This is a genomic window from Bacteroides sp. OM05-12 (genome assembly GCF_003438995.1).
Lineage (GTDB): Bacteria > Bacteroidota > Bacteroidia > Bacteroidales > Bacteroidaceae > Bacteroides.
On record NZ_QSUN01000007.1, the window covers coordinates 76609 to 178294 of the forward strand.

General features: G+C 38.5%; 79 protein-coding genes and 1 pseudogene. 33 read left to right on the forward strand and 47 right to left on the reverse strand.

Annotated elements, in window-relative coordinates; all coding sequences use genetic code 11:
• Positions 1-513: 513 nt before the first annotated feature.
• The 7 genes and pseudogenes from bioD to DXB63_RS08255 form a co-directional block, all read right to left on the reverse strand.
• Positions 514-1158 carry a dethiobiotin synthase gene (gene bioD, locus DXB63_RS08215; protein WP_122125928.1) on the reverse strand — a complete coding sequence of 215 codons (645 nt, stop codon included), beginning with the start codon at positions 1156-1158 and terminating at the stop codon, positions 514-516.
• A gap of 1 nt (position 1159) precedes the next feature.
• A complete protein-coding gene (bioC, locus tag DXB63_RS08220) occupies positions 1160-1912 on the reverse strand; it encodes a malonyl-ACP O-methyltransferase BioC (protein ID WP_122126005.1) in 753 nt (250 codons plus the stop codon).
• A gap of 1033 nt (positions 1913-2945) precedes the next feature.
• The gene (locus tag DXB63_RS08230) at positions 2946-3593 is read right to left on the reverse strand and encodes a DUF452 family protein (RefSeq protein WP_122125930.1); all 648 of its coding nucleotides are present in this window, start codon (positions 3591-3593) and stop codon (positions 2946-2948) included.
• Between the two features lie 2 nt (positions 3594-3595).
• A complete protein-coding gene (locus DXB63_RS08235; protein WP_122125931.1) occupies positions 3596-4753 on the reverse strand; it encodes an 8-amino-7-oxononanoate synthase in 1158 nt (385 codons plus the stop codon).
• Between the two features lie 11 nt (positions 4754-4764).
• A pseudogene (bioA, locus tag DXB63_RS18220) lies at positions 4765-6988 on the reverse strand (adenosylmethionine--8-amino-7-oxononanoate transaminase).
• Between the two features lie 43 nt (positions 6989-7031).
• Positions 7032-7382 carry a hypothetical protein gene (locus tag DXB63_RS08250; RefSeq protein WP_122125933.1) on the reverse strand — a complete coding sequence of 117 codons (351 nt, stop codon included), beginning with the start codon at positions 7380-7382 and terminating at the stop codon, positions 7032-7034.
• A gap of 207 nt (positions 7383-7589) precedes the next feature.
• Positions 7590-8762, reverse strand: coding sequence for a helix-turn-helix domain-containing protein (locus tag DXB63_RS08255; protein WP_122125934.1), 1173 nt, complete (start codon positions 8760-8762; stop codon positions 7590-7592).
• A gap of 256 nt (positions 8763-9018) precedes the next feature.
• Between DXB63_RS08255 and DXB63_RS08260 the strand changes: the two genes are divergently transcribed.
• From DXB63_RS08260 to DXB63_RS08275, 4 genes are read left to right on the forward strand one after another with little or no spacing between them, the layout of a single operon-like run.
• Positions 9019-9774 (forward strand): anti-sigma factor antagonist, encoded by a 756-nt coding sequence (locus tag DXB63_RS08260; RefSeq protein ID WP_233522827.1) that lies wholly within the window; start codon positions 9019-9021, stop codon positions 9772-9774.
• Positions 9775-9787: 13 nt separating this feature from the next.
• Entirely contained in the window at positions 9788-10741 is a 954-nt protein-coding gene (locus DXB63_RS08265; protein ID WP_122125935.1) for an ABC transporter substrate-binding protein, read from the forward strand.
• A 12-nt stretch (positions 10742-10753) separates the two neighbouring features.
• Positions 10754-12694 carry a SpoIIE family protein phosphatase gene (locus DXB63_RS08270; protein WP_122125936.1) on the forward strand — a complete coding sequence of 647 codons (1941 nt, stop codon included), beginning with the start codon at positions 10754-10756 and terminating at the stop codon, positions 12692-12694.
• Between the two features lie 7 nt (positions 12695-12701).
• Positions 12702-13118 carry an ATP-binding protein gene (locus DXB63_RS08275; RefSeq protein ID WP_122125937.1) on the forward strand — a complete coding sequence of 139 codons (417 nt, stop codon included), beginning with the start codon at positions 12702-12704 and terminating at the stop codon, positions 13116-13118.
• Between the two features lie 518 nt (positions 13119-13636).
• On the opposite strand, the gene DXB63_RS08280 is transcribed toward DXB63_RS08275, so the two are convergent.
• The 7 genes from DXB63_RS08280 to DXB63_RS08310 form a co-directional block, all read right to left on the reverse strand.
• Positions 13637-14149 carry a hypothetical protein gene (locus tag DXB63_RS08280; RefSeq protein WP_122125938.1) on the reverse strand — a complete coding sequence of 171 codons (513 nt, stop codon included), beginning with the start codon at positions 14147-14149 and terminating at the stop codon, positions 13637-13639.
• A gap of 219 nt (positions 14150-14368) precedes the next feature.
• On the reverse strand, positions 14369-15031 hold the full coding sequence (locus DXB63_RS08285; RefSeq protein WP_178301200.1) for a B3/4 domain-containing protein: 663 nt from the start codon (positions 15029-15031) through the stop codon (positions 14369-14371).
• A 10-nt stretch (positions 15032-15041) separates the two neighbouring features.
• Positions 15042-15860: a peptidoglycan editing factor PgeF gene (gene pgeF / locus DXB63_RS08290; protein ID WP_122125939.1), complete on the reverse strand. Its 819-nt coding sequence runs from the start codon at positions 15858-15860 to the stop codon at positions 15042-15044.
• Entirely contained in the window at positions 15857-17041 is a 1185-nt protein-coding gene (obgE, locus tag DXB63_RS08295) for a GTPase ObgE (protein WP_122125940.1), read from the reverse strand. Before obgE ends, pgeF begins: the two co-directional genes overlap by 4 nt.
• Before the next feature lie 12 nt (positions 17042-17053).
• On the reverse strand, positions 17054-17623 hold the full coding sequence (locus DXB63_RS08300; RefSeq protein ID WP_122125941.1) for an adenylate kinase: 570 nt from the start codon (positions 17621-17623) through the stop codon (positions 17054-17056).
• A 27-nt stretch (positions 17624-17650) separates the two neighbouring features.
• Positions 17651-18187, reverse strand: a complete 537-nt coding sequence (gene hpt / locus DXB63_RS08305; protein WP_122125942.1) for a hypoxanthine phosphoribosyltransferase — start codon at positions 18185-18187, stop codon at positions 17651-17653.
• Positions 18188-18246: 59 nt separating this feature from the next.
• Positions 18247-19092, reverse strand: coding sequence for a YitT family protein (locus DXB63_RS08310; protein WP_122126009.1), 846 nt, complete (start codon positions 19090-19092; stop codon positions 18247-18249).
• Positions 19093-19565: 473 nt separating this feature from the next.
• On the opposite strand from DXB63_RS08310, the gene DXB63_RS08315 reads away from it, so the two are divergent.
• The gene (locus tag DXB63_RS08315) at positions 19566-21074 is read left to right on the forward strand and encodes an NAD(P)H-hydrate dehydratase (RefSeq protein ID WP_122125943.1); all 1509 of its coding nucleotides are present in this window, start codon (positions 19566-19568) and stop codon (positions 21072-21074) included.
• Positions 21075-21146: 72 nt separating this feature from the next.
• On the forward strand, positions 21147-22211 hold the full coding sequence (locus DXB63_RS08320) for a DUF4831 family protein (RefSeq protein ID WP_122125944.1): 1065 nt from the start codon (positions 21147-21149) through the stop codon (positions 22209-22211).
• A 66-nt stretch (positions 22212-22277) separates the two neighbouring features.
• Here the strand turns inward: DXB63_RS08320 and DXB63_RS08325 are convergent, their stop codons facing one another.
• On the reverse strand, positions 22278-22628 hold the full coding sequence (locus tag DXB63_RS08325) for a PqqD family protein (RefSeq protein WP_122125945.1): 351 nt from the start codon (positions 22626-22628) through the stop codon (positions 22278-22280).
• A 3-nt stretch (positions 22629-22631) separates the two neighbouring features.
• Entirely contained in the window at positions 22632-24017 is a 1386-nt protein-coding gene (locus DXB63_RS08330; RefSeq protein ID WP_122125946.1) for an MFS transporter, read from the reverse strand.
• A 305-nt stretch (positions 24018-24322) separates the two neighbouring features.
• Here DXB63_RS08330 and DXB63_RS08335 point away from each other — a divergent pair, with 305 nt between their 5' ends.
• Positions 24323-24892: an NfeD family protein gene (locus tag DXB63_RS08335; protein WP_122125947.1), complete on the forward strand. Its 570-nt coding sequence runs from the start codon at positions 24323-24325 to the stop codon at positions 24890-24892.
• 29 nt (positions 24893-24921) lie between these two features.
• Entirely contained in the window at positions 24922-26376 is a 1455-nt protein-coding gene (locus DXB63_RS08340; RefSeq protein WP_122125948.1) for a flotillin family protein, read from the forward strand.
• 537 nt (positions 26377-26913) lie between these two features.
• On the opposite strand, the gene DXB63_RS08345 is transcribed toward DXB63_RS08340, so the two are convergent.
• On the reverse strand, positions 26914-27918 hold the full coding sequence (locus DXB63_RS08345) for a class II fructose-bisphosphate aldolase (protein WP_122125949.1): 1005 nt from the start codon (positions 27916-27918) through the stop codon (positions 26914-26916).
• A 378-nt stretch (positions 27919-28296) separates the two neighbouring features.
• Here DXB63_RS08345 and DXB63_RS08355 point away from each other — a divergent pair, with 378 nt between their 5' ends.
• Positions 28297-28551, forward strand: coding sequence for a type B 50S ribosomal protein L31 (locus tag DXB63_RS08355; protein WP_122125951.1), 255 nt, complete (start codon positions 28297-28299; stop codon positions 28549-28551).
• A 57-nt stretch (positions 28552-28608) separates the two neighbouring features.
• Here the strand turns inward: DXB63_RS08355 and DXB63_RS08360 are convergent, their stop codons facing one another.
• The 5 genes from DXB63_RS08360 to DXB63_RS08380 form a co-directional block, all read right to left on the reverse strand.
• Positions 28609-29316 carry a hypothetical protein gene (locus DXB63_RS08360; protein WP_122125952.1) on the reverse strand — a complete coding sequence of 236 codons (708 nt, stop codon included), beginning with the start codon at positions 29314-29316 and terminating at the stop codon, positions 28609-28611.
• 12 nt (positions 29317-29328) lie between these two features.
• Entirely contained in the window at positions 29329-30699 is a 1371-nt protein-coding gene (locus tag DXB63_RS08365; protein ID WP_122125953.1) for an endonuclease I family protein, read from the reverse strand.
• An 86-nt stretch (positions 30700-30785) separates the two neighbouring features.
• Entirely contained in the window at positions 30786-32024 is a 1239-nt protein-coding gene (locus tag DXB63_RS08370) for a DUF5689 domain-containing protein (RefSeq protein WP_147332273.1), read from the reverse strand.
• A 22-nt stretch (positions 32025-32046) separates the two neighbouring features.
• Positions 32047-33198 (reverse strand): DUF5689 domain-containing protein, encoded by a 1152-nt coding sequence (locus DXB63_RS08375; protein ID WP_122125955.1) that lies wholly within the window; start codon positions 33196-33198, stop codon positions 32047-32049.
• Between the two features lie 14 nt (positions 33199-33212).
• On the reverse strand, positions 33213-36137 hold the full coding sequence (locus DXB63_RS08380) for a carboxypeptidase regulatory-like domain-containing protein (protein ID WP_122125956.1): 2925 nt from the start codon (positions 36135-36137) through the stop codon (positions 33213-33215).
• 279 nt (positions 36138-36416) lie between these two features.
• Between DXB63_RS08380 and DXB63_RS08385 the strand changes: the two genes are divergently transcribed.
• Positions 36417-37457, forward strand: a complete 1041-nt coding sequence (locus tag DXB63_RS08385) for an endonuclease/exonuclease/phosphatase family protein (protein WP_122125957.1) — start codon at positions 36417-36419, stop codon at positions 37455-37457.
• A gap of 623 nt (positions 37458-38080) precedes the next feature.
• Here DXB63_RS08385 and DXB63_RS08390 read toward each other — a convergent pair.
• The 6 genes from DXB63_RS08390 to DXB63_RS08415 form a co-directional block, all read right to left on the reverse strand.
• Positions 38081-40483 carry an endonuclease gene (locus DXB63_RS08390; protein ID WP_122125958.1) on the reverse strand — a complete coding sequence of 801 codons (2403 nt, stop codon included), beginning with the start codon at positions 40481-40483 and terminating at the stop codon, positions 38081-38083.
• A 161-nt stretch (positions 40484-40644) separates the two neighbouring features.
• A complete protein-coding gene (locus tag DXB63_RS08395; protein ID WP_122125959.1) occupies positions 40645-41664 on the reverse strand; it encodes an endonuclease in 1020 nt (339 codons plus the stop codon).
• A 6-nt stretch (positions 41665-41670) separates the two neighbouring features.
• Positions 41671-42306, reverse strand: coding sequence for a DUF3256 family protein (locus DXB63_RS08400; protein WP_122125960.1), 636 nt, complete (start codon positions 42304-42306; stop codon positions 41671-41673).
• Between the two features lie 12 nt (positions 42307-42318).
• The gene (locus tag DXB63_RS08405) at positions 42319-43218 is read right to left on the reverse strand and encodes a DMT family transporter (RefSeq protein WP_122125961.1); all 900 of its coding nucleotides are present in this window, start codon (positions 43216-43218) and stop codon (positions 42319-42321) included.
• 11 nt (positions 43219-43229) lie between these two features.
• Positions 43230-43979 carry a tRNA pseudouridine(38-40) synthase TruA gene (gene truA / locus DXB63_RS08410; protein WP_122125962.1) on the reverse strand — a complete coding sequence of 250 codons (750 nt, stop codon included), beginning with the start codon at positions 43977-43979 and terminating at the stop codon, positions 43230-43232.
• Positions 43980-43985: 6 nt separating this feature from the next.
• On the reverse strand, positions 43986-44648 hold the full coding sequence (locus tag DXB63_RS08415; RefSeq protein WP_122126010.1) for a DUF5715 family protein: 663 nt from the start codon (positions 44646-44648) through the stop codon (positions 43986-43988).
• A 173-nt stretch (positions 44649-44821) separates the two neighbouring features.
• Between DXB63_RS08415 and DXB63_RS08420 the strand changes: the two genes are divergently transcribed.
• From DXB63_RS08420 to DXB63_RS08440, 5 genes are all read left to right on the forward strand, one after another.
• Entirely contained in the window at positions 44822-45808 is a 987-nt protein-coding gene (locus DXB63_RS08420) for a PhoH family protein (RefSeq protein WP_122125963.1), read from the forward strand.
• A 14-nt stretch (positions 45809-45822) separates the two neighbouring features.
• Positions 45823-46770: a phosphoribosylaminoimidazolesuccinocarboxamide synthase gene (locus tag DXB63_RS08425; protein WP_122125964.1), complete on the forward strand. Its 948-nt coding sequence runs from the start codon at positions 45823-45825 to the stop codon at positions 46768-46770.
• Positions 46771-46831: 61 nt separating this feature from the next.
• Positions 46832-47569, forward strand: a complete 738-nt coding sequence (gene ubiE, locus DXB63_RS08430; RefSeq protein ID WP_122125965.1) for a bifunctional demethylmenaquinone methyltransferase/2-methoxy-6-polyprenyl-1,4-benzoquinol methylase UbiE — start codon at positions 46832-46834, stop codon at positions 47567-47569.
• Positions 47570-47593: 24 nt separating this feature from the next.
• The gene (locus tag DXB63_RS08435) at positions 47594-48334 is read left to right on the forward strand and encodes a shikimate dehydrogenase (RefSeq protein ID WP_122125966.1); all 741 of its coding nucleotides are present in this window, start codon (positions 47594-47596) and stop codon (positions 48332-48334) included.
• Positions 48331-49281 carry an alpha/beta hydrolase gene (locus tag DXB63_RS08440; protein WP_122126011.1) on the forward strand — a complete coding sequence of 317 codons (951 nt, stop codon included), beginning with the start codon at positions 48331-48333 and terminating at the stop codon, positions 49279-49281. The genes DXB63_RS08435 and DXB63_RS08440 overlap by 4 nt, the downstream gene beginning before the upstream one ends.
• Positions 49282-49451: 170 nt before the next feature.
• Here DXB63_RS08440 and DXB63_RS08445 read toward each other — a convergent pair whose 3' ends face one another.
• From DXB63_RS08445 to DXB63_RS08500, 12 genes are all read right to left on the reverse strand, one after another.
• Complete coding sequence (locus DXB63_RS08445; RefSeq protein ID WP_122125967.1) at positions 49452-50378, reverse strand: hypothetical protein; 927 nt, start codon at positions 50376-50378, stop codon at positions 49452-49454.
• A gap of 20 nt (positions 50379-50398) precedes the next feature.
• Entirely contained in the window at positions 50399-51205 is an 807-nt protein-coding gene (locus DXB63_RS08450; protein ID WP_122348146.1) for a hypothetical protein, read from the reverse strand.
• Positions 51206-51730: 525 nt separating this feature from the next.
• Positions 51731-52306 (reverse strand): hypothetical protein, encoded by a 576-nt coding sequence (locus tag DXB63_RS08455; RefSeq protein ID WP_147332274.1) that lies wholly within the window; start codon positions 52304-52306, stop codon positions 51731-51733.
• A 581-nt stretch (positions 52307-52887) separates the two neighbouring features.
• Entirely contained in the window at positions 52888-53670 is a 783-nt protein-coding gene (locus DXB63_RS08460; RefSeq protein ID WP_122125970.1) for a hypothetical protein, read from the reverse strand.
• A 28-nt stretch (positions 53671-53698) separates the two neighbouring features.
• Positions 53699-54565, reverse strand: a complete 867-nt coding sequence (locus DXB63_RS08465) for a hypothetical protein (RefSeq protein WP_147332275.1) — start codon at positions 54563-54565, stop codon at positions 53699-53701.
• Positions 54566-54782: 217 nt separating this feature from the next.
• Complete coding sequence (locus DXB63_RS08470) at positions 54783-55439, reverse strand: hypothetical protein (protein WP_122125972.1); 657 nt, start codon at positions 55437-55439, stop codon at positions 54783-54785.
• 405 nt (positions 55440-55844) lie between these two features.
• Positions 55845-56372 (reverse strand): hypothetical protein, encoded by a 528-nt coding sequence (locus tag DXB63_RS08475; RefSeq protein WP_147332276.1) that lies wholly within the window; start codon positions 56370-56372, stop codon positions 55845-55847.
• Between the two features lie 642 nt (positions 56373-57014).
• Positions 57015-57182 carry a hypothetical protein gene (locus tag DXB63_RS17925; RefSeq protein ID WP_158563658.1) on the reverse strand — a complete coding sequence of 56 codons (168 nt, stop codon included), beginning with the start codon at positions 57180-57182 and terminating at the stop codon, positions 57015-57017.
• A gap of 330 nt (positions 57183-57512) precedes the next feature.
• Complete coding sequence (locus tag DXB63_RS08485) at positions 57513-58301, reverse strand: hypothetical protein (protein WP_122125975.1); 789 nt, start codon at positions 58299-58301, stop codon at positions 57513-57515.
• A 1-nt stretch (position 58302) separates the two neighbouring features.
• Entirely contained in the window at positions 58303-62271 is a 3969-nt protein-coding gene (locus DXB63_RS08490) for an RHS repeat domain-containing protein (RefSeq protein ID WP_122125976.1), read from the reverse strand.
• Positions 62252-65272: a hypothetical protein gene (locus DXB63_RS08495; RefSeq protein ID WP_122348141.1), complete on the reverse strand. Its 3021-nt coding sequence runs from the start codon at positions 65270-65272 to the stop codon at positions 62252-62254. The genes DXB63_RS08490 and DXB63_RS08495 overlap by 20 nt, the downstream gene beginning before the upstream one ends.
• A 5-nt stretch (positions 65273-65277) precedes the next feature.
• Positions 65278-66432 carry a T9SS type A sorting domain-containing protein gene (locus DXB63_RS08500; protein ID WP_147332277.1) on the reverse strand — a complete coding sequence of 385 codons (1155 nt, stop codon included), beginning with the start codon at positions 66430-66432 and terminating at the stop codon, positions 65278-65280.
• Between the two features lie 355 nt (positions 66433-66787).
• Between DXB63_RS08500 and DXB63_RS08505 the strand changes: the two genes are divergently transcribed.
• From DXB63_RS08505 to DXB63_RS08530, 6 genes are all read left to right on the forward strand, one after another.
• Entirely contained in the window at positions 66788-67237 is a 450-nt protein-coding gene (locus tag DXB63_RS08505) for an HU family DNA-binding protein (protein WP_122125979.1), read from the forward strand.
• A 4-nt stretch (positions 67238-67241) separates the two neighbouring features.
• Positions 67242-69035, forward strand: coding sequence for a hypothetical protein (locus tag DXB63_RS08510; RefSeq protein ID WP_122125980.1), 1794 nt, complete (start codon positions 67242-67244; stop codon positions 69033-69035).
• Positions 69036-69318: 283 nt separating this feature from the next.
• A complete protein-coding gene (locus DXB63_RS08515; RefSeq protein ID WP_122125981.1) occupies positions 69319-69762 on the forward strand; it encodes a MarR family winged helix-turn-helix transcriptional regulator in 444 nt (147 codons plus the stop codon).
• A complete protein-coding gene (locus tag DXB63_RS08520) occupies positions 69743-71059 on the forward strand; it encodes a TolC family protein (RefSeq protein WP_122125982.1) in 1317 nt (438 codons plus the stop codon). The genes DXB63_RS08515 and DXB63_RS08520 overlap by 20 nt, the downstream gene beginning before the upstream one ends.
• 16 nt (positions 71060-71075) lie before the next feature.
• Positions 71076-72143: an HlyD family secretion protein gene (locus DXB63_RS08525; RefSeq protein WP_122125983.1), complete on the forward strand. Its 1068-nt coding sequence runs from the start codon at positions 71076-71078 to the stop codon at positions 72141-72143.
• Positions 72140-73744 (forward strand): MFS transporter, encoded by a 1605-nt coding sequence (locus DXB63_RS08530; protein WP_199604178.1) that lies wholly within the window; start codon positions 72140-72142, stop codon positions 73742-73744. The genes DXB63_RS08525 and DXB63_RS08530 overlap by 4 nt, the downstream gene beginning before the upstream one ends.
• Before the next feature lie 62 nt (positions 73745-73806).
• Here DXB63_RS08530 and scpA read toward each other — a convergent pair whose 3' ends face one another.
• Both scpA and mutA read right to left on the reverse strand, forming a co-directional pair.
• Positions 73807-75951, reverse strand: a complete 2145-nt coding sequence (gene scpA / locus DXB63_RS08535) for a methylmalonyl-CoA mutase (protein ID WP_122125984.1) — start codon at positions 75949-75951, stop codon at positions 73807-73809.
• 6 nt (positions 75952-75957) lie between these two features.
• Positions 75958-77826: a methylmalonyl-CoA mutase small subunit gene (gene mutA, locus DXB63_RS08540; protein ID WP_122125985.1), complete on the reverse strand. Its 1869-nt coding sequence runs from the start codon at positions 77824-77826 to the stop codon at positions 75958-75960.
• A 288-nt stretch (positions 77827-78114) separates the two neighbouring features.
• Here mutA and DXB63_RS08545 point away from each other — a divergent pair, with 288 nt between their 5' ends.
• Entirely contained in the window at positions 78115-79779 is a 1665-nt protein-coding gene (locus DXB63_RS08545) for a putative transporter (RefSeq protein WP_122125986.1), read from the forward strand.
• Between the two features lie 105 nt (positions 79780-79884).
• On the forward strand, positions 79885-81753 hold the full coding sequence (locus tag DXB63_RS08550) for a fimbrillin family protein (protein ID WP_158563659.1): 1869 nt from the start codon (positions 79885-79887) through the stop codon (positions 81751-81753).
• A 144-nt stretch (positions 81754-81897) separates the two neighbouring features.
• On the opposite strand, the gene DXB63_RS08555 is transcribed toward DXB63_RS08550, so the two are convergent.
• A complete protein-coding gene (locus DXB63_RS08555) occupies positions 81898-83124 on the reverse strand; it encodes a 3-phosphoshikimate 1-carboxyvinyltransferase (RefSeq protein WP_122125988.1) in 1227 nt (408 codons plus the stop codon).
• Positions 83125-83348: 224 nt separating this feature from the next.
• Here DXB63_RS08555 and DXB63_RS08560 point away from each other — a divergent pair, with 224 nt between their 5' ends.
• Positions 83349-83999 carry a hypothetical protein gene (locus DXB63_RS08560; RefSeq protein WP_122125989.1) on the forward strand — a complete coding sequence of 217 codons (651 nt, stop codon included), beginning with the start codon at positions 83349-83351 and terminating at the stop codon, positions 83997-83999.
• Between the two features lie 84 nt (positions 84000-84083).
• Here the strand turns inward: DXB63_RS08560 and DXB63_RS08565 are convergent, their stop codons facing one another.
• Complete coding sequence (locus tag DXB63_RS08565) at positions 84084-85109, reverse strand: low specificity L-threonine aldolase (protein ID WP_122125990.1); 1026 nt, start codon at positions 85107-85109, stop codon at positions 84084-84086.
• A 16-nt stretch (positions 85110-85125) separates the two neighbouring features.
• Positions 85126-86958 (reverse strand): DNA helicase RecQ, encoded by a 1833-nt coding sequence (gene recQ, locus DXB63_RS08570; RefSeq protein ID WP_122125991.1) that lies wholly within the window; start codon positions 86956-86958, stop codon positions 85126-85128.
• Between the two features lie 270 nt (positions 86959-87228).
• Here recQ and DXB63_RS08575 point away from each other — a divergent pair, with 270 nt between their 5' ends.
• The 7 genes from DXB63_RS08575 to hisS all read left to right on the forward strand — a co-directional run bounded on the left by DXB63_RS08575 (position 87229) and on the right by hisS (position 94920).
• Positions 87229-87714: an AraC family transcriptional regulator gene (locus DXB63_RS08575; protein ID WP_122125992.1), complete on the forward strand. Its 486-nt coding sequence runs from the start codon at positions 87229-87231 to the stop codon at positions 87712-87714.
• 105 nt (positions 87715-87819) lie between these two features.
• Positions 87820-89868 carry a dihydrofolate reductase gene (locus DXB63_RS08580; RefSeq protein WP_122125993.1) on the forward strand — a complete coding sequence of 683 codons (2049 nt, stop codon included), beginning with the start codon at positions 87820-87822 and terminating at the stop codon, positions 89866-89868.
• 70 nt (positions 89869-89938) lie between these two features.
• Positions 89939-90607 (forward strand): DNA alkylation repair protein, encoded by a 669-nt coding sequence (locus DXB63_RS08585; RefSeq protein ID WP_122125994.1) that lies wholly within the window; start codon positions 89939-89941, stop codon positions 90605-90607.
• Between the two features lie 54 nt (positions 90608-90661).
• Complete coding sequence (locus tag DXB63_RS08590) at positions 90662-91132, forward strand: Fur family transcriptional regulator (RefSeq protein WP_122125995.1); 471 nt, start codon at positions 90662-90664, stop codon at positions 91130-91132.
• Positions 91133-91149: 17 nt separating this feature from the next.
• Entirely contained in the window at positions 91150-92421 is a 1272-nt protein-coding gene (locus tag DXB63_RS08595) for an adenylosuccinate synthase (protein ID WP_122125996.1), read from the forward strand.
• A gap of 221 nt (positions 92422-92642) precedes the next feature.
• Positions 92643-93323, forward strand: a complete 681-nt coding sequence (locus DXB63_RS08600; protein WP_122125997.1) for a zinc metallopeptidase — start codon at positions 92643-92645, stop codon at positions 93321-93323.
• 235 nt (positions 93324-93558) lie between these two features.
• A complete protein-coding gene (hisS, locus tag DXB63_RS08605; protein WP_122125998.1) occupies positions 93559-94920 on the forward strand; it encodes a histidine--tRNA ligase in 1362 nt (453 codons plus the stop codon).
• A 66-nt stretch (positions 94921-94986) separates the two neighbouring features.
• On the opposite strand, the gene DXB63_RS08610 is transcribed toward hisS, so the two are convergent.
• Together DXB63_RS08610 and DXB63_RS08615 are read right to left on the reverse strand one after the other, a co-directional pair.
• Positions 94987-98073, reverse strand: a complete 3087-nt coding sequence (locus DXB63_RS08610) for an AsmA-like C-terminal region-containing protein (protein WP_122125999.1) — start codon at positions 98071-98073, stop codon at positions 94987-94989.
• Positions 98074-98076: 3 nt separating this feature from the next.
• Positions 98077-98448: a lipocalin family protein gene (locus DXB63_RS08615; protein ID WP_122126000.1), complete on the reverse strand. Its 372-nt coding sequence runs from the start codon at positions 98446-98448 to the stop codon at positions 98077-98079.
• 333 nt (positions 98449-98781) lie between these two features.
• Here DXB63_RS08615 and DXB63_RS08620 point away from each other — a divergent pair, with 333 nt between their 5' ends.
• Together DXB63_RS08620 and groL are read left to right on the forward strand one after the other, a co-directional pair.
• Positions 98782-99054, forward strand: coding sequence for a co-chaperone GroES (locus tag DXB63_RS08620; protein WP_122126001.1), 273 nt, complete (start codon positions 98782-98784; stop codon positions 99052-99054).
• Positions 99055-99099: 45 nt separating this feature from the next.
• Entirely contained in the window at positions 99100-100734 is a 1635-nt protein-coding gene (gene groL, locus DXB63_RS08625) for a chaperonin GroEL (RefSeq protein ID WP_122126002.1), read from the forward strand.
• Positions 100735-101686 lie beyond the last annotated feature (952 nt).

Genomic DNA, 101686 nt, shown 5'->3' on the forward strand with positions numbered 1-101686 from the left:
GCTCCCTGCTCAAATCGCATTATCTACACCTAAAACTTTTTTCTCTAAGAACGAAGGTTCGCGGAGGACACAGATTGGGCGGATGAGGACGGATGAATTATTTTTAATCCGTCTTCACCCGCCCGATCGGCGTTATCAGCGAACCCGGTTCTTATATTCTTCTACAGAGCTCCCTGCTCAAATCGCATTATCTACACCTAAAACTTTTTTCTCAAAGAACGAAGGTTCGCGGAGGACACAGATTGGGCGGATGAGGACGGATGAATTATTTTTAATCCGTCTTCACCCGCCCGATCGGCGTTATCAGCGAACCCGGTTCTTATGTTCTTCTCCAACCTCCCCTGCTCGAATCGCATTATCTACACCTAAAACTTTTTTCTCTAAGAACGAAGGTTCGCGGAGGACACGGATTGGGCGGATAAGGACGGATGAATTATTTTAAATCCGTCTTCATCCGCCCGGTCTGTGTTATCCGCGAACCCGGTTCTTATTTTCCAAGCAGCTTTCCTCTCCCTATTTCACGAACGGCACAACTAAAAACTCCGCTTCTGGAAAGTTTTTTGCCACATAATCACGGATATAATTCTCCGTGTCACGCTGGATGGTGGTGTCCTCTTCTACCGGGAAGAGATTGTAGGCCACTGTGTGCAGACGGATGCCCCGATTACGGATTGCCTCGAAGCTGAGCAGCGTATGGTTGATGCTTCCCAGCTTGCCGGAAGTAACGAAAATAAGCGGCAGATCCTGTTCCGCCACATAGTCTATCGTGAGGAAGTCGCGGGTAAGAGGCACCATCAGTCCTCCGGCGCCTTCTACCAGAACGGCATCATAACGGGCGGCAAGCTCTTTTGCGGCACGGCCGATCTTATCGAAATCGATCTCGCGACCGTCTATCTCGGCGGCAAGATGAGGCGAACAGGGATAAGAGAAGATCTCCGGCATGGTGAGCCCTTCGCGGTCTTCTTCAAGTAGACCCGTTCCCATCAGACTGCGGTGCAAATCGATGTCTTCGGAATAACCGACATTGCCGGTCTGGATAAATTTCTGCGTAATGGTGCGCACGCCCCGCTCATTCCAAGTGCGGGCAATCACTCCTGTGGCATAGCTTTTACCGATGTTGGTATCGATGCCGCTTACAAAATAAATGTTATTCTCCATACTATTTCTTTTTTAGAATCATATATATCGGGTGATAAGTAAGTGAAACGGTGGCGTCGCTCTGCGTGAACATCTCGGCGTAGCGACGGCAGAAGTCGGCTAAATCCGCTCTCGTCCATGCTTGCCGGCGGATGCCCGTCACACCCGTCTGCTTCAGATGTTTTAGTACCTCGAGCGGGGAAGGAAACGACATCCGGAAGAGGTCTTCTCCCGAATACACCGTTTCATAATGCTGGGCGAGCGACGCGCTCAGTTCCTCCAACGAACGATACGGCAGCGACGTGCCGGTGACGGAGGCAACCTCCCGCATATTCTCCTTCCCGAATGTGCTGAATGCCAGATAACCGCCTTCCGACAGGAGCCGGCGGCAGCGCTCGAAGAACGCCTCCGGGTCATTGAACCACTGAAGGGCGGAGCAGGAGGCTATCAAATCCTGCCCTGCGGGAAACGGCACTCTCTCGGCATCGCCGCCGCAGAAACTGACATCGGCACCGAGTATGTCCGTGAAGTAAGATTGCACGTTGGTGCATATATCATTGAGCATCAGGTGCTGCGGACGCACTTCCCGGAGCAGCATACGGGTAAAAAGCCCCGTGCCGCAACCCACCTCCAATGCATTACGGCACTTGGCGGGAGGCAGATAGGTGTGCAGCAACCCCGCCATGCGGCGTGCCACGTCACGTTGCACTACCGCCGCTTGAGGGTAGCTGCCGACGGCTCTCGAAAATCGTGTCCTTATTAATTTTTTTTCCATGCTATTTTGTTTAAAAATCATCGAAATCTGTTCGCAAATCAAGCCGATCTGTTCGCAGACCGTGCGAGAATGTTCGCAAACCATGCGAAAATGTTCGCGGACTGTTCGTGAACACCCTTCATTGTCCCAGTCTACCCGTAGGCTCCCAAAAGGGGCTTACAGATAACCATATCCTGCTTTTTAATCATCAAAATCCGTTTAAAAATCATCGGAATCTGTTCGCAAATCAAGCCGATCTGTTCGCGGATCGTTCGAGAATGTTCGCGGACTGTGCTAGAATGTTCGCAGAACGTGCGAAAATGTTCGCGGACTACCTGAATCCGTTTTTTAATTATTGTAATTTCTTTTTTAATCATCACAGTTTCATTTTTAAGCATCGAGATTCTTTTTTTTATTATTGCAGTTTCTTTTTTAGTTATCGAAATCATAAAAAATATTCTCTCGATCATCTAATCGTTTGACGTACGTCAAACGATTATGTAACGTACGTCGGATGAAAGATAAACGTACGTCAAACGAAACGATAACATACGTCAAATGATTAGCTCAACGCCATCTCATTTTTTATCTTTTAGGCGCGGATTATTCGGATCATGAAGATTTAATTTATCAATCCGGCTTCATCAGCCTAATCAGCGTCATCAGCGAACCCGGTTCTTATATTCTTCTACAGCCCCCCCTGTTCGAATCGCATTATCCACACCTAAAACTTTTTTTTCTAAGAACAAGGGTTCGCGGAGAACACGGATTGGGCGGATAAGAACGGATTAATAATTTTAGATCCGGCTTCATCAGCCTAATCAGCATCATCGGCGAACCCGGTTCTTATATTCTTCTACAACCTCACCTACTCGAATCGCATTATCCACACCTAAAACTTTTTTTTCGAAGAACGATGGTTCGCGGAGGACACGGATTGGGCGGATAAGAACGGATAAATAATTTTAGATCCGGCTTCATCCGACCAATCAGCGTCATCGGCGAACTATCGGCATTTGGAAATAAACATTCAGACATAAATATTAATTCATCCCTACATCCCCTCCAAAATCTCCCTGAACAAAGCTTCCGAGTAGTGCTCTTCATCACAGACAATCGTTTCCGTATCCCGCCAAGCCGCCTCCTGATTGCAGGCGGGGATAATCTTATCCCTGCTCCCGATGACGGCTTTATCCCACTTGAAAGGGGCGGCAGGGCGCGAAACGATCTCTTGCTTCAAGCATGCCAGCTCTTCCCGCAACTCCTCCAACGGGCGAAACGGTTCATGTGCCAAAAATGCCTTCACCGTCTCGGTAGAACCGCACATACGGCGACGAAATTTCTGCAAAGTGACTGGGCTGAACCCTTCCAACGTACCGTTAAACACGGCTTCGGGGATACCTTTTTCATCGTCGATCGGGAAAGGTGTGCCGTTGACGGCGATGCATTTCGTCAGCGGCAAAGGCAATTCCGACAAGACCTGCGCGGCTGCCCAGACGCCCATCGACCACGCCACAAGGTGAATCTCCCGATAAGAAGCCAGTGCCGACGAATCAAACGCCAACGAACGATAATCGTAACAAAGCAAAAAATCACTTTCGTCCGGATGATAATCCCGGAAAAGGTTTTCATCCGCCCCCCACCCGGCAAAAAAGAGGAGGAGACGCGGATAGTGTTTTCGTACCAAGTAAATCTGTTTCATATCTATAGGTTTATTATTAATCGGTCGATATCTTCCTGCGTCAGCGCCGCCGTGAGCGACAGCCGGAGCCGGGAAGTACCTTCGGGCACGGTGGGCGGACGTACGGGTAGCACGTAGAAACCTTTGCGCCGCATCTCCTCCGCACGCCGCACCGCCTCATGGCTATCGCCTACCATTATCGGCAGGATATGGCTCTGCGAAGGGCAGTCATATCCCCGCCCGTGCAATGCGCGGCGTAGCTGTGAGGAGAAACGGGCAAGCCGTTCGCGACGTTCTTCAAGGCTCTCCAGACGCTCGAGTATGAACTTCGTCCACTCCAGATTCACCGGCGGCAAAGCAGTCGTAAAGATCAGCGTGCGCATACGGTTCACCAGATATTCGCGCAACGGGCGGCGGCAAACCACATAGCCTCCCACCGAAGCGAGCGCCTTGCCGAATGTGCCGCAAAGGAAGTCGATATCCGCCACACAGCCCTGCTCCTCCGCCACGCCCAGTCCGCGCCGACCGCGAACGCCTACCCCGTGCGCCTCATCCACATACAGCATCACGTTATCGTAACGATGTTTCAGCGACACCAGTCGGGCGAGATCCGCCACATCGCCATCCATACTGAAGACGCTTTCCGTGACAATGATGATCCGCTCATATTCAGCGTGATGCTTACGGAGCAATATTTCCAGTTGGGCATAATCCTGATGACGGAAACGCACGCAACGGGCAGCGGAAAGCCGGATGCCGTCTATCAGACTGGCGTGCACCAGCTTGTCGGCAAGTATCAGGGTACGGGCATTGCTCACCGCCGGAAGGATGCCCGTGTTCATGTGGTAGCCACTGTTGAAGACCAGTGCGCTTTCCGCTCCGAAGAGGTCGGCAAGCAGGTTTTCCACTTCCTCGTACACCGTAAAATTCCCGGTGAGCAGACGGGAGGAGGAGGAAGTGAAAAGTAAATTCTCCGGCGTGAGCAGACGCAGAAATTCCGATCGCAATCCGGCGTCCGCCGCCAGTCCCAAATAATCATTGGAAGAAAGATTAAGCATCACGCCGTCCGCCGTCTCAATCTCCCGCCCTCGATGCAACGCCTGCGGAAGCCGGCGCAGATTGTCGGATGCCTGCAAATTCGCCAGCTCTTCTTCGTATAGATGTAAGTTACTCGGTTTCATATCTTTACCGTTTACAGTTCGCCCACCACCTTTAGCAATGCCGACGTGAGCCGGGTAAGTTGCTCCGGCGAGATAATAAACGGCGGCATGGCATAGACCAGCCTTCCGAACGGACGTATCCACACGCCTTCCTCTACAAAACGGCGCTGCATATAGGCCATATTTACCGGTTCTTTCACTTCTATTACGCCGATCGCGCCCAGCACACGGACATCCGCCACACCGGGTAGTTCCCGTGCCGGAGCCAGTTCGCGCATCAACTGCCGCTCTATCCTCTTCACGTTCTCCTGCCAGCCGGAAGCGAGCAGCAGTTCCGTAGAGGCTTTCGCCACAGCGCACGCCAGCGGATTGCCCATGAAGGTGGGTCCGTGCATAAAGGCATTCGGGTAGTTATCGGAAATCGTGTCCGCCACCTTATCCGATGTCAGTACAGCCGACAGTGTCATGTAACCGCCCGTCAGCGCCTTGCCGATGCACATAATGTCCGGCTCCACACCCGCATGCTCCCATGCAAACAGTTTTCCCGTTCGTCCGAAGCCCGTAGCTATCTCGTCGAAAATCAGCAATAAACCGTGCTCCCGGCATAATTCCGCCGCCTGCCGCAGATATTCCGGGTGATAAAAATACATGCCGCCCGCACCTTGTACTACGGGTTCCAGAATAAGTCCGGCAAGCTCGTCGTGATGTTCCTCCAAGAGTCGGCGCAAAGGCAGCATATCCCGTTCATCCCATTCATCGTGGAAACGCGACTGCGGCTGAGGCACAAAATAGCGAACGGGCAGCGCACTCCCGAAAATACTGTGCATACCCGTTACCGGGTCACAGACGGACATAGCATTCCACGTATCGCCGTGATATCCTGAGCAGATGGTCACAAAATTCGACTTCTCCGGATGACCCAGCGCATACCAATACTGCACCGCCATCTTCAAGGCGACCTCTACCGCCACCGAACCGCTGTCGGCGTAGAATATCTTCTGCATCGACGGCGGCACGAGCCCCAAGAGCAGTTTGCCCAACTCCACCGCCGGTTCGTGCGTCAGTCCGCCGAACATCACGTGCGACATTCTTCCCGCCTGCTCCTCCAACGCCCGGTTCAGCACCGGATGATTATACCCGTGCACCGCGCACCACCATGACGACATTCCCTCAATGAGTTCCGTGCCGTCGTCCAATGTTATCGTACATCCGCTCGCGCGCGTTACCTTATATACCGGTAACGGATTCGTGGTCGATGTATAAGGATGCCATAAGTGCTCCTTGTCAAACTGATCTATTTTATAATTCATAGCCTGCATTTTCTATTAATTCTTTATCTTCCGAAACTTTCGAGCCGAGCGTAGTCAGCAAGTCGCCCACAATAGCGGAGTTGACACCTATATATAATGCTTTCTTCACGGCCTCTTTGTTCAACTGCGACCGTCCACCGGCAAAGCGCAAATAAGCTGTGGGGTTAATGAAGCGAAACAAGGCGATGGTGGTCAGCACCTCCTCCTCCGTGAGTGGGGCGGTTCCCTCCAAAGGCGTGCCGGGTATCGGTTGCAGCAAATTCAACGGGATGGACTCCGCCCCCAGTTCCTTCAAGGTAAAAGCAAACTCAATGCGCTGCTCCACCGTCTCCCCCATGCCGATAATTCCGCCGCTGCAAATGTCCATCCCCACACGGCGGGCAGCCCGGAGCGTCTCCAGTTTCTGTTCCTGCGTATGGGTAGAGCACAGCGTGGCAAAGTGAGACGGAGCCGTCTCCAAGTTACAATGATAACGGCTGATGCCTGCCGCAAACAGTTCCCGCAATTCTCCTTCATCCGCCAGCCCAAGCGAGGCACAGAGACGGATTCCGCTGTTTTCTTTCAGGTAGCTCACACATTCGCACAGTTGCTCCATTTCCTTTCGAGCCGGTTTGCGTCCGCTCGTCACCAACGAAAATCGCCATACTCCCTGACGCTCATTATATTGTGCCTGCCGCAGACACTCCTCTTTACTAACCAGACCATACACTTCCGCCTTCGTCCGGTAATGAGCCGACTGCGCGCACCACTTACAGTTCTCCGGGCAGCGCCCCGACTTCGCATTGATGATGGAACACATATCAAACGCGCGGGAAGCTAACTTAACCGTCAGCTCATGGGCGGCGTCATACAGTTCTTCTTTCAGCGGATTCTCTGCAAGCCGGCGCGCTTCCTCCACCGTTATGTCCTCACCCCGTACTACTTTGTTCTTTAATTCGTTCAGCATCTTCTTTTCTGATTTAAATAAAAAATGGCATGCCAATGAAATCTCATTCGCACGCCATTCTCATAAAATACCCGGAACGTAAGTTTCCTAAACTTACGCACCCATTATCTTTTCCCGCAAATACCTGCGGCTGTAAACACAACATGATCTCCTCTGCTACCCAGCCGGGAGGAATTCCTCCGCTGTCCTCTTCCTCTCTCTCCAAGCCGTCTTCCCTAAAGAAACGAAGCAGGCTGAAAATTACTCCCCTCTGCTTACCCAACGCTATTTCCGTAACGCCCTTGCTCAAGCATCCGATAGTAACCGCGCGCCCCAAACTACAAAATGCAGCATAGCGCTTCCTGCTCCAACAGCGAAAGCGAATGATTTGTTTTGTAGAATAAGATTTACGCATTGCCACTATAATTTAGATTGACGGGCAAATATAAGAATAGTTTCCAAACAAAGAAAATGAAAACTCTGAAACGTTTAAGCAGTCCCCCTTTTTATAAAAAGAAAAAACGAATTTCTTATTTCCTATAACATCCCCATCATTTTCAACAGGTAAAAAGACAAAAACAGTAACCTTCCCATCTACTGCTGCCGGAACTGTTCCGCATAATCACGCATCCGTCTTTTGCAATCCCCCGTTTTCCTTATTTTCTTTGCCAATCATCTCCAAGTATTCGCTGGGAGAACACTTTTCTATGCTTGCAAAATATCGGTAGAAGCTGGAACGGGATGTGAAGCCGCTTTTGAACATCAGTTCTTTCACTGTCAGCTCTCTACAATACTTAGACTGTTCTTTGAAGTATTGCAGGCGATTAAAATTGATATAGTCCCTAAAACCGGAGAAACCATTGTAATGCAAGACTTTATTTAATCGATTTTCGTTGGTCCCCAAATTCTCCAACAAGTCTTTCAATGAATACTGGGGATCTGTAAACGGAGCACATTCCTTCATCAAAGCATGTAACCGATTACTCAACTCAAGCACCACAGGTGAAACCTCTATTTCTTTCATCGCCTCAAGCTCTTCTGTCTTCAAGTCCTCAACCGGTGACGGTGGCAGTGAAAGGGGATTCTCATTGCGTATATATAATAAGTTCAGGCAAATAGTAGGCGCAATGACAATCAGGCCGAACAGATTAAAGCTCAAACCGCAAGTTCCTAACATCAACCAAATATACCCTGACATTATCATACCATAACAAATTATATAGATAGTCATTGCTTTACTGTATTTTCTACGTAAAAAAAGCTTCCTATTAGAAAAAGGAAAAAGAAAATTAGCAGAAGGAGCAATAACACTAAGAATAAATAATACTAATCTGACAACAACGTCTTGATGTGATATATTCTCCCAGATACCGGAAAAAGAATCTATATCAGTATAATGTCCATTAAACAATTCGTAGCAACACGCAATACATATAATCAGAATTACAGGGATACATAAATTTATCACTCTTGTAGGAGATAACCATCCCGGTCGTAAAGAAGCTATCGGGAACAGTGAGAAAAATTGGAAAAAGATGACTGTCCGCACCATATGCCACAATGAAAGGTAATCAAGAGGCACTTCCGTAAAGCGTGGCATCTTTTCAACGTTCTTTCCAAAAAGCCAAATCCACTCCAGATTATCACATAGAAGAAGCAAAGATAAAGATATGGTTAAACATCCCCATGCGCGCTGAAGCTTATTGTCCGAAGAACGTACAAGAACAATAATTCCGGTAATCAAGCCAACGATGTCCGACAATATCTCAACATACAACGTAATGACACTAACCATCCCTTTTTAGGCAACAAAATTAACTTATTCCCTCTTATGAAAAAATAATCTTAGCATCAAAACATCGCCAACATTGATAAAATTTAATAAAATAAGAACTCAACAACTCCAAAATACATATTAAATCATTCCCGATTAACAAATAAAACGTCCCAATTTCACAAAAATAAGCAAAATGGGAAACATTTCATCCATACATTTTCCACCCTTTACTCTACAAAGAATACCTTTGTACACAAATTAAGTATTAACATTTATGATGCGATATCTAAAAAACATGGAGAAAGAGATTATTATTGATAACAAATTGGACGAAATCGCAAAAATCGCCCAATTCATCGAAGAATTAGGTATGTCATTGCAACTTCCTTCCGAAATCACGATGAGTATTAACCTTGCCATTGAAGAGGCGATTTCAAATATTATCCGATATGCTTACCCTACTGGAAAATCCGGTGAAATCACTTTACGGACTAATGCAGAATCGAACGCTCTCGTTCTCAAAATTATAGATGACGGCATTTCATTTGACCCGACTTCCAAAGATACTCCTGAAATATTAGAACCATTAGAGACACGCTTAACCAAAGGATTAGGTCTTTTTCTTATTCGTCGCACCATGGACATCGTTGAATATCGCACTATAGGTTCAGAAAATCATTTAATTCTAACTAAAAAAATCAATCTGAACTTTAAGCCGGAAGCCAGTATGAAGACAAACCTTTGCCAGATAGAAGGAGTAACCATACTAGCCATTGAAGGACGACTAGATACACTCAATGCCAGTGAATTCAATACAACCATACAACCACTTCTAGCAGACCAAAATCCCAATATAATTATTAATTGTGAAGGGATGTCTTATATCAGCAGTTCAGGCTTACGTAGCTTTATCATGTTACAAAAAAGTGTACAGCAACATAAAGGGCAACTTATAATAGAAGCTATACGACCGGAAATCAAAACGATTTTTGATATGACCGGTTGTTCGTCTGTATTTACGATCCGTTAAATATTCCCACCTTATGAAGCGATTTTATACGATATGGTCTTTGGTGCTGCTGTTCCTATTTCCTTTCTCTATAAGCAGGATTTCAGGCCAACCGATTATCCTCACTCCTAAATGGACAGCCCAAGCTCAGTTTGCCGGGTACTATATAGCTGAGAAAATGGGATTTTATAAAGAGGAGGGATTAGACGTGCATGTACATCACCCTTCACTATCTGAGAGCTCATTCTCTTTTCTCAAATCGGGACGTTCTCAAGTAGTAGTTATGAACCTGTCGTATGCATTAATGGAGCGGGCTTCCGGAACACCGGTCGTAAATATTATGCAAACATCACAGGAAAACAGTTTAATGCTGATCGGCCATTCACCATTAAAAGATTTATCTTCTTTACAAGGTAAAAAAATTGCAGTATGGAACCATCTCAGCCAAGAGTTACTCGATCAAATAGCTCAACATTATAATCTGCAGATAGAATGGATACGATTCAATAGCGGTATCAATATCTACCTTTCAGGAGCAGCCGATATTTGTTTAGTAGGAAGTTATAATGAATTTCCTCAACTGGCAGAATGTGGAATGGATATTGATTCTACACATATCCTGCGCTTTGCCGACTATGGATATAATCTGCCGGAAGACGGGCTCTATGTGACAGAAGAATTTTACCGACAAAATCCTGAAACTGTTCATAAATTGGTGAAAGCCAGTATACGCGGATGGCAATGGGCAAACGAACATCAGGAAGAAGCACTTGACATTATCATGGAAGAAGTACATCGGCACAATATAGGTACTAACCGATACCATCAACGTAAAATGTTGGAAGAGGTATTGCGGTTGCAGGTAGATAAATTAAAAGGTAAACGTACTTACCAACTAAGCCGGGAAGGTTTTAATTGCGCTATTAAAAATCTATTCCCGGAAAATGCGCAGAATAACAACATACGTTATGAAGATTTTGTAAAATAAACCTCCTACTCAATGAAACACGTATTCTTCAAATCCTTTGCTACCAAACTAAGTATCTGCATACTTTCATTCACTTTGATCATATTTACTGCAATCATGGTCTTTTTCTATACTTATAGTCGTGAACGGACTACAGAGTATGCAATTAAACAAACACACGGACTGCTCAGTAATATGGCGACCAAAATCAGCAGTCAGCTGATGACTGTAGAAACTACCCTTACACAATCGATATGGATGCTGGAAGACAATTTAAATAATCCTGACTCACTCCGTCATATTATCACTTCCGTTGTAGAGAATAATGATCTCATCGTAGGAAGCGGCATTGCTTTCAAACCCGGCTATTACAAAGATAAAGGTAAATATTTTATGCCTTATGCTTCATTATCAAATGGGAAAAACGGAAAAATCATTTATCAATTATTAGGTAGTCAAAATTACGACTACCCTTGCATGGACTGGTATCTTATACCGAAATTATTAAAACAAAATTATTGGAGCGAGCCTTACTATGATGAAGGAGGTGGTAATTTTATCATGAGTACCTATTCTGTACCACTCTACGACAAGAAAGGGGAAGTATATGCCATCTTCACCGCCAACATTTCGCTATCCCAATTTACAGATATGGTAGGCGAGTTAAAGCCTTATGAATCCAGTTATACCTATCTTCTCAGTCGTAACGGAAGCTTTTTGACGCATGCCGACTTTAAGAAGATCATGAATGAAACGATTTTCTCCGAGGCTTTCAGCACACAAAATTCATATCAAGAGCAAATCGGACATGAAATGTTGGCAGGCCATACAGGGACTGTACATTTCAATAATAGCGGAACAGACTCCTATGCATTCTATACAGCTATTCCCAATAGCGGTTGGTCTGTTTGTACCGTCTGCCCCAGCAAAGTAATCTTAAGTGATCTCGCGTCCACTTCACGTCAAGTCATATACATATTTCTTGCGGGTATGCTGCTACTATTCCTTTTTATATATAGTACTATCCGTAAACTGGTTCGCCCTCTTGAAAAGTTCTCTGAATCCGCCCGCCTTATCGCTACGGGACGCTTCGATATCGAACTACCAACGGTCCGTTCAAATGATGAAATAAAAGATTTACACGACTCTTTGACATATATGCAACATTCTCTTTCAACCTATATATCCGAGTTGCGTCAAACGACAGCAACTAAAGAACGTATTGAAAGCGAATTATCCATTGCACGTGAAATACAGATGGGCATGATTCCCAAAATATTTCCACCGTATCCGGACCGCAATGATGTAGACTTGCACGCTATATTACAATCTGCAAAAGAAGTTGGTGGCGACCTCTATGATTTCTTCATAGACAATGACCATCTTTATTTTGTTATCGGAGACGTATCGGGCAAAGGCGTACCCGCATCACTTTTTATGGCTATCACCCGTAGCCTTTTCCGTACCCTATCCCAGCATGTAGATTCACCGGCAAAAATTGTTACCGAAATGAACAGTTCGATCTCCGATAATAATGAATCCAACATGTTCGTTACACTCATTGTAGGAATACTCAATCTAAATACCGGGGTACTCAAACTATGTAATGCAGGCCATAACCCACCTATATTAATTAGTCCCGACGAAAAGATAACTTTCTTGAAGTTTAATCCGCAACTGTTTGTAGGTATCAACGACCAGTATATATATACTGATGAAGAGATAATATTAAAGAAAGGAAGCAAACTTTTCCTCTATACAGACGGAGTAACGGAAGCAGAAAATACATCCAAAGAACTCTACGGAGAAGAAAGACTATCAGAAGTATTATCAGCGAATACTTCATCCGACGTTCGAGCTACGGTAAATACGGTAGTTCAGTCAATATCGAATCATGTACAAGATGCCGAAACCAGTGACGACCTGACTATATTACTTATCCATTACGAACCCGAAAATCCGACCATTAAATAGCATAATCATGGAAAAAGAAATAAGAATAAAGAATAATCTTGATGAAATTGCCATATTAGCCAATTTCGTAGAAGAATTATGCAGTGAACTAGCCCTACCGGCAGAAGTTACTATGAATATTAATCTGGCATTGGAAGAAGCTGTTGCCAATGTGATTATGTATGCTTATCCGTCAGAAGAAGAACATGAAATACTATTAAAAGTATCCGACACAAACGAACAACTTATATTCTTATTAACAGATAAAGGTTTATCATTTGATCCTACCCAGGTAGCTGAAGTAGATCTGACTCTTCCTATCGAGGAACGTCCCATCGGCGGTTTAGGAATCTTCCTCATCCGAAGTATCATGAACGAAGTAACCTATCAACGTTTGGATAATGAAAACCAACTGATTATGAAGAAAAATATTAAGAACGAATAATAATCTTTACCATATACGTAATTAACAGCGACTGAATAAAGTATCGCTCCATGACTTTCATCCTTCAGGCACACACATCCCTACCTGATACATAATTGATTAGGCTGAATGATTCGGTAAATAGCTGAAAGATAAAATCATTCAGCATTCCATGACAGATACTTTCCCATTCTCTTGAAAACTGAATCTTCCCATCGGTAAAGGTTCAGCATAATACATTGATAATCAAATAACAATTTGCAAACTGAAGGACTGAAAGAGTAATGGACGTTATTTTGTTTTCAAAGGGGTCTCTGTCAGTAAAATGCAGCATTTGCCTAAATCATGGCAGAGACCGTAAAAAATCACCTCGGTGTTTTTAAAAAACATCGGGTTGATTGAAAAAAACATAAGGATGATTGTAAACAAACATACGGTCGATTGAAGACAAACTCCTATCGTTTGCAGACAATCGACCGTACCTTTATAAAATATCTCCTATTGTATATCTATGCCCTTAGGACTATTTAATACAACGTTTATTTTTCAGGAATAAAAGGGTACTGATATTTTATTCTAGCCCCAACGATCCCTCCATTACCAACAGAAGGTTTACCTCCTCCCCCCGCATACATATATTTCATAACATATATACGTATGTACAAATAAGAATCTCCTGTAGAATATCTTCCTATATAACCTTCATCATCCCGGACCGAGACTCTCTCTCTCCAACCTGTTTCAGGAATACTTTTTATATTGTACAATCCGTCAATCTTACCTAATTCTACAAATTCCCAACCAAAATCAACATTAACGAAATTATTCATATCGTCAATCATAATAGGATTACATTCATCCAAATATAATTTAGTTGCTGAATTTCTAGTATCATTTGTCATAGAAATCGCCACTGTTCCTTCCGGATCATTCGGAATCCCTTCAAATTCTCTATCTATACAACTACTTACTGTGAATAATAAAAAGAATAATCGTATGACTCTGGCGTTTCGTGTTAGAGAATAAAAGCTATATCCTTTATTAGTAACCATAGCATCATAACTTTCTTTTAATAAAAATAGATTTAAAGTATAAAATAACTCCTGATATAAACTCTCATAAATCAGAAGATATAGTAATAAGAAGCTGTAATCATTTTGTTAGTGTTGCATAACAAAATTAGAAATCAGATTAACATTACACACCACAATGGTTATATAATGTCAAAATTAATATATAAAAAGGAATTATACAAATAAAAAGAGAACTATTTAAAAGTAAAGTACACTTCCCCCATCAGAATCCGTATACTCCCGAAGCAAAGTCTGCATATATTCAACAGCCTCTTTTAAACCTTCTTGTCCGCTATATCCATTGATGATAGCTAACAAATGTGTTGTGCCAAGTTCCATTTTGGTACGTTCGTTATCGCTGGTTGGTGTACCGATACCACCGACAGCATCCCGATAAACAGGCATACCTTCTATATTCAGTTCTCCACGCCCGATTCCTTCGTAAGGCTCATCGGCTTTGCCGATACCCAAAACCAAAGTATCCCCCTGAATTTTATCGGCATCAAAGCCGCCGATGGAATACCCTGAACGAATAGAAACCAAATTTATCAAATCTACCAAAGTATCTATTTGATATAGGGGAATGCCACGCAAGATTTTCCTGCACAGAGCCTCCGAAGAGGGACGATATCGGCTCGGATCTTTTCCACATTTCTTATAAGCCGTACGAGTGGCTTGGATAGCAGGCATATCTTTGATGGAATCCAACGTATACTTCCTTTGGTACTCGATTGTAAACTCATTTATCGTTTTCCACAAGTCTTCACTATAAGGAGTATTCTTCACTTTCGCGTATATAGCCGCACCTGCAAAATCAGGGCAAGCATGTTTTATTTCATCGGAAACTTTAATGTGTATCATAATAAATTAATCAAATATCATTCAACATAATTCCGGAAAGTATCCTTCCCGACTGTACGCCCAAACGACGGGCGGAGAAAAACTGTTCGTGATGCGTATAAGTACAAATTCCGGCTATCTCTATATGATGGGCGGATACTCCCATACCTTCCAACTGTATCCGGTTGGCTTTCCACAAATCAATATGCCATTTACCCGTTTCGCTATTCTTCATAGAAATCTGACACATATCAAACCCGACATCATGGAAAGATTGCCATACTTCTTCCCCTACTTCAAATGCCTCCAAAGAGATAGAAGGGCCGATACAAGCCAAAACATCTTGCATATCAGTATGATAAATCTGTTGCATAAACAGCAAAGTTTTCCGAAGAATACATTGTACCGTACCTCTCCATCCGGCATGCACCACAGCTATCACTTGATTTACCTTATCGCATAATAAAATGGGGACACAATCAGCAGTAGAAACACAAATACAATAACCGGGCACATTTGTAATCAAAGCATCTATACCGTTCAATCGTTTCTGCTTCTCTGTTTCAAGAAGTTCATCAAAGGCATTCGTTATAATTCCCACACAGGCACTATGCGTCTGATATGGTATAAGTAACTGTTTGGGAATGACGGGCAACGAATTTAAAAGGATTTCCTGATTCCGGCAAACAAATTCCGATTCATCTCCGGAATAAGGAGAACAATTAAAACTTTCATAAGCTCCTTTGCTGTATCCACCCTGACGAGTCGTCACAAAATGAGAAATGTTGGGACACGAACGTTTCAACAGTTCAAATCCCAACATTTTATTATCTTCCGTTACAGATATCATTTTCCGTTATCTTCGTTGTCCCAATCTTCCTCTTCATATTCGTAATCGAAATCATCATCAGCCTCTTCTTCATACTCATATTCAAAGTCTTCATCCTCTCCTTCATCTTTTAATTCTTCCTGCAATTTGCTTATATCCTTTGCACGATGAACAATCGTTTCCGCCTTTCCGCCTTCTATTTTATTACTTTCCTTGTTCAACTCAGTCCACAAAATATCTTTCAGAGCAGAAATGCCCAGACCTGTTACAGAAGAAATAAAGATATAAGGAATACCCGTAGGAAGTGTTTTTTCTATCTCTTCCATCAGTTCTTCATCCAACATATCACTTTTAGTAATGGCCAGCACCCGCTGTTTGTCCAACATTTCCGGGTTAAACTGCGTCAACTCGTTCAACAAGATTTCATATTCACGGGTAATATCGTCACTATCGGCCGGAACCATGAACAGTAACAACGAATTACGCTCAATATGCCGTAAGAAACGAAGTCCCAAACCTTTACCTTCACTTGCCCCTTCTATAATCCCCGGAATATCCGCCATAACGAATGACTTGCCGTCACGATATGACACGATTCCGAGATTAGGTTCAAGTGTAGTAAACGGATAATTGGCAATCTTCGGTTTAGCCGCAGAAACAACCGACAGTAAAGTAGACTTGCCCGCATTCGGGAAACCGACCAAACCAACATCAGCAAGAAGTTTCAGCTCTAAAATCACCGTCAACTCCTGCATCGGTTCGCCCGGCTGTGCAAAACGCGGTGCCTGACGGGTGGCAGTACGAAAGTGCCAGTTGCCCAAGCCACCTCTACCACCTTTCAGAAGCACGACTTCCTGTCCATGCTCGGTAATATCACAAACATATTCTCCTGTTTCGGCATTATAAACAACTGTACCGCAGGGAACTTCAATCACCTTGTCTTCGCCATCCTTTCCAAAGCTACGTCCCTTACTGCCGGATTCACCATGACCGGCAAAGACATGACGTTCGTATTTGAGGTGAAGTAGCGTCCAATAATTGCGATTTCCACGAAGAATCACATGACCTCCTCTACCGCCATCGCCCCCATCCGGTCCACCGTTAGGAACAAATTTCTCACGCCTCATATGCGTAGAGCCTCTGCCGCCCTTACCGGAACGGCAATATATCTTTACGTAATCAACAAAATTCGATTCAGCCATCTTCTTTCTTTATTATAAACTTTCTACCGCCTTTACAATATCTGTAAAAATTCCATCTACAGAGCCAAGTCCGTTGATATGTTGATACTTACCATCTTCCTTATACCAGTCTTTCAACGGAGAAGTTTGCGTATTATATACTACCAGACGTTTTTTAATTGTTTCTTCATTATCGTCCGCACGACCGGAATCTTTTCCACGTTTAATAAGACGGACCATTAATTCATCTTCAGGAACATCAAGGTCAATCATAATAGAAACATCCTGTCCTCTGTCTTTCAACATCTTCTTCAACGCCTCAGCCTGTGCGATTGTTCTTGGGAAACCATCAAAAATAACTCCTTTACTGTCTTCAAACGAATCGAATACACTGGCAAGAATATCAATCATCAATTCATCAGGAATCAGCTGACCGTTATCGATATACCCCTTTGCCGTTTTACCCAGTTCCGTACCGTTCTTTATTTCAGCACGAAGCACGTCGCCTGTTGAAATGTGGTTAATACCGAACTTTTCTACAATACGTTCACTTTGTGTTCCCTTTCCTGAGCCGGGAGCACCGAAAATTACAATGTTCAACATCTTTTTACTTCTCTATTTGATTTGTATTTATTCCACTACTGTATAAATGTCCCGATAGTTACGTCCATAACCGTCATAATCCAATCCATAGCCTACGATAAAGTCATTTGGGATTTCCATTGCCACATAGTCAATATCAAGTTTAACTTTCAGCTTTTCCGGCTTTACCAATAAAGTCGCAATCCGGATTTCTTTCGGATTACGCGTGCCAAGTGTCTCCAGCAAACGTTGCATTGTCAGACCCGTATCGACAATATCCTCCACGATAACAACCGTCCGATCCGTAATATCTTCCGACAATCCCATTACCTCTTTAATAACACCGGTAGAAGCAGTGCCCTGATAAGACGCTAGTTTGATAAAAGATATCTGACAAGGTATATCGATATGCCGCATCAAATCGGCAGTAAACATGAATGAGCCATTCAATACACTTAAAAACAAAGGATTGGCATCCTTCAAATCCCGGTTTATCTCATTAGCTACCCTTTTTACTTCTTTCAGAATGGAGCTTTCCGGTATAGATACAGAAAACTCTTTATCCTTTATTTTTATAGTTCCCATAAGACGGTTGATTTTTAGTTGCCACAAAAGTAGTATTTTTTGTGCAAAGAAACACAAACTTACTTCACTTTTATATGGTCGAAGCCTTTTCCATAAACACCAATTACAGCGCTCTGCGAAACAAAGGCGTCAGGATCTATTTCTTTTATCAGATGAAAAATGATTTCGGATTCTCTTCTTTTGGCAAGTACAAACATCATTTTGACCTCCGCACCTGTGTAACAACCTGTCCCGTCAATGAACGTAACACCACGGTGAAGATCTTTATTGATATGCTGCCCTATCTCCATATATTTTGAAGAAATAATAAAGAACTGTACAGACTGTCTTGCACTATATACTACGCGGTCCACAGCAAAGCTGGAAACGAACAATGTGACATAACCATACAAAACCTTTTCCCAGTCGAGTAAGACAAAATAACTGGAAGTAATGATTATCAAATCGCAAACCAACATGACCGTACCAAACGTAATCTCACGATATTTATTAACAATGGCAGCTATTATATCCGTACCTCCCAAACTGCCGTTAGCGGAAAAAGCACAACCGATACCGGCCCCACAAAACGATCCTCCCAAAATACAAGCCATGAAAGGTTGGTCCTGAAGCAGGGTAAGATCTTTAGTATACTCTTGAGTAACCGACAAAAAGAACGTCAGGGTGAATACGGAGAAGATTGTTTTCAGACAAAAACGGAAGCCCAGTATCTTTAACGCTACTAACAAAAGAATAAAATTCAGGCAAAAATAAACATACTTAACCGGAAGCCCTGTGGCAAAATAAACTACTGAAGCAATTCCCGGCACACCTCCCGTAGTAATCTCATTCGGTAACAAGAATACAGTCCACCCGATACCGTAAAGTAATATCCCCAAAGTAATTGTCAAATAGTCCCTTACCATACGGTAACGATATTGTTTTCCGAAGGTGACTTCTTCTTTCTTTTCTGCTTCCATAGCTGCTGTGTTTAAGTTCATAGTATTACGCGACAAATGTAGCAAAACAATGGAAACATTGTATTATTTTCCAATATAAATTCAACAAAAATAAAAGAAGCTACGTGAATCACCAAGTCTTTGCAATCTTCTTACCTTATAAGATAATATCTGCAAGCCATAAGCATACATTTCATCCCGCCGGACTATCAACAGTTTCACCCGTGAGAAACAAAAGTTTCACAATATATGGAACTAAAGTTTCTCAAAATATGAAACAAAAGTTCCACAAAATATGAAACTACCTATCACTCGGTATGAAATCAAAAACGGACAGGGTGTTTGCTAAAACTTATGAATAGGGCGAGACTTTAATATCCGGACATGAATACTATAATGATATTTTTTGTACTTTCGCACATCCAAAAGAACAGAAGATTATGAAGATATTTCAAGGTACGGAAATTAAAAAGCTGGACGCTTATACAATAGAGAATGAACCGATTGCCTCTATCGAACTGATGGAAAGAGCCGCACGGGCCTTATCCTCAGCCATTGAGGCAAACTGGAACAAAGATTATTCAATCAAAGTTTTTGCCGGACCGGGCAATAATGGAGGCGACGCACTTGCCGTAGCCCGTATTTTATCAGAGAAAGGATATCAGGTGGAAGCCATCCTGTTCAATACTTCCGGGAATTTATCCGATGACTGCCGGGCAAACATGGAAAGGCTGAAAGATACAAAAGTTGCCTTTACGGAAGTAACAGCCAAGTTCGAGCCACCCATTTTGACGGAGAAAGACTTAGTTATCGACGGTTTATTTGGTTCCGGGCTCAACAAACCATTAAGCGGAGGATTTGCAGCAGTAGTAAAATACATCAATGCTTCCCCATCCGAAGTGGTATCTATCGACATACCATCCGGACTGATGTGTGAGGACAATACCTATAATAATATAAAGAATCACATTATTCATGCCAACGTCACTCTAAGTCTGCAACTGCCGAAGCTTGCTTTTCTTTTCGCTGAAAATGAAGAGTTCGTCGGCAAATGGCAATTATTGGATATTCAGTTGGATAAAGCCGGCATCGAAACTCTTCCCACAGATTATATGCTGACGGAAGAAAGCGAGATAAGGCGGTTAATAAAACCTCGCAAACATTTTGCTCATAAAGGAAACTTCGGTCATGCACTTCTTATTGCCGGTTCATTCGGTATGGCAGGAGCATCCGTTCTATCTGCCAAAGCCTGCTTACGCAGTGGTGTAGGATTGTTGACCGTACATACCCCGTTTCGTAATAATGACATCTTGCAAACCGGTATTCCGGAAGCAATGGTGCAACCCGATCTTTATGAAAACTATTTCGCCACACCGGTAGATACAGACGCCTATCAAGCAGTAGCCATAGGGCCGGGATTGGGGCAAGAACAGGAAACCGCCCTTGCACTTTCCGAACAATTAAAGCTGTGTTCTTATCCCATCATACTGGATGCGGATGCCCTGAACATTCTATCCGAAAACCGGGATTGGCTGTCTTATATCCCTAAGGGATCTATCCTTACTCCACATCCTAAAGAGTTGGACAGACTGGCAGGTATCAGCCACAATTCTTATGAAAGGCTGAACAAAGCTCGCGACATTGCTGCAAAATTAACTAGTTATGTAGTTCTGAAAGGTGCATATACCGCCATCGTCACCCCTGAAGGAAAATGCTTTTTCAACCCTACCGGTAATCCCGGCATGGCAACCGGAGGCAGTGGAGATGTACTGACCGGAGTGCTTCTTGCTTTGCTTGCCCAAGGTTACAAGTCGGAAGACGCCTGCAGACTTGGGGTGTATATACACGGACTGGCAGGAGACATGGCAACAAAAGAAAAAGGAGAAATCAGTCTGCTTGCAGGAGATATTATTGATAATCTGCCTGCTGCTTGGACTAAATTAAGCTAATTAGCGTCAATTCTTTATTGATATAGAGAGATTTTATTTACATTTGCAGCAATCACTATAGAAAAGGAAATTATGAAAAAAGCAATCGTTCTATTCAGCCTTCTTCTATCCGTCAGCGGTTTTGCCCAGACGGATGTATCCGGATATGTCCCGGGAAAGAGTCAAGACGCTGTGACATATTTCTTGCCCAAAACTATTATAGAAGTAGAAGTAGAAGCCACGAAAGTAACCTATACTCCGGGAGAATTCTGCAAATATGCCGACCGCTATTTACGTCTGACCGGAATCTCCGACCGGGAAAGTTCTTATTGGGAAATCAGCAAAGTAACAGTCAAACCCGTCGGTATGCCCGATCCTGACAATGTTTACTCTGTCAAACTGAAAGATAAGACAATTGCTCCGCTCATGGAATTGACAGAAGACGGCATCATTAAATCGATCAACAAACCTGTGGAAAAGAAAACGGGTAAGAAAGCTGCCGAGACTTCCCAGCAGCAGAAGACGAAAATCAATCCCCGCGATTTCATGACAGAGGAGATATTAATGGCTAGCTCATCGGCAAAGATGGCTGAACTGGTTGCAAAGGAAATCTATAACATACGTGACAGTAAAAACGCAATAATTCGCGGACAAGCCGACAATATGCCTAAAGACGGCGAAGCAATGAAGCTGATGTTGGCAAACCTGGAAGCGCAAGAAGCGGCTATGCTTGAAATGTTTACCGGAACGACCGACCGTGAAACAAAAAAATACACATTACGTCTGGTTCCAAACAAAGATTTGAACAAACAAGTATTATTCCGGTTTTCAAAAAAACTGGGTGTCGTAGCTAATGATGATTTAAGCGGTGCGCCCGTCTACGTGACTCTCAACAATCTGAATACTGTACCTGCACCTGACGAAAAAGCCAAAAGCGAAAAGAAGAAAATGGAGGGAATTGTTTATAATGTACCGGGAAAGGCACAGCTAACCATCTTCAATAGTAATAAAACGTACTACGACGGTACCCTGCCTATCACCCAGTTTGGTAATCAGGAAACGCTTGCCGATAATCTCTTCAATAAGAAGACAACGACACAAGTAACATTCGATCCTGTCACCGGAGGTTTAGTAAGAATAGAAAGAGGTAACGAATAAAATAAATACGGCGGGAAGTCAGATGCATTTCCCGCCGTATTTTTCTATATACCGTTTCAATACCTTCTAATCAGGCAAGGCATATCTATATTTAATGAATCCACTCGATCTGAGTTGTGTTATATAGGCTGTTATGCGTTGCCCATAATTCTCTTCATGCTGAAAATGTTCGGCCAATGCCTCTATAATATCACTCACCGTACGTTTCCCGTCAATCAAATCCCAAACAGCCGTGCCATGTTCCTCCAAGGTAACGTGAAGGAAAGATGTCATCCCTTTCGGTATAAGATATTTCTGCATTAACCTATTCTTAAAGCGCGGAAAGGCTATCACTGATAGCCCTTCCACTTTTTCCGTCCTGATGTGTTCCGCTACATACGGAACAACATCAAGCAGATTTACCTTTTCTTTCTTCATATCCTATTTCTGGATATTAGCTTTCTCCAAGCCATAGCCTTTCTTCTTGTTCTCAGCCTTCAACATCAAAGCTATAATCAACGCCAATACACCGAACATGGTAAAGATAGCCATCGGCAAAGTATAATCATAAGTTTGTACACCGTTCACAATCTCACCTTTACAGAATGAATTCAACACCCATCCAATCAACAAAGGCACACCCATCAATCCCCAGTTTTGTACCCAGAAGATAAGAGCATAAGCCGTTCCTAACTGATTTTCAGGGATAATCTTCGGCACAGAAGGCCACATGGCAGAAGGTACAAGAGAGAATGCGATACCCAACACAATCATCACTGCCGTAGCAAACCACCATACATTAAGGATAGGCAATGTAAAGAGCAAATGTACGCAAATCAGCAACACCGAACCGATAACCATCAAGGTGGCACCTTTACCGATACGGTCGTACAAATTCCCAAAGAACGGGGTCAGGAACAATGTACCCAACGGCAACAAGCTCGGAATCGTACCGGCCAAAGAGGGGTCTACATTATACTTTTGTATCATCAAATCCGTAGCATACTTCAAGAATGGGAATACGGCAGAATAGAATAACACGCACAATAAAGCGATCAGCCAGAAACCTTTATTACTCATAATCGAGAAAATATCTTTTGCACGGAAAGGTTCTTCCTCTTCACCGTCTTCGTCCAATTGTGTATCCAGTTTTTTATCTATAAAGGTATAAATAAAGAAAGCAATTGTTCCGATACAAAGCATGATAAGACAAAGCAAAATCGGTGCAGGAATATTAGGTTTGAAAGTACCGTCCGACAAAGTAGTACCGAAGAAAGTAGCGATAGGAACCGTCACTGCCATTGCCAGCATCGTACCGATACGCGCGGTAGCCATCTCTAGCCCCATAGCCAATGCCATTTCTTTACCTTTAAACCATTTTACAATAATCTTGGAAACCGTGATACCCGCTATTTCCACCCCAACGCCAAAAATAGCATATCCGAACGCGGCAAGGAATACCTGTAGCTTTATACCCAAGAATATACCAGATGAGGCAGTAAGGAAAGTTATCGCATAATACTTCAAACTACATCCGATAACCATCAACACGCAAGCTCCCATTCCGGTGAAACGCACTCCCATCTTATCCAATATAATTCCACCGAAAATCAACATCAGAAGAAAGACATTAAACCAACCGTACGCACTGGTAAAGATACCATAGTCAAGACTATCCCAAAGCAACTCTTTTTCCAACATCGGTTTCAACGGAGACATGACGTCCGTCAAAAAGTAGCCACATAGCATTGTGAAGGCTACCAAAGCAAGCACACTCCAACGGGCTACCGGAGAGTCGCTTAGTTTTTTTTGCACAAATTCTTTCATTTAATATAGTAATATTGATTAATAGATTCGCATCATCTTTGCAAAGATACAATTTAAGAGACTTATTCATAATAAACATGAAATCTTTTTTGCAATGAACACAAATAAATATATCACGAGACTTTTCCTTTCTAGAATCTTATTGATAGGCGTTTAGGCTACCGTAAAAAACAAAAAGATTCTTTTCAAGACAAGAACAAGCAAAATTGTTGATAAAAGCCAATGCTTTATGAATTTTATTACTATTTTTGTCTGACTAAGAATTGTCAGACAAGGCTTTAATTATTAACAAAATAAATAAGACTATGCAAGAATGGTGGGATTCATTAGATTTATTCATGAAATCACTTTGGGGTATCAGTATTTTCTCCAGTTTGGTTTTCGTTGTACAAAGTATCATGACTTTCATCGGTATGGATTCCGGTACGGATTTTAATACGGATATCAGCAGCGACATTCCATCACACGATCAACCGTTCCAACTATTTACATTCCGCAATTTCATAAATTTCTTTTTGGGATTCGGTTGGACTGCAATCGCCCTGAGACCCAATATAGATAACACTTTCCTTTTACTCTTCATCGCAATTATCGTCGGAGTACTTTTAGTGACAGCTGTCATGCTCATTTTTAAATGGTTGAGCGGCATGGAACAGTCCGGCAATATCAGCATTAATATGGCTGTCGGATGCAAAGGCACAGTTTACCTTACCATTCCTGCTTCAAGACAAGGAGAAGGGAAAGTACAAATCAGCATTCAGGGGGCTACCCGTGAATATGATGCTATTACCGATGGAGAAAAACTTGCAAACGGGACACCTGTGCGGGTAAAAGACATTATCAATGAAAATACTCTATTGATAGAGAAACTCTGATTTATTCATTTTCTAAATAATTAATATCTATGGCACCTAGTTTATATCTAATTGCAGTTATTGTAGCCGTTCTGTTCATATCCTTTGCGGCTATTCTATCCCGTTACAAGCGTTGTCCATCCGATAAAGTTCTTGTCGTTTACGGTCGTACCGGAAAGAATAAAGAGGGCGGAGTCAGTTCTGCACGCTGCATACATGGTGGAGCGGCTTTTATATGGCCGGTATTCCAAAGCTATGCATTCCTAGACCTTACTCCTATTTCTATCGAATGTAACCTGACAAATGCATTGAGTAAACAAAACATCCGTGTCGACGTCCCCTGCCGTTTCACTGTGGGAATATCGACAGAGCCGGAAAGCATGACAAACGCCGCCGAACGCTTGCTGGGGCAACGGACAGAAAATATTCAGAACCTGGCTACCGACATTCTTTTCGGGCAGCTCCGTTTGGTTATTGCAACCATGGATATTGAAGAAATCAACTCAGACCGTGATAAGTTTCTGGCAAATGTCAGTGCCAATGTAGAAGCCGAACTGCGTAAAATAGGTTTGAAACTTATCAATGTTAATGTTACCGACCTTCGCGATGAATCCGGATATATCGAGGCTTTGGGAAAAGAAGCTGCTGCAAAAGCAATTAACGATGCTAAAAAGAGCGTAGCCGAACAAAACAGATTCGGTGAAATCGGTAAAGCGGAAGCCGACCGGGATAAAGATATCCGTATCGCAGAAACAGTACGTGATACGCGTATCCGTACTTCCGAAGCAAATGCTACGGCAGTGGAAGGTGAAAACAATGCCAAAATTGCGATAGCCAATTCAGATGCGACCCGTCGTGAAAAAGAAGCGGAAGCCACTCGTAAAGCAGTTGCTGCCGAAAAAGTTCAATCTGCAAAAGCATTGGAAGAAGCATATCTGTCAGAAAAAGAAGCGGAATTAGCACGTGCCGACAGAGAAAAAGCGACTCAAACAGCCAACATCGTGGTTCCTGCCCAGATAGAAAAGGAAAAGGCAATTATCGATGCAGAGGCAGAAGCAGAACGCCTACGCCGTAGAGCCAAAGGTGAAGCCGATGCCATTTATGCAAAAATGGCGGCAGAAGCACAAGGTATGTACGAAATACTGACCAAGCAAGCGGAAGGATACGACCGTATCGTAAAAGCAGCGGGCGGAAATCCGGACAAAGCAGTCATGATGCTTATCACGGATAAACTTCCGGAACTGGTTAAGACACAGGTAGAAGCTGTTAAAAACATCAAAATCGATAAGATTACTGTTTGGGACGGTAATACAAATGGCGAAGGAAACGGTAACACCTCTACTGCAAACTTTATTTCCGGAATGATGAAGTCTGTTCCTCCATTAAATGATTTATTCAATATGGCAGGTCTCAACCTACCTTCTTATTTAAAAGGTACGGAAGAGAAAAAAGAACCGACTCATGCGGAAGAAGTGAAAGAAGTTTCTCCTGAACCAAAGAAATAAGAAAGGGCTATCACAACATACGGTCGATTGTTTACAAACGATAGGAGTTTGCAGACAAACGACCGTACCTTTGTCTTCAATCGACCGTATGTTTGTTTTCAATCAACCTGATGTTTTCAGAAAACATCAAGGTGAATTCTTACAACCTCCGTCCGAATTCGGTAAATGCTGCATTTTACTGACAGAAATCCTTTAGAAAATAGAATTACTCCCATTACTCCTTCAATCCTTCAGCTTGCAAATTATTATTTGATTATCAATATATTATCCTGAACCTTTACTATCGAAAAGATTCAGCCAATAGCTAGTGCCGAGTATGCCTAGCTTGCCCCGAACTTTCAGCTGAAAGATGGCATCATTCAGGATAACAGATTGTTAATCAGAGATAAATTCCGTAAACTGAAAGATGAAAGATATAGAAATGAATTCCAAAGAACTATGCTATTCGATAGATTAAGGCTATTGGAATAACTTCATAAAAAAAGCAGCCTTGATCTACTCAAGACTGCTCTTCAATGTATACTCAACAGAGAACTATTATTCAGCTAATTTGCCTGCTGAACCAAGAACGTTCTCAATTTTATGCTTGTAAAGCTTTTCCATATTGTCACGAGCCGGACCTAAATATTTACGTGGATCGAATTCTGCAGGTTTCTCTGCAAAGACCTTACGGATAGCAGCTGTCATAGCCAAACGGCTGTCTGAGTCAATATTGATTTTGCAAACAGCAGATTTAGCAGCTTTACGAAGTTCATCTTCAGGAATACCGATAGCAGCCTCTAGTTTACCACCAAACTTATTGATTGTTTCAACTTCTTCCTGTGGTACAGAAGATGATCCGTGAAGAACGATAGGGAATCCCGGAAGTTCTTTCATCACACCATCCAATACATCAAATGCTAATGGAGGAGGAACCAAGCGACCTGTTTTCGGATCAACATGGCATTGTTCCGGTTTGAATTTGTATGCTCCGTGAGAAGTACCGATAGAAATAGCCAAGCTATCACATCCGGTTTTTGTTACGAAGTCTACTACTTCTTCCGGTTCAGTATATGTGTGGTGATCTGCAGAAACTTCGTCTTCAACACCAGCCAATACACCAAGTTCGCCTTCTACAGTTACATCAAACTGATGAGCATATTCTACTACTTTCTTAGTAAGAGCTACATTTTCATCATAAGGAAGATGAGAACCGTCGATCATTACAGAAGAGAATCCCATATCTACGCAAGATTTGCAAAGTTCGAAAGAATCTCCGTGATCCAAATGAAGAACAATTTCCGGATGAGCACATCCTAGTTCTTTCGCATATTCTACAGCTCCTTCAGCCATGTAACGAAGCAAAGTCTGGTTAGCATAATTACGCGCACCTTTAGAAACCTGAAGGATAACCGGTGATTTTGTTTCTACAGCAGCCTTAACGATAGCCTGTAATTGTTCCATGTTATTAAAATTAAAAGCAGGAATTGCATATCCGCCTTTAATGGCTCTAGCAAACATATCTCTAGTATTTACCAGCCCTAAATCTTTGTAATTAACCATCTTGTTTAATATTAATTGTTAGTGAATCAAAAATTCTACGCAAAATTAATCATAATAGTTCATAAACAACAATCCGGCAAAAGAAAATATCTTAATAAAGGACGCATTTAATCTGGTTATTTAGGAATATTAAGTCCATTAATATTTTATTGTAATGTCCATATAGCAATCAATTAATCCGATTGATTTAAAAGCGATCTTCTACCTTAAATCCTTTATTATAAGAATATTTTCATAAAAGTCATTGATCAAATAAAAAACAAGCCCTAAACTTTTTCTATTCAAAAGAAAAGTAATATCTTTGCAGCCTAAAATGACCATTACACTATTTATTACCAAAATAGTAAACGATATAATAATTAAAAAACAAATATTGAAATGAAAAAAGGTATTCATCCAGAAGCATACCGTCCGGTAGTTTTCAAAGACATGTCAAACGGTGATGTGTTCTTATCACGTTCAACTTGTTCAACTAAAGAAACAATTGAATTTGAAGGTGAAACTTACCCATTGGTAAAACTTGAAATCTCTAGTACTTCTCACCCGTTCTATACTGGTAAATCTAAGTTAGTAGATACAGCAGGACGTGTAGACAAGTTCATGAGTCGTTACGGTGACCGTAAGAAAAAATAATTCGGTAGAAATAATTCTACAAAACAGGCTGTTTCATTCGAAACAGCCTGTTTTGTTTTATAAAGCCATTGTTACCACACGCACAGTTATATTATCCGGCAAATAAAATAATATATAAAATTGTCCATCCTTAATTTGTTTAAGAACAACTTTATCCGCCTTATAATACTCCATTTTATTATCTTTCTTAACAACAACCAGTCCATCTGATAAGTCACCGGCAACAGTAAAATCACCTTTTGCACTCACCCTATAAAATACCTCTGTATCCTCCACTGTTGAAAAGTCATAAGTCATCGTATTGGCATTACCGCCTCCAAAAGCATCCATAGATTTATATTCAGCGAAAGAGAATCCATCTTGCGCATCAGAACAACCGATTTCGGTATTCCACTCTACACGCGAGAGAGGATCTTCCAAAAAGTTTATATCAGCCTTATTCTCACGAACAATGATAAAACAGTTCTTCTTTAAGCCATTCGATGCAGTAACCTCCATCGTAGTAGCCCCTTTCCCCACACCTTTTACAGTAATTATATTCCCTTTTGTTGCATATTCTACAATGCCTCCATCCGAAAGAGTAATGGTATATGTATCCGTACCCTTAACAGATAAATCAAATGTCCCATTCAAAAATATCTCCATCCGGCTTTCACTCAGACTGAATTCTTCAGAATCATCCTTACAAGCAAATAAACACAGCAGCAATAACAAAGGTAAACTCCAGAGACAAACACCATCTCTCAAACTTTTATTATATCTCATATACTTTATACTCTATTTTACAATAACTTTTACTTTTCCACTAACACCATTACAATTCCAACTTAAATAATGTGTTCCCACACCGGCTACCTCAGGATTAAACACATACCCTCCATTAACCAAAGCAACTCCATTGCCACTCCACGCACTTGCTCCATCTATATTCAATTGCAATGGCACACTGCCGTCATTTAACCTATAAGAAGCTTTCAAGTCAACCGGAAAAATTCTTGCGACCTGCTCCGGAACAGATAAGCCTTTCAAATGTATCACGATATTATCGGCAAGTCCTCCACCGGAGATAAGTAAGTCTTCTGATTGCCAACCAAATCCTAACGGAATATAAATCAATTCTATATCTATACCTTTATTTAATTGATCCGCTGTAACTTCAGTAGGCTTGACTACAAAATTATCACCACTTATAGATAAAGAAACTTTTGATTTTATATCCTTTCCTTGCAAATGAATGGTTTTATATAATGTTATACCTTTCTTAGTATCCGGAAATTCTATGAAATCACCGGATTTATATTCCAAGATATGTGGAATATTTTCCATATAATATTCCACACCTATATTCTTACCCCAAATATACTCCACAAGATCCGGATAATCAATATATGGATTACGATTATGCTGGAAAGAATAAACGGCATTATTACGGTCTATTTCCTTTTGAGATACAGGATCCTGACGATGCCATTTTAGCAGAAGCTCTTTACCATAATCTGTCAGAGTAGGATATTCATTACTTTGAAACATTTTTGCTCCACTAGATACCCATGAATAATTCTGATAACAAGTAACTACATAAAAATACATACGGGCAAAATCACCTTTATACTCATCAGCCGGTTCAAAGGCGCTGACTGCTTGATTACCAACATAAGCTGTTCCTACTTTCGACACTCCATTATCAAAAGTCGCAGTCTCAACTTCACCTAAAATATAATTACTTTTTGCCATATTGGCCTTTGCGTCAGAAGGAACCAAATGATGTAAATCAAAGGATGCATCATATTGAAATTCACGTGAATCAGACCCTTCTCCCCACCAACTTTTAGGCGCACTATGTTCTATATTCATATCACGATTGGAACCGGTAGTGCCACTCGGAAAACTACGCCTCGTATTAGAATACATATCCCATATACTTCCATCCGGACGTACATCACTTTTTCTAAATACAGTCCATGTAGCTCCATATGAAGATCCATAAGGAATTCTCGTGTGATCTTTCAATAATAAATATAAGGTCGTTTTCAATTCTTTATTTTTCTTTCCATTCAGCTTATCCGAATAATACTCCGGCATTTGAGCGAGAATACATACCGCAAACAAGAAAAATAGAAAAAACAATGGTATCTTCTTATATAACATTTCACCTATAATTTAATTAATATGCAAAGATAAAAATAGGGCATCTTTTACAATGCCCTATTTCTTGAAAAATTGGACAAATAGTCCTATTTAACATCCTTTAGATTACGAATATTTAATTGAGGTCCTCCATTAATCCCTGCAATACCGGTAATTTCATGTGTACCTTCCGGTATTTGTTCATTTACAAATGAAGAATAACTGGCAACAAAAGATGAAATGGAAGAAGCACCATCCGTTATCTTCAATGTAGTATGTTTACTACTACTACCATATGTTGTTCCATTAGGATTCGTAATTGTACCATTCACTGTTACTAAAGTAGACTCACTAGCATCAATATTAGTCACTAATTCCGCCACGGTCATCTTTTTCGATTCGATATTTACATTTTTAGCAATTACTCGAATATTAGTTAAAGGCACATTATTAAGTTGCATTGCTCCATTATATTGTTCCAAAGATTGATCTTTCACTAATATTTCGACTTTATCCCCTAATGTATAAGATGCATTTCCTGTACAACGAATCATTATACCTGTACTATTATCTTCAGAAGCAATAACCATATTTCTCAAAGAAGATGAATTACCCCCAACATTATCAGATATTACCACACCAACAATTTTACCTTCTCCGGCAATCTTAACTGTCGCTCCCTGATACATAGATCTAATCTGAGCTATCGAAACCTCTTCAACATCAAATGCAGGATTGTCTTCCGGCACCATTGGAGGAATGCTTCCTTTATAGATAGCAAAATTCTTAATCTCCCAAGTTCCGGCTTTAACTGTTGTCGATATATAATGAAATGCCAAACGGATTTTCTTACCGGAATACGCTGTCAGATCAATTTCCGGCTTAGTCCAAGTATTCCAATCACTGGCACTTACCAAGTCAAATTCCAGACTTGTCCACACTTCAGGATCATTAGAGGTTAAATCCTCTGTGACATTAAATGATATATCATTTAAAGATGCTCCATAGCGGAATATATATTCAAAATAAACATATGCCGAATCCACATTTGCTAAATTGATTGTAGGAGAAATAAGCCAAAGATCATTCTCCCTATTGACATTATCAACATATCCTGATACTTGGGCTGCTCCATAATCTATAGCAAAAGTATCTACTCCCGATACACTGTAATTTTTAAAACCTCCAAGAGTTTCTTCGAACGTTTCATTATAGATTGCATCTTTAATGACAACCCCTTCCCCCGGTTTCAAAAAAGGATCATCTTCACCGACATTATCACAGGCTACAAATGAAAAAATGGATGTAATTAAAAGCAGCCCTATTATTTTTCCTAAGTTCTTCATAATCATTCTTTATTTTTTATCATTATTCTTTTCCTAAAGAAGTAAATCCATTTAAATCACTTAACGCCCGAATAGTTAACTGGATTTTTCCGTCAGCTGAATTTTTATCCTTAAACCAGCCAACAATTGCTGTTACCATACCGGTTTCACCTTCTTTAGGTATTAATGTTTCTGCAAAATTAGCGTACTCACTTGTTGAAATATAGCTACTTCCTGTACCATCTTTTATCTCACGGGAAACCGGATAACCTATGTTATATTTTTTAGAAGTAGAATAGGTAGATGGGGCAAATATCGGATTCAATTCATACGTACCGTTATCCACATTCTTTTCTGTAAGTTTCACCAATGGATATCTGGGACCTAATGTTTTACCATTATCGTTTCTATTTGTGAACATCACATTTTTTATGCAAACCAAACGGCCGTAATAAGTAGAATCTTTCATTAACAATTCTCCTATAGTTAATGTATCTGCCACTACTTTAGAAGCATCCGGTCTACCAATCCGAATAAAATGACTGGGCACTAAAGAATAAGGAATACGTCCCGGCTCAAAACGGATTTTATCATCATCACGATATCCGGCCACTCCCAATTGTGGCATTTCTGCATAACGCCCCATCACCAAGCCATTACATTTAATAGCAACAATTTGTCCCAAAGGGAAAATACCGCCTAAACTACCGGCATCAACAGATACTTTTAATGCTTGTTTGGTCTGCAAATCCTCAATTACCATATACTTATAGACATTCCCTGCCGTATCAGATGAGATAACCCTTCCACGTATATAAATATCTTTATCTGACTCAATCGTTACATTAGTAAATAAGTTCTTATATGTAATAGTAGTATCTTTTTGTACTGGTATCACTTTACCTTTATATTCAATATGCCAAGGAACTTGATTATACATAGAATCTATTTCATGATTTATAACAAAACTTTTACCGTGCGGAGCAATATGCAACGTATCATCATCATAAATATACAGATTATCAATACGATCATAGCGATTGATCAATTCCCCAATTGTCATTGTAGTTTCCCATTCCTCCGTATCTTCAGGCAAAATCAAACTACCTTCAGGAATCGCATCAAAGTCATCCGCACAATTCACAAAAACGACTGATGACAATAATATACATATTATATATTTAAATGTTTTCATACTCTATTCAATAATTAAAATTTATAACCTACATTAAGGAAGCAATTAAATCCCCAAGCATAATAATATTTATTAGGGTATCTGTCTACCAATTCAATAGCGCGGGTTGCACTTTTATTATTACGTCCAATACGTCCTTGCTGATAACCACCGGTCACCATATCTTCATTATTCAAAATATTATTGAAACTCAAGTTGAAGTTAAGAGATTGCTTCCTGTTATTTAAATAAATAACTTTTCCTACAGAAGCATCCAACATAAAGCCTCCTTTCAGTTTTTCTTGCGTACCAAACATTTCTTTCAATGAATTAGCTCTATTACGATCAGCATCTGTTGCATAGATATTATCCTTTTTCAAATAACCACTATATTTTTGATACTGTCCTGCTTCATTCATATAAGTACCTCCATAATAGTTCATTTCTGTAAAATGTGATGGAGAGAAATCAAGATAATTCTTATCAAAATAAGAAAGCGTTATATTGGCAAACCACATCTTAGGATGAAAATAATCCAATGTAATACTGGCAGCAGTCTGAGGTCCATTAGCTACATGCAAATCTTTAGTATAAACCATTTCTCTTACATCAGCAGCTTTTCTGGCTTCCAAAGTTGTAGGTAATTCACCTGTTAACAGATTGACTCCACTCTCTGCACTCATTACCCCTTTGGCATTGTTTGTATAGCGATAATCACCGAACGTTCCAGCCAAATCAACAGAGAAGCTATTATTCAACTTGATAGTAATACCTGCTTCGATACCTTGATATCTCTTATTAACATCATATAAAGTATGATTCACAAAAGTTCTGAATTCATCATGGTAATATCCTGTTCCTTCCGTTGCTCCCGTAATAAATGTCTGGAATGCAGAAATACGTCCTTTCACTACAGAAGTAGAAAACATATAATTAATATCCCAAGAGTAAACAGATTCCGCTTTTAAGCCACTGATACGTGTATCTTTCACACGAGGAGCTATATATGAATATCCAGCAAAAGGAGCACGCGTTTCAAACAAACCATTCACCGATAAACGATGGTGTCCATTTATCTTATAAACGAATCCGGCTTTCACACTTGGATCTACAAAGTAATAGCTTTTACCTTTACCATAAGATAGTGCATCTACAGCCGTTGCACGTCCATTTTCCATATGGCCATCACGTTGGAAAGTTGTGTAAGTCAAACGAGCTGCATAAAAAGCATCAAAACGAGGAAGCGTCCATTCGTTTTGCAAGAATGCACTTGCCTTTATCACATTCATATCATAATCATAACCAAAGATATCCCCTTCTTTTATTTTTCGATTCGGATTTCTTAAGTCATTCTGAATAATATTTCGATCACCCGTAAAGTCACGCTCTGCAAACTGATCAATATCAATCCATTGATTTCCACCTAAGAGATCATTCATTGTTTTATAATGCATACCTTTAGAGTACTTCGCTTCAATTCCACCTATTAATTTAAAGCGATTACTGAATTCATTCGTATAAACAGAGTTCAGCACAACCTCCATCAAATCATTATGGCGTTCCTCCAATACATACTTCGCACTACCATCCGGATTAGCTATATTATTTAAATAGTTTGAATGATACAAAGAATTCCAATTTATTTGAGTCACATCTGTATCATCATTCTTCCAAGACTGCGTGATTTGTTCCATCAATTCATAATTTATATAATCCTTTCCTGTATTTGTAGCTATCAAATCATTGTATTGATAACTAGGAAGATTCCTATAATAATCAGGACGAGGATCAGCAGCATTATAAAATCCCAATGCTGTATTACTATATTTACTATAATGGAAACCAATACCTGTCTTCAGTTTCTGCTTTTCTGTTATATCAAATATCCAGTTGGCAATTACTGACGGATCATAACTATTTACGACACGGGAATTACGTTTATCACCATTTTGATATCCCCAATAAGGATTATAATAGATTCCACTCTTTGCCAGATCATAAACCTCCTGAGTTACAGCAGCTGATTGAGAACGCTTGGTAGGAGCACCATAAGTGACCAAAGCTATTCGATGACGATCATTCAATATCTTCTCTGCAGAAAGGAAATATCCTACCGAATTATAAAAAGTACCGTCGATACGCCCTTCATTCGCCCAACGCCAGATTGCCGATGCAGTAAACGCCCAACCATTACTCATCAATCCGGTAGAGTGTGTTGCTGTACCACGGAGCATATAAGCCCGGTTTGTATACGCTAAACCAACTTTAGTTCCCGGAGCATACGCAGAAGCATTCGTATTAATATTCGTTACACCACCCAATGATCCGAAAGCAAAAGAACTATTTTCTATACCATTAATAATATCCTTATTACGAAATGCATCGTTCAGACCTCCTAAACTAGAGTAATTAAAACGTCCACGCTCCTGATCTGTAAAATTCACTCCATTTATATAAGTAGCCTGAGAAGATTGGTCATACCCCCTAAGATTGAATCGCATAGGACTAAAATTATAACTGGCTGCTTTCAAATAGGTATCATCCGAAGCGCCGGACAAATAAGATGATGATTGAGATGACGTATTATCATCATCGTCCAACATTGACTCATCGAATATCTGAATATTCTCTTCCGACTTATTTGTAGTGGAATTCTTAACCATTGGAATTGAGCCCAAATCCACGCTTTCATCTTTTCCGATCAAAAAGCTTTGGTGATAAGATTCATATCCCTGCACCGAAATGTTAACCACATCTTGCCCTGAAGATAAATTCTTAAAGACAAAACCTCCATCTCTTCCGGAAACGACAGACACATCCTTGTTCTGCAACGAAACCTTAGCACCCGGAACCGGTTGTGCTGTTTCAAAATCTATAACAACTCCTTTTACACTGCTATTTTGCGCATAAACTGACGCACTTAAAAAGAGCATTATAAACAAGCATAATTTTTGAACCATAGAATACTAAATATTTATTTATAATTATTAAATTCACATCCCTATTTTCCTCTCTTTAAAGAGGCGAATAGTTTTGCAAAATAATATATTATTTTCGATTATTCATATTACAAACCTATTTATTTTTCAAAGACGAAGCTATTTTAAGCTTTTTAGCTATCATTCTTCCCAAATTTAATAAAAAAGCAACGCGTATTCCATTTTTTTTTCTGACTTTTGCATTAACGACTTATTTGTATTTGATAACATAAATCCAATAATAACTAATTTTATAATTTTATGAAGAAGTACCTTTTAATGTTATGCTTGTTATGTGCTATTTCAATAACTGCACAAAACAAAAAGGTTGCCATTTACCCTGTAGCTTTTTACAATTTGGAAAACTTATTTGATACAATAAATCAACCGAATGTAAATGACGAAGAATTCACTCCTACCGGAAGCATGAAATGGACAGGAATGAAATATAAGAATAAGCTGAAAAACCTGGCATATGCTATCAGCCAATTAGCAACCGACGGTCCCTTCCCCTGCCCTAACGGACCTGCATTTATTGGTATTTCCGAAATAGAAAACAGAGGAGTAATAGAGGATCTTATACATACCGGTAAGTTGGCAACACGCAAATACGGTATTGTCCACTATGACTCACCTGACAGACGTGGTGTCGATGTTGGTTTAATCTACGATTCACTACAATATAAAGTAGAAAGCAGTAAGAGTTACCGTTTAGTATTCCCTGAAGATACAGCAATGCGTACCAGAGATCAATTACTTGTCAGTGGGATTCTTGCCGGTGAAAGAGTTCATGTTATCGTAAACCACTGGCCCTCCAGACTAGGTGGTGAAAAACGTTCCAGACCTAAAAGAGAAGCGGCAGCGGCATTAACCAAGCACATTGCAGATTCAATTATAACGTCAGACCCAAATTCCAAAGTAATTATAATGGGCGATTTAAACGATGATCCGATGAATACAAGTTGCAAAGTAATATTGGGAGCTGTAAAAAAGCAACAAGATGTAAAACCCGGAGGATACTTTAATACCATGTGGCAACTTCTAGATAAAGGTATCGGTTCATTAGCCTACCAAGGACAGTGGAATCTATTTGACCAAATCATCATTTCCGCCAACCTTGTCGGCAATGATCGTTCTTCTTTGAAATATGTAAAATCGGAAGTATTTAATCGCAATTTCTTAAAACAAGAAGAAGGAAAATACAAAGGTTATCCTAAGCGAACGCATGCCGGTGGGGTTTATTTAAATGGTTATAGCGACCACTTCCCTACTATTATTTATTTGGCTAAAGAAATAGAATAACAATTTTCAATGGTGAATACAATATCATCATAATAGTTATTAGTTTCTGATTTATAACATACGGTTGATTAATTACAAACGAAAAAGTCCGTAATTAATCAACCGTATATTTTATACCATAGCTCAATCGACATTAACAGAGGATAAGCCCGAATCTTCTTTTCTTTGTATACTCTCAAAGCAACTATCACTTATAAGCTTCATCCTTCAGTTTGCCAATTTCATATTGGTAATGAACGAGTTATCCTGAAAGATGGAACCATTCAGCATATCATTCAGTTCTTTCTGCCGGCTGAACCTTTTTCCGGAGAATGGTTCAGGGCAACAAGCTGATAATCAAACTTAAATTTACAAGTTGAAAGATTGAAGGTTAATAAAGGGCAATTCGTTTTTTTATACTGTTTTTCACCTGCAAGCACCTTAATGTTTTTTAAAACCATCAGGTTGTTTGAAAAAAGCATAAGGACGTTTGAAAACAAACATACGGTCGGTTGAAAACAAAGGTACGGTCCTTTGTTCACAAACTCCTATCGTTGGCAAACAATCGACCGTATGCTGAACATCAGGTATCACCATTCAACAAGATCTTCATGCAATTTATCCCAATATTATCTGACGATGAATCATAAACAAACAACTTTTGTTTGTGTCCCTACCTTTACGATATATGCCCCGGAAGATAAAGAGTAACTATTTTCTCCTTCTTCCACTCCTACTTGCATAATCAATGTTCCTTGTAGGGAATAAAGCGATAAAACAGACTTTTCCGAAGTTACAACCGTTAAAACGCCTTGAGATGAATGAATGATGCATCCCGATTCGGTATGCTTTTTCAAACCGGAGGGATCTTCATAATCATCCATCGTAATATCATCAATATTAATCCGTTTACTTGAGCTTCCCCCTACTTGTTCAAATTTCAAGCGAATATTACCTTCTTTATTTAACGGATAAGAATACTCCCGCCATTCTCCTTTTATTAAAGGCAGTTTTTCCTCTATGGGTATCCACTCACCACCGTCCAAATTATAGAAAACAGAGAAACTACTTACTGCATCAGTCCCATACACCCCGGCATAGAAAGAAAGCGTGCCTACTCCTCCCATCTTGGCATCTTGCATCTCTAAAATTCCCTCATTACGTAGACGTACACTCTTTGAATCATTCTTTTTATCATTTTCAAGATTTCCAATTACAGCATCATTTAATTTCCAAGAAGCAGCAGAACAGACAACCACTCCCTCTGCATAGGCACTTTTTGATCCGTTTTCGAAGTTCTCAAAAAAGGCTTTTTCCTTGTTTGCCTCTCCCGATACGTTAATAACAATATCATCATCTACATCCAGAGTAGAAAGGATTATCTCTTCTTCATAAATCCCTTCATCAACAGCTCCTAAACGCACATATAAAACCGGATTATTCCCATTGGTTATTACCGCTTGTTCTCCCCAATTTTCACCATCTATACTTACCTGAAATGGATATACAGAAACAATCTCCGTACGATACGTAGTCATTCCTACCATTGTAAGTTTCACCTGTTGAGCAAATGAAGGCCTGCCCGGAGCAGTAAAAAAAGATATTTCTGTAGTAGATGCGGAAAACACAGGTTCCACTGCCGGCATTACAACCGCCACTTCATTAGATACCATATCATCCGTTTCTACCTTATAATAATAGGTAGTAGCAGCTTTAGGCACATCAATGATTTCTTCCGTAGAGGTCACTTTCTTAGGATACCCTGATAACGGTTGATTCTGATCACCATCTTTGGTATATACAGACAAAGTTACTTCTGAAACACCGGGCATTTTCATCCAACTCGCTGTAAACTTCTTCGAGTATGGCGTACAAACAATATTCTTAGCCTCATAAGCCGGAATGCCATCCCAAAAGTCAGCCAGGACAGTTACCGTTTCTATTTTGCCGTCATACGAAAAAGTCAACACTCCGCTCTGCTGCCCCGCAACAGTAGGAGCACAACTCACGATAACTTCCACTCCTTTTTCTACCTCTTCCGAAGTCACTTTTTGCTTCGAAAGGGCAAATAAATTATTAGAAGAACTTATCGTTAAACCATCTTCAGACAAATTCCGTCCTCTAACCGTAAATGTTTTCTCCGCTCCCAAGCTTAAAGCCTGCAAGCCAAAGTCTATTGTAGACTTATCTTCCGGTATAAATAATTCCGGACTTAAAGACTCCGGCTGCGTATAAAAGGCCGTTGAAGTCCGGTCTCCCCAAATATATTCTGCCAAGTCAGGATAATCAATAAACGGATTACGATTACCTTGTATCGCATAAACGCTCTCATTTCGTTCACGTTCCAAATCATCCACAGGATCATCCTTACACCACTTCAATAGTAATTTATAAGCCCATTCCTGAAATACCGGATACGTATTATTCTCTAACAAATATTTAAGTCCGTCCCCCCGCCATAAGTCTGCAAAATCTTCATAGCAAGTTACCATATACAGATAGGTACGGGCAAAATCTCCTTTATATCTATCAGCCGGCTCCCAAGCTGTCATTACTTCACCACGAGATGATGATTTTCCGACCTTGATAACACCATTATCATAAGGATTTTCACCATCTACCACACCTATCGGATGATTACTCTTCTTAATATTTGCAGGGCCATCCGACGGATACAAATGATGCAAATCTTTATATGCCTGATTCTCTATTTTGCCCCACCAGCTATTGGCAAAAGCATGTTCGATATTCATACCGGACACCGCCTTCAAGCCATTAAATTCACGTTCTATATTTGAATAGCGATCCAGTACTTTATTCCCATCCAACATATCTGTCTTTGTAAAGCCTTCCCAAGTATAGCCTACGCCCTGACCACCATATTTCAAGACTGTTGCATCTTTTATAATATTATGTAAAGCAGTTTTCAACTGACGTTCTTTCATTCCTTCCGCCTGATTATAATATCCGGGAGGAATAGCAGCCCATAGCTGCAACGAAACGACTAAAAAAAGCAGACTAATGATATAAGGAGACTTCATTCTCATAACAATTGTTTTTATGTTCTGACAAATATATCGAAAATTAAACAACTAACTCATAATTAATTAATATATTTTTCTTATGAAGAGCAAAAAAGAAAAACCGTCATTGTCTGTTTTTCAAAACAATGACGGCTCACACTATATATTACAATCTATTCCCTGATCTACAAAGCAACTTTATGTCCGTTAACAATATACATACCTGAAGGAAGCGAGAACTCCGTATCACCGGCATCTACAATTGTTTGTTTGATAAGACGACCTACTACATCGTAAATTCGCACCAGGTTTTCTTTATCTGTTGTAACCCTTATTTTGCCATCTACGGCAGAAACCGAGAAGTTAGAAACCTTTATGCCGTTAAATATTCCTGTCGGAGAGTAAATCTCATCTTTCTTATTTCCCCAAATATATTCTTCGATTCCTTTTAAATCAATAAAAGGGTTACGATTCTTTTGGATCTTATATACAGCATTATTCCTATCTATTTCCTTTTGGCTCACAGGATCTTTACGACTCCACTCCAATAACATATTCATAGCCCACGTTGAAAAAGCCGGATATGATGTACCATTAAGCATATCACACTTCCAAGAAGATACATTTTGCTCATAACAAGTAACCATATAAAAATAAGTACGGGCAAAATCACCTTTATATTCATCATCCGGTTCAAAAACCGTACCCGAATAACCGGGATATGAAGATTTACCTAATACACCTCTCGCTTCCGCAATAGCTTTCTTCCCATTATCAGTTTCTCCAAAAGGATAATTTCCCCTTTGGCTATTCACTTGAACATCCGTGGGGTATAAATGAAATAGATCAGTGTACATGGGTTTAGCATCATTAAACCAGCTTTTTGGAAAAGAATGCTCTCTATTATAACTATCACTACTTTGTCCGTGGTTCTGATCTTCCCCAAATACATACTTTTTGGATGAATACATATCCCAAACAAATCCCTCAGAAGTTTTATCCGTTTTCTCAAAATCAGTCCATAAATTACTATAAGAACGTTCTGTATGATTTCGAATTATTCCAGACAAAGCTGTTTTTAAAGCACTACCACCTTTGCCATCCGCACCATCATAATATCCATCCGGTGCTTGTGCCCAAGCAATCAAATATATGCAGCATAAAGCTACAGATACAATAAATCTCTGTGAGTAAAATTTCTTCATAGCCTACTATTTAGTTATAAAATGTCCGTTTCTCCATTCATAAACCACCGGATCTGTCTTCAAGAACGAACATAATTCTTCAGACGAATCTTTATCCAAATAATCTATCGTGGTATATGTGAATATTAAAGTTTGGGAATCCGGTGACAAATCAGCCTTTATCAGACTCATATCCGCTTTCTTTAATGCCAGATTTCTCTTTTCAATATCAATCGTATCAGATACTTGTAAAAATACATCTACTGATGGCAAAGTTATAAAGTCACTCATAGGCAAGTCTTTCCAGTCTGTCGAATAAAAAGAGATGTGACTGTCACTAGCCGGACCATTATAAGTTTCGACGGCACATATAACATTTACAGAGTCATTAACCGGCAAGAGCTTCATTTGTAACGTACTCGCAGAAGTCGTTTCCAACAAGAGATAATCTTTTGTTAAAGTTTTCATCTCCGACATATTCTCAAACTTATTCTTTACTTGCGCACGCATATTACTTTCCAGAAAATCAGCAAAATCAGCACGATTATTCTTCGTTAACAACAGGCACATGGAATCAGGCATATTTATAAAAACATCCTTTATATTCTGTGACTGCATCAAAGAAGGTAATAATAGTGAGATAAGAAGCAATATCTTTTTCATATCCGTTTCTTTTTATTTAGACCCCAAATATAAGAATATCATTCCGATTAGTACTAATATGAGGTCAATAGCTTTACTTTTTAAATTCTTTTCACGGAAGAACATTGCACCGAAAATAAAAGACACAATCACGCTTCCTCTGCGAATCATCGAGACAATAGATATCATAGAGTCTTCATAAGTCAGCGCATAGAAATAAACGAAATCAGCGGCAGAAAGAAATACAGAAATCAAGATGATACACCAATCCCAACGAAAAGGTGTCGTATTCTTACGAGTGGGATACCAAAGAAATAAAAGCATGGCTCCCATCATAAAAAGTTGATATATATTATACCAAGACTGAACAATCATCCGGTCAAAACGTCCCATCAAGAATTTATCATATAAACCGCTAATGGCCCCTAACACAGAAGCTAATACAATAAAGAGTATCCATTTATTATGTTTAAAATCTATCCCCTCTTTCTTTCCAGACCGACTCAACATAAAAAAAGAAACGATGGCAAGCAAGACACCGATCCATTGATAAAGATTAAGACGTTCACCAAAAACAAGCATTGCTCCTACAAGTACCATAACCGGACGTGTTGCATTAATCGGCCCCACAATCGTTATAGGTAAATGCTTCATTCCAAAATAGCCGAACACCCACGAGGAAAGTACAATAAAAGATTTCAGTATAATAAACTTATGCACTTCCCATCCTTCAGTCGGAACATAGAAAATAGTCTGTTGCATCCAGGCCGGATTCCAAACAGAAAACAATATAAAAGGCAAAAAGATAAGGCTGGAAAACAAAGTATTCAAGAATAAAACAGGAATTACAGCATTATTCTTTAACGACTGCTTCTTAAATACATCATAAAAGCCCAATAATGTTGCCGAAAGAAAAGCTAAAAACAACCACATACCAACTATAATTATATAAATATATCTGTAGGATATTCTACATCAACAAGAAATAAAGCATGTCCCGGAGCTGAACTACCGGCTTTTCCACGATCTTTCATTTCAATGACGCTGCAAAAATCATCCACTGTCAACTTTCCTCTTCCCACTTCAAGCAATGTACCGACAATAGCCCTTACCATATTTCGCAGGAAACGGTCTGCTTTAATTGTAAACACCCAATCATGCTCACCCTCCTGTATCCATTCCGCATGCATGATCTTACAATTATTTGTCTTCACATCTGTATGTAACTTGCTGAAACTTGTAAAATCGGTATAATCAAATAAAGTACACGCTGCTTTATTCATTGCACAAAAGTCCAGACTTCCATGAATCTTATATTTCAAATGCCTGTTAAACGGATACTTTACAGTAGTAATATAATACTTATAGGTGCGCGAAAGTGCATCAAATCGTGCATGAGCTTCCGGTTTTACTTTACGAACCTGAAAGATAGAGATATCCGGAGGCAGCAAACGGTTTAACTTTTCCGTCAAAAGAAGCAAATCCAATTCCTCCCCATAATCAAAATGAGCAGTCATCCGCAACGCATGCACACCGGCATCAGTGCGCCCTGCACCGATTACTTCCACCTCTTTACGAAGAAAAGTAGCCAATGCTTTCATCAGGCACTCCTGAATACTTATACCATTCGGCTGAATTTGCCACCCATGATAATTCGTCCCCTCATAAGCCAAATCTATAAAATATCGTTGCATACGTTTCTACAATCTTGTTGTGATATGAAAGCACCCTTGCTTTAACTCATACTTAACATAGCACCACTCTTTCTTTCGTAAATCGCGAAGTACTTCCGCAAGTACCATTTTCAGTTTCTCAGGACGAACGTCCTCATCCTCTTCCTTTACTTTCTCAAAACGACGATAACTTATATCAAAAGTAGTTCCATAAAAATGTGCCGAATTCAAAGATGCATTACCATTACGCCTACGCAGACGTTTTACATCATCTTTAGTACGTAATACGGAAGTCACAATAATTCTATTGGAACATAAGCCCTTTGCTTTCAAAGAATCCTGAAAATTAGTAGCTATTTTAGTCAATAACACACTGGCAGAAGGAATTAAATAAGGAATAGAATGAGTCAATGAATCCATCGCATAATATCCATTCGGAGCAACCTTCAACAATTTATTCTTTGCCATTTCTGCTTCTTCACGATCATCAAGGGGCACAATACCTCTTTTGGTGGCTGAAGACAAATGCAAGTCATTCAAATCTCCAAAAGTGCGTTTGTAACTGACAACTCCTTTTATTTTATTAGGGGTCCTATTCTTCACAGAAGCTGCATCTGCTTTATTCTTGCCACCACAAGAAATACATAAAAACATTGACAGTATGATAAAGATAGGAAAATCTCGTCTCATTTTAATATTCATCCCAGACATTAATCTTAATTTCGGAGTGCAAATATATACTAAAAACCTGTCAGAGAGAAAAGTTATGCAAATTAATTCCATCGGAAAAGCAAAACAATTCAAACGATTGATTAAATTTGCAGGCAAATTCAAAATTTGTACGCAAGTACCTTAATAAATTAATGATAGAGAAACTTATTGTTTTAGAGGATGTTGATCCTGTTATCTTTTATGGTGTAAATAACGCCAACATCCAACTTATCAAAGCTTTGTATCCAAAGCTACGTATTGTCGCCCGAGGCAATGTCATTAAAGTTTTAGGCGATGAAGAAGAAATGTGCGCCTTTGAAGAAAACATCATCGCTTTGGAAAAGCACTGTGCGCAATATAATTCTCTAAAAGAAGAAGCAATCATAGATATTATTAAAGGAAATACTCCACAAGTAGAAAAGAACGGCAATGTCATCGTATTCAGTGTTACAGGCAAACCTATCATCCCCAGAAGTGACAATCAATTGAAACTTGTTGAAGATTTCAATAAAAACGACATGATATTTGCCATCGGGCCAGCCGGTTCCGGTAAGACATACACGGCTATTGCTCTCGCTGTGAGAGCCTTAAAAAACAAAGAAATCAAAAAGATTATTTTAAGCCGACCGGCTGTGGAAGCAGGAGAGAAACTTGGTTTCTTACCCGGTGACATGAAAGATAAGATTGATCCATATCTCCAACCATTGTATGATGCCCTCCAAGACATGATACCTGCCGCAAAGCTTAAGGAGTACATGGAATTGAATATCATCCAGATAGCTCCACTCGCTTTCATGCGCGGACGCACTTTGAATGATGCCGTAGTCATTTTGGATGAGGCACAGAATACTACCACTCAACAAATAAAAATGTTCCTTACCCGTATGGGCATGAACACTAAAATGATTGTCACAGGAGATATGACACAGATCGATCTTCCCTCTTCTCAAACTTCCGGATTGGTACAAGCCATGAAAATATTGAAAGGAGTAAAAGGTATTAGTTTTATAGAATTGAACAAAAAAGATATTGTACGTCACAAGCTGGTAACCAGAATAGTTGAGGCTTACGAGAAATTCGAAGAAAAAGCCAAATTGGATAAAGAAGAAAAAAGAAAAGCAGAACAACAAAAGTCTTAATAAATAATATAACAATGAGCAAAGCATTAACAAGAACAGATTTCAACTTTCCGGGACAAAAAAACGTCTATCATGGAAAAGTACGCGATGTGTATAACATCAATGGCGAAAAACTGGTTATGGTAGCAACCGACCGTATTTCTGCATTTGATGTCGTATTACCGAAAGGTATTCCTTACAAAGGACAAATGCTCAATCAGATTGCTGCGAAATTCCTTGATGCAACAACAGATATTTGCCCTAACTGGAAATTGGCTACTCCGGACCCAATGGTCACCGTAGGTGTGATGTGTGAGGGTTTCCCTGTAGAAATGATTGTACGCGGTTATCTTTGTGGTAGTGCATGGCGTTCTTATAAAAGTGGCGTCCGCGAAATTTGCGGTGTGAAATTGCCCGACGGAATGAGAGAAAACCAGAAATTCCCTGAACCTATCATAACTCCAACAACTAAAGCAGAAATGGGGTTGCATGATGAAGATATCTCAAAAGAGGAAATCCTGAAACAAGGTTTAGCTACCCCCGAAGAATATGCAATCTTAGAGAAATATACTCTTGAACTTTTCAAAAGAGGAAGTGAAATAGCTGCAGAGCGTGGCTTAATTCTCGTTGATACAAAGTATGAATTCGGAAAGTATAACGGCAAAATCTACTTGATGGATGAAATACACACACCGGATTCAAGCCGCTATTTCTATTCTGAAGGTTATCAGGAACGTTTCGAAAAAGGCGAAGCTCAAAAACAGTTATCAAAAGAGTTTGTGCGCGAATGGCTGATGGACAACGGTTTTCAAGGAAAAGCAGGACAGCAAGTACCCGAAATGACAGATGAGATTGTTAACTCAATTAGTGAGCGTTATATGGAATTATTCGAGCATATCACAGGTGAGAAATTCCAAAAAGCCGATACAGATAACATTGTCGAAAGAATCGAAAAGAATGTAATGACATTCCTTTCCAAGTAATTTATCATAACTGATAGTGAAAGAGTAAACTAGCTCTTTCGCTATCTTTTTCATTAGAAGCATGAATTACCCACAAGAAAACATCAAACCATATAACGCTGATGAAAAGAAAAGCGTACAGGTAGAGAAAATGTTTGACAACATTGCTCATGTCTACGACAGATTGAATCATACCCTATCCCTAGGTATTGATAAAAGCTGGCGACGCAAGGCTATAGCATGGCTCAAGCCTTTCCATCCGCAACGTATCATGGATGTAGCTACCGGTACGGGTGACTTTGCCATTCAAGCATATCAGGATTTACTTCCTGAAGAACTTATCGGCACTGATATTTCTGAAGGCATGATGAATGTGGGAAAAGAAAAAGTACAAAGAAACGGACTTACAGGCAAAATAATATTCGCCAAAGAAGATTGTACTTCACTAACATTTGGAGCGGAAAGCTTTGATGCAGTGACAGTAGCATTCGGTGTCCGCAACTTTGAAGACCTTGATAAAGGATTATCGGAGATCTGCCGCGTACTAACACCAAATGGCAAATTGGTAATTCTGGAACTTTCTTACCCTGAAAAGTTCCCAATGAAACAATTGTATGCTATTTATTCAAGAATAGTTATACCTACCCTTGGCAAACTGTTTTCTAAAGACAACAGTGCCTACCACTATCTCCCTCAATCCATCAAAGCCTTCCCTCAAGGAGAAGTAATGAAAAATATCATTGGCAAAGCCGGTTTTCGGGAAGTCAGTTTCAAGCGACTGACATTCGGTATTTGCACACTTTATATGGCTAGTAAATAATAACGAATTAAAAAACACTTTCTTATGCAAAAGTATGGTTTAATAGGCTATCCGCTAAAACACTCTTTCTCTATCAGTTATTTCAATGAGAAATTCCAATCGGAGGGTATCGATGCCGAATATGTCAACTTTGAGATACCTTCTATCAATGACTTGCCCGGAATCATAAAAGGAAATCCCAATTTGCAAGGTTTTAATGTGACCATACCTTATAAAGAGAAAGTAATTTCCTATCTGGATGAAATAGATAAAACCGCAATTCCCATCGGTGCCATCAACGTAGTTAAAGTTATACGCCAAAAAGGAAAGGTAAAACTCATCGGCTACAACTCCGATATAATCGGCTTTACCCGTTCCATCGAACCATTATTGGAATCCCATCACAAAAAAGCATTGATATTAGGAACCGGAGGAGCGGCAAAAGCCGTCTATCACGGACTAAAAAGTTTAGGAGTTGAGAGTGTTTATGTTACACGCCAAACAAGACCGGATATGCTTACTTACGAAGAGCTTACTCCGGAAATTATAGCAGAACATACTATCATTGTCAATTGTACACCGATAGGGATGTACCCCCAAGTGGATTTCTGTCCCAATATTCCTTATGAATATCTGACACCCAACCATTTACTCTACGATTTGTTATATAATCCGGACACCACTCTCTTTATGAAAAAAGGAGCAGCGAAAGGAGCAGTAGTCAAAAACGGATTGGAAATGCTTTTATTACAAGCATTTGCAGCTTGGGAAATATGGAACAAATGAAAAAGAGACTCTTCTACGGCATCGCTATTACTTTACTTATCCTCATAGGAATCACTATCGGAGGAAGTTTTTTCATGCTGAATTTCTCCTTGAAACCGCATAACAGAGGGAAAGACATTCAAAGTTCTTATGAATATATGTATCAAGCCTATCCATATCTGAAACCTTGGGTAGACAGTTTGAATACCGTATCCGCCTTGAAAGACACTTTCATCCATGCAAACGACGGGACTCGTCTGCATGCATTCTATATAGCAGCTAATCGCCCTACGGACAAAACAGCCGTGATTGTGCATGGTTATACGGACAATGCCATTCGTATGTTCATGATAGGCTATTTATATAATCATGATTTTAACTATAATATTCTTCTTCCTGACCTGCGTAACACCGGACTCAGCGATGGAGATTATATACAAATGGGATGGAGAGATCGCTTCGATGTACTACAATGGATGGATATTGCCAACCGGATATATGGTGATTCCACACAAATGGTGGTACATGGTATTTCCATGGGAGCAGCAACCACAATGATGGTTTCCGGAGAACAGCCTCAACCCGGGTATGTAAAATGCTACGTAGAAGACTGCGGGTATACCAGCGTGTGGGATGAATTTTCTTATCAACTCAAAGACATGTTCCATCTTCCACCATGCCCATTAATGTACAGCACCAATGCTTTATGCCGGTTCGAATACGGATGGGATTTCAAAGAAGCCTCTGCGGTAAAGCAAGTAGCCAAATGCCTCCTTCCCATGTTATTCATTCATGGTGATGCAGATACTTACGTACCGACATGGATGGTATACGAACTTTACAAAGCAAAGCCTGAACCAAAGGAGTTGTGGATTGTGCCCGGTGCAACACACGCAATGTCTTATCGGGATGATACTGAAGAATATGTAAATAAGGTACGACTGTTTGTAGATAAATATATTAAATAGATATCTTTTTCTTTATATAAAAAATAAGATTCTATTTACGATGACTCTAAAAGGATAATAATTCTCAAAGACAGTATCACCCATTATTACATTTCCACATTGATCACAATAAAATGAAACCAGAAGATTATAATCTTCTTTATTATACTCTATTTCAACTCTTCACAATTCTAGTTTTCAACCCAAAAGCCTAATATATGTCCATTATTCTGTCTATAAATCTCATTAGCTATATTATCTTCTGTTAATACATATATACCATCAATATTCTTCACATAAACTTTATTATTAAAGATTTGATAATCAAGTCCATCTATTGAATAAGGAAATTCGAATGAAGCTAAAAGAATTGTTTCGGAAGGAGATTTTAAGTAATACGTATATAACCGTAATATATTTGTATCATTAGTAGTCCTTTCTAGTGTCATATAAGAAATAATTTCAGATGAAAGCCATTGGGCAACTCCCCATAAAGGATATTCCATTCCTACTTTATAGTCATCGCTTAATTCCGGAAATTCCCGAATTGTCCGAACTTTTCGATTTCTAAGATCAAATACATTTAGTAATACAGAATGTTTCTTCACCCCTGCACCTCTAGGATTAGCATCATAATATAAAACTTTGAGATCTTTCAATTCTTGAGATAAGTTCTTTGATAATTCTTCATCCGTAGATACAGAAATGCATTTCTTAGCACGCAAATCCATAAGAAAAAAATCTCTCTTAGCATTATCACAATCAATTTCTATATCATTCTTATCCCATACCACATAACAATCTAAATTGGGAAATGCTCCACCACCACCTAATAAAAGAGTATCAAAATCAAATTCCCAGTCTCCCAATCTATCTATTTTCATTTCATAATTCTCGAATTCTTTATTCCATGAATATAAAACCAGTGTAGAGTTTTTTAATAATACATACCCTAAAGGTCCATACTTTTTCTGCAACCTCATCCGGCCTTCATTTACAAAATACTCTGTTACAGTAATAGAGTCCAAACTACTGGCACGACTAACTATTATTATTTTTTCACTACCCCAGCCAAAAATAGAAAAAAACAATCCCCAAAATAATATTATATTTTTCATCCTAATATATTCCTTATATTCTACTCAGTGAAAATAAAATCAATAAATTCACAACCACTCTCCTGAAATTTATAAGTTTTCAATCCATCCTCTGAGATTGTAAAAATACCATCTTTATCTAAAAAATAACAGATATTCTCTCTTATTTGATATTTTACATCAGACGTACAATTAATCGGTGGAAAACATTTAAAAAGCTTTAAGACCTTCGTTTCTACATTATAATTCCATATCATTAAAGTACGTTCATTCACACCGTAAGAGACTACATAAGTAAACTCCACGGGAGAAATCCATTGAGTGGCAGAATGTAGGACGACTAGATCATCACAGGATACAGGTATTGAATAATCTTTAAATGAGTATGAACATTTAGATGATATATCACATATATTCAATGTTTTTCTCCACCTATCCTCCACCAATCTTGGCTGATAATCAATATAGGAAACATATTTAGGATAGACAAAATCACTATCAGTACTTAATTTCCCATCTTCACTTATCAACTTCCCTATCTTACCGGAATTAAGATCTACGATTTCCAATACATACTGATTTGATTCATAATCCATTAATACATCTGTAGAATCAACAATAACATATCTACGGTCATAAGTACTTGCAGTTTGACGTTCAGTAGGTTCAAATGGTAATGTATCGGTTCTTATACTATTTTCACCAATCAATGAAACGATACGTTTTGAATCATAATTCAATCGAAGCAAACAGTCTCCTTTAAAACAAAGTACTTCATTATATCCTCCTTTCATTTCCTTACGTTCTAATATTTTAGAGAAGTCAGCAGAGGTTCTATACAATAACATAATGGAGTCTTTTTTTGCTACAATTTCAGCAAATGGCAAACTCACAATTTCCTTGCAGATCATTCCTGGTAAACTAAATAACAGGAAAAATAAAATTAAAATACATCTACACATATTATTTTCTATTTACGATAACTCTAAAAGAATAATAATTCTCAAAGACAGTATCACCTATTATTGTATATTCTATTTCATATCCCAATTGTTCACAATAAAGTGGAGCCAAAACACTATTATCTTTCAAAATATTTTCGCTAATTCTTGTGGATAAATTGACTAAGAATAAATTATTATTTTCTTCATTCTATTCTCTATTTAATTGTAACTTAAACTTTTTTACTCCTTCCAATTAATTAAATTCATCCCATCCTATTCTTTTCTCTATTTACTAGTAGACCAAAAACTAATAATAAAAAACAGTGGAAACTTTTTCTCCAGCATAACCATTACTCAATGTATATATACCATAATATATAGATTTATTGGACTTGAACCTTTATGTTTTACTTACCATTAGACTAAATGCTATTGAATTTCCAATCGTTTATATACAAATGAATTTGGATCATCAAATAGTCTGGCTTTTATGATTAACTTATCAGAATTCAGCCAATACATTGATATGGGAAACCATCCTTTACTTTTTAATGTTTCTATTAATTTTATCTTACTATTTCGATTTTTATAGATTTGAATCCCTCTATAATTATCTCCAGATGGAATATCATATGTTGCTATATACCCACTCGAAGAAATGGATATATTTGATAATAATTTCTGAATTAGATAACCTTTACAATTCACTAGACATAAATCTTCATTATTGCAATCAATTATTTTTAATATGCAAAGATTCATTTCATTTATCCAACCAACATATTCAATTTCGTAATCATCTTCCTGAATATAACATCGACTAATTTCTTTTTTTAATAGCTCCATACAATTTCTTTTGTGCATAGAATTCATGTCAATAAAGATATTATAATTACTTTCTTGAGCTTTTTTGAATTCTTCAGCTGTTGCTGACGTTATAATAAAGCCAAAAGCATTACTACTTAAACAAAACACTAATTGCATTAATAAAAGTACCTTTCTCATAATCATTTCCGATTTAACTGTAACAAGAATCTATTTACACCTTTTAATTGTATATTAAATTGATCCCAACCATTAAATTAGCATAGAAAAAATAGATTTTTACAATTTACTATTTTTCCTATCCAAATAGTAACTATATAAATAAATATGATAACCTAAATAAATCCCTAACAACAATACAAGAATATAACTGTATATAATATGTTGATAGGATAATCTAAAAACTCCATAGAGAAACAAATATCCAAGATATCCATAAACCATTATAACATTTAAATGAATTATAATATAATCATAAATCCTTCTCATTATCATTTATTTGACTTTTTATTTTTCAGATAACCTGCAATAGCACTGACTCCAATAAAAAAACTTAAACATAACACTTAATATAAACAACAGTAAAGAAGGATTATCATAACTGATTTTATTATGATTCTAAAGAACTTGTTTATATATTTTCTTATACTTTTCATTCTTACTTTACTATAATAGTTTCTTATAAATTGGATATTTTATATGAGTTTCATAACGTTTCTAACAATTATTAGAAGAATCCCACAATCCTTTCATCTCAAATACTATTCCATCCCTTTTTCCGGACGAAGTTTAACATACCAATAGGCAGTATCAGGATATACACACATTACATCACTATATGAGATTTCTCTTTCATAATGAAAAAGATCCGAAATAAATATTGGATAAAAATTAGATTTGTCAACCTGAACCAAAGTATCAGGATATATAATTTCCCTCATCACAGAATCTACAGGCACATTGGAAGGTATACGTTTAAGAACCCGTATGGAGTTATCATAATCCTTCGCAATCGGGATATATATAAATTGGCTGTTACGGATATAATCAGTGATATATTCACGATAACGTTTCTTATTCTTTTCCAGTTTATCGAAAAAACACCTAGTTGACGGATCATTCCATTGATTCAAAATACTCCCACTAATTTGGGCACTATCATCAATACAACGAATATTATTCCCATAAATCTTTATCCAGCTCCGTGAACCTAATGCTATTGTGTCCATGCCATGTACCATATAAAAACCACCCCAAATTGGTTTCGAAGAATCAGGGGTACTCATATAATCAAGTTGCATATATGAACCGATTGCCCATTTTCTTTCAATCGTATTGAATATCCTAAAGAAAAATGTTATATTCTCCGGAATTGAATCATTTTTTTCCGGATTATAATTAGACATACTCACAGAGACAAAATCCAGCTCTATCTTTATAGAATTGGGAGATCCCTTGCGCATTTGATCTCCCATAGAGTTAGAATATACTATTAATGGTATAATTATCATTAAGATTACTATATTAAATATATTCTTTTTCATTAATTCCAAATGTTAATTTAATGGTAAATCATTCATCATAGACAATCGTATATCCTAAAGAAAAAAAAGGAACAATCTTGTCTCTATCTATCTTTAATGCCTCATTCCATGGGGTTAAGCGATAAAGTGTATTTGATGTCCATTCCTCTATTCTACCCCAAAAGCGTTCAACTAATAGAGTATCTTCATAATAATAGTAATAATTATTATTGTTATTTTCCTCTTCAAAATCAGAACAGTTATAAATATATTCAATCACTAAAGGCATCATCTTTTTTACTTCTATACAAAACTGTGGGTAATCAACTTTTATTCCTTTATCTTCAAGGCCTTGTAATTCTTCCTGATAATCTTTCACAATTGGTCTGTATATAAATTTACTATTACTAATATAATCATAGATATATTTTTCATAATGAACAACAGGTATTTTCAGAAGGAAATCCAACAACTCCATTTTACGATTAGAATAATCTATATCATTGATTTGCGGATCAAACATTATGGAATTTCTACTTTTAACAATTGGAACACCAAGCATATGCGAAGATAGCATAAGGCTATCCCTACTATGAATCATCCAGAATTCCCCATAACGTTTATCTGCAATCTCTCTAAAATAAAAATCTGTGCTTGAATCGAATATAAAATTATGATCAGTTTGATTATTTACCGACACAAAAAATATTATTGAGACAGGAACAGAATCTCTATCAGCTAATTGACCTAGGCACACAGCTATACGTTTAATATCAACAACTATACTGCTTTGCTCATTATTTTGAAGTAATATATTTCCTGAAGTCCTTTCATTAAAGGAGCAACTTTGTAATAAAGCAATACATAATAGCATTATAAATTTATTTTTTTCTGAGATACAAAAGATATAATCCATAAATACCATTTTTAGATTCATTTGACAGTTTCTTATAAGTTGAATGTTTTATTTGAGCTTCATAACATTTTCTTTGACCAGCCACACAACCACCAATTATTATTTCTATATTTCTACCCTAGTTCAAAGATTTCCACTATTTCTTATGAATCGCATACGCTATAAAGAATAAGACATTACTACTTCTTTTCATTATACTTTATTTCAATGTCATTTATCATTTCTTCTCATTAGGAACACCAATAATAAATTGAATAATATTTATATCTCTTTCATTAATAAAAGTATCTAAAGAAAATGATAAATCTTTCAAGTATAAGTTATTCTTAATATTAACTTTCACCTGAGGACACAACATAACTAAACCATCATGTTTATTATATCGAAATGCCGAATAAATAAGCTTGTTTACATCTATATTCGGATGTTTACATAAATATTGTTTCTTTACTGATGTAAGTAGTTCGATAAAATCATCATTGTAATAGTTTCGCATTATTCTGCCATCCGAGTCAAATATTTCACACGTATTTAATTTATAAATAAAATGAGACTTCTCAAGAGGCATCTCCAAATCTTTGCATACATTTTTTTGAATTTCAATTTTCTTATGCTTATATGTTATTATTAAACGACCTTGCTTTTGAGCCATTTGCATTTTATCTCTATTATTAAGAATAAAATCAAGTGTTTTCGCATCACGCGTAAAAATTGGAGGAGCAGATTTTAAATATAAATCAAAAGATTTATATTCATATTCAGCATTTACAATCTGCCATATAAAATCACTCAATTCATCTAAAGTTTCGGGATATCGCAAATAAGCATCATAAAAGTCATTTACTCTCCAATATAGATTTTCTTCTACATTCATTGACGAAACTTGTTTTCCAATCGTACAACTATTACAATACACCAATATAATTGATGCAATTATCAAATACACATATCTCATTGTTTCTTTGAAAAAAATAAACTATTATATAATTTACTCGCGAAATAATTGCTTTATCTACTAGTTGATATATTTGCCCCTCAAAAGAGTCAGCAGTCAACTGACTACCCAATAAGCTATAATAAATATTATTTATTGTATAAGTTCTACCTAAATATGCTCCATTATTTATGATCTTATTTAAATCGTCCTGAGAATGTACTAAATCATCGTATCTATACTCCCATTCTCCCTCATCATTTTGAACTTTATTTCAATCCATTCCATTAATACTCCAACAGGATTATTCAGCCTGCACTTATTTATGGAAGGCTATATTTAACATTAAAATTTATTAATCTGCATCAATAGATAATCATATTTGGACAGATAAACACCTTTCTCTTTCGCTTTTTTTCTATTATATTCATATAAATCCATTAATTCTCCAGGAAATCCCAAATTAATAGTTTTCCAATCATTATTTTTAAAATATTCCCTTGCAGATGCAATTATATGACTTTTAGGAACATTTGGAGGATCCTGAGTATAACATATATAAAATTGTATTCTACTTTCTATTAAATAGGTTTCTATTAAGGTAATAAAATCATTAGTTATAATCCAATTTGACCTGACTATATCAAGTTTTAAAACAGCCCCCAAAGAATCTACTTGGGAAACAAACATAATCTTTATATTATTATCAAGTAAAAAACTAATAGAATCTTTTCCAAATGTTTCTATCATTACCTTTGATATAAGTGCTGAATTTCGTTTTAGACAATCACTATCTACGCTAACATTCATTTGAGAAAATGATAAAACAGAAACATAAGAATATAAAAACATGGCTATTAATAAATGTTTCATAATCAATAATATTATTTAAGTATATCCGAATAATATACAAAGAAAAAGTTAATTATAAGCATTCCATTAATACAGAAAGAATATAGATTTTTACAATCTACTATTTTCCCTATCCAAATAATGATTTCTATATAAATAAATATGATAACCTAAATAAATCCCTAACAACAATACAAGAATATAACTGTATATAATATGTTGATGGGATAATCTAAAAACTCCATAGATAAACAAATATCCAAGAAATCCATAAACCATTATTACATTTAAATGAATTATAACATAATCATAAATCCTTCTCATCATCATTTATTTGACTTTTTATTTTTCAGACAACCTGCAATAGCACTAACTCCAATAAAAGAGCTTAAACATAATGCAATATATGCATATATCGTAAAAACTCCTAATTCCATCAATTCACTTTTTAGAACAAGTATAAAAACTGTAAATATAATAGTAGGTATTGTAAGCTTATTACTTAACATATCCAGAAATTTTATCATTCTCATTTTTCAATCCAATATTATAAACTACAACATTTTCTCCGTTCATATTGCAAGCTCTCTCTAAACTTGCATCACAAAATTCCGGATCAATATAAGGTAATGTCACATACATTGAAAATTCAATGATAGTATCTCATTCCAAAAGAGTACAAAAGACTATATTTATTTTAGGTACATTTAAAGGATTATAAATAGTATCTACCAAATCCATAAAACTATATAATTCTTCTAATGCCTGCATCTTGAATAAACGTACAGTATCCTCATTCTGTATTGTGGTATTAACATATTGATCTTTCAAAATATCAGATTATAATCTTTCTTGTTTAGATGTACAAGCAAAAACAAGAAACAATAAAATTATGATACATTTAATGAGTTATATATGATTAGAAAACGCCAAATAAGAAACGCCAAGGATTATTCTTGATTTTTCTTACGGTTCATATTCAAGAGTCATTTTTTAATTCTACTTTAAAGCAATCCATAAAATACATACACAACATTATAATTATATTTAATATATTCCTAAGACAACATTTATTCTTCATTAGTAGGATCAAACTATTAACATGATTAATTATCACAATTCAACGTCCAAAATCAAAGGTTGAAAACATTTCCAATAGAGTTATATTTCTCCTCTAATAAATATGCATTCTATTATAAAATAAATAAACAAGCCCAACAATATGAGACATAAAAACTTAATAAAAATAGGAAATATACGCTCTTTATTATTTTTTATCCAGTTTATATCCAAACTCAAGAAAAAAAGTATGAATCCCGTAATAGGAAATAATAAAATTTGACCACACAACAGAAACTTGACAGCCAAAATCCAATTGCCCATTAATATATAAATAAATAGGAACACAACAAATAAGATTATATCAAAAATAAGACTCTTTCTTAAAGATAACCACGCATTTCTTTTATGACGTAATTTAAGCAAAAGCAAAACCAAAACAGGAGTTATATTTATTATAAGCAAGTCTTTATATACAATATCTTTCGTGTAGCTATAAATTATATTTATATGCTCAAATTCATTGAGAAATAGATTTTGCTTTGTTTTTTCATATTCTTTTTCTGATAAAGGACCACTTTTTTTCCAAGGGACTCCTTTCTCCACAGGAGGCAATAATTCTATAACATAATAGCCTAATATGCTATCGCAATGCACATTACATTGTTTTGCTATAATATATTTTTTATTCCAATAAACATCGGTTATGAAACCCTCCATAAGTCCAACACTACCACTTCCATCAGGGTAATTATAGTACAAAGTTGTTAATTCTGGCATATTAATCCAGCCTATACTATAATCTATCCCTTCCAATTCTTCGAAATATGAATCACATGAAGTTACAAATAGACTTATTATCAATACATATAAGTGAAATCTCATTTTCATATTATTTATTTTTAAGAGACTGCCAAATATAAAATTGATAAGTTGTTCCCATTATTTTTTGCTCATATCTTCGTTTATTTAAGCTATTTGAAATATGATAAAAGAATGAACTCATACTTTTACTATCGCTAATTACATTATTTAGAAACCTTTTGTTTTTACTTGTAAATGCATCATATCTATAACTACCAATAAACTGTTTTGCCATAGATAGCGTAGTTAATGCATCCCATAAGCCCCATTCACCTTTCCAAGCCGTTATTTGCCCTGGTACATCAGTTCTATTATTTATAATATTTTGTTGCGCCTCAATTACTGCTTTATCTTTTTTCATTACTTGTGTATAAGGGTGATCAGACAAAAATACAGAAAACTCAGGACCAGTACCATTTACAAATTCATCAAAAAAATCCCAATCACTCTTTCCTGATCCAATTAGCGCCCCTTTATTATTATTTACGATGTCAAAAGTAAAGCCGTCACTATACATACTTCCTACCTTAAAATTATTAACTAATAGATCATCTATAATAGATTCAAATTCCCCTAAGGCAGAGCCTTTATCACCAATATAAGTAAACCCCTCACGTTCCTCATTCCCATCATACCATGTATAATATAAAGTTTTATTATTACGATACCAATCCATTCCATTAGGATCAATCAAATTTATCGGATTATTATTACAATAAACATAAGGACTTATCGAATAATATTTCTCACATAACGGGTCGATACTCATAAACCGTCCCAAAAGAGGATCTTGCGCACGAGCACCGAAATCATACCAGTCCAAGCCGTTCATACGGTCAATCTCCTTGCCACCGAAGAGATAATTTTGAGAAATAGTCGCTGTGGGTTTTATGGGACCGATAGAAGAAGCATCTTGCGATTCACCGTTATTATTATGAATACCACCAAAAGCATAATAATCATAATTTTTAGTATAAAAGACATTCGATTTGGTTAGAAGGCGGTTATTGCCCTGATGATCTTTTATATAAAAGTAATAAATAGGAGTATTGTTTACAAAAGATACAAAACCTTCATCCGTCAGAATTTTACTAAGTTTGCCGTTTTCATAAATGATATTACCACAGTAATCCGTTTCATCTAAAACTTTAGTTTGGATAGGCTTTAATGTATCAAGCCGGGATATACCATTGAATACCGGATGAAAAATAGGAATCTCTGTATAAGCATGCGTCAATCGGAGCTTACGACCTGATGCATCATAACGATAAGTATGAGATTCACCAGAACTCAATTCTATTTTATGAGGCAAATTCTTATTGGTATAACTAATACTAGTTATCTTTTTATTTAAATCTGAGGTGGTATTACCATTCCTGTCATAACTGTACTCATTTTCTTTATCGGCTTCATCCGTAAAATAGAAAGTACCTTTAGGTAAAGAGTTCAAAGATATATCATTGGTTACTTTTTTAAGTTGATTCCCTGAATAGGATAAGTTCAATTGATTTACAATTCCATATGAATAATCTCGTAATTCTATTATACCTATTCCTCTTGTTGACAGATGAAAATGTTCTCCTATAATCCCATAATTGGTTATGCCCGTTACATTTCCATGTTTGTCATAGATAAACTCCTCACTGAAATTCGGTCTTTTATCAACAGAAGTCGTGTCGGAGATTCTAGGTTCAGTATAAGAAGAACGAATCAAGCGGTCTAAGGAATCATAAGTATATTTACTAATTCTATTATCACCAGACGAATACCCCCATTGAGCAGCACTGATGTTTCCATTATAGCAGGGAACACCGCCGGAGAGAGAGGCATTATAATAAAGAGTCTGATAAAACGTATGACTTTGAATGTCGGTTAGCCAATTACGAATATTATAAGAATAAGTGATCGGAATTTTCTCATCATTCAGGCTCTTACTCTTTAAACGTCCGGTTGCATCATAAGATAAAGAAGACAGTAGTACAGGAGTGGAATTATTAAAAGAATGATAAGTATTCACCAAACGGTCTGTCCGGTCGTATGTATAGGTATAAAGCTCAACAATGGCATCCTTATCTTTAGCGCTATGTTCATGGCGGTGCTTCAAAAGTTTTCCCGTAAAAGAATATTTAAAATAATCTTTCTCAAACCCGAACAGATGATTGGAAGCAATGCTCTGAATGACTTGGGCGTCTTCACTATAATAAAACACTTTATAAAATCGTTGGGGAATACTAGTATCGATAGCCTCCATAAAAGAATTTGAAGTCTGATAACGACCAGTTATAGAACCCGTCAGTAAACCTTTTGCCGACAGCTTGTCATTGGTAGGATGCATATATAAATTATCAAAATCATATAACCCCTTATAAGAATAATCGCCATCCCTGAAACCCGCCATAGTCAAAAAAGAATAATTGTCATAATAATTGATATTCTCCAAAAGAAGCGAACCACTGTCAAAAGGAAAATCTATGACAGCATAACCGCTTTCCAGAATGGAGGAAGTTTCATCTCCCGTAAAAGTGGCGACAATCGAACGGTTTTTTATATTATCATATGCTGCACACTTACAGGTGCCTCTCACCACTTCCCGACCGTAAATGTCATATAGATAAAAGGTATAATGCTTAGTAAAACGCTGCACGCCATTCTGACTGAGAATCAAACGATGATCCTTGTCATAGAAAAACAACTCTTTTTCCGCTCCGGGTTTCTTTTTCATGGTACAGTTGCCGTAATTGTCATACTCATAATAATAGGCATAATCTATTAACGCCTGCGTATTGTCAATATTGTACGCTACGTTATTACTATTTAACTGATCCGCAGCCAAAGGAGGCAAAACATAGCGCAGATCACCATAATCATCATAAACATAATAAGTATCATAATTGCCTCCGTTTATCTGACGACTTAGAACCGTATGACCTTCCTTATCGGAAAAATCATAACGGCTGTGCCCATCCTCATCAATCGTTCTGACCACGACCAAATCTCCCGTGTCGTACAAACCTTTACGAATTAACTGTTTACCCAACAATTCATATTTTGCACACGATAAGCTTCCCGTACCGGTATTCACATAATAAAACGTCTGCACACCTCTTCCGTTCCATGCACTTCCGGCTCCACACTGTTTCAGAACTCTGTTCATTGCACCATCATAGGCAGTGCTGTTATAAGGCATATTGTCCGAATACTGACTACGTGCTCCCTGTTTCACTTCTTCCGGAGAAATCATAGCTTGTACATACGAAGATGTAGCAACCGGTAACCATGCTGTAGTTACCCTTTCATATCCGTCATACTCTGTCTGATAAACAAGATGTTCTTCATTTCCTCCCGCAAATTTCTCTATTCTCTGAATGGGATGTCCAAAGTCATCAGTATATTCTATTGTCTCCATGAATTTGTCTTCATCCATGAATTTAATATAGTTATTTTGCCGGTTGTCTATCGCAATTCTAGGTGCAATCTCTCTACGAAAATTTCCACTCGGTAATGTAAAATCTGCTACTTCTTTGCTCGCAGCATGTGCAATTATATCAATATTTGCAAACATGTATTTATTCCCATCCGTTTCAACTCTCCCATTACTTTCACAAATAATATAGATTTTACCAGGCATTTCTATTTCAGCTTTTATACCGGATTGACTATGATTAAAAACAAATTCGTCAGTCACATCTTCTACACCATATTTCTCCCACAATATATGTATTTGATCCTCTTTATTAGCTGATATTTCTATTGAAAAATAAAAGTTCTCATCACTGTCTATTTTAAAATAAGTATCCGCTATTCCATTATGGTTAAAATTATCACTTTGATTAGAAAGCATAATTTTACCATTATATCCATTATTAATATCTACCATTATGGAATTATTTAATGAGCTTCCCGACACCTCAGCAATATTCGCATAAATATTATTACTACATATCAATAATATCAGTAGATAGAATGTATTTATATATTTAATAGATTTTGTATCCATATTCGTATTCCTTTATAATTTTACCATTATTTAAGACCGTTTTAAGTAGTCCCTGTAAATTATATCCGTAGGAAACACTTGTTTGTCTGAAAGTTGTTTCATACGTTTTTTTCTTATCAGAATAATATTTAAAAAAAGAAATTTGCGCATTGGGTAACTTTGAATATAATATACTTTCCAGTTGAAGATTATCTATCGCATCTCCATTACTTATTGCTGACATAACCTCGCTATAAGTAGCACCTTTTATCAATGCGGTCGGACTTGTATAGCAATTATTCCATAGATAAATATATTCCGGCTTTCCTTTCATAAAAACATCAACCGGATTCCCTTTCTTATCAGTTGCTTCACAGCGATATTCTTCTATTTCATTTGATTCTTCTTTATGTGCTGTTTTTAATGTATAAACATAAGGGACACCATTGTTAGCCCGATAACCATATTTCTCTTTACTGAGAAATAAATCTTGTCCATTCTTTCTTATTACTGTCCTTTTCTCTATAACAGGGGTCAAGATATGTTTTTGGTACATATAAAGACAAATGTCATCATCTAAATAGTTATATGGATGGGTATAGGTTGTAATAAGTTGCTTCCCATTTGATAAATCCGTACAAGTTTTGGTTAAAAGGTATTGATCATCATAATATTGAGTTGTTTTAATAGATGACGAATATGACTGATTATCTCCATGCATAATTTCAATCTTCTCTGACAACAGACATGGAGTTATATATATCTTATATGCCGATATATATTTCAATACTCTGTCAAAATCCATAACTCTACTACCTAGATATAATTTATTAAATTGAAGTGATCGTATATAAGCTTCATTATTTTTATGGTATTTATATTGAATCGCCTTTTTAAGTTTTCCACTATTCGAATAGAATTCTTCTGATTGTAACAATCCCCGTTCATTTGCCCTTTCCGAATATCGGGCAAGCCTATGATCCGGAAACGACGTTGTAAAATAAAGAGGCATCTCATTCAAGTGAGTTTCATTCCATAAATCGGAATCAAAATTACTATAAGTGTATTTTTTATATCCTGACGCCTTGCCCTTACTATCAAAAGCGACTTCAATTACATTGGAATATCCTATAGGAGCCCCGTTAATATTATAAAGAGTATGCCCCATTCCACCGGAAGAAAATATTTGATAATCATCATCTTCATACTTAAATTTATATATATATTTAGGCTTCTGTGCCAAAATGCCACTACTACATCCATATTTAGCTGTATCAGAAATAGAGTTCACATAATAATATTGAATCTTATTATTTAAAGTATTATCCCTATTGTAATTGACAATCGCTTTTATCCGAAAACCGCCCGCTATATCATATGTTGAAACTTTTAGCTCATTCTCATCCGTCACATATTTAATATAATCATTTCTATCATAAATAAATTCGCTTTTTCCACCGGTAGGATAAACAATATTTCTTAATAATTCAGCCTGAGTGTCAGCTATAATCGACGGGCTTTTTAGATTATAATAATCCGCAGATGTTATTCGTTCAGGTTCATTATGAGTACCAGTATAAAAGCCCCAGTGATCATCCCTGTCTGTATAATACCTATTCGGTAAACATTTATCAGGAGAGTAATCCTTATCTACATAATAACTAAATTGATAAATTAATTTCTCATATTTTTCATAAAACAAAGGTATTTTAGTCGTCCTCTTTTCCATCTCTGTTAGAAGAAAACGATGAGAATAGTTCTCATAATAAGTAAATGTCGTAATACTTTTTTCCCTATCATCATTCACAGTAATATTACTTAAAGCTCTCCATTTAAAATCTTTTCCCGACTCAACAAACAGATTGAACCTACCTGCATCATTAAAATCACTATATATAGAAGTAGAATAAGAATAAAACAAATCCGAAAAATCAAATATAGATTCCGTATATCCCAAATCAGTACGTGCCCTTGACTTAAAATCAATAGTAGTTCCTGTTTCCGACTTTATTTGAGCGAGATATACCGGAAAAATAATTTGAGCATCGCAACACTCCCTGTCATATTTACTTAATGCTGCCGACATCGTAGAATTATCTCCTTTCATCACTTCGGAATAAACAGGTTTAGCTTCTCCTATTGGATCACCCGGTTCATAAGTGAAATCAACGTAATCTCCTTCCGGTGAGACAATCCGGGTAAGAAACCAACTGGTAGCATATAAATAGCCATCCTTTTGATTAAAATAGGGAATGCTATATTCTGTCGCATTTATTCCTCCGAATTCATACCTGATGCCATCCGGAGTAACCAATGTTATCTTATTAATTAAAGTTCTGTTTGTCCGGTTACCGTCATTGCCATTGATATCTTTCACTTTACTACTGATTTTATCTCTTGTATCAAATATTGAAATACAATCCAACCTTTTATTAAATTCCACTTTTATATCAGAAGAAGAATGGACAACAAACTGCCCTTTATGATCCATATAAAAAGAACCTGAATAGCCACAAAAGTTGAAATTAAATTCATCCGGCATCAGATCATAGAGATCATAACTTCCGTCATTAATTTCGATATAATGGTCAATCCGAGATTTACTATACCAATCGTCACGATCCAATTCCGAATAATGACCGAAAAAGCCTAATCTATTACCTTTATCATCTTCTTGTTCATCTGCAAGACAATTAACCGTACGGGTAATGCATCCTCCGGCAGAAAGCGTCCAGCCCAACCCCACCCAACCGGGATGGAGGTTTGGTTTCACATTGGATGTATGATAAGACAATTGTACCGGAACAGAAATATTCCTCAATTTCAATTCGTAAATAGGAATGGAGATATTGGCTACTCCGGTAAAAGGCACTGTCGGAATCTTTCCGTACGTGCATTGCTGATTGGCTTCCGGACTTGGGAAATTATACAACGGATGTTCAAATTGCGCAAACAATTGGTATGTGTTTATGATGAGCAAAAGAATAAAAAATACTTTTACCCGGCGATGTTTTGTCTTCATAGGTTTTATTTTATAATTTTTACTCCGAATATTTTATTGTCGACTACAATTCTTAACGTATACTCTCCCGGTTGGAAACCGTATAAAGGGATATTTGCCTGATAAAAGCCTTCCGGTTGTTTACCTCTATGTTCGTTAGAGAGCTGCCGGCTTTGCATATCAAAAAGCATGATGCTGATATCTGCTTCTTTATTCAAGGAATACTCTAATATTATAGAATTACCATTATCCGTCAGATATGCATTATAATCAATCGGATTAGAATCATCTGTTGCCGTATCATCTTTGTTTTTATCCGTTTGAGCATAATTCAACGCCTCTTGCCTTGCCGCTTCTTCTTCACGCTTTGCCTGATTTTCCGGATCATTCTCTAAATCATAATATTGGTCGTCGGGGGTATAATAGAAAGCAGTATTGGAGATTGGATATGGTTTCTGACGGGTATAAGCAGTACTTTGTATGGTTTCAAATATAGGATAACGGTATCCGTCCGCATACCAACGGTAAGTGTCCAATTGCATATACGCAGTATCGTTTGCCAAATGATAATCGATACTATCCGTATAAAAAACAGTATCACTTGCTTCCACTAACCGATAAGGAACCGTACGCTGTATAAACTTTTGAATCTGATGAGTCCTTAATACATGGCGCAAAGTATCTCCCGAAGGTAACAATATAACTCCGTATGCGTCCGCTTGAATTACAGATTTACCGCCGGTAGAAATAAACAAATGATTGCAGTAATCTCCATTTCCATAAAAATAATCTTCATGCCGATTGCCATATAACATGGGATATACCAATTGGAGTTCGGGTTTGGCATAACGGATCAAAGTAGTTTGATTTTCAAAACCGCAAGAAAATAGTGAATCACCTTTAAGCAAGTATTTATACAGAGTTTGATGTTCCTGTCTGGTAATTAAAGAATCATCATACTTATAATAAGTCAATCCGTAATTCTCATTAATGGGCTTTTGTTGGCTAAAATCCCATAAAACATGTTCCCCCTCCCGTCCGGGAGTTTTGTACTCAACTTGTTGCTTTATCAGATGGTCTCCATGACGCATCAAATTGCAGCTTTTTGTGAGATTAGGCTGGGCATAAAGGCCAACAGGTACAAATATCGCCAAACCTAGACAGTTCAATATTTTCTTCATGATAATTAAAATAGTTAGTTTATAATTAATCTACATCCAATATATCACCATCATTTCATTACCGTATCAAGCACGGAACGGATTCGAGAGATTCCCAGCTTCAAGCCTTACCTTGCAAATTTATAAAAAAATATTTATATTATAATTAAATTTTTGATATTTTTTTTGAATAAAGTCCCTTTCGAAATAAACATCTAAAGTATTATCCATATTCTCCCCGAAAAGTAGTATCTTTGCACTTAACGACTAAAGAATTTCTTCAGTACCTCCAAAACAAAAGACCTACTGTATCAGGATGAAAGATGTAGGGTGTCCGAAGAGAAGACGTAGGGCATTTTACATATAAACAATTAATATGGCAATAAAATTTAAGTTTGCAAAAATCGCTGATAATATCAGTGAAGAAGATTTCGTGTGTGTTGACAAAGAAGGTAAGAAGAAGGCAACGGTCAGACCGATATTGCTCAGCAATAAGACTGTGGGACGGGATGAGCTTGCCGAACGAATCAGCCGGAAGTATCCCCGTTTTTCTTCGGAAGCACATACCATTATCGGAGTGATGCTAGAAAGTATAAAAGATGTATTAAAAGACGGAGAAATAGTGCATATTAAAGGATTCGGCTCTTTCTCGGTCAATGCACAATTCAAGAAACACACGGAAAGTAATCTTGACGAAACGTCACGGGCCAATTCACTGGAGATAAAGAATGTGGTATTCAAAGCTGACAGACAACTCAAAAACGAAATCGATGAGGCCGGATTTGAAAAGTTTAACCCGGTCAAACACGGTACCAGAAAATATTAAAAACATGCAATACGACAGAATCTACCCTATTCGCCGGAATGAACATCTGAGCGATGCACTGCTACGTGCAGGAATGAAATTCATTCCCAACAACTGTATTATCAACAAACGGATTCCGGGCATCGGTGCCACTCATTTTGAACTGACTTCCCCCCGAAAATCTATTATTATCGAACCGAATGTGCCGGTCATAGAAAACAAATCACGGAAACATGAACATTGCCTCGCTGTGATGCAGGGAGTAACCGTTACCAAAATCATGCATTTTCTGGAAGAGTACGGAAATACAAACTACAAACTGCTGACTACTCCTGAGAGCTTCTTCAAGATAAAAGAAGCGATGGAAAAGTTGGAGATAAATATGTACAAGGATTGTTTCATGCTATTCGACGAATGCGAAAAGCTGGTTCAGGATGTCGATTTCCGCAACAGCATTAAGTTACCAATCGACGATTTCTTTCGCTTTGACAGTAAAGCTATGATCTCTGCCACGCCAATTATCGCGAACGACATCCGTTTCCGCCACTTCACAAAAGTGTTGATTAAGCCCGAATATGAATACAGGTTACCATTGAACATCATACAGACGAATAATATTACATTAGCCTTGTCGGAACTCCTGACAAACAAACGGCAGAAGGTCTGCATATTCTGCAACAGCATTGATTCCATCAACTCCTTTTTCAGGCTGATTCCCCGTTTACAGGATAGTTGTACTTATTGCAGTAAAGATGGTATCGAGAAACTTTACGCAGGAAAACGGCGGGACAAGTCCGTATTTATTTCAGAACCGGGACGGCATAATTTCTTCACGTCGCGTTTCTTTTCTGCCGTAGATATAGAATGTGAACCTCCTCACGTAGTTATCATATCCGATTTGCATGGAGCAACACAATCCACCATAGACCCCAAAACCGAAGCGATACAAATAGCAGGACGTTTCCGAAACGGGGTACGCAGCCTGACTCATATTACGACCATCGACCCAAATCTGGAATATCAGGAGAAAGAAGAAACCGATAATTGGCTGCAAGGTGCGGGAGAACTCTACAAACAATGGGTTCAGGAGTTGAAAACATCCCATAATGACGGCAAGCGCACATTGCTGAGGGAAGCGATAAGCAACAACAGTTACACCCGTTTTTTGGATGAAAACGCTCTGATCGATTCTTTCCTCATTGCCAACTATTATGAAGAACAAGCAGTGCGCAAATTATATACGGATATAAACCTGTTATTGGAAGCTTATCAGAAAGCAGATTATTTCCTGATTAATTATGAAGAAAAAAACTTTGATATCAGTGATGACGAACGTCTGGCCATTCAACGAATCGTATCTCTAAAAACGAAATATGAATGGTTGCTCCGTAAATTCGAGCAAATAGCTTATCTTAAAACAAACAAAGATAAGAAAATGCAAGCCCGTCACCACCAATTACTGCAAGGACTATTGAATTCGGAAGGCGAACAAAACCTTTACCGTTGCTACTCCCGTTTCGGAGCCGAATATGTGAGAACCTTAGAATTGAAAGACAAGGCCATCCGCGAAGCGATAGGGGCAGCTCCGACGATTATCATCAAAAACAGTCCTAAAGCAAAGGCATTATTTGCCAAGCGTTTCGAAACCGGTAAAGAATACAGTCCGACAGAAATAAAAGTCATGATGAACCATTTCTATAACGAACTGAATATTGAACCGCTTAAACACATGACAGCCAAAGAGATAGAAAAGTTTGCACGTATTGAGGAATATAGGGGGCACAACGGAAGAATCATTCGGATAAAAGAAATCTTATAATAACAAACAGTATCGTTTCCCCCCTTGCAAAAAGCGCGACAAATTTTCAACACTCATAAGGACGATTAATGTCACAAGTTTTCTTATTTGGGGCTTTTTAAAAGATAAAGAGTTGATAATGAGCTCCGCGACAAAAATTTCGCAGGAGGTATAAAAACTATAAATAAAGAGACGTAAAATCCATAGTTCTTTCATATCCCTTATCCATTAATAATTAGTCAAACATTTGACTAATTTAAGAACATTGCCTACCTTTGCGCCCGCTAAGGTAAAAAATAAAGTTATGTTAAAGGAAGGTGCAGAGTTCAGGGAACTTCAGTTGCAGATATTCCGTACGCGTATGGCTTTTCGCCGCTGTATTCAGCGAACATTGAAGGAGCACCATGCGGGTATTACGTTTGAAATGCTGCAAATATTAAGCTACCTATGGCGAGAGCAAGGTATAACCCAACAAGTATTGGCGGAACGCACAGCAAAAGACAAAGCCTGTCTCACGAATTTAATGAACAATCTGGAGAAGAAAGGATATGTATGCCGCAGGGAAGACCCCGCAGACCGACGGAACAAATTGGTATTTCTGACCCCGGAAGGAGATAAATTCAGAGAACAGATTCGTCCGATTCTCGATGAAGTTTATAAAGAAGGAGAACGCACGATAGGATTGGAGCGCGTACAAATACTGTTATCAGGATTAAAAGAGATGCACGATGTTTTGGAAAACATATAAGTATACGGGAATAGTAGTAGGATTATTATTGGGAATACATACAGCGAAAGCCCAGACGGACTCTCTCTTTCTGAGTGTCGACCAACTATTTGAACGGGGAGTACAACACAGTTTACTACTGCAAGCGGATGCATTAAAAGAGCAATCAACTCATCAGCAAACTCTCACAGCCCGTTCTGCACAACTGCCCGATTTACAAGTAGGATTGAAAGGTGGTTTCATCGGGCAACCGGTCGTATTCCGTCAAGGACTTTCCCAACCGGTTTATCCTGATATGCCGGACTGGTCTCAAAACTATGCCATAGATTTCACACAACCCTTATACCAAGGAGGTAAAATACGTTACAACATTCGGAAAGCAGGATTAGAGCAAGCGCTTGCTGAGCTGCAAACGCAGACAGACCGGGGGAAAGTTAAATTGAACCTGCTGGAGCAATATTTGGGTCTGTTCAGTCTATACCGACAATATGAGGTGCTCACACGAAACATTGAAGAATCAGAACGGCGTTTATCAGATATACGGCAAATGAAACAAGAAGGACTCATTACCAACAATGATGTGCTACGCAGTGAAATGCAGCTGACTAACGATCGTCTGTCATTGCAGGAAGCGGAAAATAGTATCATATTGGTGTCACAACAACTGAATATCCTGTTAAATCAAGAAGAGAACCTGTTACTTATTCCGGATACCACCTTACTGTATCAGGCAGTAGCACTCGAATCGTATGACGACTACGTAACCGAAGCCTTTACCAATGAACCGGAGATGAAGCAACACCGTAAACAAACCGAACTGGCACAGAATAATGTCCGGTTGATTAAATCTGCTTCCCTACCCGCAATTTCATTATACGCATCAAATACGCTGGCACGCCCTATTTCCCGTACAATGGAAGATATGTATAATAATAACTGGAACATAGGATTATCCGTTTCCTATCCCTTATCCTCTATCTACAAGAACAATCATAAGATAAAGGAAAGTAAATTGGCAGTTGACCTCAGCCGAAATGAAGAAGAACAGAAAATGCAGACGATACGCATCAATGTGCGCACAGCCTACATCCGCCATCAAGAAGCGTTACAACGGGTGGAAGCATTGAAACTATCCGTACGCCAGGCACAGGAAAACTACCGTATCATGCAGAACCGTTACCTGAACCAACTGGCTATCCTGACTGATCTACTCGATGCCAACTCTGTACGGTTAAACGTGGAACTGCAACTAACCACTGCCCGCACACGGGTTATTTATACTTATTATCAACTTCAGAAGGCTTGTGGCCGTCTCTGACTAATTGAATACTATCATGAGTGAATGGAAAAAGAAACAAAAGATACTGAAACAACACCGGTTGCGTAACATTATCCTGAACCTGATATGCATTATTCTTGCCGGATCGGGACTTTGGTTTACCGCCAACTATTTCCGGCGCTACATCAACTATGAAGTAACCAATGACGCATTCGTCGACCAGTATATCGCTCCACTGAATATACGGGTTTCGGGATATATCAAAGAAGTACGTTTCAAAGAGCATCAGTATGTACATCCGGGAGACACCCTCCTGATTCTGGATAATCGCGAATACCTGATTAAAGTAAAGGAAGCCGAAGCTGCCTTGCTGGATGCACAGGGATCGCAAAATGTAATTCATTCCGGTATAAAAACATCACAAACAAACGTTGCCGTACAGGAAGCCAATATTGCCGAAGCAAAAGCCAAGCTCTGGCAGCTGGAGCAGGATTACTACCGATTCGAACGTCTACTGAAAGAAGAATCAGTACCCGCACAACAGTATGAACAGGCTAAAGCCACTTATGAAGCAGCCAAAGCACGTTATCAGGCATTGGTAGAACAAAAAAACGCAGCTATGTCTCAATACACCGAAGCCAGTCAAAAGACTACCGGAGCCGAAGCGAATATCCTCCGGAAAGAAGCGGATTTGGATTTGGCAAATCTCAATCTTTCATACACAGTACTGACAGCACCTTACGAAGGATATATGGGACGCCGCACGCTTGAACCGGGACAGTTTGTACAAGCCGGACAAACCATTTCTTATCTGGTACGCAACAAAGATAAATGGATTACAGCAAACTACAAAGAGACACAGATTGCCCATATCTTTATCGGACAAGAAGTGTTCATCAAGGTAGACGCATTGCCAAACAAAACTTTCAAAGGCAAAGTGACAGCTATTTCAGAAGCAACCGGCTCTAAATATTCGTTAGTGCCAACCGATAACTCGGCAGGAAATTTCGTAAAAGTACAGCAACGGATTCCCGTACGAATTGATTTGGAGGAGGTGTCGCCGGAAGATATGCAGAATCTTCGGGCAGGTATGATGGTTGAAACAGAAGCATTACGCCGATGATGACAATGGCAGAGCTGGAAGTCCCGGTTCGAAAGTGGGTTCCCGAATGGCTGGGTATGGCAAGCATATTCCTTATCATTCTTCCGGTAACCATGTTGAATGGCTCCTATACCGGCAGTATGCTCGAAGTATCGAACACACTGGGCACGAATACGGAAGATATTACTATGGGCTATTATGCCGCTTCCGCAGGTATGGCAATCGCCTATCCGATTATACCGAAAATATTAGGGGCTTTCTCCACCAAATCTCTGTTACTGACAGATATGATATTCCAATTCTTCCTGAGTTGGATATGCGCCCGTTCCCAAAATGCGGACATACTGATTGTTTGCAGCTTCATTATCGGCTTTCTCAAAGGAATCCTGATGCTCTGGTTTATCCGCCGGGCACAAAAGATTTTCAGTCCGAAGAATGTACGTAGTGAATTCTACTCTTATTTTTATCCATTAGTGTACGGCGGAGGACAACTGTCAATGATTATCACTGCCGAACTGGCTTATTACTATAACTGGAAACATATGTACTATTTCATGATGCTGCTCATCCTTTTGGCTATCCTGATTGTTATAGTCTGTTTTCGCCATAATCGCCCGATAAAGAAAATACCGATCAAAGAACTGCATATCCGTGAAATGCTTCTCATCTCCGCAGGGCTGTTAATGCTGATGTATGTGATAAATTACGGAAAGGTACTCGACTGGATGTCCTCACCCCGTATATGCCTATACATTATGCTTGCTCCCATGCTTATTGCCTTCTTTATCTGGCTGCAATATCATTCAAGGTCACCATACGTCAGCCTGGCCCCATTGTTTCAACCCAAAGCCATTATCGGTTATTTCTATATGATGTTGGTCATGTTTTTCAGTACGTCCACCAGTTTACTGACCAACTATATGACCGGCATTCTCAAAATAGATTCCACACACACGTATTCACTCTATATCTATTTGTTACCGGGTTATGCATTAGGTGCATTCATCTGTTTCTGGTGGTTCCGTTGGCAACGCTGGCGTTTTCGCTTCCTAATAGCAGGAGGGATGACATGCTTTGTCCTATTCTTCACTATACTTTATTTCGGTATCTCCCCGGACAGTACGTATGAAATGCTATATTTCCCTATCTTCTTGAGAGGATTGGGTATGCTAATGCTGATTATTGCATTCGCTTTGTTTGCCGTAGAAGACCTGAATCCGAAGTTTCTGCTATCCAATGCGTTCTTCCTGATTATCTTCCGCTCCGTACTTTCACCTATTATGGCAACCTCTTTTTACAATAATCTGCTATATCATCTGCAACAGAAATATATGTACTCACTATCAGAACACTTCACTATGACAGACCCATTGGCCGTCTCGAAATATACGGATGCACTCAACCGCTATCAGGCACAGGGACATGGATATGCCGAAGCAGTACAAATGGCCACGAGCGGACTTTACTCTACGCTGCAACAACAAAGTCTGTTGCTGGCACTAAAAGAGATTCTAGGGTATTTACTCGTCATATCTTTGGTAATCGCCATCATATCCCGTTTCATTCCGTTCCATAAAACGATTAGCGTTACGTTTGCCAAAACAGGAGACGATATGGTATAATAAAAAGGGATATCCCGCAAAGCAGAATATCCCTCTAAATTTATTATTAAACGACTAGATTACTATTCGTCCATCAGGATTTCAAGTATCTGGCAAGCCGCCTTAGCCACCGGAGTACCCGGGCCAAAGATGGCAGCTACACCGGCTTTGTACAAGAAGTCATAATCTTGTGCAGGGATAACACCTCCTGCAATCACAATAATGTCTTCACGACCAAGCTTCTTCAGTTCTTCAAGAATCTGCGGAATCAAAGTCTTATGTCCGGCAGCCAATGAAGATACACCAACTGCATGAACATCATTCTCAACAGCTTCGCGAGCAGCCTCTGCCGGAGTCTGGAACAATGGTCCCATATCTACGTCGAAACCACAATCGGCATAACCTGTTGCCACAACTTTAGCACCACGGTCGTGTCCGTCTTGTCCCATCTTGGCAATCATGATACGAGGACGGCGACCTTCTTTCTTCGCAAACTTCTCGGTCAACTCGCAAGCTCTTACAAAGTCTGCATCTTTTTTACTTTCTGATGAATACACGCCTGATATTGTTCTGATTATTGCTTTATAACGTCCTACAACCTTTTCGCAAGCATAAGAAATTTCACCCAACGTAGCGCGAACTCTTGCAGCTTCTACCGCCAATTCCAACAAGTTACCTTCTTTGGTCTCTACGCACTTAGTGATAGCTTCCAACGCTTTCTGAACTTCCGCTTCATTACGTCCTTCTTTCAAACGCTTCAAGTTTTCAATCTGTTCCAGACGAACAGCCGTATTATCCACTTCAAGAATATCAATCGGATCTTCTTTCTCCAAACGATACTTATTTGTACCTACAATTGTTTGTGCGCCGGAGTCGATGCGAGCCTGTGTACGTGCTGCCGCCTCTTCGATACGCATCTTTGGAATACCGGTTTCAATAGCTTTCGCCATACCACCCAGCTTTTCAACTTCCTGAATCAATTCCCAGGCTTTATGAGCGAGTTCGTTTGTCAAAGACTCTACATAGTAAGAACCTCCCCATGGGTCTACATTCTTACAAATATTCGTTTCTTCCTGAATATAAATCTGAGTATTACGTGCGATACGTGCAGAGAAATCTGTCGGCAACGCAATAGCCTCATCCAATGCATTCGTGTGAAGTGACTGTGTATGTCCCAATGCAGCAGCCATAGCTTCGATACAAGTACGACCTACATTATTGAACGGATCCTGCTCGGTCAACGACCATCCTGAAGTCTGGGAGTGCGTACGCAAAGCCAGTGATTTCGGATTCTTCGGATTAAATTGCTTCACAATCTTCGCCCAAAGCATACGTGCGGCACGCATCTTGGCAATCTCCATAAAGTGATTCATACCGATGGCCCAGAAGAATGACAAACGTGGTGCAAATGCATCAATGTCAATACCTGCAGCAACTCCGGCACGAAGATATTCAAGACCGTCAGCCAATGTGTAAGCCAATTCGATATCCGCCGTAGCACCTGCTTCCTGCATGTGATAACCGGAGATAGAGATAGAATTGAACTTAGGCATCTTCTGTGATGTATATTCAAAGATGTCAGAAATAATACGCATAGAAAATGCAGGCGGATAAATATAAGTATTACGCACCATGAACTCTTTCAGAATATCATTCTGAATTGTTCCTGCCATCTCTTCCAATTTAGCACCTTGTTCCAATCCTGCATTGATATAGAATGCCATAATCGGAAGTACGGCACCATTCATAGTCATGGATACAGACATCTTATTCAATGGAATACCATCAAATAAAACTTTCATATTCTCCAATGAACAGATGGATACACCTGCTTTACCGACATCACCTACCACACGCTCGTGATCAGGGTCATAACCACGGTGAGTAGGAAGGTCAAATGCAACAGACAAACCTTTCTGACCGGAAGCTAGATTACGACGATAGAAAGCGTTTGATTCTTCGGCTGTAGAGAATCCGGCATACTGACGAATAGTCCACGGACGAAGGGTATACATTACCGAGTACGGACCACGAAGATAAGGAGGAATACCCGCCACAAAGTCCAGATGTTCCATACCTTCCAAGTCTTCTTTTGTATAAACAGGCTTCACATTGATGTGTTCCGGAGTTTTCCAGTCTGCTTCAATGCCGTTAGCCTTTTGCCATTCAGCCCCGTTTACGGGTTTGAATCCGGCATAAATATCTATATTCTTAAAATTTGGTTTCATAATTTCTTACTTTATTCCTAACTTAGCATTGAATTCTTTTAAAGTATCCAGTACATTGACACGTACATGGATAAAGTGTTCGATACCTGCAGCTTTCAAGTCCTCCATACATTCAGGAGCACCGGCTACAATAAAGATAGCACGATCACCAACAGCTTTGAATGCCGGAACAGCATATTCAGCATATTCATCGTCACTTGAACAGAGTACTACAATATCAGCACCTGCTTTCATCGCGGCTTCAACTCCCTCTTCCACTGTTGGGAAACCGAGATTATCAATTACCTGATAACCTGCACAAGCCAAGAAGTTACAAGAGAACTGTGCACGAGCCTGACGCATAGCCAAATTACCAATTGTGAGCATGAATGCTTTCGGACGTTTACCTGATGCTTCCGTCTGTAAACGCAATGCTTCAAATTCACTTGCTGCACGGTCAAAGTTCAACGTTTCGATAGTCTTTTCACAAGATTGTTCTTTATCACCACCTCCACAGCAACATTTCTGTTCAACAGGACGCTTGCCATTCGACAGTTCGTTGAAATTAGGATACTGATTAGTTCCCAACAAAATCTCTTTACGCTTAGATACGGCAATATGACGTGCCTTTCCGCTTTCGTTGATATCGTTTTGAACACGTCCTTCTTTTACAGCAGACAGGAATCCGCCTTCTTCTTCCACTTTCAGGAATATGTTCCATGCCTGTTGAGCAATAGCGACAGTCAGATTCTCAATATAATAAGAACCGGCAGCCGGGTCTACGACTTTATCGAAATGAGATTCCTCTTTCAAAAGAAGTTGTTGGTTACGAGCGATACGTTCAGAGAAATCGTCCGGAGTTTCATAAGTTTTATTGAATGGAGTAACCGTCATTGAATCAACTCCGGCTAAAGCAGCGCTCATCGCTTCTGTCTGCGTACGCAGTAGATTCACATGAGCATCAAATAATGTAAGATTGAAAGTAGATGTTTCAGCATGAGCCTTCATTTTACAAGCACAATCGCAAGTAGGATTATATTGCTTTACAATATCAGCCCATAGCATACGTCCGGCACGGAACTTTGCTATTTCCATAAAGTAGTTGGAACTGATACCGAAGTTAAATTTAATTCTCTTGGCTACTTCATCTACAGAAAGACCTGCATCCGTTAATTTACCCAAATACTCATTACCCCAAGCCAGAGCATAACCTAACTCTTGGGAAATATAAGCACCTGCATTATTCAACGTAAGTGCATTTACATTAATACATCTATAAAGAGGAAGCGGAGCAAGAGTTTCTATCAATTCTTTAGCCGTAGCTACAAAATCAGAAACGTCTTTACCTTTCTTCATCATTTTATTCATCGGATCATAATTGACCGATCCCTGAAGCTTGGTTAAATCATAACCTTTCTTTTGGTAATAAGCTACCAAAAGTTTTGCCAGTTCAACCGTATGGCCTTGGCAAGTAGAAAAGTTCAACTCTACACATTCAGCACAGATTTCGTTCAACAAGGTTTCAATATAATCGGCACTTAAATCTTTAGCTTTAATAGTGAAACCGATAGAATCAACACCCTTCATCAGAACGTCCAGTGCTTTTGCATTAGCATCTTTTGCATTGTCTACTTTAATATCCTGGCGAACAAACCAAGTATTATCTTTCTTAGTCCCTCGTAAGTAAGGGAATTCACCGGGAAGACCTTCTGTCGTTTTTAGATTTTGCAAATCTTCTTGCCGATAAAAAGGCTTAACTTTAAATCCTTCGTTTGTTTTCCAAACGAGTTTCTTTTCGAAATCAGCGCCTTTAAGGTCGGCTGTGATTTTTTCCATCCACTTCTCTGTGGAAACCGGAAGAAAATCCGAAAAGAGTTTTTCTTTACTATCTGCCATAGTTTATTGTATTAATAAAAGTAAGATTAATTAAATTTGCTTGTTTATTTGCTATTGCAAACACGCAAATATAGCTAATAACTAATAATAGGCATAGGTTTTTATGGATTTTTCGCAGACAAAACTGTCACTTTGTTAATTTAAAGAACAAAAAATCAAGAATTGCAATGCTCATATATCAAAACAACAGTTATGTAATCGATTAAAATAAAAACAAGGAAAGCATTGGTTACTAAAATAGTTTAACTACTTTTGCACCCGATTTCAAAAATTATTAATTTTTTAGATATGGATTGGATTCTCGATTTACTATGGAAGCCCGATTCCGTAGCCCATATTGTATTTTTGTATGCCTTTGTTATTTCCGTAGGTGTAATGCTTGGAAAGATTAAGGTATTCGGAGTTTCACTAGGAGTTACATTCGTGCTTTTTGTGGGTATTTTAATGGGACATTTCGGTTTCACCGGAGACACACATATTCTTCATTTTATCCGTGACTTCGGATTGATCCTGTTTGTGTTCTGTATCGGTTTACAGGTAGGTCCTTCCTTCTTTTCTTCTTTCAAGAAAGGTGGGATGACATTAAACTTGCTGGCATTTCTCATCGTAGCGCTCAATGTTATCGTAGCATTAAGTCTCTACTTTATCATGGGAGATAGGATCAGCCTGCCAATGATGGTAGGTATTCTTTGTGGAGCAGTAACAAACACGCCGGGACTCGGAGCTGCACAAGAGGCTCTTTCACAGATAGACTATACGGGTGATCCTATTGCTTTAGGCTATGCATGCGCATATCCGCTGGGGGTAATTGGTATTATCGGTTCTATCATCGCTATCCGTTATATCTTCAGAATCAGTTTTGACCACGAAGAAAAAGATTGGAACCATCAAACAGAAGATACACACCATCCTCCTTTCGTATTCCATGTAGAAGTACATAATGAGGCGATCTTCGGCAAAACACTTGGCAGTGTCGGTAGCTTTCTCGGACGTCCGTTTGTTTGTTCACGTATCTGCAAACAGGGTGAGATAAGTAGTCCCACAACAGAAACCTTATTGAACGAAGGTGATCAATTACGTATTATCTGTTCGGAAGAAGATAAAGAAGCCGTATGTGTATTCTTGGGGAAAGAGGTTGATATAGATCTTGCACAAAAAGACTCTCCGCTAGTTTCACGCCGTATATTAGTTACAAAGACAGAAATTAACGGTAAAAGACTTGGAGCACTGAACTTCCGCAGTATGTACGGGGTAAACGTAACCCGCGTAAACCGTGCCGGAATGGACTTATTTGCAAATCATAATCTGGAGTTGCAAGTAGGTGACCGCGTCATGGTAGTTGGTTCGGAAGAGGCAGTGGAACGAGTAGCCTGTGTACTTGGTAATTCATTGAAACGCTTGAATGAACCTAACATTATCACTATATTTATAGGTATCTTCTTAGGAATATTAGTTGGAAGTCTTCCTATCGCTTTCCCTGGAATGCCTACTCCATTGAAACTAGGTTTGGCCGGCGGTCCACTAGTCGTTGCTATTTTAATAGGACGTTTCGGAGCAAGGATGCACTTGGTTACTTATACTACACAAAGTGCCAATCTGATGTTGCGTGAGATAGGTATCGTCCTTTTCCTTGCCAGTGTAGGTATAGAGGCCGGAGCCAACTTTGTGCATACGGTAGTAGAAGGTGACGGACTTCTTTATGTGGGCGTCGGATTCCTTATTACGGTTATCCCGCTATTGCTTGTCGGTCTGTTTGCCCGTTTATATTATAAGACGAACTACTTTATGTTAATGGGACTTATTGCCGGAAGCAATACCGATCCTCCCGCCTTAGCATATTCCAGTCAGGTAACAGGAAGCGATGCACCGGCCGTAGGCTACTCTACCGTTTATCCATTATCCATGTTCCTGCGTATTTTAACCGGACAAATGATAATCTTGCTACTATGCTAAAGTAGAAATAGAACATATATATTTACCCAACAGGTCCCCTGCAATCACCCGATTACTATGGAGTTGATTGCAGGGGACTTTTTTATTCATAATAAAAACTACAAAATGAAAACAGCACTAAAAAACAGCTTACTCATTTCATTCTTTCTTTTCCTATCAGGTCTAACTTCATGTCAGCAAAACAGTATTGAAAACATTTCCGATAATGAAGTTACCCCTATCGCCATCAACAGCACCTCGCACATTCAGACAAGAGCTACCGACAAGAACTTTGATGCAAACGATGAAATCGGACTTTATGTATTAAAACAGCCTTATCATTTATCCGAAGAGCGTCACACAGATAACATGAGATTCAAATACAAAGAAAATACATGGACACCGGACGAAATCATTTATTATCCCTCCACCAAAGATCTGTGTGATTTCATAGCATATTATCCATATAAAAGTCTCGCAGTAGGAACAGGATCTTCTAAAATCTCATGCAAAGTAATGACAGATCAAAGCACACCTTATAATTTCTCCAAATCAGACTTCCTTGTAGCTGAAAAAACTTCTGTTTCTCCTACCATTGATGCTATTCCTTTAGTATTCAAACATAAGCTGGCTGAAATCCGTATCGAATTACTACCCGGAACCGGATTTGACTCCTTAGAAGAGTTATCCGCTACCAATCCGACTGTATCTATTAAAGGTGCAGCAACGCAAGCGGTGTATGACATAGAGAGCAGAACATTTGCTGAACAAACAAATGTATCTGATATTATACCTGCAGGAGAGTTCAGTATCAGCTCCGGAAAGCTGCAAGGGAAACGGGCAATAGTCGTACCCCAAGAGATAGAAGGAGATAAGCTGTTTGTGGAAGTAAATGCAGGAGGCAAAAGTTACAGCTTCACATTCGGAGAAAAGCACATCATCGCACCTTCAACCATAGAAACTTATACTTTGACCATAAAACGTGCAGCACCTCAAGGTACAATAGAAACGGAAATTGCAGAGTGGGAGAACAATAGTAGTATCAATGGTGATTTGAACGAGAATGAAAACAAAGGAAACGATGACCCTACTCCTTCTGCCGATGCTTTTCGTATTCCACTACCGGATTTCTCCAATTCTTCTGTTTACAAAGCAATGAACAATAACATTCAGATTGCAGAAATTTGCAGAGAGTACCTAAAAGCTGATGGTATAGATAACCAAGCTATCGTAGTATATCCTGTAAAAAACGGGATTACCGACTTATCAAAAGGATATGTGGCACAAATCTTGGATGGGAACAATGGTAACCCGTTAACAACATCAATACATGGTGGTACCGTTATTTGGAATACTACAAACAATACACTTAGTTACACCGCAGGCACATTATCTTCCTCCTCTACTGTATATATTGATAAAGAAGGCAATATCGGAAACTCCAATGAAAGTTCAGCTTTAGAAGTTCTTTCCATAGAACCGGATGTTATTGATGACGACCGCTATTCACAACAATATTCTATTGCAAAAATCGGTTGTCAATACTGGACGACGGAAAACCTTGTGGTAACTTCATTTACAGATGGAACTCCAATCGCCTATTTGACAGATAAGAACAATGCAACATGGACAACATCTATTAGCAAGTCGACTCCGGCTTATGGAAAAAAAGACCCTATCTTTTATTACAATTACGCAGCTATTTCCGGTAGCATTGCACCTATCGGATGGGAAATACCGACTTTGGAACAATGGAATAAATTAAAGACTTATATTAATAATGATCCGGCGTTAATTACTGTCAAATCTTGGAGTGGAAGTAGTAATTTAACGGGATTTTCCATTGACATAACAGGTTATAGAAGAATGGATGGTACTTTTGAGAGTCAAACTTGTTGTTTCTGGCACACCACAGGAGGAATAAAAATAAGCTCAAACATAGTAGAAGAAGCAAAAACAGATAATGGCTACAGCATCCGTTGCATAAGAAAATAGGCACTAGAAAAAAGACTATAATTCGACGCATAACATCATACGGTCGATTGATTACAAACTCCTATCGTTTGTAATCAATCGACCGTACCTTTGTTGACAACGGACCGTATGATGATTTTTATAGGTTCTATAGGAATTTTCTATCTATTCTTCAGAGATACAGAATCCGGCATTCTTTAAATCCTCCCAATATCCCGGATAAGATTTGGACACGACCTGAGGATTATTAATTCTAATTTCACGCATTTTCAAACAAGCCGGAGCAAAAGCCATTGCCATCCGATGGTCTTCATAAGTATCTATTGCAGGAATAACATCAGGCATCTTATATTCACTATTCCAATATAAGACAGAATCATTCTCCTCTTTTAATAAATAGCCTAATTTACTCATCTCCTTTATCAAAGCGGCAATACGGTCTGTCTCCTTTATTTTCAGGCTCTGCAATCCGGAGAAACGAAATGGTATACCCAATAAAGCACAAGTAACAACGAAAGTCTGTGCCAAATCAGGCTGCTCAACGAAATCATAGTCTAAAGTCTTCGCTGTTATGGCTGTCTTACTCAGTATTACCCCCTTCTTTGTGAAAGTGGTGGTAACACCCAAATGCTCAAAAATCTCCGCGACTTTACAATCTCCTTGATAACTATCCGCAAAAAGCCCCAAAAGTTCGACTTCCGCTTTTTGTGATAAAGCCACCATCTGATACCAGTATGATGCAGCCGACCAATCAGATTCTACTACAAACGGACGTGAGATATAAGATTTTGACTCCACATTTATCAAACTATCCGATACCCATTCAGCATTCGCTCCAAAATCTTTCATCAGCTTTAATGTCAGATTAATATAAGGTTTAGATACAATCTCACCACTCAAACACAGTCTTAACCCGTCTTTCAATAAAGGAGCTATCATCAACAACGCAGATATATATTGCGAACTGACGCTACCCTTCATTGTTATATCTCCTCCCGACAATGTACTCCCTTTTATGCGCAATGGCGGAAAACCTTCCGTACCGATATATTCAATATCTGCTCCCAACTCTCGCAAAGCATCTACTAAAATCTGTATCGGACGCTGCTGCATCCTTTTTGTCCCAGTTATTATCTTATCTCCGCTACTTACAGATAAATAAGCAGTCAAAAAACGCATTGCCGTACCCGCCGCCATTATATCCATCACATTTTCTGCAGAATTCAATGCCTTGATCATTACACTCGTATCGTCACAATCCGATAGATTTTGAGGAATAAACTCACCTTGAGCTAAAGCATTTATAATCAAAACCCGATTACTGATACTCTTTGAAGAGGGTAAATCAATCGAGGCATGCAATACATCCGGAGCAGAAACCTTAATTTGCATAAACAGTTATTTTGATTGTTTCCACAAAAGTAGAATAAATCCTATTTGTAGCCAAATAGAAAAGAAGAAAAGGCGAGATGAAACCTCAAATGATATTTTTTAATAAATTTATTTGTATTTATTAATAGAAAGTGTAAATTTGTAAAATTCATCTAGTCACAAGATAAAAGAAATAGTTTAAAACCTATTTTGTATTATTAATCTCAAATTAAAAAACTAAAGACATGGAAAATGAAAGAAAAATTACCGTAATGGGGGTTATCCAAGAAGGTATAGGCGTAGGATTAAAGAATTCGTTATCACTGCTCGGAGCAATTGTGCTATGGATACTCACTATCTGGATTCCTTACATCAACGTAGGAACTACAATTGCGATATATACTATTCCCGTAGCTCTGAGTAAAGGAAAAGTAATCTCTCCGACTTTTATCTTTGATGCTAAATATCGTCAATACATGGGAGAATTCTTCACAATCATCGGCTTAATGATGATGTCCATTTTTCCTGCTATGCTCTTTATGGTAATTCCGGCATACGTTATTGCAATCGGATGGTCACTGGCTATCTATATTATGCTGGATAAAGGCATCGCACCGGGAGAATGTTTAGTTAGAAGCAATAAAGCAACTTATGGTTATAAATGGACTATATTTTTCATTAGTTTGGTATTATGCATTATTTACTATATCCTTATTTTCCTATTCGCCCTCATTCCAATAATAGGCATTATAGTTAATATTGCATTATCCCTCGCTTATGTTGCCATTAATTTAGGATGCAGCGCTGTTATCTACAAAAAATTAACTGTAGAGGCTTCGGATAAAGAAACAATAGTTCCGGAACCGGAAGCTACAATTACAGCTACAGAAGAATAAAATATATCCCCAAAAAAGAAAAAGGTCATTCGTTCATCCGAATGACCTTTTTTATCATATAAGTAGCAAAGCTGACAGACACTCCTATAAATAAGAAATCAATTCATCCACATCTTCTTCGCGGGTAGCCCAATCTGTAACAAAACGCACTACACTATCCGATTTACCTCTCGGGCCCCACAATTCGAAAGTTGCGTGTTTCATTAATCGGTCGATGCATTCATTAGGTAAGCGGAAAAATTGCTGATTGGTAGGCGAATCAATGTATACATTATAACCCTTCTCAACAAATGCCTTTTTCAACTTCATAGCCATATCAATCGCATGACGAGCTATCTTCAAATAAAGTCCATCAGAAAATAAAGTGGCAAATTGTAGTCCCAATAAACGTCCCTTTGCCAAAAGCGCCCCATGCTGTTTAATCAAAGAGAAGAAATGAGGCAAAAGCTTCGGACGAGTTACAACGACCGCCTCGCCAAAGAGGGCCCCAACCTTAGTCCCTCCAATATAAAACACATCGCACAGACGGGCAATATCCTTTAAAGTAACATCAGTGTTATTAGCCGCCAATCCATACCCTAATCGTGCACCATCCATGTAAAGCGGAATACCTGCATCACGACATACACAACTCAAAGCCTCCAACTCAGAGAGAGAATAAAGAGTTCCATATTCTGTAGGATGAGAAATATAAAGCATACCGGGAGCCACCATGTGTTCAAAAGTTTCATCAGCGTAGAAATCAGTAATATATTGTTTGACTTCTTCAGCCTTAACCTTACCTTCATGTTGGGGCAATACCAAGACCTTATGCCCGGATGCCTCGATTGCACCGGATTCATGTACATTAATATGTGCCGTTTCAGCAGCTAAGACTCCTTCATGACGTGCCAATAATCCATCAATAACCGTAGCATTCGTTTGCGTACCTCCTATTAAAAAATAGATATTCGCATCAGGTAGGCCACAAGCATCCCGAATCAGTTCTTTAGCTTCAACAGTATATTGATCTGTTCCATATCCGGAAGTTTGTTCAAAATTGGTTTCCGCTAAACGACGCATCAACTCCGGATGTGCGCCTTCCATATAATCACTATCAAAATGTAGCATAATCAAAAAATATATATCAAATTAAGTCTGATTGTTTCTCTATAAACGCTTTAATAATCCCGACAAATTCTTTTCCATACTTCTCTTTTTTAAATTCACCGATACCGTTAATTTCTCCAAAGGCTTCAATACTTGTAGGGCGAATAGTACTTATCAAATGAAGCACTTTATCGGAAAGTATGATGTAAGCAGGAACGGCCTGTTGATCTGCCAGTTTCTTGCGAAGTAAACGCAGTTGTTCAAATAGTGCTTCATTATCTGTACCATAAAAAGAAGGTTGGACAATCTTGGCTTTTGGTACTTTCCCTTCTTTCTTTTTACGTCCTTTAGGTAGAATATCCTCATGCTTAATAACAACCAGCATTGCCTTTTCTTGTCCGAACAAAACCTTTCTTCCACTTTCCGTTATTTTCAAATGACCGTTTTCGTTATAGGCAATTTCAAAATAACCTAATTGCAACATTTGCAACAAATAGTCATGCCAATCGCGTGCCGGGATATCACGCCCCACTCCGAATGTTTTTAATTGGTCGTAGCCTTTTTCTACTACTTCCGCATTACTGAAACCTTTCAAAATATCTATCAGTAATCTTGTTCCTACCTTCTCTTCCGTGCGTGCGATGCCACTTAAAGCTTTCTGTACAATGACAGTCCCATCAAAACGTTCGGGAGGATTCTTACATACATCGCAGTTACCACAGTCACGTTCAGAGCTTTCACCAAAATAGTTTAATAAAATGCGGCGGCGGCAAATATCAGCTTCTGCATATTGCTGCATACGATGCAGTTTCTCCAAGTTCATTTCCTGTTGGTTACTTTCATTTGCGAATTTGGATAACAAGATAATATCGCTTAAAGAGTAAAACAGTATAGTATCACTTTCCATCCCGTCACGTCCGGCACGTCCTATCTCCTGATAAAAGTTTTCGATACTCTTAGGCATATTATAGTGGATAACCCACCGAACATTTGATTTGTCAATTCCCATTCCAAAAGCGATCGTAGCGCATACCACCTGCACCCGGTCATTAATAAAGTCATCTTGTGCTTCATCTCGCGCTGCGGCACTTAATCCGGCATGATAAACAGCTGCTTTAATTCCATGCTTTTGCAGCATCTGTGCAACCGATTCGGTTTTACTGCGACTCATACAGTAAATAATACCACTTTGGTTAGTATGTTGGGCTATGAATTCCAGAATCGTTTTCGTCTTTTCTTTTTGTTGATAACCACGTTTTACAGATAGGCTCAGATTAGGGCGATCAAAAGATGAAATGAAAGTTCTTGGATTCCTTAAAGCAAGTTGTTTGACAATATCCTCTCTTGTTATTTTATCTGCAGTTGCAGTAAGTGCAACAATCGGGATTTGTGGGAACTCCTGATGCAATACTTTCATTTGTGTATATTCCGGACGGAAATCATGTCCCCATTGTGAAATACAATGGGCTTCGTCGATAGCAAATAAAGAAATGCGTATGTCTTTTAATAAGAAATTCATTTCAGATAATAGCTTCTCCGGAGAAATGTAAAGGAGCTTAATTTTCCCTTGGAGACATTCCCTTCGAAGGCTGGCATTTTCAGTTTCATTATTACTACTGTTTAATGCTCCTGCAGATATACCATTTGCTCGTAATGCTCCAACCTGGTCTTTCATTAATGAAATTAAAGGAGACACAACTATCGTTGTCCCTTCCATCATCAATGCCGGTAATTGGTAACAAATCGACTTACCGCCTCCTGTCGGCATCAGTACCAAAGCGTCCTTTTTTTCCAATATATGATGGATGATTTCTTCCTGTAAAGGACGAAAAGATTCGTATCCGAAGTATGTTTTGAGAGTATGAAGCATGTTTTCTCTTTTTTTAAGTGAGACAAAGGTAGTAAAATCCAATGAATACCGCTAATATCTGTTTAAAAGCTATAAATAATCACTTACAGCGAACAATTCTATGTTGAAAACTCTTATTACTTATAAAAGTATATGTTATATATTTAGTTGTTGAGAATATTTAAGAAATAAATGTGGTAAAAAAGTTGCATATTCGAAAACTAAATGTGTAATTTGTAGTTTAATATAATAATTAAGGAATTCATATTTATAATAATAAGAAACCTGGCCATGAGTAAATTAGAAAACAAAACAATGGAACAATCATCTAAAGAAGGTGAAACTCCTAAGAAAAGACCTTATAATCTAAGGGAGAAAAAGGACAAGAAAGCAGCGTACAGATCTTTAATCAGAGCAGAACTAGCAGATGAATTGTATGATAAAATACTAAATATCATTGTAGTTCAGAAGAAATATAAAGATCCGAATTATTCGGCTAAAGATTTAGCAAAAGAATTGAAAACAAATACGCGTTATTTATCAGCAGTGGTAAATTCACGTTTCGGTATGAACTATTCTTGCTTGCTGAATGAGTACAGAATAAAAGATGCATTGCATTACTTAGTAGATAAGAGATATGCAGATAAGAATGTCGAGGAAATCAGCTCAATGGTTGGTTTTGCTAATCGCCAATCTTTTTATGCCGCTTTCTATAAGAATGTAGGTGAAACTCCTAACGGGTATCGTAAAAGAAATGCGGATGCAAAAAAGAAGTAACCGTATTTTTTAGATATTACTAAATTATAGAAAGGGGATTGTCTCGGATTTGTTTTTGAGATAATTCCCTTTTTTATTTGTCTAATATAAAGTTGAATGCACACAATGAAGAAACAATTAATTTTATTAGCTATGACTGCAACATTATTTGCATCATGTGGTGGACAAAAGACCACTCAAGTGGAAACAGATGACTTTAATTACACAGTAGAGCAATTTGCCGACTTGCAGATGCTTCGTTATAAAGTTCATGGATTTGATGAACTATCTTTGAAACAAAAGGAACTGGTTTATTATCTTTCTCAGGCAGCCTTGGAAGGACGAGACATATTATATGATCAGAATGGAAAGTATAATTTGAGAATTCGCCGTATGCTCGAAGCAGTATATACCGATTATCAAGGAGATAAGGCAGATACGAATTTTGTAAATATGGAGACTTATCTAAAACGTGTTTGGTTCTCCAATGGCATTCACCATCATTATGGCAGTGAAAAATTTGTACCCGGCTTTACTCCTGAATTTCTAAAAAATGCTATAACCGGCATCGATGCTTCTAAACTTCCGTTGCAGGAAGGTCAAACAATAGAACAGTTTTGTGAGGAAATATTCCCTGTGATCTTTGACCCGAAAGTAATGCCTAAACGTGTAAACCAAGCAGCCGGTGAAGATTTAGTTTTGACTTCGGCTTCTAACTATTATGAAGGAGTTACTCAAAAGGAGGCAGAGGATTATTATAATAAACTGAAGAACCCGGCAGATTCCTTCCCTGTTATGTTTGGGATGAACAGTCGATTGGTCAAAGAAGACGAAATAATTAAGGAAAAAGTCTGGAAAGTAGGAGGACTTTATAGCCCTGCTATTGAAAAGATTGTATATTGGCTGGAGAAAGCTGCAACTGTAGCAGAAGATGCTCATCAGAAATCGGTAATTGAGAAGTTGATACAGTTTTATAAAGATGGTAATCTTAAAACTTTTGATGATTATTGTATCCTTTGGGTAAAAGATCTAGCCCCTAGAGTTGACTTCGTGAATGGTTTTACAGAAAGTTATGGTGATCCTTTAGGTATGAAAGCAAGCTGGGAATCTATTGTTAACTTTAAAGATATAGAAGCAACGAAGCGTACGGAAAAACTTAGTGCCAATGCTCAATGGTTTGAAGACCATTCTCCGGTCGATAAGAATTTCAAAAAGGATAAGGTAAAAGGTGTATCCGCCAAAGTTATTACAGCAGCCATCTTAGGTGGTGATTTATATCCATCGACAGCAATTGGCATTAATCTGCCGAACTCCAATTGGATTAGAAGCCATCATGGTTCAAAGTCGGTAACCATTGGCAACCTGACGAATGCTTATAATAAAGCAGCACATGGAAATGGTTTTATGGAAGAATTTGTGTATAGTGATGCAGAACTTGCTTCCATCGATAAATATGCCGACCTAACCGATGATTTACATACTGACTTACATGAATGTTTAGGACACGGTTCCGGTAAACTTCTTCCGGGAGTTGATCAAGATGCATTGAAAGCCTATGGTTCAACAATCGAAGAAGCCCGCGCTGATTTGTTCGGTTTGTATTATTTACCGGATGCAAAGATGGTGGAATTGGGACTAACTCCAAATGCAGAGGCATATAAAGCTGAATATTACACCTATATGATGAATGGATTGATGACACAATTAGTTCGTATAGAGTTGGGCAACACTGTAGAAGAGGCTCATATGCGTAATCGTCAGCTTATAGCAAGATGGGCATTTGAAAAAGGAGCTGCAGATAAAGTTGTTGAATTGGTCAAGAAAGACGGAAAGACATACGTTCGCATTAACGATTATGAGAAACTTCGTAACCTGTTTGGACAGTTATTGGCAGAGATACAACGTATTAAATCAGAAGGTGACTATGCTGCCGCACATAATTTAGTAGAAAACTATGCCGTTAAAGTGGACCCTGTTTTGCATGCAGAGGTTCTGGAACGCTATAAGAAGCTGAACCTCGCTCCTTATAAAGGATTTATCAACCCGGTTTATGAGGCGATAACAGATGAGAATGGCAATATCACGGATGTGAAAGTCTCTTATGATGAAGGTTATGCGGAACAAATGCTGCGTTATAGCAAAGATTACTCTACATTGCCTGATATAAATGAATAAACAATATTCTATATAGATTTGTAATACAAGGGCGCATTCAGTGCGCCCTATTACATTTTAAAGTATTCCTATGACAGTACAAGAGCAAATAAAAGATATAAAGACGCAATTCCGTCTTGCCATGAATGGAGTGGTCTCTCAAAGTATGCGCGAAAAGGGATTGGATTATAAACTGAACTTTGGGGTAGAACTGCCTCGCCTTAAAGAAATAGCCTCCCATTATGAGAAGAATCATGAACTGGCGCAAGCTCTTTGGAAAGAGAACATACGTGAATCTAAGATTCTTGCCGGAATGCTCCAACCGATTGACTCTTTCTTTCCGGAGATTGCCGATATTTGGGTGGAAGATATGCAATACCCTGAAATAGCAGAGATAACTTGCATGACTCTTTTCCAGTATTTACCCTATGCTCCGGCTAAAGTTTTCGAGTGGATCGCAGATGAACGCGAATTCTTTCAAACGTGCGGATTCTTATTAGCGGCGCGTTTATTGGCTAAAGGTTTGGTACTGAATGAGCGTGCAGAAGCAGAATTTCTGGATCAGGCACAAGCCACGGTTTTATCAGAGGCTTTTCAGCCTCGCAAAGCAGCCGTGCTAGCCTTGAAGAAGTATGGTATGCAGAACAAAGAAAATGCTAAAAAAGTGAACAGGTTAATTATGGAATTGAAACGTTCCGAACGTGAGGATATGGCGCTTGTCTATGATGAGATAAGATTTGATATAGAATATTTGCTTTAATCTTTTCTGTTTCCGCAAAAAAGGCTTAACTTTGTTCGCGGTAAATTTATCTGTATGGGAGATAAGAATGTAAAGGAGACGGTAAGGCAGATATTCACCGAGTATCTGGAAACGAACGGTCATCGGAAGACGCCCGAACGTTTTGCCATACTCGATACAATCTATTCGATAAACGGGCATTTTGATATTGATATGCTCTATAGCCAAATGATGAATCAGGAAAACTTCCGTGTAAGCAGGGCTACGCTTTATAATACGATTATTCTTTTGATGGATGCCAAACTGGTTATTAAGCATCTGTTCGGCAATTCTTCCCAATACGAAAAATCATTTAATATAGAAACCCACCATCATCTGATTTGTACGCAGTGTGGCAAAGTAACAGAGTTTCAGAACGAGACACTGAAAGCTGCTATTGCCAATACGAAGTTGAACCGTTTTCAGATGTCGCATTACTCCTTATATATATATGGTATATGCAGCAAATGCGCTTGGGCAAAGAGAAGAAAAAAGACAAACAAATAATAAACAATTAGAAAGAGATGAAAGTAGACGTTCTTTTGGGATTGCAATGGGGTGATGAAGGCAAAGGTAAGGTTGTCGATGTATTGACTCCCAAGTATGATGTGGTTGCACGTTTCCAAGGTGGACCTAATGCCGGTCATACACTTGAGTTTGAAGGACAGAAATATGTGCTTCGTTCTATTCCTTCCGGTATTTTTCAAGGAGATAAGGTTAACATAATAGGCAACGGTGTTGTTCTTGACCCGGCTTTATTCAAAGCGGAAGCAGAAGCATTGGAAGCTTCGGGACACCCGTTGAAAGAACGGCTTCACATTTCAAAGAAAGCTCATTTGATTTTGCCTACTCATCGTATTCTTGATGCTGCTTACGAAGCTGCCAAAGGTGATGCGAAAGTAGGTACTACAGGAAAAGGCATCGGCCCGACCTATACAGACAAAGTGAGCCGCAATGGTGTACGTGTCGGTGATATTCTCCTTAATTTTGAAGAAAAGTATGCAAAAGCCAAAGCCCGTCACGAACAGATATTGAAAAGTTTAAACTACGAATATGATCTTACTGAACTGGAAAAAGCTTGGTTGGAAGGTATCGAATACTTAAAGCAATTCCATTTGGTAGATAGCGAGCATGAGATAAACAACTTGCTGAAAGACGGTAAAAGTGTACTTTGCGAAGGTGCACAAGGCACTATGCTTGATGTGGATTTCGGTTCTTATCCGTTTGTAACATCTTCAAATACGATTTGTGCAGGAGCTTGTATCGGCCTGGGCATCGGTCCTAATAAAATAGGAGAAGTTTACGGTATCATGAAAGCATATTGCACGCGTGTGGGCAGCGGACCTTTCCCAACGGAACTGTTTGATGAAACCGGAAAGAAAATCCGTGATTTAGGACATGAATACGGTGCTGTAACCGGACGTGAACGCCGTTGCGGTTGGATCGACCTTGTTGCTTTAAAATATTCTATCATGGTAAATGGTGTAACGAAACTTATCATGATGAAGAGTGATGTGCTGGACGGTTTTGAAACAATCAAAGCGTGTGTAGCGTATAAAGTGAATGGTGAGGAAATTGATTATTTCCCTTATGATATCACGGAAGGAGTTGAGCCGATTTATGCAGAATTGCCGGGTTGGAAGACAGATATGACAAAGATGACAAGCGAAGACGAATTCCCGGAAGAGTTCAATGCTTATGTATCTTTCTTGGAAGAGCAGCTTGAAGTGCCTATCAAAATTATTTCCGTAGGACCGGATCGTGAGCAAACAATAGAACGCTATACTGAAGAATAATGAATCACGGGGTTAACTGACCGTGTATGTACATATTAAAAAATTAAGAACATATAAGGAATAGGGATATGCTGCCGGCATATTCCTATTTTCTTTTGAAAAATTGGTAAATATCACTAATTCTTTTTGTTACAACTTCATAATATAAGGTTTATCTCCTACTTTTGGCAAACAATTTGTTCTTTTTTGTATATAGTATTAATTAAAAAAGAAATAAGATTATGCCTATTTATTGGATAATTTTTATCGGAGTAGCCGTAGTGAGCTATCTGGTACAAGCACAATTGCAAAGTAAATTTAAGAAGTATTCGAAAATGCCCCTGACGAATGGGATGACCGGACGTGACGTCGCATTGCAGATGTTGCACGACAATGGTATCTATGATGTTCAGGTAACAAGTACTCCGGGACATTTGACAGACCATTACAATCCGGCCAACAAAACGGTAAATTTAAGTGAAGGTGTCTATTCCAGCAATAGTGTAGCTGCGGCAGCGGTTGCGGCCCATGAATGCGGACATGCCGTTCAGCACGCACGAGCTTATGCGCCCTTGAGGATGCGTTCGGCACTTGTTCCGGTTGTTCAGTTCTCTTCCTCTATTATGACATGGGTATTGCTTGCCGGAATCCTGATGGTAAATACATTCCCGCAGTTATTGCTTGCCGGAATCGTCTTGTTTGCCATGACTACTTTGTTTAGTTTCATCACGTTGCCGGTAGAAATCAATGCCAGCAAACGCGCTTTAGTCTGGTTAAATAATGCAGGTGTAACAAATGCATACAATCATGCACAGGCAGAAGATGCCTTGCGTTCTGCTGCCTATACTTACGTTGTTGCCGCATTAGGTTCGTTGGCTACTTTAGTTTATTACATCATGATTTATATGGGAAGGAGAGATTAATCCCCTCTTCCCTATTCGTTGAATCGTTTGCCCAAGGGCGTCCATTCGTCTCACCATGGCAAACCTGTCGTTTAGCCTTGGGTAAACGACAGGCTTTCCTTGGGCAAACGCATTTATTTCCCTGTTCCTTAAATTCGTTTATATAAGACTTTCATATAGAAGAACGTTTTAATTTGATACATTCTTTTTTAAGAATCAATTATTTCGTGTAACTTTGCAAACAAAAATAGATAATATGGCAGCAAAACCGGGTATACCTAAAGGAACACGTGACTTTTCGCCTGTGGAGATGGCGAAGCGTAATTATATATTCAACACGATTCGTGACGTTTATCATCTTTATAGCTTTCAGCAGATAGAGACTCCGGCGATGGAGAACTTATCTACTTTAATGGGAAAATACGGTGAAGAAGGAGATAAGCTTCTTTTTAAGATACAGAATTCCGGCGATTATTTTTCCGGCATAACCGATGAGGAGTTGCTTTCACGCAATGCTGCAAGATTGGCAGGCAGGTTCTGTGAAAAAGGGTTACGTTATGATTTAACCGTTCCTTTTGCACGCTACGTAGTCATGCACCGTGAAGAACTCAGTTTCCCCTTTAAACGTTATCAGATTCAACCGGTTTGGAGAGCGGACCGCCCGCAGAAAGGACGTTATCGTGAGTTTTATCAATGTGATGCCGATGTGGTTGGTAGCAATTCCTTATTGAACGAGGTAGAACTAATGCAGATTGTCGATACGGTTTTCTCTCGTTTCGGTGTTCGGGTATGTATTAAAATAAACAACCGTAAGATTCTCACCGGAATTGCAGAGATTATCGGTGAGGCAGATAAGATTGTAGATATAACCGTTGCCATTGATAAACTGGATAAAATCGGTTTGGAGAATGTCAATGCAGAGCTTTCTTCCAAAGGTATCAGTGATGAAGCTATCGCTAAGTTACAGCCGATTATTTTACTGGCAGGAACAAATACGGAGAAACTTCAAACGTTGAAGGAAGTACTCGCTGCAAGCGAAATCGGTTTGAAAGGCGTTGAAGAATCCGAATTCATATTGAACACTCTTTCTACAATGAATCTGAAGAATGAGATTGAGCTGGATTTAACTTTAGCCCGTGGCCTGAATTATTATACAGGAGCTATCTTTGAGGTAAAAGCACTGGATGTACAGATTGGAAGTATCACCGGAGGAGGGCGTTATGACAATTTGACAGGTGTATTTGGCATGGATGGCGTATCCGGTGTAGGTATCTCTTTTGGAGCCGACCGTATTTTTGATGTTTTGAACCAACTCGATTTATATCCGAAAGAAGCAGTCAACAGTACACAGCTTTTGTTTGTAAACTTCGGCGAGAAAGAAGCGGCATATTGCTTACCTATATTAGCTAAAGCCCGTGAAGCGGGAGTTCGCTCGGAAATATATCCGGATTCGGCAAAGATGAAGAAACAAATGAGTTATGCAAATGATAAGAACATTCCTTTTGTTGCTATTGTCGGTGAGAATGAGATGAACGAGGGTAAAGTCATGTTGAAAGATATGGTGAAAGGAGAACAGAGTTTGGTTTCTCCGGAAGAGCTGATTAATCTGATTAAATAATAAAAATAACTTCATATTGGAAATCCCTTTGGAGAGCTGATGGCTTCATCCAAAGGGATTTGTTATTTATTCACTTTTCTTCTCTTTTATCCTTGCTTCAAGCTCCTGCCGTATCATCTTCTTCAGTTCCAATTGAGAAGACTGAACAACTTTTCTGGATGTAGGACGATATAGATTGGAATATTTACACTTGCCTATACCGAATTTCATTTTATCAAGATTTCCGGATATGTTTAGTCCCAGTCTGATTGGTAAAGGACAGTCTATTACCGAGATATGATAGTTAAAACTCATATCAAGGTTATGACGCCCACCTATAATGGCTTTGTATTTATCCATAACAATCAGGAAGGGATATACGTCAATCTCATTTTTAAAAATAGTAAACTCTGCAGCCAAACTATCGACTTTGTTTTGGGTCTTCTTGTTGAAACGTAATGTTTTAGCTATTTCACTGAATGTTTCTCCATCCATCAAAACCAAATCCTGTCCGGTTATTGACGCAGAACCGCGAAGAGTTGACTTCTTCAGATTATACAGAGAATCCGTATATGTTTCTACTGCCATGTGGAATTCCCCTTTTCCTCCGAACGAACGTAGCATAGGCATGATAGAATCAATATCAGGAATCATTCTCAATAATTCTTCGATTTCAATATTCATCATGTGATAATCCAATCCGACAAAGAGATGATTTTTGCGTGGAGTTTTATACAATGCTGTCAAATACATATCTGCAGCTGAGGTATTGAACTTTACATCCTGAAGCGCTAAAACTCCATCGTTTACCGTTACGTTCCCTATAATATTTCGAGCTGTATCATTTCCGAAATAAGCGTTTTTGATATTTGTTTCAAGGTTTATGAACATCCCCTTGGGAACCATAAACGGTCCGGAAGATGTAGATGCCGTGTCTTTCGACTCAGCAGTCTTTTCTTGTTCTTCTTCATATCCGATACCACTTGTCAGTTCCATAATGGAATTAATATCCGTATTATTGGATACGAATTTGAAATCACCCATTAACAAAGAATCGTGGCGCAGATAAGATGAAACGTTATCCAGATATCCATATAGCTGAAAGTCTGAACGCCCTAATACGAATCTACTGTCATTGATGGTATATTTCTCTGGCGTAAAGTCAAATTGTACCGTCGGTATCTTTATATCTTCTTTTACTTCCGGAGTTGAAATCGTTGCATTTTTTAATGCAACAGATCCATTTGGAATCCATTGCAAGAATGAATTTGTCTCTACCGGATTCCGGGTAATATTGGTATTTATACTGAAATCATGAGTCAGCACCTTTTGTTCTCCCATATTGGCTTCGAGTGATTTATTTTGATATTCCAACACTATATTGGTATTATCAAAACTTCCTTCCGGCATTTTAATATTCGCTTTTCCTTGCGGTGCATTGATGCTAAGACTCATATTGCCCATAGATGCTGTGATGTCACTGAAAGAAAACTCACTGTTGATAAAATCCATAGGACTTGTGCTCAAAATATTTGGCATATCTACATCAAGGTAGGTCCCTTTGATATTTGCAGTCGTATTATTTCCTTGTGATAAATTTATTTGATCGCTGTTGAGTATGGATTTTAAATTCTCCGCAAGGTTAAATTGAAGGCTTGCTTCATTTATGCTAACTTTAACTGTGTCATATACGGCATCAATATTGTGCAGATTGGCTTTCCCATTTGCACGTATACAATCGAGCTGTTGCTTCTCAATTTGTGAAAGTGAAAAACGTGCATTAATGTTTCCGTCAGTATTGCCTGATACATTTGCATTTATATCTTTCGGTATCATTGGCTTAAACTCGGACAAGAATAGATCAAAACCAAAATTCAGGTTGCATTTGGCATCGGATAACAAGTTATCGGCTCTTCCATTTAATGTAACTTTTGATTTTGGCGTTCTAGCCGTAAAACTATTAATTTGAATAGACGATATGGAATCGGTTTTCATATCCGAACTGAAATTGATATCACCTTCAACGGCATGTAACGCCAGGGGAAAACCGGTGTACTTGACAGTTCCGCCTTCCAATTTCAGATTAGCCGAAACCTTAGGCATCTCCACCTTATTATATATACCTGTCACTGTTCCTGCCAACGTGACTGTACCGTCAGCCTCTACCCCTTTCATTGCAGTAAGCAAAGATGCCGGTATCAATGACAGTGTTTCTTTAATATTCCATCGGCTAATATTAAATGCCAAATCAGTAACAATATCTCCGTTTAACGAATTAGTACCGATGTCTCCCTCTAATGTTATTTCATTATTGTTAAGGGCGAAAGATGCATCGTTTAGCGTTAAGGACTGCTTGATCAGTTGTATGTTTATCGGTAAATTCAGCTTGATCGCTGCATTTTGCAAATATTGTTCTGTTCCGTAGGATAAAGATGCATCAGGAGTTGAGATATTAAATTTTCCATCCAATGTCTTCATTGTAAAGGCTGCAGACAGATTACTTTCAAAGTTATTGATACGAGCAAAGATGTCTCCTTCTTTATATTGTGCGGAAAATTCAGGGATATTGATTTGGAAATTAGTCTGTCCATCATTCCCATCGAGCATTGCTACTAAGTTACTTCGCAATCCGATAACTTTTGTATTTATACCTTGCTGTTCGTCAACTAGGGATAAATTCAGATTGTTGAAAGATATATTTTTGAGTTGTATGGTACGAAATGGATTTTGAAAAGCGGTACTATCTTCTTTAGACTCATCCACTGTGAAAACATCAAAGTTCGTCTTACCTGTACTATCCATAAAAACATTGGCGAATAAGTTATTTGCAGAAAGTTTCTCCAATATAACTTCTTTGTTAAGAAGTGCCTTTATGTTTAGAATAGCTTGCGCTTTGTCAACATGAATTAGTGTATCTGATGGCACACCGGTACTAGGATTGATAAGCGTTAATTGGTTTATTTCCAAACCGAAGTTGGGAAAAGTGCTGAATAATGTCAGTTCAACCTCTTCCAACTCAAATTTACAATTTAAGTATTGCTCTGCCTGTTGTTTAACTATTTTAGTGGTGTTATCAGGAGAAAAGACATAATTTACTGCGATAGTCGCACAAACTAAAACCAACACGATAATTATTCCAAACGTGATGGCGATTATTTTCAGAGCCTTTTTCATGATTTATTCTTTAGTAAATGAGAATTTCTTTCCGAAATCATCTTTATATTCTAGCTTCTCTGCTGTTAATGTAATAATCGTATATACTTTTGGAATTGCTCTTGTCGTTTTCACCTTTTGCATCTCTTGTTCATGAATCAAGGTTAACTCCATACCTTCCAAACTCCAAGTGAACTTCTGTGCTTCCTCTTCCTTTACGTCATCAGCAGTATCCCAGGTATAGCCTGTTCCACCGGAAATGTATTTGTAATGTTCAGTACCGGAAACCCATTTGCCAATTAGTAAAGATGTGTCGGCTGTTGTCTCATCTGTAGTACAAGAATTAAAAGATATTACAACTAAAGCAAAGAGGATAAGATAAATAACTCGTTTCATAATATTAAGTTTTTAGATTGATTTTATTATAACTACTTTCTTCTGTTAAAGAATAGTGCAAGATATAAAAAAATTAGCAATAGCAAAAAAATATTAAAGAGAAAATGACAAAACAAGAACTTCTTATTGCCATATCGTCAGTTGTTGAGATTTGTTGTCATTCATAGGGGGTCATTCTGTCAGTTATCGTACTACTTTATACCTTATAATATATAGGTGAATAGAAAATATTTTTGTAGAATGAACCATTTGGCACGGTTTTCGTTCTTTTCTTATCGCCAATCAGGCAGAACAAATGAACTTATATAAACAACAAATTAAAATAAAGTAATTATGAACATTAAACCATTAGCAGACAGAGTGCTTATCCTCCCTGCACCTGCAGAAGAGAAAACAATTGGTGGTATCATTATTCCTGATACAGCTAAAGAAAAACCTTTGAAAGGTGAAGTTGTGGCAGTAGGTCACGGAACTAAAGATGAAGAAATGGTATTGAAAGTAGGTGATACCGTTCTTTATGGTAAGTATGCCGGAACTGAGTTAGAGCTTGACGGTACTAAGTATCTTATCATGCGTCAGAGCGATGTTTTAGCTGTTCTTGCTTAGTCTTTTAATTATTCATTATTCAACTTTTTAATTTAAGAAAATATTATGGCAAAAGATATTCTATTCAACATGGATGCTCGCGACCAACTAAAAAAAGGTGTCGACGAGCTTGCTAATGCAGTAAAAGTAACTCTTGGTCCTAAAGGACGTAACGTTATTATCGAAAAGAAATTCGGTGCTCCTCATATCACAAAAGACGGTGTAACGGTTGCCAAAGAGGTAGAATTGGCTGATCCGTTCCAGAATACCGGTGCACAGCTGGTTAAATCTGTTGCGTCTAAGACCGGTGATGATGCAGGTGACGGTACAACTACTGCCACAGTTCTTGCGCAATCTATCGTAAATGTCGGTTTGAAGAACGTTACTGCGGGTGCAAACCCTATGGATTTGAAACGTGGTATGGACAAAGCGGTTGCTGCTGTTGTTGATTCCATTAAACACCAAGCTGAAAAAGTTGGTGATAACTATGATAAGATTGAACAAGTTGCCACTGTATCTGCCAACAATGACCCGGTTATCGGTAAGTTGATCGCCGACGCTATGCGTAAAGTTTCTAAAGATGGTGTAATCACAATCGAGGAAGCTAAAGGTACCGACACTACAATCGGTGTAGTAGAAGGTATGCAATTTGACCGTGGTTATCTTTCTTCTTACTTTGTAACGGATACGGAGAAGATGGAATGTGTAATGGAGCGTCCTTACATTCTTGTTTACGACAAAAAGATTTCTAACTTGAAAGATTTCTTGCCTATCCTCGAACCGGCTGTACAAAGCGGACGTCCTTTGTTGGTTATCGCAGAAGATGTAGATAGCGAAGCATTGACTACTTTGGTAGTTAACCGTTTGCGTTCCAACTTGAAGATTTGTGCTGTAAAAGCTCCGGGCTTCGGTGACAGAAGAAAAGAAATGTTGGAAGATATTGCCGTATTGACCGGTGGAGTTGTTATCAGTGAAGAAAAAGGTTTGAAACTGGAACAGGCAACACTTGAAATGCTTGGTACTGCCGATAAAGTTACTGTAACAAAAGATAATACTACCATCGTTAACGGTGCCGGAGATAAAGAAAATATTCAGACCCGTATCAATCAGATCAAAGCTCAGATTGCTACAACTACTTCTGATTATGATAAAGAAAAACTTCAGGAACGTTTGGCTAAATTGTCAGGTGGTGTAGCGGTTCTTTATGTAGGTGCTGCTTCTGAAGTTGAAATGAAAGAAAAGAAAGACCGTGTAGACGATGCTTTAAGTGCAACTCGTGCTGCTCTTGAAGAAGGTATCGTTCCGGGTGGTGGTGTTGCATACATCCGTGCAACCGATGCATTGGAAGGCTTGAAAGGTGACAATGAAGATGAAACAACCGGTATCGAGATTATCAAACGTGCCATCGAAGAACCACTTCGCCAGATTGTTGCCAATGCAGGTAAAGAAGGTGCAGTAGTAGTTCAGAAAGTTCGTGAGGGTAAAGGTGACTTCGGTTACAATGCACGTACGGACAAATATGAAAACCTACACGCAGCCGGTGTTGTAGATCCTGCTAAGGTTGCCCGTGTAGCTTTGGAAAATGCAGCTTCCATTGCCGGCATGTTCCTTACTACAGAATGTGTAATCGTAGAGAAGAAAGAAGATAAACCCGAAATGCCGATGAACCCGGGTATGGGCGGCATGGGAGGAATGATGTAATTTTTCCCTGTAATTAATAAAAGAAGCCGTTTCTCATTCTTGAGAAGCGGCTTCTTTTTTTCTGCTTTTCTTCAATGCTTATTCATCTCTTTATCGCCCCACGTCCACTAAGAAACCATACGTTACATCCCGATATAGTCTATCTGTCAACGAAAACTTGTCTCCCGTGCATGTTTTAAATTACTTTTTATTGTCTTCACCTTATCACTTTTTGCTCCTTTGTTACTGATTGATAGTTGATTGCAGTGAAAGTGGATTTTTCGGGCAATGGAAAAGAATTTTAGAGAACTTGGTTTACGGATAACGCTGATTAGGCTGATTATGACGGATTAATAATTTTAAAATCCGTCTTCATCTGCTCAATCCGCGTCATCCGCGAACCATCGGTCTTCTTTAACTGAGATTCTTCTTAATTCTTAACGTCCAATTCTGAACTAAAAAAAGTACCTTCACTTTAATTGGCTATTTGATAGATATTTATCTCCCAAAAGTGATAAGGTGAAAGCAAGTCCGAGTAAAAGTTGAATAACAGCTAAATCGGCAAATCGGTAAGCTAAATCGCCTAAGGGAGCGATGTCTTACGCCCCAGTAGATGTAAGCTATCGCCCCCTTAAGCGTTGGTCAACGCTCCCTTGTGTGTTAGGCTACGTCCCCTTAGGTGATTTTAATGATCTTGATGTTTTTTAAAAACATCGAGGTGTTTGAAAAAAACATCAGGTCGGTTGATGACAAAGATACGGTCGAATGTCCACAAACTCCTATCGTTCGTAAACAAACGACCGTATGCTAAACAAATCGAAATAATCAGGCATACAGACAGGAAGCAACAACTATAAAATAGAATAAGATGGAGAATAATCTTTTGATTTTGTTTTTATGAAGTCATAAACAAATGGACCAACGTAAAAACCTGAGGGATTAAGTCTAAATTCTTATCTTTGCCTCCCAATTA

Bases quoted from the DNA above. Each gene is read 5' to 3' on its own strand.
- bioD (WP_122125928.1), bottom strand. From the start codon at position 1,158: ATGGAGAATAACATTTATTTTGTAAGCGGCATCGATACCAACATCGGT.
- bioC (WP_122126005.1), bottom strand. From the start codon at position 1,912: ATGGAAAAAAAATTAATAAGGACACGATTTTCGAGAGCCGTCGGCAGC.
- DXB63_RS08230 (WP_122125930.1), bottom strand. From the start codon at position 3,593: ATGAAACAGATTTACTTGGTACGAAAACACTATCCGCGTCTCCTCCTC.
- DXB63_RS08235 (WP_122125931.1), bottom strand. From the start codon at position 4,753: ATGAAACCGAGTAACTTACATCTATACGAAGAAGAGCTGGCGAATTTG.
- DXB63_RS08250 (WP_122125933.1), bottom strand. From the start codon at position 7,382: ATGCGTAAATCTTATTCTACAAAACAAATCATTCGCTTTCGCTGTTGG.
- DXB63_RS08255 (WP_122125934.1), bottom strand. From the start codon at position 8,762: ATGGTTAGTGTCATTACGTTGTATGTTGAGATATTGTCGGACATCGTT.
- DXB63_RS08260 (WP_233522827.1), top strand. From the start codon at position 9,019: ATGATGCGATATCTAAAAAACATGGAGAAAGAGATTATTATTGATAAC.
- DXB63_RS08265 (WP_122125935.1), top strand. From the start codon at position 9,788: ATGAAGCGATTTTATACGATATGGTCTTTGGTGCTGCTGTTCCTATTT.
- DXB63_RS08270 (WP_122125936.1), top strand. From the start codon at position 10,754: ATGAAACACGTATTCTTCAAATCCTTTGCTACCAAACTAAGTATCTGC.
- DXB63_RS08275 (WP_122125937.1), top strand. From the start codon at position 12,702: ATGGAAAAAGAAATAAGAATAAAGAATAATCTTGATGAAATTGCCATA.
- DXB63_RS08280 (WP_122125938.1), bottom strand. From the start codon at position 14,149: ATGGTTACTAATAAAGGATATAGCTTTTATTCTCTAACACGAAACGCC.
- DXB63_RS08285 (WP_178301200.1), bottom strand. From the start codon at position 15,031: ATGATACACATTAAAGTTTCCGATGAAATAAAACATGCTTGCCCTGAT.
- pgeF (WP_122125939.1), bottom strand. From the start codon at position 15,860: ATGATATCTGTAACGGAAGATAATAAAATGTTGGGATTTGAACTGTTG.
- obgE (WP_122125940.1), bottom strand. From the start codon at position 17,041: ATGGCTGAATCGAATTTTGTTGATTACGTAAAGATATATTGCCGTTCC.
- DXB63_RS08300 (WP_122125941.1), bottom strand. From the start codon at position 17,623: ATGTTGAACATTGTAATTTTCGGTGCTCCCGGCTCAGGAAAGGGAACA.
- hpt (WP_122125942.1), bottom strand. From the start codon at position 18,187: ATGGGAACTATAAAAATAAAGGATAAAGAGTTTTCTGTATCTATACCG.
- DXB63_RS08310 (WP_122126009.1), bottom strand. From the start codon at position 19,092: ATGGTAAGGGACTATTTGACAATTACTTTGGGGATATTACTTTACGGT.
- DXB63_RS08315 (WP_122125943.1), top strand. From the start codon at position 19,566: ATGAAGATATTTCAAGGTACGGAAATTAAAAAGCTGGACGCTTATACA.
- DXB63_RS08320 (WP_122125944.1), top strand. From the start codon at position 21,147: ATGAAAAAAGCAATCGTTCTATTCAGCCTTCTTCTATCCGTCAGCGGT.
- DXB63_RS08325 (WP_122125945.1), bottom strand. From the start codon at position 22,628: ATGAAGAAAGAAAAGGTAAATCTGCTTGATGTTGTTCCGTATGTAGCG.
- DXB63_RS08330 (WP_122125946.1), bottom strand. From the start codon at position 24,017: ATGAAAGAATTTGTGCAAAAAAAACTAAGCGACTCTCCGGTAGCCCGT.
- DXB63_RS08335 (WP_122125947.1), top strand. From the start codon at position 24,323: ATGCAAGAATGGTGGGATTCATTAGATTTATTCATGAAATCACTTTGG.
- DXB63_RS08340 (WP_122125948.1), top strand. From the start codon at position 24,922: ATGGCACCTAGTTTATATCTAATTGCAGTTATTGTAGCCGTTCTGTTC.
- DXB63_RS08345 (WP_122125949.1), bottom strand. From the start codon at position 27,918: ATGGTTAATTACAAAGATTTAGGGCTGGTAAATACTAGAGATATGTTT.
- DXB63_RS08355 (WP_122125951.1), top strand. From the start codon at position 28,297: ATGAAAAAAGGTATTCATCCAGAAGCATACCGTCCGGTAGTTTTCAAA.
- DXB63_RS08360 (WP_122125952.1), bottom strand. From the start codon at position 29,316: ATGAGATATAATAAAAGTTTGAGAGATGGTGTTTGTCTCTGGAGTTTA.
- DXB63_RS08365 (WP_122125953.1), bottom strand. From the start codon at position 30,699: ATGTTATATAAGAAGATACCATTGTTTTTTCTATTTTTCTTGTTTGCG.
- DXB63_RS08370 (WP_147332273.1), bottom strand. From the start codon at position 32,024: ATGAAGAACTTAGGAAAAATAATAGGGCTGCTTTTAATTACATCCATT.
- DXB63_RS08375 (WP_122125955.1), bottom strand. From the start codon at position 33,198: ATGAAAACATTTAAATATATAATATGTATATTATTGTCATCAGTCGTT.
- DXB63_RS08380 (WP_122125956.1), bottom strand. From the start codon at position 36,137: ATGGTTCAAAAATTATGCTTGTTTATAATGCTCTTTTTAAGTGCGTCA.
- DXB63_RS08385 (WP_122125957.1), top strand. From the start codon at position 36,417: ATGAAGAAGTACCTTTTAATGTTATGCTTGTTATGTGCTATTTCAATA.
- DXB63_RS08390 (WP_122125958.1), bottom strand. From the start codon at position 40,483: ATGAGAATGAAGTCTCCTTATATCATTAGTCTGCTTTTTTTAGTCGTT.
- DXB63_RS08395 (WP_122125959.1), bottom strand. From the start codon at position 41,664: ATGAAGAAATTTTACTCACAGAGATTTATTGTATCTGTAGCTTTATGC.
- DXB63_RS08400 (WP_122125960.1), bottom strand. From the start codon at position 42,306: ATGAAAAAGATATTGCTTCTTATCTCACTATTATTACCTTCTTTGATG.
- DXB63_RS08405 (WP_122125961.1), bottom strand. From the start codon at position 43,218: ATGTGGTTGTTTTTAGCTTTTCTTTCGGCAACATTATTGGGCTTTTAT.
- truA (WP_122125962.1), bottom strand. From the start codon at position 43,979: ATGCAACGATATTTTATAGATTTGGCTTATGAGGGGACGAATTATCAT.
- DXB63_RS08415 (WP_122126010.1), bottom strand. From the start codon at position 44,648: ATGAGACGAGATTTTCCTATCTTTATCATACTGTCAATGTTTTTATGT.
- DXB63_RS08420 (WP_122125963.1), top strand. From the start codon at position 44,822: ATGATAGAGAAACTTATTGTTTTAGAGGATGTTGATCCTGTTATCTTT.
- DXB63_RS08425 (WP_122125964.1), top strand. From the start codon at position 45,823: ATGAGCAAAGCATTAACAAGAACAGATTTCAACTTTCCGGGACAAAAA.
- ubiE (WP_122125965.1), top strand. From the start codon at position 46,832: ATGAATTACCCACAAGAAAACATCAAACCATATAACGCTGATGAAAAG.
- DXB63_RS08435 (WP_122125966.1), top strand. From the start codon at position 47,594: ATGCAAAAGTATGGTTTAATAGGCTATCCGCTAAAACACTCTTTCTCT.
- DXB63_RS08440 (WP_122126011.1), top strand. From the start codon at position 48,331: ATGAAAAAGAGACTCTTCTACGGCATCGCTATTACTTTACTTATCCTC.
- DXB63_RS08445 (WP_122125967.1), bottom strand. From the start codon at position 50,378: ATGAAAAATATAATATTATTTTGGGGATTGTTTTTTTCTATTTTTGGC.
- DXB63_RS08450 (WP_122348146.1), bottom strand. From the start codon at position 51,205: ATGTTATTGTATAGAACCTCTGCTGACTTCTCTAAAATATTAGAACGT.
- DXB63_RS08455 (WP_147332274.1), bottom strand. From the start codon at position 52,306: ATGAGAAAGGTACTTTTATTAATGCAATTAGTGTTTTGTTTAAGTAGT.
- DXB63_RS08460 (WP_122125970.1), bottom strand. From the start codon at position 53,670: ATGAAAAAGAATATATTTAATATAGTAATCTTAATGATAATTATACCA.
- DXB63_RS08465 (WP_147332275.1), bottom strand. From the start codon at position 54,565: ATGGATTATATCTTTTGTATCTCAGAAAAAAATAAATTTATAATGCTA.
- DXB63_RS08470 (WP_122125972.1), bottom strand. From the start codon at position 55,439: ATGAATGTAGAAGAAAATCTATATTGGAGAGTAAATGACTTTTATGAT.
- DXB63_RS08475 (WP_147332276.1), bottom strand. From the start codon at position 56,372: ATGAAACATTTATTAATAGCCATGTTTTTATATTCTTATGTTTCTGTT.
- DXB63_RS08485 (WP_122125975.1), bottom strand. From the start codon at position 58,301: ATGAAAATGAGATTTCACTTATATGTATTGATAATAAGTCTATTTGTA.
- DXB63_RS08490 (WP_122125976.1), bottom strand. From the start codon at position 62,271: ATGGATACAAAATCTATTAAATATATAAATACATTCTATCTACTGATA.
- DXB63_RS08495 (WP_122348141.1), bottom strand. From the start codon at position 65,272: ATGAAGACAAAACATCGCCGGGTAAAAGTATTTTTTATTCTTTTGCTC.
- DXB63_RS08500 (WP_147332277.1), bottom strand. From the start codon at position 66,432: ATGAAGAAAATATTGAACTGTCTAGGTTTGGCGATATTTGTACCTGTT.
- DXB63_RS08505 (WP_122125979.1), top strand. From the start codon at position 66,788: ATGGCAATAAAATTTAAGTTTGCAAAAATCGCTGATAATATCAGTGAA.
- DXB63_RS08510 (WP_122125980.1), top strand. From the start codon at position 67,242: ATGCAATACGACAGAATCTACCCTATTCGCCGGAATGAACATCTGAGC.
- DXB63_RS08515 (WP_122125981.1), top strand. From the start codon at position 69,319: ATGTTAAAGGAAGGTGCAGAGTTCAGGGAACTTCAGTTGCAGATATTC.
- DXB63_RS08520 (WP_122125982.1), top strand. From the start codon at position 69,743: ATGTTTTGGAAAACATATAAGTATACGGGAATAGTAGTAGGATTATTA.
- DXB63_RS08525 (WP_122125983.1), top strand. From the start codon at position 71,076: ATGAGTGAATGGAAAAAGAAACAAAAGATACTGAAACAACACCGGTTG.
- DXB63_RS08530 (WP_199604178.1), top strand. From the start codon at position 72,140: ATGATGACAATGGCAGAGCTGGAAGTCCCGGTTCGAAAGTGGGTTCCC.
- scpA (WP_122125984.1), bottom strand. From the start codon at position 75,951: ATGAAACCAAATTTTAAGAATATAGATATTTATGCCGGATTCAAACCC.
- mutA (WP_122125985.1), bottom strand. From the start codon at position 77,826: ATGGCAGATAGTAAAGAAAAACTCTTTTCGGATTTTCTTCCGGTTTCC.
- DXB63_RS08545 (WP_122125986.1), top strand. From the start codon at position 78,115: ATGGATTGGATTCTCGATTTACTATGGAAGCCCGATTCCGTAGCCCAT.
- DXB63_RS08550 (WP_158563659.1), top strand. From the start codon at position 79,885: ATGAAAACAGCACTAAAAAACAGCTTACTCATTTCATTCTTTCTTTTC.
- DXB63_RS08555 (WP_122125988.1), bottom strand. From the start codon at position 83,124: ATGCAAATTAAGGTTTCTGCTCCGGATGTATTGCATGCCTCGATTGAT.
- DXB63_RS08560 (WP_122125989.1), top strand. From the start codon at position 83,349: ATGGAAAATGAAAGAAAAATTACCGTAATGGGGGTTATCCAAGAAGGT.
- DXB63_RS08565 (WP_122125990.1), bottom strand. From the start codon at position 85,109: ATGCTACATTTTGATAGTGATTATATGGAAGGCGCACATCCGGAGTTG.
- recQ (WP_122125991.1), bottom strand. From the start codon at position 86,958: ATGCTTCATACTCTCAAAACATACTTCGGATACGAATCTTTTCGTCCT.
- DXB63_RS08575 (WP_122125992.1), top strand. From the start codon at position 87,229: ATGAGTAAATTAGAAAACAAAACAATGGAACAATCATCTAAAGAAGGT.
- DXB63_RS08580 (WP_122125993.1), top strand. From the start codon at position 87,820: ATGAAGAAACAATTAATTTTATTAGCTATGACTGCAACATTATTTGCA.
- DXB63_RS08585 (WP_122125994.1), top strand. From the start codon at position 89,939: ATGACAGTACAAGAGCAAATAAAAGATATAAAGACGCAATTCCGTCTT.
- DXB63_RS08590 (WP_122125995.1), top strand. From the start codon at position 90,662: ATGGGAGATAAGAATGTAAAGGAGACGGTAAGGCAGATATTCACCGAG.
- DXB63_RS08595 (WP_122125996.1), top strand. From the start codon at position 91,150: ATGAAAGTAGACGTTCTTTTGGGATTGCAATGGGGTGATGAAGGCAAA.
- DXB63_RS08600 (WP_122125997.1), top strand. From the start codon at position 92,643: ATGCCTATTTATTGGATAATTTTTATCGGAGTAGCCGTAGTGAGCTAT.
- hisS (WP_122125998.1), top strand. From the start codon at position 93,559: ATGGCAGCAAAACCGGGTATACCTAAAGGAACACGTGACTTTTCGCCT.
- DXB63_RS08610 (WP_122125999.1), bottom strand. From the start codon at position 98,073: ATGAAAAAGGCTCTGAAAATAATCGCCATCACGTTTGGAATAATTATC.
- DXB63_RS08615 (WP_122126000.1), bottom strand. From the start codon at position 98,448: ATGAAACGAGTTATTTATCTTATCCTCTTTGCTTTAGTTGTAATATCT.
- DXB63_RS08620 (WP_122126001.1), top strand. From the start codon at position 98,782: ATGAACATTAAACCATTAGCAGACAGAGTGCTTATCCTCCCTGCACCT.
- groL (WP_122126002.1), top strand. From the start codon at position 99,100: ATGGCAAAAGATATTCTATTCAACATGGATGCTCGCGACCAACTAAAA.